General features: G+C 69.6%; 107 protein-coding genes, 2 tRNA genes and 2 pseudogenes (1 of these 111 running past the window's edge). 55 read left to right on the top strand and 56 right to left on the bottom strand.

Annotation, left to right across the window (positions count from 1 at the left end; genetic code table 11):
* Positions 1-353, bottom strand: the beginning of a protein-coding gene (locus BR31_RS0111495; RefSeq protein ID WP_027501090.1) for an aminotransferase class V-fold PLP-dependent enzyme. 817 nt of this gene lie to the left of the window's left edge; only the first 353 of its 1,170 coding nucleotides appear in the window; its start codon is at positions 351-353; its stop codon lies beyond the left edge, outside the window.
* A 172-nt stretch (positions 354-525) separates the two neighbouring features.
* Between BR31_RS0111495 and egtA the strand changes: the two genes are divergently transcribed.
* The 4 genes from egtA to egtD are packed head-to-tail and all read left to right on the top strand — an operon-like array spanning position 526 to position 4,852.
* On the top strand, positions 526-1,776 hold the full coding sequence (gene egtA, locus BR31_RS0111490) for an ergothioneine biosynthesis glutamate--cysteine ligase EgtA (RefSeq protein WP_027501089.1): 1,251 nt from the start codon (positions 526-528) through the stop codon (positions 1,774-1,776).
* On the top strand, positions 1,773-3,125 hold the full coding sequence (gene egtB, locus BR31_RS0111485; protein ID WP_037176333.1) for an ergothioneine biosynthesis protein EgtB: 1,353 nt from the start codon (positions 1,773-1,775) through the stop codon (positions 3,123-3,125). The genes egtA and egtB overlap by 4 nt, the downstream gene beginning before the upstream one ends.
* Positions 3,126-3,884, top strand: coding sequence for an ergothioneine biosynthesis protein EgtC (gene egtC, locus BR31_RS0111480; RefSeq protein ID WP_027501087.1), 759 nt, complete (start codon positions 3,126-3,128; stop codon positions 3,882-3,884).
* Positions 3,881-4,852 (top strand): L-histidine N(alpha)-methyltransferase, encoded by a 972-nt coding sequence (gene egtD / locus BR31_RS0111475; RefSeq protein ID WP_027501086.1) that lies wholly within the window; start codon positions 3,881-3,883, stop codon positions 4,850-4,852. The genes egtC and egtD overlap by 4 nt, the downstream gene beginning before the upstream one ends.
* Before the next feature lie 48 nt (positions 4,853-4,900).
* Here the strand turns inward: egtD and BR31_RS32430 are convergent, their stop codons facing one another.
* The 9 genes from BR31_RS32430 to BR31_RS0111430 form a co-directional block, all read right to left on the bottom strand.
* Positions 4,901-5,029, bottom strand: a complete 129-nt coding sequence (locus BR31_RS32430) for a hypothetical protein (RefSeq protein ID WP_027501085.1) — start codon at positions 5,027-5,029, stop codon at positions 4,901-4,903.
* A gap of 175 nt (positions 5,030-5,204) precedes the next feature.
* Entirely contained in the window at positions 5,205-6,923 is a 1,719-nt protein-coding gene (locus BR31_RS0111465) for a cutinase family protein (protein WP_027501084.1), read from the bottom strand.
* A 124-nt stretch (positions 6,924-7,047) separates the two neighbouring features.
* A complete protein-coding gene (locus BR31_RS0111460) occupies positions 7,048-7,536 on the bottom strand; it encodes a GNAT family N-acetyltransferase (protein ID WP_027501083.1) in 489 nt (162 codons plus the stop codon).
* A gap of 55 nt (positions 7,537-7,591) precedes the next feature.
* Positions 7,592-8,248, bottom strand: a complete 657-nt coding sequence (locus BR31_RS0111455) for a hypothetical protein (RefSeq protein ID WP_027501082.1) — start codon at positions 8,246-8,248, stop codon at positions 7,592-7,594.
* A gap of 192 nt (positions 8,249-8,440) precedes the next feature.
* Positions 8,441-9,670 carry a serine hydrolase domain-containing protein gene (locus BR31_RS0111450; protein ID WP_027501081.1) on the bottom strand — a complete coding sequence of 410 codons (1,230 nt, stop codon included), beginning with the start codon at positions 9,668-9,670 and terminating at the stop codon, positions 8,441-8,443.
* A gap of 41 nt (positions 9,671-9,711) precedes the next feature.
* The gene (locus BR31_RS0111445; RefSeq protein ID WP_027501080.1) at positions 9,712-10,353 is read right to left on the bottom strand and encodes a DUF2461 domain-containing protein; all 642 of its coding nucleotides are present in this window, start codon (positions 10,351-10,353) and stop codon (positions 9,712-9,714) included.
* A gap of 71 nt (positions 10,354-10,424) precedes the next feature.
* Positions 10,425-11,408, bottom strand: coding sequence for a ribose-phosphate diphosphokinase (locus BR31_RS0111440; protein ID WP_027501079.1), 984 nt, complete (start codon positions 11,406-11,408; stop codon positions 10,425-10,427).
* A complete protein-coding gene (gene glmU / locus BR31_RS0111435) occupies positions 11,405-12,880 on the bottom strand; it encodes a bifunctional UDP-N-acetylglucosamine diphosphorylase/glucosamine-1-phosphate N-acetyltransferase GlmU (RefSeq protein WP_027501078.1) in 1,476 nt (491 codons plus the stop codon). The genes BR31_RS0111440 and glmU overlap by 4 nt, the downstream gene beginning before the upstream one ends.
* A 90-nt stretch (positions 12,881-12,970) precedes the next feature.
* Positions 12,971-13,041 (bottom strand) — tRNA-Gln (locus tag BR31_RS0111430).
* Between the two features lie 139 nt (positions 13,042-13,180).
* Here BR31_RS0111430 and BR31_RS0111425 point away from each other — a divergent pair.
* From BR31_RS0111425 to BR31_RS0111415, 3 genes are all read left to right on the top strand, one after another.
* Complete coding sequence (locus BR31_RS0111425; protein ID WP_027501077.1) at positions 13,181-13,822, top strand: TetR/AcrR family transcriptional regulator; 642 nt, start codon at positions 13,181-13,183, stop codon at positions 13,820-13,822.
* Positions 13,823-14,006: 184 nt separating this feature from the next.
* Positions 14,007-17,633, top strand: a complete 3,627-nt coding sequence (gene mfd, locus BR31_RS0111420) for a transcription-repair coupling factor (RefSeq protein WP_231496456.1) — start codon at positions 14,007-14,009, stop codon at positions 17,631-17,633.
* On the top strand, positions 17,620-18,306 hold the full coding sequence (locus BR31_RS0111415) for a nucleoside triphosphate pyrophosphohydrolase (RefSeq protein WP_231496455.1): 687 nt from the start codon (positions 17,620-17,622) through the stop codon (positions 18,304-18,306). Before mfd ends, BR31_RS0111415 begins: the two co-directional genes overlap by 14 nt.
* Before the next feature lie 19 nt (positions 18,307-18,325).
* Here the strand turns inward: BR31_RS0111415 and efeB are convergent, their stop codons facing one another.
* From efeB to efeU, 3 genes are read right to left on the bottom strand one after another with little or no spacing between them, the layout of a single operon-like run.
* Positions 18,326-19,630 carry an iron uptake transporter deferrochelatase/peroxidase subunit gene (gene efeB / locus BR31_RS28300; protein ID WP_051637310.1) on the bottom strand — a complete coding sequence of 435 codons (1,305 nt, stop codon included), beginning with the start codon at positions 19,628-19,630 and terminating at the stop codon, positions 18,326-18,328.
* Positions 19,611-20,744 (bottom strand): iron uptake system protein EfeO, encoded by a 1,134-nt coding sequence (gene efeO, locus BR31_RS32185; RefSeq protein WP_027501074.1) that lies wholly within the window; start codon positions 20,742-20,744, stop codon positions 19,611-19,613. Before efeO ends, efeB begins: the two co-directional genes overlap by 20 nt.
* An 11-nt stretch (positions 20,745-20,755) precedes the next feature.
* Positions 20,756-21,652, bottom strand: coding sequence for an iron uptake transporter permease EfeU (gene efeU, locus BR31_RS32180; protein WP_037176331.1), 897 nt, complete (start codon positions 21,650-21,652; stop codon positions 20,756-20,758).
* Between the two features lie 159 nt (positions 21,653-21,811).
* Between efeU and BR31_RS0111395 the strand changes: the two genes are divergently transcribed.
* From BR31_RS0111395 to BR31_RS0111355, 8 genes are all read left to right on the top strand, one after another.
* Positions 21,812-22,555, top strand: a complete 744-nt coding sequence (locus BR31_RS0111395; protein ID WP_231496452.1) for a lytic transglycosylase domain-containing protein — start codon at positions 21,812-21,814, stop codon at positions 22,553-22,555.
* A 102-nt stretch (positions 22,556-22,657) separates the two neighbouring features.
* Positions 22,658-23,953, top strand: a complete 1,296-nt coding sequence (gene eno, locus BR31_RS0111390; protein ID WP_027501072.1) for a phosphopyruvate hydratase — start codon at positions 22,658-22,660, stop codon at positions 23,951-23,953.
* Between the two features lie 22 nt (positions 23,954-23,975).
* Complete coding sequence (locus BR31_RS28290) at positions 23,976-24,710, top strand: septum formation initiator family protein (protein ID WP_081830420.1); 735 nt, start codon at positions 23,976-23,978, stop codon at positions 24,708-24,710.
* A complete protein-coding gene (locus tag BR31_RS0111380; protein WP_027501071.1) occupies positions 24,707-25,264 on the top strand; it encodes a DUF501 domain-containing protein in 558 nt (185 codons plus the stop codon). The genes BR31_RS28290 and BR31_RS0111380 overlap by 4 nt, the downstream gene beginning before the upstream one ends.
* Entirely contained in the window at positions 25,261-26,205 is a 945-nt protein-coding gene (locus BR31_RS0111375) for a Ppx/GppA phosphatase family protein (protein WP_027501070.1), read from the top strand. The genes BR31_RS0111380 and BR31_RS0111375 overlap by 4 nt, the downstream gene beginning before the upstream one ends.
* Positions 26,206-26,311: 106 nt before the next feature.
* Positions 26,312-26,385 (top strand) — tRNA-Leu (locus tag BR31_RS0111370).
* A gap of 343 nt (positions 26,386-26,728) precedes the next feature.
* On the top strand, positions 26,729-27,778 hold the full coding sequence (locus BR31_RS28280) for a DUF389 domain-containing protein (protein ID WP_081830419.1): 1,050 nt from the start codon (positions 26,729-26,731) through the stop codon (positions 27,776-27,778).
* A gap of 433 nt (positions 27,779-28,211) precedes the next feature.
* A complete protein-coding gene (locus BR31_RS0111355) occupies positions 28,212-29,261 on the top strand; it encodes an alpha/beta hydrolase (protein ID WP_037176329.1) in 1,050 nt (349 codons plus the stop codon).
* Positions 29,262-29,369: 108 nt separating this feature from the next.
* On the opposite strand, the gene BR31_RS31865 is transcribed toward BR31_RS0111355, so the two are convergent.
* Positions 29,370-29,534, bottom strand: coding sequence for a hypothetical protein (locus BR31_RS31865; protein ID WP_197023596.1), 165 nt, complete (start codon positions 29,532-29,534; stop codon positions 29,370-29,372).
* 272 nt (positions 29,535-29,806) lie between these two features.
* On the opposite strand from BR31_RS31865, the gene BR31_RS32585 reads away from it, so the two are divergent.
* The gene (locus BR31_RS32585; protein ID WP_081830418.1) at positions 29,807-30,301 is read left to right on the top strand and encodes an STAS domain-containing protein; all 495 of its coding nucleotides are present in this window, start codon (positions 29,807-29,809) and stop codon (positions 30,299-30,301) included.
* 307 nt (positions 30,302-30,608) lie between these two features.
* Here BR31_RS32585 and BR31_RS0111340 read toward each other — a convergent pair whose 3' ends face one another.
* From BR31_RS0111340 to BR31_RS0111315, 5 genes are all read right to left on the bottom strand, one after another.
* Positions 30,609-30,980: a hypothetical protein gene (locus tag BR31_RS0111340; protein WP_027501067.1), complete on the bottom strand. Its 372-nt coding sequence runs from the start codon at positions 30,978-30,980 to the stop codon at positions 30,609-30,611.
* A 208-nt stretch (positions 30,981-31,188) separates the two neighbouring features.
* On the bottom strand, positions 31,189-31,377 hold the full coding sequence (locus BR31_RS0111335) for a hypothetical protein (protein WP_027501066.1): 189 nt from the start codon (positions 31,375-31,377) through the stop codon (positions 31,189-31,191).
* A 616-nt stretch (positions 31,378-31,993) separates the two neighbouring features.
* Positions 31,994-32,116 carry a hypothetical protein gene (locus BR31_RS32425; protein WP_269321344.1) on the bottom strand — a complete coding sequence of 41 codons (123 nt, stop codon included), beginning with the start codon at positions 32,114-32,116 and terminating at the stop codon, positions 31,994-31,996.
* 232 nt (positions 32,117-32,348) lie between these two features.
* The gene (locus BR31_RS0111320) at positions 32,349-32,615 is read right to left on the bottom strand and encodes a hypothetical protein (RefSeq protein ID WP_156042443.1); all 267 of its coding nucleotides are present in this window, start codon (positions 32,613-32,615) and stop codon (positions 32,349-32,351) included.
* Positions 32,616-32,789: 174 nt separating this feature from the next.
* A complete protein-coding gene (locus tag BR31_RS0111315; RefSeq protein ID WP_027501064.1) occupies positions 32,790-34,175 on the bottom strand; it encodes a wax ester/triacylglycerol synthase domain-containing protein in 1,386 nt (461 codons plus the stop codon).
* Between the two features lie 531 nt (positions 34,176-34,706).
* Between BR31_RS0111315 and BR31_RS0111310 the strand changes: the two genes are divergently transcribed.
* The gene (locus tag BR31_RS0111310) at positions 34,707-35,429 is read left to right on the top strand and encodes a M23 family metallopeptidase (RefSeq protein WP_027501063.1); all 723 of its coding nucleotides are present in this window, start codon (positions 34,707-34,709) and stop codon (positions 35,427-35,429) included.
* 87 nt (positions 35,430-35,516) lie between these two features.
* Here BR31_RS0111310 and BR31_RS0111305 read toward each other — a convergent pair whose 3' ends face one another.
* Positions 35,517-36,929 (bottom strand): WS/DGAT/MGAT family O-acyltransferase, encoded by a 1,413-nt coding sequence (locus BR31_RS0111305; protein ID WP_027501062.1) that lies wholly within the window; start codon positions 36,927-36,929, stop codon positions 35,517-35,519.
* A 168-nt stretch (positions 36,930-37,097) separates the two neighbouring features.
* Between BR31_RS0111305 and BR31_RS0111300 the strand changes: the two genes are divergently transcribed.
* Positions 37,098-38,234 (top strand): class I SAM-dependent methyltransferase, encoded by a 1,137-nt coding sequence (locus BR31_RS0111300; RefSeq protein WP_027501061.1) that lies wholly within the window; start codon positions 37,098-37,100, stop codon positions 38,232-38,234.
* 12 nt (positions 38,235-38,246) lie between these two features.
* On the opposite strand, the gene BR31_RS0111295 is transcribed toward BR31_RS0111300, so the two are convergent.
* The gene (locus BR31_RS0111295) at positions 38,247-38,588 is read right to left on the bottom strand and encodes a hypothetical protein (protein ID WP_027501060.1); all 342 of its coding nucleotides are present in this window, start codon (positions 38,586-38,588) and stop codon (positions 38,247-38,249) included.
* A gap of 247 nt (positions 38,589-38,835) precedes the next feature.
* Between BR31_RS0111295 and BR31_RS0111290 the strand changes: the two genes are divergently transcribed.
* Together BR31_RS0111290 and BR31_RS28275 are read left to right on the top strand one after the other, a co-directional pair.
* Positions 38,836-39,687 (top strand): Bax inhibitor-1/YccA family protein, encoded by an 852-nt coding sequence (locus tag BR31_RS0111290; protein ID WP_027501059.1) that lies wholly within the window; start codon positions 38,836-38,838, stop codon positions 39,685-39,687.
* A 156-nt stretch (positions 39,688-39,843) separates the two neighbouring features.
* On the top strand, positions 39,844-40,752 hold the full coding sequence (locus BR31_RS28275; protein WP_231496451.1) for a hypothetical protein: 909 nt from the start codon (positions 39,844-39,846) through the stop codon (positions 40,750-40,752).
* A 27-nt stretch (positions 40,753-40,779) separates the two neighbouring features.
* On the opposite strand, the gene BR31_RS0111280 is transcribed toward BR31_RS28275, so the two are convergent.
* Positions 40,780-41,997, bottom strand: a complete 1,218-nt coding sequence (locus BR31_RS0111280) for an acetyl-CoA C-acetyltransferase (RefSeq protein WP_027501058.1) — start codon at positions 41,995-41,997, stop codon at positions 40,780-40,782.
* Between the two features lie 64 nt (positions 41,998-42,061).
* Positions 42,062-43,120, bottom strand: a complete 1,059-nt coding sequence (locus BR31_RS28270; RefSeq protein WP_156042442.1) for an SGNH/GDSL hydrolase family protein — start codon at positions 43,118-43,120, stop codon at positions 42,062-42,064.
* Between the two features lie 174 nt (positions 43,121-43,294).
* Here BR31_RS28270 and BR31_RS0111270 point away from each other — a divergent pair, with 174 nt between their 5' ends.
* The 4 genes from BR31_RS0111270 (at position 43,295) to ilvA (ending at position 47,753) form a co-directional block, all read left to right on the top strand.
* Positions 43,295-44,677, top strand: a complete 1,383-nt coding sequence (locus BR31_RS0111270; protein WP_027501057.1) for a cystathionine beta-synthase — start codon at positions 43,295-43,297, stop codon at positions 44,675-44,677.
* Positions 44,678-44,720: 43 nt separating this feature from the next.
* Positions 44,721-45,269, top strand: coding sequence for a hypothetical protein (locus tag BR31_RS0111265; RefSeq protein WP_156042441.1), 549 nt, complete (start codon positions 44,721-44,723; stop codon positions 45,267-45,269).
* A gap of 21 nt (positions 45,270-45,290) precedes the next feature.
* Positions 45,291-46,448: a cystathionine gamma-synthase gene (locus BR31_RS0111260; protein ID WP_027501055.1), complete on the top strand. Its 1,158-nt coding sequence runs from the start codon at positions 45,291-45,293 to the stop codon at positions 46,446-46,448.
* Positions 46,449-46,532: 84 nt separating this feature from the next.
* Complete coding sequence (gene ilvA / locus BR31_RS0111255) at positions 46,533-47,753, top strand: threonine ammonia-lyase (protein WP_037176324.1); 1,221 nt, start codon at positions 46,533-46,535, stop codon at positions 47,751-47,753.
* A gap of 76 nt (positions 47,754-47,829) precedes the next feature.
* Here ilvA and BR31_RS0111250 read toward each other — a convergent pair whose 3' ends face one another.
* Together BR31_RS0111250 and BR31_RS0111245 are read right to left on the bottom strand one after the other, a co-directional pair.
* Positions 47,830-48,618 (bottom strand): FAD:protein FMN transferase, encoded by a 789-nt coding sequence (locus BR31_RS0111250; RefSeq protein ID WP_027501053.1) that lies wholly within the window; start codon positions 48,616-48,618, stop codon positions 47,830-47,832.
* Positions 48,615-48,860 carry a hypothetical protein gene (locus tag BR31_RS0111245; protein WP_027501052.1) on the bottom strand — a complete coding sequence of 82 codons (246 nt, stop codon included), beginning with the start codon at positions 48,858-48,860 and terminating at the stop codon, positions 48,615-48,617. Before BR31_RS0111245 ends, BR31_RS0111250 begins: the two co-directional genes overlap by 4 nt.
* A gap of 306 nt (positions 48,861-49,166) precedes the next feature.
* On the opposite strand from BR31_RS0111245, the gene BR31_RS0111240 reads away from it, so the two are divergent.
* Complete coding sequence (locus BR31_RS0111240) at positions 49,167-50,495, top strand: C40 family peptidase (RefSeq protein WP_027501051.1); 1,329 nt, start codon at positions 49,167-49,169, stop codon at positions 50,493-50,495.
* Between the two features lie 15 nt (positions 50,496-50,510).
* Here BR31_RS0111240 and BR31_RS0111235 read toward each other — a convergent pair whose 3' ends face one another.
* The gene (locus tag BR31_RS0111235) at positions 50,511-51,134 is read right to left on the bottom strand and encodes a hypothetical protein (protein WP_156042440.1); all 624 of its coding nucleotides are present in this window, start codon (positions 51,132-51,134) and stop codon (positions 50,511-50,513) included.
* Positions 51,135-51,205: 71 nt separating this feature from the next.
* Here BR31_RS0111235 and BR31_RS0111230 point away from each other — a divergent pair, with 71 nt between their 5' ends.
* A complete protein-coding gene (locus BR31_RS0111230; RefSeq protein WP_027501049.1) occupies positions 51,206-52,162 on the top strand; it encodes a GlxA family transcriptional regulator in 957 nt (318 codons plus the stop codon).
* 135 nt (positions 52,163-52,297) lie between these two features.
* Here BR31_RS0111230 and greA read toward each other — a convergent pair whose 3' ends face one another.
* Positions 52,298-52,792, bottom strand: a complete 495-nt coding sequence (greA, locus tag BR31_RS0111225) for a transcription elongation factor GreA (protein ID WP_027501048.1) — start codon at positions 52,790-52,792, stop codon at positions 52,298-52,300.
* Positions 52,793-53,068: 276 nt separating this feature from the next.
* Positions 53,069-53,494 (bottom strand): DUF4307 domain-containing protein, encoded by a 426-nt coding sequence (locus tag BR31_RS0111220; protein ID WP_027501047.1) that lies wholly within the window; start codon positions 53,492-53,494, stop codon positions 53,069-53,071.
* Between the two features lie 196 nt (positions 53,495-53,690).
* Here BR31_RS0111220 and mca point away from each other — a divergent pair, with 196 nt between their 5' ends.
* From mca to BR31_RS0111195, 5 genes are all read left to right on the top strand, one after another.
* Positions 53,691-54,587 (top strand): mycothiol conjugate amidase Mca, encoded by an 897-nt coding sequence (gene mca, locus BR31_RS0111215; RefSeq protein ID WP_027501046.1) that lies wholly within the window; start codon positions 53,691-53,693, stop codon positions 54,585-54,587.
* The gene (locus BR31_RS0111210) at positions 54,584-54,874 is read left to right on the top strand and encodes a hypothetical protein (protein ID WP_027501045.1); all 291 of its coding nucleotides are present in this window, start codon (positions 54,584-54,586) and stop codon (positions 54,872-54,874) included. Before mca ends, BR31_RS0111210 begins: the two co-directional genes overlap by 4 nt.
* A gap of 10 nt (positions 54,875-54,884) precedes the next feature.
* Positions 54,885-56,903 (top strand): thioredoxin domain-containing protein, encoded by a 2,019-nt coding sequence (locus tag BR31_RS0111205; protein ID WP_027501044.1) that lies wholly within the window; start codon positions 54,885-54,887, stop codon positions 56,901-56,903.
* Positions 56,904-57,287: 384 nt separating this feature from the next.
* Complete coding sequence (locus BR31_RS31025; RefSeq protein WP_197023594.1) at positions 57,288-57,611, top strand: WhiB family transcriptional regulator; 324 nt, start codon at positions 57,288-57,290, stop codon at positions 57,609-57,611.
* A 357-nt stretch (positions 57,612-57,968) separates the two neighbouring features.
* Positions 57,969-59,231: a lipase family protein gene (locus tag BR31_RS0111195; protein WP_081830416.1), complete on the top strand. Its 1,263-nt coding sequence runs from the start codon at positions 57,969-57,971 to the stop codon at positions 59,229-59,231.
* Between the two features lie 115 nt (positions 59,232-59,346).
* Here BR31_RS0111195 and trhA read toward each other — a convergent pair whose 3' ends face one another.
* The gene (gene trhA / locus BR31_RS0111190) at positions 59,347-60,012 is read right to left on the bottom strand and encodes a PAQR family membrane homeostasis protein TrhA (RefSeq protein WP_027501041.1); all 666 of its coding nucleotides are present in this window, start codon (positions 60,010-60,012) and stop codon (positions 59,347-59,349) included.
* 166 nt (positions 60,013-60,178) lie between these two features.
* Here trhA and BR31_RS0111185 point away from each other — a divergent pair, with 166 nt between their 5' ends.
* Entirely contained in the window at positions 60,179-60,946 is a 768-nt protein-coding gene (locus BR31_RS0111185; RefSeq protein ID WP_027501040.1) for an isoprenyl transferase, read from the top strand.
* A gap of 69 nt (positions 60,947-61,015) precedes the next feature.
* Here BR31_RS0111185 and coaA read toward each other — a convergent pair whose 3' ends face one another.
* Complete coding sequence (gene coaA / locus BR31_RS0111180) at positions 61,016-61,948, bottom strand: type I pantothenate kinase (protein ID WP_027501039.1); 933 nt, start codon at positions 61,946-61,948, stop codon at positions 61,016-61,018.
* Between the two features lie 102 nt (positions 61,949-62,050).
* Between coaA and BR31_RS0111175 the strand changes: the two genes are divergently transcribed.
* From BR31_RS0111175 to BR31_RS0111165, 3 genes are all read left to right on the top strand, one after another.
* Positions 62,051-63,247, top strand: coding sequence for a hypothetical protein (locus tag BR31_RS0111175; RefSeq protein WP_027501038.1), 1,197 nt, complete (start codon positions 62,051-62,053; stop codon positions 63,245-63,247).
* A 57-nt stretch (positions 63,248-63,304) separates the two neighbouring features.
* Positions 63,305-64,618, top strand: coding sequence for a serine hydroxymethyltransferase (glyA, locus tag BR31_RS0111170; RefSeq protein ID WP_027501037.1), 1,314 nt, complete (start codon positions 63,305-63,307; stop codon positions 64,616-64,618).
* A 250-nt stretch (positions 64,619-64,868) separates the two neighbouring features.
* Positions 64,869-66,248, top strand: coding sequence for an RNA 5'-3' helicase PhoH2 (locus tag BR31_RS0111165; RefSeq protein WP_027501036.1), 1,380 nt, complete (start codon positions 64,869-64,871; stop codon positions 66,246-66,248).
* Positions 66,249-66,289: 41 nt separating this feature from the next.
* On the opposite strand, the gene BR31_RS32420 is transcribed toward BR31_RS0111165, so the two are convergent.
* On the bottom strand, positions 66,290-66,412 hold the full coding sequence (locus tag BR31_RS32420; RefSeq protein ID WP_269321343.1) for a hypothetical protein: 123 nt from the start codon (positions 66,410-66,412) through the stop codon (positions 66,290-66,292).
* A 166-nt stretch (positions 66,413-66,578) separates the two neighbouring features.
* On the opposite strand from BR31_RS32420, the gene BR31_RS0111155 reads away from it, so the two are divergent.
* Positions 66,579-68,480, top strand: coding sequence for a DEAD/DEAH box helicase (locus tag BR31_RS0111155; protein WP_231496450.1), 1,902 nt, complete (start codon positions 66,579-66,581; stop codon positions 68,478-68,480).
* Positions 68,477-69,055 carry a hypothetical protein gene (locus tag BR31_RS0111150; RefSeq protein WP_027501034.1) on the top strand — a complete coding sequence of 193 codons (579 nt, stop codon included), beginning with the start codon at positions 68,477-68,479 and terminating at the stop codon, positions 69,053-69,055. Before BR31_RS0111155 ends, BR31_RS0111150 begins: the two co-directional genes overlap by 4 nt.
* 26 nt (positions 69,056-69,081) lie before the next feature.
* Here the strand turns inward: BR31_RS0111150 and BR31_RS28265 are convergent, their stop codons facing one another.
* On the bottom strand, positions 69,082-69,567 hold the full coding sequence (locus tag BR31_RS28265; RefSeq protein ID WP_051637308.1) for a limonene-1,2-epoxide hydrolase family protein: 486 nt from the start codon (positions 69,565-69,567) through the stop codon (positions 69,082-69,084).
* 172 nt (positions 69,568-69,739) lie between these two features.
* Between BR31_RS28265 and BR31_RS0111140 the strand changes: the two genes are divergently transcribed.
* Together BR31_RS0111140 and BR31_RS0111135 are read left to right on the top strand one after the other, a co-directional pair.
* The gene (locus tag BR31_RS0111140; protein WP_027501033.1) at positions 69,740-70,393 is read left to right on the top strand and encodes a L,D-transpeptidase family protein; all 654 of its coding nucleotides are present in this window, start codon (positions 69,740-69,742) and stop codon (positions 70,391-70,393) included.
* A 32-nt stretch (positions 70,394-70,425) separates the two neighbouring features.
* Complete coding sequence (locus tag BR31_RS0111135) at positions 70,426-70,962, top strand: ester cyclase (protein WP_027501032.1); 537 nt, start codon at positions 70,426-70,428, stop codon at positions 70,960-70,962.
* A 3-nt stretch (positions 70,963-70,965) separates the two neighbouring features.
* Here BR31_RS0111135 and BR31_RS0111130 read toward each other — a convergent pair whose 3' ends face one another.
* The 3 genes from BR31_RS0111130 to BR31_RS0111120 form a co-directional block, all read right to left on the bottom strand.
* Positions 70,966-72,369 (bottom strand): class II fumarate hydratase, encoded by a 1,404-nt coding sequence (locus BR31_RS0111130; protein ID WP_027501031.1) that lies wholly within the window; start codon positions 72,367-72,369, stop codon positions 70,966-70,968.
* Positions 72,370-72,459: 90 nt separating this feature from the next.
* Complete coding sequence (glpX, locus tag BR31_RS0111125) at positions 72,460-73,500, bottom strand: class II fructose-bisphosphatase (RefSeq protein ID WP_027501030.1); 1,041 nt, start codon at positions 73,498-73,500, stop codon at positions 72,460-72,462.
* A gap of 118 nt (positions 73,501-73,618) precedes the next feature.
* The gene (locus BR31_RS0111120) at positions 73,619-74,896 is read right to left on the bottom strand and encodes a hypothetical protein (protein ID WP_027501029.1); all 1,278 of its coding nucleotides are present in this window, start codon (positions 74,894-74,896) and stop codon (positions 73,619-73,621) included.
* A 100-nt stretch (positions 74,897-74,996) separates the two neighbouring features.
* Between BR31_RS0111120 and BR31_RS0111115 the strand changes: the two genes are divergently transcribed.
* Complete coding sequence (locus BR31_RS0111115) at positions 74,997-75,566, top strand: DUF4245 domain-containing protein (protein ID WP_027501028.1); 570 nt, start codon at positions 74,997-74,999, stop codon at positions 75,564-75,566.
* Positions 75,567-75,591: 25 nt separating this feature from the next.
* On the opposite strand, the gene BR31_RS0111110 is transcribed toward BR31_RS0111115, so the two are convergent.
* Together BR31_RS0111110 and BR31_RS0111105 are read right to left on the bottom strand one after the other, a co-directional pair.
* The gene (locus tag BR31_RS0111110) at positions 75,592-76,233 is read right to left on the bottom strand and encodes a Dabb family protein (RefSeq protein WP_027501027.1); all 642 of its coding nucleotides are present in this window, start codon (positions 76,231-76,233) and stop codon (positions 75,592-75,594) included.
* Complete coding sequence (locus tag BR31_RS0111105; protein ID WP_027501026.1) at positions 76,226-76,573, bottom strand: hypothetical protein; 348 nt, start codon at positions 76,571-76,573, stop codon at positions 76,226-76,228. The genes BR31_RS0111110 and BR31_RS0111105 overlap by 8 nt, the downstream gene beginning before the upstream one ends.
* A gap of 176 nt (positions 76,574-76,749) precedes the next feature.
* On the opposite strand from BR31_RS0111105, the gene BR31_RS0111100 reads away from it, so the two are divergent.
* On the top strand, positions 76,750-78,369 hold the full coding sequence (locus BR31_RS0111100) for an amidohydrolase (RefSeq protein WP_027501025.1): 1,620 nt from the start codon (positions 76,750-76,752) through the stop codon (positions 78,367-78,369).
* Positions 78,370-78,382: 13 nt separating this feature from the next.
* On the opposite strand, the gene BR31_RS28260 is transcribed toward BR31_RS0111100, so the two are convergent.
* Genes BR31_RS28260 through BR31_RS0111085 form a run of 3 tightly spaced genes read right to left on the bottom strand, consistent with a single transcriptional unit; the run spans position 78,383 to position 80,498 of the window.
* Positions 78,383-78,604, bottom strand: a complete 222-nt coding sequence (locus BR31_RS28260; protein ID WP_037176321.1) for an exodeoxyribonuclease VII small subunit — start codon at positions 78,602-78,604, stop codon at positions 78,383-78,385.
* Positions 78,601-79,875: an exodeoxyribonuclease VII large subunit gene (gene xseA, locus BR31_RS0111090; protein ID WP_027501024.1), complete on the bottom strand. Its 1,275-nt coding sequence runs from the start codon at positions 79,873-79,875 to the stop codon at positions 78,601-78,603. Before xseA ends, BR31_RS28260 begins: the two co-directional genes overlap by 4 nt.
* Positions 79,872-80,498: a lipid droplet-associated protein gene (locus tag BR31_RS0111085; RefSeq protein WP_027501023.1), complete on the bottom strand. Its 627-nt coding sequence runs from the start codon at positions 80,496-80,498 to the stop codon at positions 79,872-79,874. The genes xseA and BR31_RS0111085 overlap by 4 nt, the downstream gene beginning before the upstream one ends.
* A 95-nt stretch (positions 80,499-80,593) precedes the next feature.
* Here BR31_RS0111085 and BR31_RS0111080 point away from each other — a divergent pair, with 95 nt between their 5' ends.
* Positions 80,594-81,607: a 4-hydroxy-3-methylbut-2-enyl diphosphate reductase gene (locus tag BR31_RS0111080; RefSeq protein ID WP_027501022.1), complete on the top strand. Its 1,014-nt coding sequence runs from the start codon at positions 80,594-80,596 to the stop codon at positions 81,605-81,607.
* 49 nt (positions 81,608-81,656) lie between these two features.
* Here the strand turns inward: BR31_RS0111080 and BR31_RS0111075 are convergent, their stop codons facing one another.
* Positions 81,657-82,448: a DUF6542 domain-containing protein gene (locus BR31_RS0111075; RefSeq protein ID WP_051637307.1), complete on the bottom strand. Its 792-nt coding sequence runs from the start codon at positions 82,446-82,448 to the stop codon at positions 81,657-81,659.
* Positions 82,449-82,537: 89 nt separating this feature from the next.
* Positions 82,538-83,707 (bottom strand): DNA recombination protein RmuC, encoded by a 1,170-nt coding sequence (locus tag BR31_RS0111070; RefSeq protein WP_037176317.1) that lies wholly within the window; start codon positions 83,705-83,707, stop codon positions 82,538-82,540.
* A 110-nt stretch (positions 83,708-83,817) separates the two neighbouring features.
* Here BR31_RS0111070 and BR31_RS0111065 point away from each other — a divergent pair, with 110 nt between their 5' ends.
* Together BR31_RS0111065 and BR31_RS0111060 are read left to right on the top strand one after the other, a co-directional pair.
* Positions 83,818-84,999: an exonuclease SbcCD subunit D gene (locus BR31_RS0111065; RefSeq protein WP_027501019.1), complete on the top strand. Its 1,182-nt coding sequence runs from the start codon at positions 83,818-83,820 to the stop codon at positions 84,997-84,999.
* Positions 84,996-87,977, top strand: coding sequence for an AAA family ATPase (locus tag BR31_RS0111060; RefSeq protein ID WP_027501018.1), 2,982 nt, complete (start codon positions 84,996-84,998; stop codon positions 87,975-87,977). The genes BR31_RS0111065 and BR31_RS0111060 overlap by 4 nt, the downstream gene beginning before the upstream one ends.
* Before the next feature lie 16 nt (positions 87,978-87,993).
* Here the strand turns inward: BR31_RS0111060 and BR31_RS28255 are convergent, their stop codons facing one another.
* From BR31_RS28255 to BR31_RS0111030, 6 genes are all read right to left on the bottom strand, one after another.
* Entirely contained in the window at positions 87,994-89,208 is a 1,215-nt protein-coding gene (locus BR31_RS28255) for an AI-2E family transporter (protein WP_051637306.1), read from the bottom strand.
* A gap of 18 nt (positions 89,209-89,226) precedes the next feature.
* Positions 89,227-89,721 (bottom strand): methylated-DNA--[protein]-cysteine S-methyltransferase, encoded by a 495-nt coding sequence (locus BR31_RS0111050; protein ID WP_197023598.1) that lies wholly within the window; start codon positions 89,719-89,721, stop codon positions 89,227-89,229.
* A complete protein-coding gene (locus BR31_RS0111045) occupies positions 89,721-91,208 on the bottom strand; it encodes a DNA-3-methyladenine glycosylase 2 family protein (RefSeq protein ID WP_231496448.1) in 1,488 nt (495 codons plus the stop codon). The genes BR31_RS0111050 and BR31_RS0111045 overlap by 1 nt, the downstream gene beginning before the upstream one ends.
* A 125-nt stretch (positions 91,209-91,333) precedes the next feature.
* The gene (locus BR31_RS30580; RefSeq protein ID WP_051637305.1) at positions 91,334-93,718 is read right to left on the bottom strand and encodes a cellulase family glycosylhydrolase; all 2,385 of its coding nucleotides are present in this window, start codon (positions 93,716-93,718) and stop codon (positions 91,334-91,336) included.
* Positions 93,719-93,883: 165 nt separating this feature from the next.
* Positions 93,884-94,075 (bottom strand): YbdD/YjiX family protein, encoded by a 192-nt coding sequence (locus BR31_RS0111035; RefSeq protein ID WP_027501014.1) that lies wholly within the window; start codon positions 94,073-94,075, stop codon positions 93,884-93,886.
* Positions 94,075-96,375, bottom strand: coding sequence for a carbon starvation CstA family protein (locus tag BR31_RS0111030; protein WP_027501013.1), 2,301 nt, complete (start codon positions 96,373-96,375; stop codon positions 94,075-94,077). The genes BR31_RS0111035 and BR31_RS0111030 overlap by 1 nt, the downstream gene beginning before the upstream one ends.
* Positions 96,376-96,575: 200 nt before the next feature.
* Here BR31_RS0111030 and BR31_RS0111025 point away from each other — a divergent pair, with 200 nt between their 5' ends.
* Positions 96,576-97,856 (top strand): hypothetical protein, encoded by a 1,281-nt coding sequence (locus BR31_RS0111025; RefSeq protein WP_231496447.1) that lies wholly within the window; start codon positions 96,576-96,578, stop codon positions 97,854-97,856.
* A complete protein-coding gene (locus tag BR31_RS28250) occupies positions 97,856-99,244 on the top strand; it encodes a lipase family protein (RefSeq protein WP_051637304.1) in 1,389 nt (462 codons plus the stop codon). Before BR31_RS0111025 ends, BR31_RS28250 begins: the two co-directional genes overlap by 1 nt.
* 21 nt (positions 99,245-99,265) lie before the next feature.
* Here the strand turns inward: BR31_RS28250 and BR31_RS0111015 are convergent, their stop codons facing one another.
* Together BR31_RS0111015 and BR31_RS0111010 are read right to left on the bottom strand one after the other, a co-directional pair.
* Entirely contained in the window at positions 99,266-100,843 is a 1,578-nt protein-coding gene (locus tag BR31_RS0111015; RefSeq protein WP_027501011.1) for an FMN-binding glutamate synthase family protein, read from the bottom strand.
* A 135-nt stretch (positions 100,844-100,978) separates the two neighbouring features.
* The gene (locus BR31_RS0111010) at positions 100,979-101,545 is read right to left on the bottom strand and encodes a LysM peptidoglycan-binding domain-containing protein (RefSeq protein WP_027501010.1); all 567 of its coding nucleotides are present in this window, start codon (positions 101,543-101,545) and stop codon (positions 100,979-100,981) included.
* A gap of 108 nt (positions 101,546-101,653) precedes the next feature.
* Here BR31_RS0111010 and BR31_RS0111005 point away from each other — a divergent pair, with 108 nt between their 5' ends.
* From BR31_RS0111005 to ychF, 3 genes are all read left to right on the top strand, one after another.
* Positions 101,654-102,280, top strand: coding sequence for a class I SAM-dependent methyltransferase (locus BR31_RS0111005; protein WP_051637303.1), 627 nt, complete (start codon positions 101,654-101,656; stop codon positions 102,278-102,280).
* A gap of 447 nt (positions 102,281-102,727) precedes the next feature.
* On the top strand, positions 102,728-103,153 hold the full coding sequence (locus tag BR31_RS0110995; RefSeq protein WP_027501007.1) for a CD225/dispanin family protein: 426 nt from the start codon (positions 102,728-102,730) through the stop codon (positions 103,151-103,153).
* Between the two features lie 62 nt (positions 103,154-103,215).
* Positions 103,216-104,295 (top strand): redox-regulated ATPase YchF, encoded by a 1,080-nt coding sequence (ychF, locus tag BR31_RS0110990; protein WP_027501006.1) that lies wholly within the window; start codon positions 103,216-103,218, stop codon positions 104,293-104,295.
* 91 nt (positions 104,296-104,386) lie between these two features.
* Here the strand turns inward: ychF and BR31_RS0110985 are convergent, their stop codons facing one another.
* Positions 104,387-104,611, bottom strand: a complete 225-nt coding sequence (locus tag BR31_RS0110985) for a hypothetical protein (RefSeq protein ID WP_027501005.1) — start codon at positions 104,609-104,611, stop codon at positions 104,387-104,389.
* Between the two features lie 210 nt (positions 104,612-104,821).
* Positions 104,822-104,929: pseudogene (locus tag BR31_RS32170) on the bottom strand (pseudouridine synthase); the annotation flags it as partial.
* A gap of 141 nt (positions 104,930-105,070) precedes the next feature.
* Between BR31_RS32170 and BR31_RS0110980 the strand changes: the two are divergent.
* Entirely contained in the window at positions 105,071-106,006 is a 936-nt protein-coding gene (locus BR31_RS0110980; RefSeq protein WP_051637326.1) for a glycoside hydrolase family protein, read from the top strand.
* A gap of 8 nt (positions 106,007-106,014) precedes the next feature.
* On the opposite strand, the gene BR31_RS0110975 is transcribed toward BR31_RS0110980, so the two are convergent.
* Positions 106,015-106,992 carry a pseudouridine synthase gene (locus tag BR31_RS0110975; protein WP_027501003.1) on the bottom strand — a complete coding sequence of 326 codons (978 nt, stop codon included), beginning with the start codon at positions 106,990-106,992 and terminating at the stop codon, positions 106,015-106,017.
* A 735-nt stretch (positions 106,993-107,727) separates the two neighbouring features.
* Here BR31_RS0110975 and BR31_RS28245 point away from each other — a divergent pair.
* On the top strand, positions 107,728-109,299 hold the full coding sequence (locus BR31_RS28245) for a glycoside hydrolase family 5 protein (RefSeq protein ID WP_197023593.1): 1,572 nt from the start codon (positions 107,728-107,730) through the stop codon (positions 109,297-109,299).
* Positions 109,300-109,449: 150 nt separating this feature from the next.
* Here the strand turns inward: BR31_RS28245 and BR31_RS0110965 are convergent, their stop codons facing one another.
* A complete protein-coding gene (locus BR31_RS0110965; protein ID WP_037176310.1) occupies positions 109,450-110,079 on the bottom strand; it encodes a TetR/AcrR family transcriptional regulator in 630 nt (209 codons plus the stop codon).
* 156 nt (positions 110,080-110,235) lie between these two features.
* On the opposite strand from BR31_RS0110965, the gene BR31_RS0110960 reads away from it, so the two are divergent.
* Positions 110,236-111,057, top strand: a complete 822-nt coding sequence (locus BR31_RS0110960) for a thioesterase family protein (RefSeq protein ID WP_027501001.1) — start codon at positions 110,236-110,238, stop codon at positions 111,055-111,057.
* 107 nt (positions 111,058-111,164) lie between these two features.
* Here BR31_RS0110960 and BR31_RS32415 read toward each other — a convergent pair whose 3' ends face one another.
* Positions 111,165-111,299 (bottom strand): hypothetical protein, encoded by a 135-nt coding sequence (locus BR31_RS32415; protein ID WP_269321342.1) that lies wholly within the window; start codon positions 111,297-111,299, stop codon positions 111,165-111,167.
* A gap of 240 nt (positions 111,300-111,539) precedes the next feature.
* On the opposite strand from BR31_RS32415, the gene BR31_RS0110950 reads away from it, so the two are divergent.
* From BR31_RS0110950 to BR31_RS0110940, 3 genes are all read left to right on the top strand, one after another.
* Entirely contained in the window at positions 111,540-113,222 is a 1,683-nt protein-coding gene (locus BR31_RS0110950; RefSeq protein ID WP_037176309.1) for an alkaline phosphatase D family protein, read from the top strand.
* A gap of 183 nt (positions 113,223-113,405) precedes the next feature.
* Positions 113,406-113,903: an ImmA/IrrE family metallo-endopeptidase gene (locus BR31_RS28240; RefSeq protein WP_156042438.1), complete on the top strand. Its 498-nt coding sequence runs from the start codon at positions 113,406-113,408 to the stop codon at positions 113,901-113,903.
* Complete coding sequence (locus tag BR31_RS0110940) at positions 113,900-114,427, top strand: hypothetical protein (RefSeq protein WP_027500999.1); 528 nt, start codon at positions 113,900-113,902, stop codon at positions 114,425-114,427. The genes BR31_RS28240 and BR31_RS0110940 overlap by 4 nt, the downstream gene beginning before the upstream one ends.
* A gap of 49 nt (positions 114,428-114,476) precedes the next feature.
* Here the strand turns inward: BR31_RS0110940 and BR31_RS32165 are convergent.
* Positions 114,477-114,668 (bottom strand): annotated as a pseudogene (locus BR31_RS32165) (HNH endonuclease); the annotation flags it as partial.

Below are 114,668 nucleotides of genomic sequence, written 5' to 3'. Positions count from 1 at the left end.
TGCAGGGCCGCGATGGCGTTGCTGGCGTACTCGACCTCGGTGACCAGGACCCGATCGCCCGCGGCCAGCGGCACCGCGTAGAAGAAGTCAGTCCACGCCCTTGTCGCGCTCTCCACCAGCGCGAGGTCGCCTGCCTGCGCGCCGAGCAGTTCGCCGAGCGTGGTCTTCACGTCGGCCAGCTCGGCGGAGCGCTCCTCGGCCGCGAGGTACCCGCCGATCTCGGCCTCCCGGCGCAGGTGGGCGGTGACGGCTTCGAGAACCGGCTCAGGGGGCAGCGACGACCCGGCGCTGTCGAGGAAGACCTTGTCGAGGCAGCCGGGCGTATCGCGGCGCAGGCGTTGCTGATCGAGCATCTTCAGGCCCTCCTGGCTGAGCTGGCGTTGTGTGTCGGACAGTACCGTCGCCGCGGCCCCGCCCGCGGGCGCGACGGGTGCGCGATCGGCGATCTCGGTTTAGTGTCGGTGACGGTCTCTATTGTCGAATTCGTACTTGCCGAACATGCGCCGCCCACGATCGGAGCAGCTGATGGCGATGGCAGTGGATTCGCGCCGGCTCACCACCCGAGCCGCCGCGGAGGCGTACGTCGGTGGTGTCTGTTTCAAGCTCGGCCCACCCCGACTCATCGGTGCCGAACTGGAATGGCTGACCGCTCGTGACGACCCCGCGCGGAGCCGGCCGGACCTCGGCGACGTCGCCGCTGCGCTGGGGCCGCACGCACCGACATCGATTGCCCCTTCTTCGCCCGCTCTGACTCTGCCGAGCGGAAGCGCCGTCACCATCGAACCCGGCGGCCAGATCGAACTCTCCAGCGCGCCCCTGACCTCCGCCGAGGACCTGTGTGCCGCGCTCGCCGCCGACGAAGCAGTCCTGCGCCGCCTGCTGAGGGCGGCGGGCATCACCGTCCATTCCCGTGCCGCCGACCGGTCCCGCCCGGCTCAGCGGCTGCTGCGACTGCCCCGATACCGGGTCATGGAGGAGCGGTTCGACGGGCTCGGTCCGTTCGGCCGGCTGATGATGTGCAACACCGCGGCCGCCCAGGTGAGCGTCGACGCGGGCGCGGACCCTGCCGAGGTGTCCGCCCGCTGGCGGTTGCTCCAGGACGCAGGCCCCGCGCTGCTCGCGGCCTTCGCCTGTTCGCCCCGGTTGCGCGGGACACCGGATGGCGAATGGGCGTCGCAGCGGATGCGGGCCTGGCTCGAGCTCGACCCGGACCGGACGCGGCCGCTGCCGACCGACGATCCGATCGCCGACTACGGCCGCTGGGCACTGGACGTGCCGCTGCTGTGTGTAGTGGGTGGGCGCGGTGTCGGTGGGCGAGGCGCGGACTCTGACGGCGACTGGTCGGCACCGCCGGGTGCCACCTTCGCGGACTGGATCGCCGGGGCACTCGATTCCGAGATCGACAGGCGCCCGGACCTTGCCGACCTCGACTACCACCTGACCACGCTGTTCCCTCCCGTCCGGGCCGCGGGCCACCTGGAGGTGCGGTACCTGGACGCGCAACCGGGCGATCTCTGGCGGGTGCCGATCGCGGCGTTGGCCGCGCTGCTCGGCGACCGGGACACCGTCGCGGAGGCCACCGCGATCGCGGCGCCGACCGCAGGACGGTGGCGCGACGGTGCCGAGTTCGGGCTCCGCGACGGCGAACTACGGCGCGCCGCAAGCGAACTGCTGTTCCTGGCCGCAGCGCGGTCGTCCCGGTTCGAGGAGGAGCTCGCGGCCGCGGCCGAGCGATGTTGCCGCGGAACCAACCCAGCAGAGGAGTACCACCGATGACCGCAGGCCCCTCGACCCACGCAACGGCGCCCGAGGCCCCGACGCGCGAGGTCCTGCGCGCCCAACTCGCGACGGTGCTGGCCCGTGCCCGCGCCCGCAGCGCGGCCCTCACCGACTGCGTCGACGAGTCGGAACTGATCGCGCAGCACTCGCCGCTGATGAGCCCGCTGGTGTGGGACCTCGCGCACATCGGCAACCAGGAGGAGCTGTGGCTGGTTCGCGACGTGGGGGGCCGCGAACCGGTGCGCCGCGACATCGACGAGATCTACGACGCGTTCAAGCACGCGCGGGCGGACCGGCCTGCGTTGCCGTTGCTGAACCCGGAGGAGGCGCGCGGCTACGTCGCGGAGGTACGGAACAAGGTGTGGGACATCCTCGACCGTTCGCCGCTGGCGGGCAGGCCGGTCGAGCGGGACGGTTTCGCGTTCGCGATGATCGCCCAGCACGAGCAGCAGCACGACGAGACGATGCTCGCCACCCACCAGTTGCGAAGCGGCCCAGCGGTCTTGCGCGCCGTCCCTGCACCGGACCCAGTGCGCGCGGTGACACCGGACGAGGTGGTGATCCCGGGTGGTGAGTTCACCATGGGCACCTCAACGGATCCGTGGGCGCTGGACAACGAGCGGCCAGCCCACCAGGTGAGCGTCGCGACGTTCGCGCTCGACGCCGCCCCGGTCACCAATGGGCAGTATCGGGAATTCATCGCGGACGGTGGGTACGAGCGCGCCGAGTTGTGGAGCGAACGCGGTTGGGCGCACCGGCAGTCGGTCGGCCTGACCGCGCCACAGTTCTGGGAGCGGGACGGGGCGGGGGACTGGTGGCGGAGGTCCTTCGGGATCCTCGCGCCGCTGAACCCGAACCAGCCGGTGGTGCACGTCTGCTACTTCGAGGCAGAGGCGTACGCGCGGTGGGCGGGCAAGCGGCTGCCGACCGAGAGCGAGTGGGAGAAGGCCGCCCGGTGGGACCCGGCGACCCGTCGATCGCGCCGATACCCCTGGGGCGATGAGGAACCCGGTACCGAGCACGCGAACCTCGGGCAGCGGCACCTCGAGCCGGCCGGTGTCGGGGCGTACCCGCGGGGCCGATCCCCGCACGGCGTGGATCAGCTGATCGGCGACGTCTGGGAATGGACCTCGTCGGACTTTCTGCCCTATCCGGGTTTCGCGGCGTTCCCGTACCGGGAGTACTCGGAGGTCTTCCACGGCGGCGACTACAAGGTGCTGCGCGGCGGGTCGTTCGGCACCGACCCGGTGGCCTGCCGCGGCACCTTCCGCAACTGGGACCATCCCGTGCGGCGTCAGATCTTCGCGGGATTCCGTTGCGCGCGTGATGTGACGGAGAGCGCCTAGATGTGCAGGCACCTGGGCTATCTGGGCCCGCCGCGCGCGGTGGGAGAGGTGATCACCGCGGGATCACACAGTCTGCGCGACCAGTCCTGGGCGCCGCGGGACATGCGCAGGGGCGGCACGATCAACGCGGACGGATTCGGCACGGCGTGGTGGCAGGGCGATCCGGGATCGCCGGACGGGGTGCAGGCCTACCGGAATCCGGTGCCGATGTGGGCGGACCCCGCGGTCGACGGGGTGCTCGGGCAGGTCCGTTCTGGTGCCGTGCTCGCGGCGGTCCGCTCGGCCACCGTCGGCATGCCGCTCGAGCGCGCCGCGTGCGCCCCGTTCACCGGCGACGGGTGGGCACTGAGCCACAACGGTCGGATCGTGGGCTGGCCGGATTCGATCGCCGGGCTCGCCGAGTGGCTGCCGGCCGTGGAGTTGCTGCGGATGCCGGCGTTGACGGATTCGGCGTTGCTCTGGACCCTGGTGCGGCGCCGACTGGATGCGGGCGCACCGGCCGCCGTACTGGCCTCGGTCACCGCCGACGTCCTCGAGGCCGCGCCCGAATCGCGGCTGAACCTGTTGTTGGGCAACGGGACGACGCTGTGGGCGACCACCGTGTACCACTCGCTGTCGGTGAAGGTCGACGAGACCAGCGCGATGATCTCGTCGGAGCCGATCGACGACGACCCGGGCTGGCAGCCCGTACCGGATGGGCACCTCGTCGAGGCGCGGCCGGGACATCTGAACATCACCGAGTTGGGAGATCATCTATGAGCGAACCGACCCTGGAGATCCACCTCGCGCCGGAGCAACTGCTCGGGTCCCTGCGCGAGGACGCCCTGATCGGGCTCACGTCGACACCGAAGTGGCTGCCGCCCAAGTGGTTCTACGACGCGCGGGGTAGTGAACTGTTCGAGGAGATCACCCGGCTGCCCGAGTACTTCCCGACCCGCACCGAGCGGGAGCTGCTGCGGGCGAGTGCCGCGGACATCGCGGAGGCCACCTCCGCGCAGATCCTCGTCGAGCTGGGCTCGGGTTCCTCGGAGAAGACCCGGTTGCTCCTCGGCGCGATGACCGAGCACGGAACGCTGGAGCGCTATGTGCCGCAGGATGTGTCGGAGGCAGCCTTGGTGTCCGCCGTCGGGCAGCTCGCCGACGAGTTCCCGTCGCTGACCGTGCACGGCATCGTCAGCGACTTCACCGACACGCTGCACAACCTGCCGCGGGGCGGTACGAGGATGATCGCGTTTCTGGGTGGAACCCTCGGCAATCTGGTGCCCGACGAGCGGGCCGAGTTCCTGGCCTCGATCGCCGAGGTGCTGGACGAGGGCGAGCAGCTGCTGCTGGGAGTCGGGCTGGTCACGGATCCGGCGGTGCTGGTTCCGGCCTACGACGACGCCGCTGGGGTGACCGCACAGTTCAACCGCAACGTCCTGTCGGTGCTCAACGAGCAGCTCGGCGCCGACTTCGATGTGGATCGGTTCCGGCACGTGGCGCTGTGGGACGAGACGAACGAGTGGATCGAGATGCGGCTGGAGGCCGCCGAGGCGATGAGCGTGTGCCTGCCGGGCATCGGCCTGGACGTGCGGTTCGGCGCGGGGGAGCAGATGCGCACCGAGATCTCGGCGAAGTTCCGGGTCGAGGGCATCGGCAAGGAGCTCGACGCCGCAGGCTTCGGCAGCGACCGGGTGTGGACCGATCCGGACGAGCGGTTCGCGCTGATCCTGGCGGACAAGAAGTAGGCCCGCGCCGGACCCGCACGGATTCGTGTGGGTCCGGCGCGCCACAGCCTAGGACTGAGAGTTGAGGAACAGTCCCAGTCCGATCAGGGCGCCGGCGCCGCTGAGCAGGCCGGCTCCGAATCCGGCGACCTTGGCAACGGTGCCGAGCATGGCGAGGTCGGCGTCGGAAGATCCCATGGTGTTCTCCTTATGGCGGTTGGGTGAGTGATGCACGTCTCAGTGCGCCGCCATTGTTGACAGAGAACTCGATCGGCCCGGCCACCTGTCTCGGTGACTGAGACCCCACAGGGGCCCGGGTGAAGGTGCCCGGTGAGGCTCGCCTCCCGAGGCGACGACAACCGCCGCGCCGCGGCTACCCGGCCGGGCTCGGAGCCGGAGTGGTGGTGGTCGGGACGGTGGTGGTGGTTGCCGCCGCCGCAGCGGTGGCGGGGGAGACGGTGTCCGGCACCGAGTCCTGCGAGTCCGACGGGGCCGCAGCCTCCGCGGCGGGGACCGCGCTCGGTGTCGCGGCGGGTGTAGACGCCGATCCGGATTCCGATGCCGCCGGTGTGTCGGTGGTCGTCGCTCTGGTCGTGGTCGTCGCTCCGGTCGTGGTCGGCGCGGCGGACTTGGTTGCCGTGACGGTGCCCGCCACGGGCGCGGTGCTCGGCGTCGTCGGTGCGGCCGAGGTGGTGGCCGTGGCCGTGGCCGACTCGAGCGCGGCCGCCAGGCTGCCGGCATCCGGCTTGGCCGAGGGATCGATGGGTTGACCGTTCTGTGCCTGCTGCGCGAGGTGCGTCAGCCACGCCGCCGCGTACTCGGCGGATGTCAGCGGCTTCCCGTTGGCGGCATCGTTGTCGCGCCAGTAGTCGAAGTGGTGACCGACGTCCTTGGCGAGCGTGAGCTGGTAGGGATCGCTGAGGACGACCGGGATGGTGTTCTGGTTCGTCGTGATGAGTCCGATGATCTCCTTGAACACCTTCTGCGGGAGGTAGGCCAGCGGGGACATCTCGTCGGCGGAGATCGACTGGGCCTTCGCCGGGGCCGTCGCGGCCTCACCGGGCTTGTACGACGGGGAGGACACCTTCAGCAGCACGTCGAGGAAGGTCTGGTCGCCCTTCATCCAGTCCGGCTGGGACCGTACCTCCGCGAACGCATTGAACGCGATCTGGCTGAGTGCGACCGCGACGTCCTGTCCCGTCGCAGGCGTGAGGCCCTCACGCTCGAGGGTGTCGACATTCAGTTGCCTGCCCACGTTGATCGCGAGCTGCAACAGCGAGATGTTCTCCGGCACCGCGCAGGTGAAGTCCTTCTCGGAGCAGAACGAGGCGACCTTGCCGCCCAGTGCGCCGAAATCGTCGCCGCCGGTGTCCGGGAGCGCGCCCTGCCCCGTGGTCGGGTTGGTGCCGTTCTGGAACTGCCGGTCGAATCCGTCCGGATTGGCGAACGGGTTCTTGGCCCCGGGGAACGGTCCCTGACCGTTTGCCCGGCCGGCATCGGCCAGGATGACCACGCCGACGACGTTGCCCGGATTCACGATCCCGTATCCGCCGTTGCTGTCGGCGTCCTGGTGGCCGACGTCCATCGCGACCCGCCGGGCGACGTCAGCGCCCTCGCTGTAGCCGACGACCGCGAATTTGGTGTCGGGGCATGCAACCCGGATCTCGCGCATCACCGATTCGGTGTTGGCCACGCCGGTTGCGACGGCCTCCTCGTAGCTGCTCATGTTCGCGGGGTAGGCGATGTAGACGGCGGCGTACGCGTTCGGGTCGACGACGCCGTTCGGTGCGTTGATCACCGGATCGACCCAGTGGCTGCTGTAGTCGCTCGACAGCGCGGCAGGCAGGGCCTCGCCGTTGGGTCCGACCAGCATCTTCGTGGTGCCCGCCACGGGCGTGTCATTGCGGCCGGCGATCGAGACGGTCACCATGTCGTGGCACTCGGTCACCGACGACGTGAGCTCGGTGTCCGCGGTGCGCGGGGCCGGGGACAGGGCCCAGGTCAGCCCGAGTATCGCCGTCACCCCCACGACGGCAGGCACTATGGCGGCCGAGGCTATCCGATGGCGTGCGATGAACCCGCGAACTTTCATGTCGTCTCCCCATTCCGACTTCGAGGCACGCGTCGGTACTACCCCCCGAGCGGTGCGTCACATCACCAGGTACATCGTCACACGGGGCGGCAGTGCTACATGCGGGTCTCGCCGATTGATTCCGCTACAGCGTCAACTGCATGAACGTCATGTCCAGCCAGCGCCCGAACTTCATCCCGACCTCGGGCATCACGGCGACCGTCCGGAAGCCGAACCGCTCGTGCAGTGCGATCGAGGTGGTGTTGCCGGACTCGATGCTCGCCACCATCACGTGCACACTGCCTGCCCGAGCCCGCTCGATCAGCGCCGCCATCAGCTGGGACGCGATGCCCTTTCGATGGTGGTCGACGTGCACGTACACCGAGTTCTCCACCGTGTACCGGTAGCCGCTCTTGGCCCGCCACACCCCGTAGGACGCGTAGCCGGCCACCCGCCCGTCGGATTCGGCGACGAGCACCGGGTACCCGGCGCGGCGGCGCGCCTCGAGCCATTCGCGACGGTCCTCGACGTCCACGGTTTCCTCGTCCCAGATGGCGGTGGTGTTGAGCACCGCCTCGTTGTGGATCTCGAGGATGCCGGGGAGGTCGTGGTGGTCGGCGTCGCGGATCAACAGGCTCACCGCCTCATCGTGCCGCACCGTGACGCCCCGCCGCACAGGGACCGTGGGTCTAGCCGTCGAGGCCGCGGCGGGTCTTCTCCAGTGCGGCCAGCATGCGCAGGATCGACGCCTTCTGGTTGCCGAGGTCGGTGAGCCGGGCGCGGGCGGCAAGGCCCTGGCCTGCCTCCGCGACGGTGATCTGCTCGTCGACCGACGCGAGCTGGTCGAGCAGACCGGTGACGCGCGCCTCGAGGGTCGCCATGTCGACGGTCGTGGTCGGTGCCGACGCCGCCGGGGTGGAGGCAGAGGAGGCGGCCTTCGGGGCGGCCGCGCGACGCGGAGCGGATGCGGGCGCGGTTTCCGCGACGACCGCGGCCGCGCGCGGGCGCAGGGCCTTGCGGACCAGTGCCGGGTCCGGCGGGGTCTCGAGCTTGATCTGGTTCAACACCGCGCGGGCGTCGCGGGCGTTGACGCGCCACTCGCGCTCTTCCTCGTCGTCGGACTGCAGCGTGCCGCCGAGCGGGCGCAGTCCGTACATCCCGAGGAAGCGCCGGGCGCCGTCGATGATCTCTTCGTTCTCGCGGCAGGTTCCGCAGCGCGGCTCGTTGCGGTAGGCCTCCACCGCGTCGGTGTCCCCGCACCAGACGCAGGCGCCGGGAACCCATCGCCTGGCCGTCCGCATCGTCGTTGTTCCGGACTGGCCATCGAGTGTCTGCGCGTCAATCACGACGCATGACAATAGGGCAGAGCGAAGTGGCCCTCGACACCGGCTGGCAACCAACCTGCGGTTCTGCATTCCGGCGTGATCAATCTCATGTTCATGTCTCGGCGCGGCGCGGCGCGACCGGGTCAAACGGTTGCCGCGCAAGAGGTTCCGGCACCCGTCGGGCCGCCCAACGGGGCCGGTCGACGGGCAGGGTCACCTCTGCGGCGGGGGCGGAGGCGCGTCGCCAGGGGCGAGCTGGGCACCGATCTTCCGGAAGATCGACTCGGCCGCATTCTTGTACAGGCCGGCCTCGTCGAAGGCCTCCTGGTCGTAGGTGACGGCGACGGCGATCGCGACCTTCTTCGACGGCAGGTAGGCCTCCGCCGCCGCGTACCCGGAGAACAACGGATTCTGCAGCAGCCAGTCGCCGGAGATGACGATCCCGAGCCCGTAGGTGTAACCCTCCGACATCGGGGAGCAGGTGGGGCACCCGGGCAGGGCCGTCGTCTTGCCGCGCAGGTCCGTCGACACCATCCGCTGATACGACTCCGAGGACAGGAGCTTGCCCGTGCCGATCGCGACCGCGGTGTCGTGCAGGTCGAAGATGTCGGTGGTCTGAACGGCGCCGCGGGTGATGGTCCAGGACGGGTTCCAGTAGGTGGATTCCTCGTAGAACGGTGCGCCGGCCGGGATCTTGAGGGCCTCGCGACGCTCGGAGCTGAAGGCGTGCAGGGCGGGTTGGGCGATGGCAGCCGTGCCCGGGTCGGTCGTGTTGGTCAGTCCGAGCGGGCCGAGCACCCGCTCCTGCATGAGCTCCGCCATCGGCTTGCCGGTGATCTTCTCCAGCGCCAGCCCGAGGATGACGTAGTTGGTGTGCGCGTAGTTCCAGTTCGTCCCCGGCTCGTAGATCAGCGGCTTGGCGGTCGCGGGGGCGATGAGCTCCTCGGGCGTCCACCTGCGGAACGGGTCGGCGTAGATGGCGTCGTCGAACTCGGGCGCGCCGAGGACGTAGTCGGGGTAGCCCGAGGTCATCTGGGCGAGCTGGCCGAGGGTCACGAGGTCGCTGTGGGGGATGTACGGCAGCCAGGTCGACACCTTGTCGTCGAGGCTCACCTTCTTCTCGTCGACGAGCTGGAGCAGCAGGGTGGAGACGTACGAGATGGCCACGGCGCCATTGCGGAAGTGCATGTCGGTGGTGGCGGGCACGCCGGTCATCGACTCGCCGACGGCCTCGGTGAGGATCTCCTTGCCGTCGACGGTGGCGCGCACGATCACCGCCTTCAGATGGCTCTCGGCCATCGCCTCGCGGACGATCGTCTTCACGGCCGCGGCCTGCGCTGGGTCGGCGGGTGACGGGGGCGGCGACGAGGTGTCCGTCGAGGTGCACGCGGCCACGAGGCCGACCAGGCTCACGAGCACGAGGACGCGCCGGATCATCGCCATAGCTGATCTTGGCAGACCCGGCGGCCGCGCCGTCTGCTTTTCTAGGCCGGGGCCCCCACCACATCGGTCGCCCACTCGACCAGCGGCCGCATCGACTCCCAGGCCTTGCGGACCTCGGTGGCGGTGCGCCTGCTGTCGATCCACTTCGGTGAGGCGTACAGGCGACTGGCCGTCAGCGTCTTGTGACGCAGCAGCTCGATCCGCGGATGCTCGACGGAGAACCCGCGTGGCGTCGTCTTGAGGCGGTCGCCGCCGATCTCGAACTTCGCGGCCTCGAGGTCCCGGGTGATCGTCTCGAGCTGCCCGCCTCGGAGGTCGCTGTCGATCGCGGCACGAAAGCGCGCGACTCGATCCGGGTCGGCCTGATAGAAGCCGCCCGCAACGAAGAGTCCGCGGGCGTCGAGCTGTACGTAGTAGCCGAGGCCGGGCCGCACCGCGCAGAAGCCGCCTTGATGCGTCTTGTACGGCGACTTGTCCTTGGAGAACCGGACGTCGCGATACGGGCGGAACACCTTGCCGGGACCGAAATCGGGCTCCAGTTCGGTGAGCAACGCGGCCATCGGCGCGTGCACGGTCTCGTCGTAGACGGCCTTGTGTGCCGTCCACCAACTCTTGCTGTTGTCCGCCTCGAGGTCCTCGTAGAAGTCCAGGGCGGCGACGGGGAACCCGGAGAACGCGGTCATGTGAAAAGGCTAGCGCCTGTGCGCGGTTGACGGGTCCAGGGACTCGTCAACCGCGCACAGGCGCGAAGCGCCTACGCGCTGCCGTTGAAGAGGGAGGTCACCGAGCCGTTCTCGAAGACCTCCTTGATGGTGCGCGCGAGCAGCGGCGCGATGGAGAGCACGGTCAGCGTCGGGAAACGCTTCTCCTCGGGGATCGGCAGCGTGTTGGTCGCGATGACCTCCTTGGCGCCGCAGGATGCCAGTCGCTCCGCGGCCGGGTGCGAGAAGATGCCGTGGGTGGTGGCGATGATGACGTCGCCTGCACCGGCATCCTTGAGCACCTTGACGGCGCCCGCGATGGTGCCGCCGGTGTCGATCATGTCGTCGATCAGCACGCAGGTGCGGCCGTTGACGTCACCGACCACACGGTTGGACTTGACCTGGTTCGGGACCAGCGGGTCGCGGGTCTTGTGCACGAACGCCAGCGGCGCGCCGTCGAGGGCATCCGCCCACTTCTCGGCGACCTTGACGCGGCCCGCGTCGGGGGAGACGACGCAGATGTTGTCGGTGCCGTAGTTCTCCCGCACGTACTCGGCGAGCTGACCCTGCGCGTGCATGTGATCGACGGGCCCGTCGAAGAAGCCCTGGATCTGGTCGGTGTGCAGGTCGACGGTGATGATCCGGTCCGCGCCCGCGGTCTTGAGCAGGTCGGCGATCAGACGGGCCGAGATGGGCTCGCGGCCGCGGTGCTTCTTGTCCTGGCGGGCGTACGGGTAGAACGGCAGCACCGCGGTGATGCGCTTGGCGGATCCACGCTTGAGCGCGTCGATCATGATCAGCTGCTCCATGACCCACTGGTTCAGCGGGGCGGGGTGGCTCTGCAGCACGAACGCGTCGGAGCCACGGACCGACTCCTCGAACCGGACGAAGATCTCACCGTTGGCGAAGTCGCGGGCGGTCTGCGGGGTGACCTGGATGTCCAGCTCTTTCGCGACCTGCTCGGCCAACTCGGGATGGGCGCGACCAGAGAAGAGCATCAGGTTCTTCTGGTTGTCGATCCAATTCGCGCTAGTCACTGATCTTCGCCATCCTTGTTCGTGTTTTCGGCTTGTTGCTGTGCCCGCGCCGCCGCTTCGGCCGCCGCGGTGCCGGGTCGGTTCCGCTCGACCCAACCTTCGATGTTGCGCTGCTTACCCCCGGACACGGCGAGCGCGCCGGGCGGAACGTCGAACCGCAGCACCGTACCCGCACCGGTGTACGCACCGTCGCCCACCTGCACCGGGGCGACGAACATCGTGTCGGACCCGGTGCGGACGTGCGACCCCACCACCGTACGGCTCTTGCTGACGCCGTCGTAGTTGACGAAGACGCTGGACGCCCCGATGTTGCTGTGCTCACCGACGGTGGCGTCGCCGACATACGTCAGGTGCGGCACCTTCGAGTGCGCCCCGATCTCGGAGTTCTTGACCTCGACGAAGGCGCCCAGCTTGCCCCCCTCGCCGAGCACGGTGCCGGGGCGCAGGTAGGTGAACGGCCCGACGGTGGCGCCCGCGCCGATCGTCGAGCGGTCGGCATGGGTGCGGATCACGGTGGCGCCCTCGCCGACGGTGACGTCGCAGAGGGTGGAGTCGGGGCCGATGACGGCGTCCTCGCCCACGGTGGTGTGGCCGCGCAGCTGCACACCGGGCTCGATGGTCACGTCGCGTCCGAGGGTGACGCCGACATCGATCCAGGTGCTGGCCGGGTCGACCACGGTGACGCCTGCGCGCATGTGTCCTTCGATGATGCGACTGTTCATCTCCGCGGCCACCCGGGACAGCTGGACGCGGTCGTTGACACCGGTCACCTTGGCCTCGTCCGCGAGCTGCGCCGCATACACGTGATGACCGTCTTCGCGGGCGATCTTGAGGACGTCGGTGAGGTAGAGCTCCTGCTGCGCGTTGTTCGTTCCGAGCTTGCCGAGTGCGTCGCGCAGGACCCTGGCGTCGAAGGCGTAGACACCGGAATTGACCTCGGTGATCGCGATCTGCTCCGGGGTGGCATCCACGTGCTCGACGATCTCGACCACCTCGCCTGCCGCGTTGCGGACGATGCGTCCATATCCGTTGGGGTCGGCGGGGACGAAGGTCAGCACCGTCACCGCGGCAGGGGTGGGTGCCGTCTTGTGCTCGTCGATCAGGCCGAGCAGGGTGTGGCCGTCGAGCAACGGCACGTCGGCCGCGGTGACGAGCACGATCCCGTCGAAGTCCTCAGGCAGCGACCGCAGCCCGCACTCGACCGCGTGACCGGTGCCGTTCTGTTCTTCCTGGATCGGGACGAGGATCTTGCGACCCAGTTCGGTGGCGACCTCCGACACTGCCGCGCTGACTGCGTCACGCTCGTGCCCGACCACGGTGACCAGGTGGGTGGGGTCGAGTTCGGAGGCCGCGTACAGCGCGTGCGCGAGCATCGTCCGGCCCACCAGCGAATGCAGCACTTTGGGGGTCTTGGACCGCATCCGTGTGCCCGCTCCCGCGGCGAGGACTACCACGGCGGTCTCGGCTGGCATGACGCTCCCTCGAAATCGAACCGGTCTCTACAGCTGCTGGGTGACCCAGCAGATCGCGCCACTGTGCCAATGGTCGCTCATTAGTACTCGCTCCGCCGCCAGGACTCGAACCTGAACTATCTGAACCAAAATCAGAGGTGCTGCCATTACACTACGGCGGATTGCCGCACCTGCGGAAACGCGTCAGAAACCGGAGGCTCGACCCGGCCCCGCCTGTGCGCCCACGATCCTCGCATGCTGCCGCGGATTTGGTCGAACCGCCTCGACTGAATCGATTCGCGTGCCGGATAGGCTGGCGGCATGTCCCGACCCCCGCAGGCCCCCGGCGAACGACCTCCGCGGACGCGGATGACCGGCACCCAGCGTCGTGAGCAGCTGATCGAGATCGCCCGCGCGCTGTTCGCCGAACGCGGGTACGAGGCCACCTCCATCGAGGAGATCTCGGCCCGTGCGAGCGTCTCCAAGCCCGTGGTCTACGAGCACTTCGGCGGTAAGGAGGGCCTCTACGCCGTGGTCGTGGACCGCGAGATGTCGACGCTGCTCAACATGATCACCGCCTCCCTCTCGCAGAATCGGTCCCGGGTCCGAGTCGAGCGGGTGGCATTGGCCCTGCTCACCTACGTCGAGGAGCGCACTGACGGGTTCCGCATCCTCGTGCGCGACTCCTCGGTCACGGCGGCCGACGGTACCTATTCGTCCCTGCTGAACGATGCAGTCAGCCAGGTCGGGCACATCCTGGCCTCGGATTTCTCCAAACGCGGCTTCGACCCGGACCTCGCGCCCCTCTACGCCCAGGCGTTGGTGGGGATGGTGTCGATGACCGCGCAGTGGTGGCTCGACGAACGGACCCCTCCCAAGGAGGTGGTGGCAGCGCACGTGGTGAACCTGTGCTGGAACGGCCTGACCAACCTCGAGGCCGATCCGAAACTCGGGGGCCGATAGCACCGCGGCAGGGGCCGCGCTACCGCGGCGGCCCCATCGGAAAACGTCGGTGGCCGCGCTTAGACTCTTCTGTGGTCGCCCAAGCGGCGGCTTCACCCGTTCGGCGAGCCCAGGAGCATCGACGTTGTCTTCCCGTTCTTCGAACCCGGTGGCCGTCGAACCCGCTGCCTTTCCCCTCGCCGGTGTGTTCGCGTCGGCGCTCGCCGACCCCGCCTTCGGCGGCGTGCGCGAGGCCGTCGGCTCGGCCTCGCTCGACATCGTCGCGCCCACCCCGGCCCGGCCGTTCATCGCCTCGGCCATCGCGGAGAAAGTGCAGCTGCTGCTCGTCACCGCGACGGGCCGCGAGGCCGACGACCTGACCGGTGAGCTGCGCGAGGTGCTCGGCGACGCGGTCGCCCAGTTCCCGTCCTGGGAGACGCTGCCGCACGAGCGGCTCTCACCAGGCGCGGACACGGTCGGCCGCAGGCTCGAGGTGCTGCGCAGGTTGGCGCGCCCGGACGACGCCGACTACGGCCCGCCGCTGCGGGTCATCGTCACCACCGTCCGCTCGCTGGTGCAGCCGATGGCCCCCGGGCTCGGCGAGATCGAACCGATCACGCTGCGGGTCGGATCCGAACACGACTTCGACGCGCTGACACACCGCCTCGTCGAACTGGCCTACGAGCGCGTCGACATGGTCGGCAAGCGCGGTGAGTTCGCGGTCCGCGGCGGCATCCTCGACATCTTCTCGCCGACCGCCGACCACCCGGTTCGGGTGGAGTTCTGGGGCGACGAAGTCACCGAGCTGCGCGCGTTCTCGGTGGCCGATCAGCGGTCGTTGCCCGAGCTCGAGGTCGCCACCCTGATCGCGCCGCCCTGTCGCGAGCTGCTGCTCACCGCGGCTGTACGTGATCGCGCGGCGGCACTGGCCGCCGACAACCAGGCCGATGCGGCGCTGGTGGAGATGCTCGACAAGCTGTCCGCCGGCATCCCGGTCGAGGGTATGGAGGCGCTGCTTCCCGTGCTGCAGAACGGCGAGCTGGCGCTGCTCACCGATGCGCTGCCCGCGAACACGCACGTGCTGCTCTGCGACCCGGAGAAGATCCGCACCCGCGCGACCGACCTGGTGCGCACCGGCCAGGAGTTCCTCGAGGCGTCCTGGACGGCGGCCTCGCTGGGCGGGGCGGCGCCGCTGGACGCGTCCGCGATCGACACCTCGAGCGTCGGTGGCAAGGGCCTCGACCTCGCGGCCTCCGCCTACCGGTCGCTGCGGCAGGTGCGCGAGAGCGTCGAGGCGTCCGGCAGGCCCTGGTGGACGGTCAGTCCGCTCGCCTCGGGCAGCGGCGAGGAGCTGGCCCTCGAACTGCGGGCGGTGCCGGAGGTCCGCGGTTCCGACGAGCTGCTGGCCGAGCTGTTCGTGACCCTGCGGGCGCACGTGAGCGCGGGCGGTCGGGCCGCGATCGTGGTGGCCGGCTCCGGCACCGCGCACCGGGTGCTGGAGCGCCTCGCCGAGGCGGAGGTCCCGGCGACCCAGCTCGCGCCTGGCGCGGCACCGGTGCCCGGCGTGGTGGGGGTGCTGTGCGGCAGCCTGCACGACGGACTGATGTTCCCCGGTGGCGAGGCCGCCGATGCCGGCCTGGTCCTGATCACCGAGTCCGACCTCACCGGCAACCGGGTCGCTGCGGTCGGGGACGGCAAGCGGCTGCCGGCCAAGCGGCGCAACCAGGTCGACCCGCTCGCGCTGACCGCGGGCGACATGGTGGTGCACGATCAGCACGGCATCGGCCGGTTCGTCGAGATGGTCGAGCGGACCGTGGGCGGCGCGCGCCGCGAGTACCTGGTGATCGAGTATGCGGCAAGCAAGCGGGGCCATCCCGGCGACCGGCTGTTCGTGCCGATGGAGTCCCTCGACCAGCTCTCCCGCTACGTCGGCGGCGAGCTGCCCGCGCTCTCGAAGCTCGGCGGCTCCGACTGGACCAACACCAAGCGCAAGGCCCGCAAGGCTGTTCGTGAGATCGCAGGGGAACTGGTCCAGCTGTACGCGGCCCGGCAGGCCGCGCCCGGGCACGCCTTCGGCCCGGACACCCCGTGGCAGAAGGAGATGGAGGACGCGTTCGCGTTCACCGAGACCCACGACCAGCTGACGGTCATCGACGAGGTCAAGGCCGACATGGAGAAGCCGGTCCCGATGGACCGGGTCGTGATCGGCGACGTCGGCTACGGCAAGACCGAGGTCGCGGTCCGTGCCGCGTTCAAGGCCGTCCAGGACGGCAAGCAGGTGGCGGTGCTGGTACCGACCACCCTTCTCGCGCAACAGCATCTGCAGACCTTCACCGAGCGAATGGCTTCCTTCCCCGTCAAAGTCCGGGGCCTGTCCCGGTTCACCGACCCGGGGGAGTCGCGGGAGATCATCGCCGGCATGGCGGACGGCGAGGTCGACGTCGTCGTCGGTACCCACCGTCTGTTGCAGACCGCGGTCCGCTGGAAGGACCTCGGGCTGGTGATCGTCGACGAGGAACAGCGCTTCGGCGTCGAGCACAAGGAACACATCAAGGCGCTGCGCACCCACGTCGACGTGCTCACCATGTCCGCCACCCCGATTCCGCGAACCCTCGAGATGAGCATGGCCGGCATCCGCGAGATGTCGACCATCCTCACCCCGCCGGAGGAGCGGCACCCGGTGCTCACCTATGTCGGCGCGTACGCCGACAAGCAGGTGGCCGCCGCGATCCGGCGCGAGCTGCTGCGCGACGGCCAGGTGTTCTATGTGCACAACCGGGTCAGCTCGATCGACAAGGCCGCCAAGCGACTTCGCGACCTGGTGCCCGAGGCGCGGGTGGTGGTCGCGCACGGCCAGATGAACGAGGAGACCCTCGAGAAGACCGTGCAGGGCTTCTGGGAGCGCGAGTTCGACGTGCTGGTGTGCACCACCATCATCGAGACCGGCTTGGACATCTCCAATGCCAACACCCTGCTCGTCGAGCGGGCCGATTCGCTCGGCCTGTCCCAGCTGCACCAGCTCCGCGGTCGCGTCGGCCGCAGTCGCGAGCGCGGCTACGCGTACTTCCTGTACCCGCCGGAGAAGCCGCTCACCGAGACCGCGTACGACCGCCTCGCCACCATCTCGCAGAACTCCGATCTCGGTGCGGGCATGGCCGTCGCGATGAAGGACCTGGAGATCCGCGGCGCGGGAAATGTGTTGGGGGCGGAACAGTCCGGCCACGTCGCAGGCGTCGGGTTCGACCTGTACGTGCGGCTGGTCGGCGAGGCCGTTGAGGCGTTCCGCGCCGTCGCCGACGGCAGGCCGGTCACCACCGACGAGGCTCCGAAGGAGGTCCGCATCGACCTGCCGGTGGACGCCCACATCCCGCCCGACTACGTGACCGGCGACCGGCTCCGGCTCGAGGCATACCGGAAGCTGGCCGCCGCCACCGACTCCGAGGCCATCGCCGCGGTGATCGAGGAGCTCGTCGACCGATACGGCCCCGTGCCGGAGGAGGTCGGCAGGCTGGTCTCGGTCGCCAAGCTGCGCCTGCTCTGCCGCGAGTTCGGCCTCGAGGAGGTCTCCGTGGCGGGCACCCAGCTCAAGATCGCGCCGATGCAGCTCCCGGACTCGAAGCAGCTCCGGCTCAAGCGCCTCTACCCGAGCGCGCAGTACCGCGCGACGACAGGGATGGTGCAGCTTCCGTTGCCGCGAACCGGCTCGGGTGGAGTCGGTGCGGACCGGCTGCGGGACGTCGAGCTGCTGCAGTACATCGCGGACTTCCTGCTCGCCCTCGACGGCCGGGCTGCGGGCGCGGTCGACGTCAGCAGCCTTCCTGCGAGGGTGTGAGACATTGGCCGGCAACGAGATCCGACCGGGTGACAGTGTGGTCGAGGCCATCGACGTGATGGACAAACTGTGGGGATACGGCGGCTGGGAGGTCACCCAGACCCACGACTCGCTGACGGTCTACCTCGTCGAGGAGACCTACGAGCTGCTCGATGCGATCGCGGCGGGGGACCCGGTCGAGATCCGCGAGGAACTCGGGGATCTGCTGCTGCAGGTGCTCTTCCAGTCCCGGATCGCGCAGGCCGCCGGGCACTTCGACGTCGACGACGTGGCGGCCACGCTGGTCGCCAAGCTGGCGCACCGCAGCCCGCACCTCGCCGAGGACGCTGTCGGCCCGATCGACATCGCCGAGCAGGAGGCGGCGTGGGAGCGCCGCAAGCTGGCGGAGAAGTCGCGCGCCTCGTGCATCGACGGCATCGCCACCAGCCTGCCCGCCCTTGCGCTGGCGGAGAAGGTGATCGGCCGGGCCCGCAAGGCCGGGCTACCCGCTGAGCTGGTGCCCGAGGACCTCACGACGGTGCGGATCGGCGAGAACGGCAGCGCGGAGGTGACCCTGCGGCGGGCCGTGCTGGCCTTCGCGGACCGGATCCGGGCCGCCGAGCGCGCCGCCGCGGCGGCCGGGATCACCCCCGGCCCGCTCGCCCCCGAAGACTGGAAGGCGCACTGGGCCTAGCGGATCCGAGCCGCTCCGGTCAGTGCCCGGGCTCGGCCACCGGTTCCACCGGAGTCGGCTTCCCCTCGAACAGCGTCGAACCCCAGTACCCGCCGTCTCCGACACCTGGCGGCACGGCGAACACCGCGGACCCGACGTGCTTGATGTACTCGTTGAGCGCGTCGTTGCGCGAGAGCGACAACTGCATCGGCACGAACTGCTTCTGCGGATCGCGGCAGTAGGCGATGAAGAACAGTCCGGCGTCGAGGTGCCCGAAGCCGTCTGACCCGTCGGTGAAGTTGTAGCCCCGGCGCAGGATCTGGATGCCGCCGAGTTCCTCGGCCGAGGCGAGCCGGACGTGCGCGTCGGCGTCGATGACGGGTTGTCCGCCCGCGCCCTTCGCCTCGAGGTTCAGTGGATCGAACTCGTTCTTCTCGCCGAGCGGCGCACCGGTGCCCTTGCTGCGCCCGATCACCCGCTCCTGTTCGTGGAGTGCGGTGCGGTCCCACGATTCGATCAGCATCCGGATGCGTCGGGCCACCAGATACGAGCCGCCCGCCATCCACTGCTGGTCGTCGGACTCGGCCACCCAGACCTGTTCGTCCACCACGCCCTGGTCCTCGGCCTTGATGTTGCGCGTTCCGTCCTTGAACCCGAACAGGTTCCGCGGCGTCGACTGGGTGGTCGAGGTCGAGGAGGTGCGGCCGAATCCGAGCTGCGACCACTTCACCGCGACCGTGCCGAAGCCGACCCGGGCGAGGTTACGGACGGCGTGCACGGCCACCTGGGGGTCGTCCGCGCAGGCCTGGATGCAGATGTCCCCTCCGCTGCGGGCCGGGTCGAGGGCGTCGCCGGTGAACTTCGGCAACTCGGTCAGCGCCGCTGGACGCTTGCCCGCCAGGTCGAACCGCTCGAACAGCGACGGCCCGAACCCGATGGTCAGCGTCAGCCGGCTCGCGTGCAGGTCGAGGGCCTCGCCGGTGTCGGTCGGCGGGGAGTAGTCGCCCGCGCCGATCGCGCCGTCGGGCACGGCCTCCTCGCCCGCCGTCATCCGCTCGGCCATCTCGGTCCACTTCTTCAGCAGGGCGACCAGGTCGTCCCGGGAGTCGGTGGTGACGTCGAACGCGACGAAGTGCATGCGGTCCTGAGCCGGGGTGACGATCCCGGCCTGGTGGGCGCCGCGGAAGCCGACCACCTGGGTGTCCACCGACGCGGACTCGGGTGCGGTCAGGCGCCCGACCGCCGCGCCCGCGCCCACCGCCAGCGCCCCGGCGCCGACAGCGCCGAAGAGCCTGCGCCGCGAGAGCCCTGGACGGCCGGCGCCGTCACTGCCCGGCGACGACACCCTGCACCTGGCTCACCTCGGCGGACAAGGCGTCGATCTTCTGCGAGAGCGCCTGTCGCTGCGGCTCGGTCACCGTGCTGTACAGCACGAAGCCGTCGCCGCTGCGGTAGAGGGCCAGCTCCGCATCGAGCTCGGCGAAGCGCTGATCGATCCGGGTGCCCAGCGCGGGGTCCTTCTCGTCGACGATCGGGCGGAGCGTCGCGATCGCGGCCTGGGAGCCGTCGACGTTGGCCTGGAAGTCCCACAGGTCGGTGCCGCTGAAGATGTCCTCCTCGCCGGTGATCTTGGTGCGGGAGACCTCGTCGAGCAGCGTCTGGGCGCCGCCGGCGACCTGGATCGGATCGACGGTGAAGTCGGGGGAGTTGATGCCGTCGGACAGTTCCTTGAGGTCGGCGAGGAGCTGGTCGGCGATGGCGTTCGTGTCAGGCTGCAGACCCTGGGCCCACAGATCCTTCTCGAGCCGGTGGAAGCCGGTCCACTTCTGGCCGGGTTCGAGATCGACCTCGCGCAGGTCGAGGCGCGGGTCGAGGTCGTCGGGGAACGACTCGGCGATCGGCTCGATGCGCTCGTAGTAGGTGCGGGTGGTCGGGAACTTCGCCTTGGCGGCCTCGATGTCGCCGGACTTGATCGCGGCGACGAACACCGCCGCCGTCTCCTGGAGGGCGGTCACCTGGCTCGTGACGTAGCGCTTGTATCCGGCTGCGGCGTCGGCCAATTGGCCGCTCTCGTCGGCGGTCTTCGCGGAGTCGCCGGTCACCGTGAACTCGGAGCGGATGCCGTCGCCGACCATGCCCGGCTTGCAGGCGGTGTGATAGGTGCCTGCCTCCGCGAAGTTCACGATCAGGTTGCGGGTCAGGCCGGGACCGACGTTCTCGACCTCGCCCATGACACGGTCGCCCTCGCCGTAGACGTAGAACTCGGTGACCTTCGACCCGTTGTTGGTGATCTCGAACGTGTTGTTGCCGGTCTCGCCGGTGTCGCGCGCGACCTCGCAACTGGAGTCGGTCGCGGTGACCGCGATCGCGCCCTCGGCGCTCTCGGACTTGGCGGTGCAGGCGGCCAGCGCCACCGGCGCGAGGGCCAGCAGTGCAATGGCGGGAACGGTGCGACGCACGATGGAGCCTTTCAGGAAGCGGGGACGTTGGCGGGTTCGGGGAGCGGATCCTGCCCGGGCTTGGCAGGCAGCGGGCGCAGGAACAGGGCGAGCACGACGACCAGGTACACCGTCCACGCGAGCACCTGGAGGACCGTCGGGTCCGGCCGGAAGTTGAAGATGCCCTGCAGGACGGTGCCGTACCAGGTCGAGGTGTCGAAGTGGGCCGAGACGTCGAACGCCAGGTTCGATCCGCCGGGGAGCCAGCCGGCGATCTGCAAGGCGCGGACGCCGTAGGCCAGGATCCCGGCCGCGACGACCACCAGGAACACGCCTGTGTATCGGAAGAAGGCAGCGAAGTCGATCCGGACCGCACCGAAGTACAGGGCGACGGTCACGGCCGCGGCGACGGCGATCCCGAGGAGCAGTCCGACGAGGGGCCAGATGCTGCCCGCGGTGTTCTCCGCGTAGCCGACCAGCAGCAGGGCGGTCTCCACCCCCTCGCGGCCGACGGCGAAGAAGGCCATCGACGCGACCGCGAACGGTCCGACCGCGAGCGCCTTGGCCAGCCCGGCGCGCAGGTGCCCGGAGATCGAGGCGGCGGCCTTGCGCATCCACAGCACCATCGCGGTCACGATGATCACAGCGACCAGGGACGCGAGCCCGCTGATGAGCTCGGCCGCCAATCCGGTGACCGTCGAGGTGCCGAAATGGATGGCGACGAAGATGATCGCGACCATGGCGACGGCGGCGGCGACGCCGAGCCACACCCATTTGAGGGCGTCGCGGCGATCGGACTTGACCAGGAACGCGACGAGGATCATCACGACGATGCCGGTCTCGAGTCCCTCGCGGAGTCCGATGAGTCCGCTGCCTGCCAGCTGCGTCGCAACGCTCGGCGCGCTCGCGCCTGCGGCGAGTATGAGCACGGCGGCTCCTCATCTGTGCATGTCCGCAGCCCGTACATAGGCAAGGCGAACCTTCTCTTGAACCGAAATAAGGTAGCACTTACCACGCGCAGGCTTCGGTCGCGGCGGCGGCCCGTCCGAATTGCCCGGATCGCCGCCAGTCCGTGCTTCACGTGGATGATGGACGCGGTGACCACACGAAATCGACGACTGCTCGGGTGTGTTGTCGGGTCCGTGCTCGGCGGCGCCCTCCTCGCCGGGTGTGGGGGTGAGCCGAAGATTCCCATCCCGCAGGGCATTCCGCCGGGACCGGGTGCGGCCGTCCCCCCGATCGACATCGACGCGCCCGGTCGGACCGCCGATCAGTTGCGGGACTGGGCAGCCGACCAGACCGACGCCCTCGGCATCTCGGTCACCGCGCTCGAGGCCTACGGGTACGCGGCCGCGGTGATGGCGCAGTCCCGGCCCGAGTGCGGCATCGGTTGGACGACGGTGGCTGGCATCGCGAGCGTCGAGAGCAGGCACGGCACCTACCGCGGTTCCTCCGTCGCGCCGACCGGCGACGTCAGCCCGCAGATCCGGGGGATACCGCTCGACGGGGGACCGGGGGTGGCCGAGATCCCGGACACCGACGGCGGCGTGATGGACGGCGACCCCGTGCACGACCGGGCGATGGGTCCGCTGCAGTTCATCCCCGAGACCTGGAAGCGATGGGGCGTCGACGCCAACGGTGACGGGGTGGCGAACCCGGACAACATCGACGACGCGGCGCTGACGGCGGCGCGGTATCTCTGTGCCAGGGGCGGCGACCTGACCTCCGCGGAGGGCTGGCGCCGGGCCCTGATGGCCTACAACCTGTCCGGCGAGTACCTGACCGATGTTCGCGACCGCGCGGCCGCGTACTCGGTGGGGACCCGGCCGTGACCGCGCGGCGCGACGACACGGCCGGTTGCTGCCGTTAGGCTCAGACCTGGCACTATGTAGCGAAATCGTCTACTGGAAACGCCGCCAAAAGGAGAACCATCCGTGGCCATCATTGAGCAGGTCGGAGCTCGCGAGATCCTCGATTCCCGGGGAAACCCCACGGTGGAGGTCGAGGTGCTGCTCGACGACGGCAGCTTCGCCCGCGCCGCGGTGCCCTCGGGAGCCTCCACCGGCGAGCACGAGGCCGTGGAGCTGCGTGACGGCGGCGACCGCTACGGCGGCAAGGGCGTCGAGAAGGCCGTCGAGGCCGTGCTCGGCGAGATCGCCCCTGCCATCATCGGCATCGACGCCACCGAGCAGCGCGTGGTCGACCAGGCCCTGCTGGACCTCGACGGCACCCCGGACAAGTCCCGCCTCGGCGCCAACGCCCTGCTCGGCGCGTCGCTGGCCGTCGCCCGCGCGGGCGCCGAGTCCTCCGGCCTCGAGCTGTTCCGTTACGTCGGCGGCCCGAACGCGCACGTCCTGCCCGTCCCGATGATGAACATCCTCAACGGTGGCGCGCACGCGGACACCGGCGTCGACGTCCAGGAGTTCATGGTCGCGCCGATCGGCGCCGCCACCTTCAAGGAGTCGCTGCGCTGGGGCACCGAGGTGTACCACTCGCTCAAGTCGGTCCTCAAGGCCAAGGGGCTGTCCACCGGCCTCGGTGACGAGGGCGGCTTCGCCCCCGACGTCGCGGGCACCAAGGAGGCGCTCGACCTGATCAGCGAGGCCATCGCGAAGACCGGCCTGAAGCTGGGCACCGACGTGGCCCTGGCCCTTGACGTGGCGGCGACCGAGTTCTACACCGACGGCACCGGCTACAAGTTCGAGGGCAAGAACCGCACCGCCGCCGAGATGGGCGCGTTCTACGCCGAGCTGCTGACCGCCTACCCGCTGGTGTCCATCGAGGATCCGCTGGACGAGGACGACTGGGAGGGCTGGGTCGCCCTCACCGATCAGATCGGTGACAAGCTGCAGCTCGTCGGCGACGACCTGTTCGTCACCAACCCGGACCGCCTCGAAGAGGGCATCGTCAAGGGCGCCGCGAACGCGCTGCTGGTGAAGGTGAACCAGATCGGCACGCTGACCGAGACCCTGGACGCGGTCGACCTGGCGCACCGCAACGGCTACAAGACGATGATGAGCCACCGCTCGGGCGAGACCGAGGACACCACCATCGCCGACCTCGCCGTCGCCGTCGGCAGCGGCCAGATCAAGACCGGCGCCCCCGCCCGCAGCGAGCGCGTCGCGAAGTACAACCAGCTCCTCCGCATCGAGGAGGCCCTCGGCGACGCGGCCCGCTACGCAGGCGAGCTCGCGTTCCCGCGCTTCTCCTTCGACGGCTCGGCGAGCTGAGAACGGAAGCGGGACTGAGCCTATGAGCCAACGCGGTAGGTCACGTCCGGGCGGCAGCCCGGCCGGTCGGGACGCCCGTCGCACCCGCGACGAGTCGGCTGCGCGGCGTCCGTCGCGCGGTCGCCCGACCGGACCTACCGCACCGGCTCCCGGCTCCGGTCCCGCGGCGGGCGGAAAGCCCGCACCGGAGTTCGAGCCGGAGTCGTCCAGCGAGAAGCCCATCCGCGCACGGGGTTCGCGGGCGGGCGGCTCGGGGGAGGAGAAGCCCGAACGCACCATCCTCGGGCTCTCCACCGGCAAGGCGGTGATGCTGGCGGTGGTGGTCTGCGCGCTCGCGCTGACCCTGGCCGTCCCGCTGCGCAACTACCTCACCCAGCGCAGCGAGGCGGATCGGGTTGCCGCGCAGCGCGAGCAGCTCGAGAACGACCTCAAGCAGCTGACCCGGCAGAAGCAGCAGAACGACGACCCCGCGTACATCTCCGCCGAGGCCAGGGAGCGGTTGCAGTACGTCAAGCCCGGCGAGACGCCGTTCCAGGTGCAGCTGCCAGGCGAGGTGGCGACCAGGCCCGAGGAGCTCAGCGAGCGCAAGCGCACCGCGGATCCCTGGTTCACCGACCTGTGGCGGCCCATCGTGGAGCCGCAGCCGGAGCCGAGCACGACGCCCGCGCCGCCTGTTCCTGGACCGCCCCCGCCCGCACCGGATTCCGGCGCGGGTTCGATGACCATTCCTCACGATCAAGGAGGGCCCGTCGGGTGACCGATCCGGCTGACAGCACTTCCCGCCCCGCGGTGTCCCAGGAGGACCTGGCCGCGGTGGCCGCGCAGCTCGGCCGCGATCCGCGCGGCGTGCTCGCCATCGCCTACCGGGCCCCCGACGGCACGCCCGGCGTGGTCAAGACCGCGCCCCGGCTGCCGGACGGCACGCCGTTCCCCACGCTGTACTACCTGACCGATCCGCGTCTCACCGCCGAGGCGAGCAGGCAGGAGTCGGCCGGGGTGATGCGTGAGATGACCGAGCGCCTCGAGCGCGATCCGGAGCTGGCGCAGGCATACCGCCGCGCGCACGAGTCCTACCTCGCGGAGCGGAACGAGATCGATTCGCTCGGAACGGATTTCACCGGCGGTGGCATGCCGGACCGGGTCAAGTGCCTGCACGTGCTGATGGCGCATTCGCTGGCGAAGGGTCCGGGGCTCAACCCGCTCGGCGACGAGTCGGTCGCTTTGGCCGCACAGGGCAAGCTGCGCGGCACCGCCATCCCGGCGGATTGGCCCGTCTACCAGGGACCCGGTGAGACCGGGGACGACGAATGACCAGGGTCGCCGCCGTCGACTGTGGCACCAACTCGATCCGCCTGCTGATCGCGGACGCCGACGCGGCGGGACACCTGCACGACGTCCGGCGCGAGATGCGGGTCGTGCGCCTCGGGCAGGGTGTCGACGCGACCGGCGCGTTCGCGTCAGAGGCCATCGAGCGCACCAGGGTCGCGCTGCAGGAGTACGCGGACATGATCCGCGAGACCGGCGCGACCGCGGTCCGGATGGTCGCGACGTCGGCGACACGGGATGCCTCCAACCGCGAGGACTTCTTCGCGATGACCAGGGAGGTCCTCGGTGCCGTGATCGAGGGAGCGCAGGCGGAGGTGATCTCCGGCGACGAGGAGGCACGGCTGTCCTTCGCCGGTGCCGTCGGCGAACTCGATCCTGCCGCAGGTCCTTTCGTTGTCGTCGATCTCGGCGGCGGATCCACCGAGGTGGTTCTCGGTGATGGAGACGGGGTGCACGCGGCCCACTCGACCGACATCGGCTGCGTGCGGATCACCGAGCGCTGCCTGCACGACGACCCGCCGACGGCCGAGCAGATCGCGCAGGCGCGCGAGTTCGCGTTGGCGAAGCTCACCGAGGCCTTCGACCTGGTGCCGGTGGAGCAGGCCAACACCTGGGTCGGCGTTGCCGGCACGATGACCACCATCGCCGCGGTCGCGCTGGAGCTGCCGCACTACGACGCCGAGAAGGTGCACCTGTCGCGGATGACGCTGCCGCGGCTGCACGAGGTGAACGATTCGCTCGTGCACATGACCCACGACCAGCGGGCCGCCCTCGGGCCGATGCACCCGGGTCGGGTCGACGTCATCGGTGGGGGAGCGATCGTATCCGACGTCCTGGCCGATGAGCTCGCGCGCCGGGCCGGGATCACCGAACTCGTGGTCAGCGAGCACGACATCCTCGACGGAATCGCGCTGTCGATTCTGTAGCTCCGATCCGGCCAATCGGCGCGGCGGGCAAGCTAGCATCCACGTGTCCAGTTCGACCGTTTCCGCGTGTCGGACCGGTAGCGGCTGTCGCGATGTCGGCGCCGCGGCCCCCATAGCCCAATTGGCAGAGGCAGCGGACTTAAAATCCGCCGAGTGTCGGTTCGAGTCCGACTGGGGGCACTGGTCAGTGGGCCTTTCCAGTCAGGATCCGGGCGCCGAATGTCCCTTTTTGTCACGAATTGTCACAACTGGCGTGGAACTCGCGGCAGCGAGCAGCGCCGGGACCTGCGAGTGGGCGTAGGTCGACAGCGTGAAGGCGGCGCTCGAGTGGCCGAGCCACGCCGCGATCACCGCGATCGGAACGCCGCGTAGGTGCATGAGCGTTTCGACGACTCGTATTTGGCCACCCCTGGCTTACCGGTGTCCTCTCGGGTTCGGTCATTCCCGCTACGGTTGCTCGTGATGAACCGGCCGTCGATGCTGCTCGCACCTCAGACCACCGCCGGCTGAAGGAGGAAATGCTGTGCTCCACCTGCGGGTCATCTCGCCGAGTGAGCGGACCGGAGAAGTGCTGCACATGCTGGCCGCCGAACCCGGCGCTACTCATGTGACGCTTGCACTCAGTGCCGCCATCGATCCGCCTGGTGATGTGATCGAGGCGGATGTGGCGCGTGCCTGCGCGAATGACGTGCTCGCCGCGTTGACCGCTCTGGATCTGGTGCGAACGGGCGGTATTGTGTTCGAGCCGACGGGGACCGTGCTTTCCTGCGCCGGGGAGCGGGCGGACGCTGCGGCTCCGACACGGCCGGACGAAACGGTGGTGTGGGAGCAGTTGCTCGGTCAGGCGCGCGAGGGGTCCCGGCTTACGTACTCGTTCCTGGCGTTTCTGGCGATCGCGTTCCTGCTGTCGGCGGTAGGCGTGGCGACGGCCTCGCTGCTGACCCTCGTCGGTGCGATGGTGGTTGGGCCCGAATTCCGACCGCTGGCAGCGCTTTCGGTGGGTCTGGTCCGCCGCGACATCGGGCTCGTGCGGAATTCGGCACGCACCCTGGCCATCTCGTTTCCGGCCGCGATGGTGGTCACCGCGCTGGCCACTCTGCTATGGATCCGCCTCGGCTGGATTGGGGTCGGTGATGTCGAGAACGCCCGTGCCTTCGATTTCATCTACGAGGTGGGCCCATTCTCGCTGGTGGTGGCGCTGCTGGCGGGGGCGGCAGGCATGTTGGCGCTGGTCAACTACTCCTCCACCGTCCTGGTGGGCGTGTTCATTTCGGTAACGACGGTGCCAGCTGCCGGTTTGGCCGTCGTCGCGGTCTTCGCGGGAAAGTGGAATGTCGTGCTGAGCTCGCTGGCTCAACTCGGCGTCAATCTGATCGGCATTGTGCTCGCTGGGGTGGCCGTGCTGCTGTTGTTGTTACTGCGGGCCGGTCGCCAGGGCCGGTCGGTCATGCGCCGGGAACCCCGCTCCGGACCGCCTCGGAGCCACGGAGCTCCCGCGGACGCCACGGGGTCGCGCCGCCCAACGTTGCGGCCGGATCGTCCCATCCCAGGCGAGCACGAGTGCCAGGACTAACTTGCCATCAGTTTCCTTCAACCTCGGCTTTCTGATTGAGGATGCTGACAGTGATGCAGTCGGAAGCTGCGGTTCCGTGTTCGTCGACTGCGCTGATGTCGAGTAGGCGGCGGCCGTCCGGAAGTGACGTCCGCTGCCGGACATCGCCCGATTGGGAGAAGAGGAGGCCGCCCTTGTCTGCCCATACGTCCGCGCTAGAGAGTCGCTGGCCATCGGATCCCCACCTCAAGGATCAAGAACTACGAGAGGCTCCGCAAGTAGGGCGACTCCAAGGAGATAGCCGCGCGGATATCAAACGCGGCCGCGTCCCGCTAGTAGGTTCCTGGGCATTCCGTCGGGCCGAGGACTGCGAGATGATCGTGGTCAGAGTCCTCGCCGTTGAGCGGTGCACTCAGGTATCCGATGGGTGCGGTCTGAGGGAGTGTGGTGGGACATGTTCCACGAACGGGTCAGGTTCGCTGCGGTCGTTTCTACTCGGAGGTGGGCGCTGCTCGTCGTGCTGATCGTCGCCATCTCGTGGCTGGCCGGTGGGTTGTCCGCCGCGGCGAGCCCCGATCTCTCGGCCCGACAGAGTGCGAACGGCTCGTATGTCGATCACATCGACAGGGTCAGCGGCCGACAGTGGAGCATCTACGTTCACTCCGCGGCGATGGACAGGACGATCCGGTTGGACGTGATCCGCCCGGCCGACACCTCCGCACCGCGTCCGACGCTGTACCTGCTCAACGGCGCGGGCGGGGGTGAGGACGCCGCGACCTGGCAGGCACAGTCCGACGCGGTGTCCTTCTTCTCAGACAAGAACGTCAACGTGGTGACTCCGGTCGGTGGGCGGTTCAGCTACTACACCGATTGGCAGCGGCCCGATCCGGCGCTCGGGGTGAACAGATGGACCACGTTCCTGACCAGGGAACTCCCGCCGATAATCGACGCAACGCTGGGCGCGAACGGCCGCAACGCGATCGCCGGGCTGTCCACGTCGGGCAGCGCGGTGCTGACGCTCGCCGAGATGGCGCCGTCGCTATATCGGGGCGTGGCTGCATACAGCGGCTGTGCGCACACGAGTACCCCTCCTGGCCGCGCATATGTGGAGCTGGTGGTCGGGGCCGGGGGTGGCGACACGACGAATATGTGGGGCCCGTACACGGACCCCGACTGGGTGGCCAACGACGCGTATCTGCAGGCCGAGAAGCTGCGCGGGATTGCGTTGTACATCTCCAACCGCACCGGGCTGCCGGGTCCGCACGACACCCTCGACAACCCCCGGGTCGGCGGCAACCCCATCGCCCTGGGCACCCAGGTGGTGGTGGGTGGCGTCATCGAGGCAGCCACCGATCAGTGCACCCGCCAGCTGGCCGACAGACTCGCCGCGCTCGGGATCCCCGCCACGGTCGAGCTCGGCGCCCCGGGCAGCCACTCGTGGGGCTACTGGCAAGACGACCTCCACGCGTCCTGGCAGCTGCTGTCGACTGCTCTCGGCGAGTGACCGCTGCACGTGCAACCCGCCGGGCACAGAAGTATTTCGTGACCGTGCCGGATTCGAATTCGTAGCCGGGCAGGTCACCCCGTGGCCATGAGGCCGGTGATGTGTCGGTCAGTCCGTGAGTTCGTGGACGTTGTACTTGATGGACGCGTCACTGATCAGCAAGCCGAGTCCGAGCGCCAGGCTGCCGAGGGCCAGTCCGACGGTGAGGGCTAAGCCCACACCCAGACCCAGCGCGAGGGCGGTGCTGCCCAGACCCACAATGAGGCCAAGCATGATCTCTCCCAATACGGTGATGTCTGTTCCCGGCGTCGCCGGGAAACCCTGACAAGTCCATTCTCGTCCGGTAGCCCTGGCAGGAGAAGGACTCCAAGGTAGGAAATCGGCGCGGGCAGGCGAAGGGCAGCCAACGGGCGCCGCGCCTCGCACGGGCACCGCACCCAACTCGGGAGTCCGAAGGAAATCTGACGGTGTACAGCTCTCCGCAGTGGTGGTAGAACATGGTTGGTTGAGTCCACAGCCCCAGGGATTGCCTCTCGCGCGATCGCGTGCGCCGATCGGCAACTGCACTTCTGGCGTGGCCCATTCGACCGAGAGGCCCATCGAGCATCAGGAGGCCTGCCGTGTCGATTTCACCCATTCTCGCCCGCACGCCGGTGCCGGAGGCCCAAGCGGTTGGGCGAATCCCTGCAGGAGTACCCAGTGTCGCGGTTGGCGTCATCGAGGTCTCAGGGCCTGTGGACGCGCAGACTTTGCCCGACCTCGTAGAGCGCTTGAACACCGGTGTCAACGCCGCCGAGTATGGGCTCATTGTCAACCTCTCCCGAGTCACCTTCCTGGCGGTATGCGCGATCGAAGCCCTCATGGAGACGCATTACCGCGCCGGGTGCGCGGGGGTGGACGTCGTCCTGGTTGGCGGACCCCGTTGCGTGGAACACGCGCTAGCCGTCACGGGCGCTGACGTGCGGTTCCACTGTTTCGCATCCACGGAGCGCGCCTTCGAGGTATGTGAAAGTCGCTATCGGTGGTCGTCGCTCTGGTAGGCACCATACTTCGAAACGGAATTCCCGCCACAGAGATATATCAAGTAGGGGGACCGACATCTAGGAAGGTGAGAAGGATGGGTTCCGTCGGCGTCGACTTCAACGTCGCGATGCAAGCTTTTTTGCACTGGTTGAGCGTCAACTTCGGCATCGGAGGTGGAGTAGGCATCAGCTGAGAATCTCTCCAACAAGGCCGCCGAAGCAGTGCCCGCCCGGCGGCCTTCTTCGTCCGCCAGGCGGGTTCTGGTGTCACCGCTCGGGAGCGGGCTGGCACCGGGTGAGGCCATCGGCCCCGTGCATCGTTCAGCTATCGCCCGGCAGGGGTCTGGGAGATGTGCTCCCGTAGGCGGTGTAGAAACCTCTCGCGATGTCCGTGAAGTAGCTCAGCCTCGGCTGCATCGATGGCTTCCTCATGCTGCTCGACTCGGCGCAGCTCTAGTGCGCGTGTGACGCGCGCCGGCGCGGTCTGCTCACGCAGTCGACAAGCTCGAGCGGCGGCCGACTCGTCATTGAGCACATAGGCCGCCGCGCGATCGCAGTCGATGAGAATTCTCTCGTATCCCAGGCGCAGCGCCGACTCTTCGGGGAGCCGCACGACGGCAGCATCCTCGATCAGTTGGAGCGGTAGGCGTGCAAGCCGATAGTTGAATCGGGCCATCGCCAGAGGGAGGCCGAGCACGCTTCGATCGTATCGGTACGCGACGGACCGCCCTGTGGATGGAGGCTGTGGAATTAGTTCGACCCCTTGAGGCCGGTGTGATGTGGGTGCAGTCTGGTTGCTGGACTACGCGTGCACGGGTGTCAGCCGCACTCCCTACAGCCGTGCATGCGCTCGATGGCCGACGGGGGGGGCACTGCACGGACGTGCCCTGGTCTCAGGTCGGCGGTTACGCGGACCGGAAGATGTCGTCCGTCTTGTCCGAAGGACAGGATCCCTCGCCCGGGGTGGCGATGAACATCCGGCGCATCACGGCCCGCGTCAAGGCGCCCACAGCGCGGGACTGAAGGACCAAGGCCGCATCGGTGGTCGCCAATGCGAGGACCACGGGTGTGCCGATCCACACCGGAATCTTCATTGGCCTTCTCCTCGGGACTGCTTGTGCCCGTCAGTGATTGGGGTCTGGCGGGGGGGACAACAGGCGGCCCCGCCGACGCAGGGGGCTTTGTCGGCGGGGCCTACGCCAGTCATCGAGGGATGGTGGCGCGAGCCAACCGTAGACGGGAGAAGTCGTTACTCGCGCGTACAAAACTGGACGGTTCGCCAGATGCGGACCAGCCGCGATGTACATAAGACGTGAGTGGTTCGACGGCATCACTGTGTCAGTGGTCAGCCGGCTCCCACGCCCCCACCGATTCCGAACGTGACGTTCAACCAGTGCATGAATGCTTGAGCGGCCACATTGAAGTCGATTGCGATCATGACTGTCACCTCATCAGGGTTTCGATCCCCCTCTACTAGGTGAATCGCAGTCACGCGCCGCGGCGTTTCGTGAGGGGCTCAGCGGGGTCCCACAGAGGTGATGAGCATCCGCTCGTACGCCAGTCGGATTGCCGCACACACCGATGTCCTCGGTCAGCTGTAACGGAAGACGTGAACCGGTAGTTGAATCGGGCCACCGCCATGGGTATCCCGAACACGGTTCGATCGTATCGGCGCCCTCGTGGGCCAGCTGTGGACAACCGTTGTGGAAATCAGCGCATCGCGGGCAGGCCGTATCTCTTGACGGCGGCGACGGCCAGGCCGGTCGCGAGGGCGGCTGCTGCGACGACGCGAATTGCAGCCGACTTGATGCGGGGTGCTACGTGCGATGCCATTGGCGACGGTCTCCCTGGTTGGCATGCCTCCGGAGTGAGGCGGCGAAGGCAACCGTATTCCAGGTCGCACCCGATGACCACCAAAGGACCGTTTGGTATCTGTCGAGGTGAAACGCGTTCTCGCGCTAGATGAGTCCGTACCAAAGGCCCGCGCGCGACAACATCTACGAGAGTTCGTCGGCCGACGGACTGGCCGCGGAGCTGCGTGGGCGACCGGTGGTCGGCGACTAGCTCAGGGCTCGTCGATGCCGGCGAAGGCGGCGGTGGACTGGCGCAACAGATCGGTGACCCGCTTGTCGGAGTACCCGGTGGGAGCGATCACGACGCCCCGGCGCGGACACCACACCACGCCCGCGTCGATCCGGGTCGCCGATTCCGCGAGGCCGGCCTCCCACTTCCCGAGCACGACCGCGTCGGGGTCAGCCGACACATCCCAGTCGAGGATCCAGGATTCGAGGGCCGCCCACTGAAAAGCGGGGTCAGCGATTCTTGCGCGCACGGCGGCCATTGTGGTGACGGGAGAACGCGCTGGCAAGTGTCGCACTACAGGGCGATGCCCGGCCGACTGTCGCGGGTTCGGGCGAATCACCGAATCGGGCCGCCAGGTCACCTACTCACTGCCGGACGGCGCCACCGCGACCTTCGTATGGAACGGGAACGGCGAGCAGCGGGCTCAGGAGTAGACGGCGGCCTTCAGGTCCTCGAAGGACTCGAGCAGCAACTCGGCGTAGCGACGGTCGTCGCGCAGCTGCCGTGGGTCCGCGATGATGTTGACCGCCAGCGAATCGCCAACCGAGCTGACCGTGTGCGCCACGCCGGCGAGGCCGATGAGTGGGGCCAACCCGAAGTTCGCGGCCACGGTGGATCCGCAGAGCACCAGGTCGGCGGGGCCCTTGGGCACGTTGGTGACGAGGGTGTTGGCGAGCTGGACGGTCGTCGACTGCCGGGCCGGGAGCGCGCGGAGGACGCGAAGAGCGTTCCGCACCAAGAATCCCGGGAACGAATTGGCGAGCGCATCGGACTGGGTCTCGCCGGGGCTGGTCTTGCGGACCCTGTCGGCGAGCACCGAGCGGTGGATCGCGCCGACGCGCTCGACGAGGTCGGGGGAGTCGGTGTGCAGGTCGACGGCGATGGTGACGAACCGATTCCTGGAGGTCGCCTCGATGTCGTCGCGCGTCGATACCGGGACACAGGCACCCAGCGATCCGGCCGGCGGGTCGCCGACCTCGCACAGATATCTGTGCATGGTCGCGCCGACGATCGTGAGCATCAGATCGTTGAGGGTCACGCCGCCGACCGCACTCCGCATCGCCCTCAGCTCCGGGACGGAGAAGAACACGGCGTTGTAGACGCGTTCCTGGCCGAGGGGTTGGTTGAGCACGGTGCGCGGGCGCAGCGCGGCGGGGGTCTCGTACATCCCCTGCGCGCGCTCCGTCCGCCTCAGTCGCTGGACCCGTCTAGCCCGGGGAACGGCGCAGGCGAGCAGGCAGAGATTCCGGGGAATGGCGGCGACGGCCATCGCCGCCATCGAGAAACTGGACGGAATCGGGTCCGCGTCCGGGCGCTCGTCGGTCGGCAGGGTCTCGGTGAACAGCTGTCGGGCGATCCGGGCGCCGAGACCGCCGTCCGCCATCGAATGGTGCATCTTGATGGCCACCACGGTGGCGGGGCCCGCAATCCCTTCGACGCCGTCGACCCCGGTGACGACGTGGGCCTCCCACAGGGGTCGCGACGGGTTCAGCGGCCGCCGCTGGATGTCCACCAGCAGCGTTCGCAGTTCTTCCCAGCCTCGTCCGATATGGAAGGCAACGTGGTCCTCCGCCGCAAACGCGGGATCCTCGGCCCAGTACGGGTGGTCGAGGTCGAACGGAACCCGGATCATGCGCTGGCGCAGGACACCGATCCGGCCGGCCCGTTGCGTGATCCACCGCAGGAGCTCGTCCCGGCTCGGAAGGGGGCGCCCGCCCGAGTCGAAGGCGTACGCCGAGACGGTGGTCTGAGCCGTCGACGGCGTCTCGACGTACGCGAAGATCGCGTCGCGTGGATCGACCTGGATCATGGCGCCCCCCTTCGGACCCGAAACGTCCCCCCGGACGATAAACGTATCGCCCGGTTTGGCGTGGCTCCTATGTCGGCCCCGCGTCGGGCCGCGGGGCGCATAGCACCCCGATGGCTCGATTCGGGCGAACTGGGCGAGGCGGATTTGGTGACGTCGGTCACTCGGATTCCGCGGCCGCTCGGCGTCCGGATTCGGGGCGGTGTGGCGTGCGATCGACACGAAACCGGCCGGTTTGTTATCTCGCCGTTACTAAAACCGTCTCGCGCGGATTTCTATGTCTGACCACCTATTTCCGCCCATCCGTCAGGCGTTGTCGGCGGCTTGCCGCAGGTGGAGTGCCATGCCGGGCCTGGCGGGCTGGGTGCCCGCCGCGGTGCGGCAACTGCCGTTCGCCGGATCAAGATCGTATTTAGATAAAGATTCGATCACGGTAGACGTATCGATATCGTTTCGTTACCTTCGTTGTGGGGGTCCGAGGTTGCACGGCCCAAAAGGTGCGACCAAGAAGCCAACGAAGATGAGGTAAAGACTGTGGGAACTCTCCGCAGGACGTTCAATCGTTCCAGCTCGATCACCACCGCGCGTCGCCTGAAGGGCGCCACGGTCGCCGTCGCGACCGGCGCGATCCTGGTCGGAGGCATGCAGCTCGGATCCGCCACCGCGACCGCCGCTCCGATCGACCACCAGGCGTTCGCTGCAGTGCCCTTCCAGCTTCCGCAGGAACTGCTTCCTCAGGGAGCCCCCGCCGCACCGGCCCCGCTGCCCGAGATCACCGGCGCGCAGCAGTGGGTCAACGACCAGCTCCGCGCGCTCAACCCCGGCGGGTCGGTCGCTCCGTTCAAGGCTCGCACCGTTCAGCCCGTCAACGGCGTCATGACCTCCGGCTACGGCGCTCGCTGGGGCTCGCATCACGGCGGCATCGACATCGGTGCCAACCTCGGTACCCCGATCATGTCCGCGGCCAACGGTGAGATCATCTCCGCCGGCCCGGCCTCCGGCTTCGGGCTGTGGGTCCGCGTCCGTCACGACGACGGCACCGTCACCGTCTACGGCCACGTCAACGAGTACACCGTCAACGTCGGCCAGCGCGTCGAGGCCGGTCAGCAGATCGCGACCGTCGGCAACCGCGGTCAGTCCACCGGACCGCACCTGCACTTCGAGGTGTGGGACGCGAACGGTGTCCAGCTGGACCCGAGCGAGTGGCTGGCGGCCAACGGTGTCGCGGTGACCTGGGGCAGCGCCCCGGCCGCCTAGGCGTCAGCCGAGGCTGAAGACCTCCACGCGCGGGGCGTGGGCACGCTGTCGGAAGACGGCGTGTCCACGCCCCGCGCGTTCGGCGTCTCAGATGCCGACGGCGGTCTCGAGCGCCTGTAGTTCGGCGTCGAGGTGGCCAAGGATCGCATCGAGGTCCGGCAGCGCCCGCCTGCACCCGGTCAGCCCGAACGCGATCGCGTCGTCGGAGCTGGTGCAGGTGATGTTCAGGGCCTGTCCGTCCTGCGGGAACGCGATCGGGTACAGCCCGTCGAGCCGGGCCCCGTTCCAGTACAGCGGCGTGCGCGGCCCGGGAACGTTGGAGATCACGACATTGAACGGCGGGCGGACCGCCCCGCTGCTACCCGCGACCACGTGCAGCGCCGCCGGGACCATCCCGACCGCACTCATCGCGAGGATCTGCGACGGACGCTTGCCGGTCAGGGACTCCTTGCCCTCGAGCATCGACGCTCGCACGGTCTCGAGCCGCTGTGCCGGGTCGGCCGAGTGGGTCGCGAGGTTGCACATCAGCACGCCGAACGAGTTGCCCGCCTGGCTTTCGTCGGGGCCGCCGCGCAGCGACACCGGCACGGCGGCGATCAGTGGAACCTCGGGGAGGGCCTCCTGCGACAGCAGATACGTGCGCAGGCCGCCGGAGCACATCGCGAGCACGACGTCGTTGACGGTGGCGTCGGACGCTTTGGCGATCAGGCGGAGCCGCTCGATCGGCCAGGACTGCGCGGCGTAGCGCCGTGCCCCGGCGATCGGCACGTTGAGGACTGTGTTCGGGGCCGCAAAGGACAGTGAGCCGCCCTGTTCGCGGAGCGCGCGGGCCACGGTGCCCGCCAGCGCGGAGCCGAGCCCGGCCGCTCCTTCCAGCAACGTCGCGGCCCCGCGGACCGCGGCGGCGGGCAGTCCGAGGATGCCGCCGTTGTCGCCGGTCTCGGCGGCCGGCTCCTCCGCTGCGGGGTGCTCCGGCTCCGGGTTCGCCATGTCCCAGACGGCGGGCATCGCCCGGTCCGTCGGGTCCTCGCTCAGCGACCGGGCCAGCAATCGCATCGCCGAAACCCCGTCGGCGAACGCGTGGTGGAACTTGGTGTACACCGCGAATCGGCCGTCGTTCAGGCCCTCGATCAGGTGCATCTCCCAGAGCGGACGGTGTCGGTCCAGGGGTGCCGCGTGCAGTTGTGAGCACAGGTCGAGCAGTTCGCGCATGCCGCCGGGTTGCGGCAGGGCGTCGTGGCGCACGTGATATCCGAGGTCGAATCCGCGGTCCTCCTCCCATTCCCACTGTCCGAGAGAAGACCACGAGCGCGTCGCCCGCTGCCGAAACCTTTGTGCAGCAGTGTCATTCGATAGGGCAGTATCGAACAACGCTCGCACGGTCGCGGCGTCGCCGCCCTCTGGGGGCTCGAACAACTGCAGCCCACCGACGTGCATGGGGTGTTCGCGCGATTCTGCCAGCAGCCACATCGAGTCGGCGGGAGACATAGACAGCGGCATGGGCGGCCCTCCTGGGTTCTCGACCGCTGCCCCGGTCGGTTGGATTCTGTCGAATTTGTTGTACCCGTTCGTGTATCGCCCCGCTACTTGTCAAGTGTCCAGTCGTAGGACAGACGGACGAGGTGGTCGCTCGTCCATGTCGCGGCCGGGACCTGGAACAATCGAGCGGTGCCGGTCCCCGAAGAACTCCTCTCCCGACTGCGTCGGTTCCCCGACGTGGAGGCGCCGAACCTGTTCGCCGTCGACGGCGCGGATCGGCTGATCCTCGACGAGGCGGGGGCGGCGCTGCTGGGCGCGGCGAACGCGACGGTCGCGGTGGTCGGTGACCGCTACGGCGCCCTCACCCTCGGGGCGATCGCGGGCTTCGGCGCCACCGACGTCCGGGTGCACCAGGACCCGATCACCGGCGAGCTCGCGCTGTCAGACAACGCCGAGCGTGAGGGACTGAGCGGCGCCTACCGGTCCTGCGTGCTCGACGCGTCCCTGCTCTCGGGTGTGCGCGTGGTGCTGGTCCAGCTGCCGCGCAGCCTGGCCGCCCTCGCCGAGATCGCCGAGGCCGTCGCCCGGCACGCCGACCCGGAGGTGGTGATCTACGCGGGTGGCCGCGACAAGCACATCACCCCCGCGATGAACGAGGTGCTCGCCCGCAGCTTCGGCGACGTCCATGCCACCCGCGGCAGACAGAAGTCCCGGGTGCTCGTCGCCCGCGGCCCGCTCGAGCCGCCCGCGGAGCCGACCTACCCGCTGCGCGAGCACCTGGCCGAGCTCGACCTGGAGGTGGTCGCGCACGGGGCCGCCTTCGCGGGCACCAAGCTCGACATCGGAACCCGATTCCTGCTCGACTACCTGCCCCGGATGAATCCGGATGCGCGATCGGCGGTCGACCTCGGTTGCGGCACAGGGATTCTCGCCGTGGAGCTGGCTCGCGCCCGCGCCGACCTACGGGTGATCGCGACCGATCAGTCCGCCGCCGCGGTCGCGTCGACGGCGGCGACCGCGCACGCGAACGGGGTCGGCGACCGGGTGACCGCCCTGCGGGACGACGCCATGTCCACGCTCGGCGACGGCACCGCCGATCTGATCGTGTGCAACCCGCCGTTTCACGTGGGCGCGGCCGTCCACACCGGGGCGGCGCTGTCGATGTTCCGCGCCGCGGGCCGGGTGCTGCGCGAGGGGGGCGAGCTGTGGACCGTCTACAACTCGCACCTGGGCTACCGCGGTGCGCTCAGGAAGTCGGTCGGCCCCACCGAACTGATCGGGCGGAACCCGAAGTTCACCGTCACCCGATCGGTGAAGGGTCTGTGACGCTTCGGCTCGCTACTTGACGGGCCCGCCGCCGATCGGGTCTCCGTCGAACTGGTCGCGGGTGATGCCGAGGTCCTCGATGATGACGCCGTCGACCACCTCGGCCTGAACGGACTCGGGATCGCCCGGCAGCGGCCCGTCGTCGTCGAGCGGGGTGTCGGGCTCTTCCTCGGCGAGCCGCTCGTCGAGGGTCTCGCCGGCGGCGGCCTCGGCCGCGGTGGTCCCGAAGCGATCAGCCTCGCTCCAGTGATCGGGGGCGTCCACGACATCGTCACCGTCGTCGTTGCGAACCTCGTCCGAATCGACCGACTCGCTGGCGCTGAGCGTCTGACCCGGACCGTCCTCGGTGCTCATGTGTCAATGATGCCACCGTTGGGAGCATTGTCGTGCCAGGTGAACCTCGTTTTCGTACGCGGCGGGCGCGATCTCGGCCCGGTAGAGTCCCCACTGTCACGGCGGGGGGACGCGTTTGGTTCGAAGCGCTGGGAACTTACTGTCACATGTGAGACGTTTTACCAACAGAACGGGATATCCCGTCGCGGTCGGGCCACAGCGGCACGACAGGATCTCTCGGGATCCACCTAAAGAAGGGACACGCACGGTGCGCACCACCAGCAACCCGGTGTTCCGCAACCTCCCCAAGCAGGAGGGCAGCGGATACGCCTCGTTCGGTTCTGCCGCGGCAGGCGCGGGGCAGATGACACAGCAGTTCGGTCAGCCGCAGTACACGCAGGCCGAGCCGTACACGACCGGTCCTTCTCAGCGGGCCATGACCATCGACGACGTCGTCACCAAGACGGGCATCACGCTCGGGGTGCTGACGGTCGCGGCGATCATCTCCTACGTGCTCGTCAACTCGAACGTGGACCTCGCGGCCCCGTTCGTGATCGGCGGCGGACTCATCGGGCTCGTCCTGGTGCTGGTCGCCACCTTCGGCCGCAAGATGGACAACCCGGCGATCGTGCTGGCCTACGCGGCGGCGGAGGGCGTCTTCCTCGGCGCGCTGTCGTTCATGTTCACCGACATCACCTTCGGTGGCACCGGCGGCTCCACCCTCATCGCCCAGGCGGTACTCGGCACCTTCGGTGTGTTCTTCGGCATGCTCGTGGTCTACAAGACCGGCGCCATCCGCGTCACCCCGCGGCTGACCCGGATGATCATCGGCGCCCTGATCGGCATCGTGGTGCTCTCGCTCGGCAATCTGATCGCCAGCTTCTTCACCCCGGGCGGGCTCGGCCTGCGTGACGGCGGAGGACTCGCGATCGTCTTCAGCCTCGTCTGCATCGGCATCGCGGCGTTCAGCTTCCTGCTCGACTTCGACGCGGCCGACCAGCTGATCCGCGCCCAGGCGCCGGAGAAGGCGGCCTGGGGCGTCGCGTTCGGCCTCACCGTCACCCTGGTCTGGCTGTACGTCGAGATCCTGCGACTGCTGAGCTACTTCAACAGCGACTAGTCACCGCACGCCTGACCACGAACGGGCGGTTACCTGCTCCGTCACCCGACGGATGTTCAGGAAACCGCCCGTTCGGCGTTGTGGATACGCCCGCCGTCATCCACAGCCCCTGGCCGTCGAGCCGTCGCGGGCCGCCCGCGCGGCGATGCTGGTGCGGTGGATCACTTCGATGCGCCGTTCCTCGGGTCGCGCGCAGTCGCGATGGGTGCGCTCACGGAGCACCAGCTCTACCACGATTTCGTGCGCCTCTACCAGGGTGTTTATCTGAGCAAGCGAACCCCGGTCACGGCAGCGGTGCGCGCGCGGGCAGCGTGGCTCTATGCCGGGCCGTCCGCGATCCTGACCGGCTACTCGGCCGCGGCTCTGCATGGGTCCAAGTGGATCGACGCGAGCGAACCGGCGGAGGTGATCCGCGTCGGGCATCACCGGTCGACGCGGAACCTCATCGTCCACAACTGCCGACTCACCTCCGACGAGATCACCGTCGTCGACGGTATCCGGGTGGCCACGGCTGCACGTGCGGGCTTCGACCTGGGCAGGCGCCTGGCACGAATCCCTGCGATCGTCGCGTTGGATGCGCTGTGCGGCGCGACCGGACTCAAGCCCGTCGAGATGAGCCGGCTCGCGGAGCAACATCCACGCGCGCGCGGACTCATCCGGTTGCGCTCGGTTCTCCAAGACGTGGACGGCGGTGCGGAGTCGCCGCCCGAAACCCGTACCCGACTGGTGATCGTCGACGCGGGTCTGCCGAGGCCGGCGACACAGATCCCGATCCTCGGCAGCGACGGTTGGAGGTTCGCGTGTTCGGACATGGGCTGGAGGGAGTGGTCGGTCCTCGTCGAGTGCGACGGCGAACATCATTGGACCGATCGTCGTCAGCGGGCCTGGGACATCGAGCGCGCGGCTCGGATCGAGGCACTCGGATGGAGGGTGATCAGGGTCGGTGCGGAGCTGCTGTATGACCGGCCGCACGAGCTGGTTCGGCGGGTTCGCGCGCGGCGGGTGCGCCGGTATGACGACGAACGGGCGGTTACCGGGGAGGCCTCTCGGCCGTTGTCCCGGTAACCGCCCGTTCGCGGTGGTGCAGAAGGACTAGCTCAGGCGCTCGAGCACCATCGCCATGCCCTGGCCGCCGCCGACGCACATGGTCTCGACGCCGAAGGTCTTGTCCTGCTCACGCAGGTTGTTGAGCAGGGTGTTGGTGATGCGGGCACCGGTCATGCCGAAGGGGTGACCGATCGCGATCGCGCCGCCCGAGACGTTGATCTTGTCCTCGTCCAGGTCGAGCGCGCGGGCCGAGCCGAGCACCTGCACCGCGAACGCCTCGTTGATCTCGTACAGGTCGATGTCGGAGGTGGACATCTTCGCGTAGCCGAGGGCCTTCTTGACCGCCTCGATCGGGCCGAGGCCCATGATCTCGGGGGACAGGCCGGTCGCGGCGGTCGAGACGACGCGCGCGAGCGGGGTCAGGCCGAGGGCCTTCGCCTTGGTGTCGCTCATGATGACCAGCGCGGCCGCGCCGTCGTTGAGCGGGCAGGCGTTGCCTGCGGTGACGGTGCCGTCGGGGCGGAACACCGGCTTGAGGCCGGAGATGCCCTCGTAGGTGGTGCCGGCGCGCGGGCCGTCGTCGGTGTTGTGGGTGCTGCCGTCGGGCAGGGTGACCGGGGTGATCTCACGCTCGAAGAAGCCGCGCTTGATGGCCTCCTCGGCGCGGTTCTGGCTGCGCACGCCCCAGCGGTCCTGGTCCTCGCGGCTGATGCCGGTCAGCGAGGCGACGTTCTCCGCGGTCTGGCCCATCGCGATGTAGATGTCGGGGATCAGGCCGTCCTCGCGGGGGTCCTTCCACGCGACGCCACCCTGCGCGGCCAGTTCGGTGCGGGCCTGGGCATCGGCGTAGGCAGCGTTCTTGGTGCCCGGCCAGCCGTCGGCGCTGCCGGTGGCGAAGCTGGAGACGGACTCGACGCCAGCGGAGATGAACACGTCGCCCTCGCCCGCGCGGATGGCGTGCATGGCCATCCGGGTGGTCTGCAGCGAGGAGGAGCAGTAACGGTTGACCGTCACGCCGGGGAGGAAGTCATAGCCGAGCGTGGTGGCGACGACCTTGGCGATGTTGTAGCCGGACTGTCCGCCCGGCTGGCCACAACCCATGATCAGGTCGTCGATCTCGGTGGGGTCCAGCTCCGGGATCTTCGCGAGGGCCGCGGCGACCATCTGGGCGGCCAGATCGTCCGGACGGATGTCCTTGAGGGAACCCTTTCCGGCGCGGCCGATGGGCGAGCGCACGGCGGAGACAATGACTGCCTCAGGCATGGAGAACTCCTTGTGTTTTCGGTGCGTCGTGGTCGACGCGTGACTGGACGATTTGTCTCAGACGTTACGTGGCGCTCGCGGCGCGCTGACGACGCCGTCGGTCATCGACGATCTTGAGCACTCCTGAGGTCGGTTCCGGGGCCACCTGATCGGTTCCTGGCTCGCCCCTGCTGGCCCGGCGCTCGGTGTCCCGGCGCCACAGGAATCGGTTCGCGGCCTCGGTGATCCGGGCGACGGCCCGGCGCGACTCGGCGGCCTCGGAGACCTCGGGCAGCTCGGGCAGCGGACCGCCCTCCCATTCCCCGAGCGCGGTGGCGAGGACGGGCAGCAACTGCTGGGCCGCGAGCTCGTATCCGGCCGCGGAGGGATGGAAGTGATCGGCGGAGAACATGGTGTCCGGGGCGGCGAGGAACTCCGGCGCGAGCAGGTCGGCGAGCGCGACGGGATGGCCGCCCGCTCGCAGCACCGCGGCGGCCTGCGCCCGGGCCAGCCGGTGGCCCCACTCGCGCACCACCGACCGCAGGGGCTGCGGGATCGCGGTGACCACCCCCAGGTCCGGACAGGTGCCGACGACCACCACCGCGCCGGCATCGCGTAGCCGCGCCACCGCGTCTCCGAGGCGCCGGGCCGAGGCGTGGACCGAGTTCTTGGCCGTGACGTCGTTGGCGCCGACCAGGATCACCGCAGCGTCCGGTGGCGGGCCCGCGATGAACATGGCATCGACCTGGCCTTTGAGTCCCTTCGAGGTGGCGCCGCCGATCGCCTTGGTGGACAACCAGATCCGCTTGCCCGTCTCCTCGGCGAGGCCGCGGGCCAGCAGCACCCCCGGTACCTCGTCGGCGACCGCGCAGCCGACCCCGGCCGCGGTCGAGTCGCCGAAGATCATCAGGTGGATGTCGAACTCGGCGCCCAGCCGCCAGCGCTCGGGGGCCTCGCACCCGGCGGTGTAGATGCCGTCGGCCTCCGGCGGTTTGGCGACGTTGCGGCCGATCACCCCGCGCGCGGCGGTGGCCTGGCCCATCAGGTAGTTGTAGAGCGCCCACGAGGCGGTGCCTGCCGAGGATCCCGCGACGACCGCGGCCGCGCTTGCTTTCGCGGCCGTTTTCCATCCGCTGGTGGGCACCGGATCCACCCTCCGCTCGTCGCGAGTGCTACCGGCCACAAATCTAGTGCGAAAGCCCGCGCGGTGTGGGGTCGGCGCGCAAGCGCCCGCGGACATCAAGGGCGGAGTCGGCGGAGCGACCCTCGAGAAGGGACCTGGTGTTGCCCCCGCGGCGCGCTCTGGGACCATGTAGGCATGCGCATCGCGGATCATGTCGTCGACCTCATCGGAAATACTCCGCTGGTCAAGCTGAACTCGGTGGTCGAGCCCGGCTCGGGACTGGTGGCCGCCAAGATCGAGTACCTCAACCCGGGCGGCAGCTCCAAGGACCGGATCGCGGTCAAGATGATCGACGCCGCCGAGGCGTCCGGCGAGCTGAAGCCCGGCGGGACCATCGTCGAGCCGACGTCGGGCAACACCGGCATCGGGCTGGCGCTGGTCGCGCAGCAGCGCGGCTACAAGTGCGTCTTCGTCTGCCCGGACAAGGTCAGCGAGGACAAGCGCAACGTTCTCAAGGCGTACGGCGCCGAGGTCGTGGTGTGCCCGACCGCGGTGGCACCGGAGCACCCGGACAGCTACTACAACGTCTCCGACCGCCTGGCGCGGGAGCTGCCCGGCGGTTGGAAGCCGAACCAGTACTCCAACCCGGGCGGGCCCGAGAGCCACTACGAGACCACGGGCCCCGAGATCTGGCGGGACACCGAGGGCAAGATCACCCACTTCGTGGCTGGCGTCGGCACCGGCGGCACGATCACCGGCACCGGCCGCTACCTCAAGGAGGTCTCCGGCGGCAAGGTCAAGGTCATCGGCGCGGACCCGGAGGGCTCGGTCTACTCGGGCGGCACCGGTCGGCCGTACCTGGTCGAGGGCGTCGGCGAGGACTTCTGGCCCACCGCCTACGACCCCTCGATCCCCGACGAGATCATCGCGGTCTCCGATGCCGACTCGTTCGAGATGACGCGGCGCCTCGCCCGCGAGGAGGGCCTGCTGGTCGGCGGCTCCTGCGGCATGGCCGTGGTGGCCGCGTTGCGGGTCGCCGAGCGCGAGCCCGACGCGGTGATCGTCGTGCTGCTGCCCGACGGCGGCCGTGGCTACCTCTCGAAGATCTTCAACGACAAGTGGATGGCCTCGTACGGCTTCCTGCGTACCCCGCTGGACGGCAAGGTCCACGAGCCGACGGTCGGCGACGTGCTCCGGGGCAAGTCGGGCGAGCTGCCCGACCTGGTGCACACGCATCCGTCGGAGACGCTGCGCGACGCGATCGAAATCCTGCGCGAGTACGGCGTCTCGCAGATGCCGGTCGTCGGTGCCGAGCCGCCGGTGATGGCGGGCGAGGTCGCGGGCAGCGTCACCGAGCGGGACCTGCTCTCGGCGGTGTTCGAGGGCCGGGCGCAGCTCGCCGATCCGGTCGCCAAGCACATGAGCCCGCCCTTCCCGCTGATCGGCTCGGGCGAGCCGGTGAGCGCCGCGACCAAGGCACTCGGCGACTCGGACGCGCTGATGGTGGTCGACGACGGCAAGCCCGTCGGCGTCATCACCCGGCACGACCTGCTCGGATTCCTCAGCGCCGGGGGATAGCTCGAACCGGGCCGGCCCCGCCAGGAGCCGTTAGGATCCCCGCATGGGGGAGACGAGAGCTCGGGTGGGGATGATCGCCGCTGTGGTCACCGTGCTGGTGTCCGGATGTTCGACGGTGACGAGCGGTACGCCGGTCGCGGAGTCGGACGGGTCGGACGCGGACGGCGGTGTGGCGGTGACGCTTTCCGCGGGCGAGGCGCCGGACTGCGTGACGATGGCCGGGGCGCTGGGCCCGCTGGTGGCCGGCATGGCGCTGGCGAACCAGACGACGCTGCCGGGCTCCAGCGACCCGCTCTGCCTGTGGTCGGACGGGGACTTCACCGGGACCCAGCGCAATCTCTTCGCCAGCGTCAAGGGCAACGGGTTCACCGAGGCGATGCTCGAGGCCTCCAGGGGGAAGACGAGCATGGGGGTGGTCGACGAGCCGCGCGCCGACGCGCTGAACGGGCTCGTGATCAAGGTCAACGACACCGTGTACACGCTGACGATGGCCGGTCGCAGTGTCGATGTCGGCAGCCACGGCGACCAGGGGTACACGGAATCGGAGTACATCGACGCACTGGTCTCGGTTGCCCGATTACTGACGCAATAGCGGCTCGCTAGGCTTACCGGCATGAGCGAGCACAGCAACGCAGAGCACGGGTTCTCCACCAGGGCCGTTCACGCCGGGTACGAGCCGGATCCGCTGACCGGCGCGGTGAACGTGCCGATCTACGCCAGCTCGACCTTCGCCCAGGACGGCGTCGGCGGCATGCGCAACGGGTTCGAGTACGCGCGCACCGGGAACCCGACCCGGCGTCCGCTCGAGGCCAACCTCGCCGCCCTCGAGTCCGGCACCTACGGTCGCGCGTTCGCGTCCGGCATGGCGGCCACGGACTGCCTGTTGCGCTCGGTCCTGCGTCCCGGCGATCACCTGGTGATCCCGAACGACGCCTACGGCGGCACCTTCCGGCTGATCGACAAGGTGTTCACCCAGTGGGGCATCGAGCACACGCCCGCCGCGGTGTCCGATGTGGACGCGGTCCGCGCCGCGATCCGCCCGAACACCAAGCTGGTGTGGGTGGAGACCCCGACCAACCCGCTGCTCAACATCGGCGACATCGAGGCGCTGGCCGGGGTCGCGCACGAGGCCGGGGCAAAGCTGGTGGTGGACAACACCTTCGCGTCCCCGTACCTGCAGCAGCCGCTCGGCCTCGGCGCCGACATCGCGCTGCACTCGACCACCAAGTACATCGGTGGGCACTCCGACGTCGTCGGCGGTGCGCTGGTCACCGACGACGAGGAACTCGACACCGCCTTCGCGTTCCTGCAGAACGGCGCGGGTGCGGTGCCCGGCCCCTTCGACGCGTACCTGACCATGCGCGGCATCAAGACCCTCGCACTGCGGATGGAGCGCCACAGCGAGAACGCCGAGAAGATCGTCGACCTTCTCACCGGCCACGAAGCGATCTCGCAGGTGATCTACCCGGGCCTCGAGTCGCACCCGGGCCACAAGGTCGCGGCCAAGCAGATGCGCCGCTTCGGCGGCATGATCTCGGTGCGCCTCAAGGGCGGCAAGCAGGCCGCGCTCGACTTCTGCTCGCGGACCCAGATCTTCACCCTGGCCGAGTCCCTCGGCGGCGTCGAGTCGCTGATCGAGCATCCCGGCGCCATGACCCACGCGTCGACCGCGGGCTCAGCCCTCGAGGTGCCGGACGACCTGGTCCGGCTCTCGGTCGGCATCGAGGACGCGGCCGACCTCCTCGCCGATGTGGAGCAGGCACTGAAGTAGGCGGCTCCGCCGCCTGTGAGTACTTGTGGCCCACATGGGGGCCACAAGTACTCACAGGCGCCGCAGGCGCCTTACGCTGGCGCGATGGAACTCGTGACGAGGGACCAGATCGCGGCGGCGGCGGAACGGCTCGCCCCGGTGATGCGCAGGACGCCGATGCTCGCGTCGCGGGTGCTTTCGGATCGCTGTGCCCACGACGTGTGGCTCAAGTGTGAAAACCTCCAGCGCACAGGCTCTTTCAAACCCCGCGGCGCCTACAACCGAATCGCGAACCTGACCCCGGAGCAGCGGGCGGGCGGCGTGGTCGCGGCCAGTGCAGGCAACCATGCCCAGGGCGTGGCCTGGGCCGCCAGCCGGCTCGGCATCGAGTCCACGGTCTTCATGCCGGTCGGGGCGGCGCTGCCGAAACTCGTCGCGACCAGGGCGTACGGGGCGACGGTCCACCTGCGCGGGCACACCGTCGACGAGGCGCTCCTGTCCGCCAAGGAGTTCGCCGCGGCGACCGGCGCCGTGCTCATCCACCCGTTCGATCACGTCGACGTCGTCGCGGGCCAGGCCACCGTCGGGCTCGAGATCCTCGAGCAGCTGCCGGAGGTCGGGACCATCGTGGTGCCGACCGGCGGCGGCGGGCTGCTCGCCGGGATCGCGGCTGCGGTCCGGGATTCTGGCCGCCGGGTGCGTCTCGTCGGCGTGCAGGCGGAGCAGGCGGCGGCCTGGCCGCGGTCGCTCGCCGAGGGCGAACCCGTCGAGGCGCAGGCCCTGTCCACCATGGCGGACGGGATCGCCATCGGGCTCCCGGGTGCGGTGCCGTTCGCACACGTCAACGCCCTGGTGGACGAGGTGGTCACGGTCAGCGAGGACGCGCTGTCCCGGGCCCTGTTGCTGTGCAGCGAGCGGGCCAAGCTGATCGTCGAGCCGGCGGGGGCGGCGGCGGTGGCCGCCCTGATGACCTGCGCGGCGGACCAGCTGCGGTTGGAGGGACCCGTGTGCGCGGTGTTGTCCGGCGGCAACATCGACCCGCTCCTGCTCACCCACGTGATCACCCACGGCCTGCGGGCCGCAGGCCGCTACCTGGTCGTGCGCGTCACCATCCCGGACCGGCCCGGGGGGCTGGTGCGGCTGCTGGGCGTGGTGAGCGAGCGCGGCGCCAGCGTGGTGGACGTGGTGCACTCGCGGACCGCGCGCGACCTCGGCCTGGACGAGGTGGAGGTGCTGCTGACCCTGGAGACCCGCGGACCCGATCACCGAGACGAGGTACTGGGCGCCCTCGACGCGGCCGGCTTCGCCGTGCGGGTGCAGGATTAGGCGCTCCGCGCCCGTGCGTGGTCGACGAGTGCGGGGGCTTGCCAACCGCGCACGGACGGCGCAGCCGCCTGGACCTTCACGGCCAGCCGCAGAGCCGGGTGACCCGGAAGTCCCGGTCCACCAGCCGGGCGGGGAGCCCGACCTCCTCGAGCCAGGCGAGGATCTCCTCGCCCCCGCGGACCGCCGCCCTGCTCGCCGCGGCCGCGGCAAGGGCGGAGCCGGCCACCACCGACACGGTGCGCCAGTGCGGCGCCTCGGCGGGATTCGGGTGCAGCGGGCTGACCGTGCTGGCGGTGGCGAGGCCGGAGCCGGACGGGATCGAGACCTGGCAGGACGGGTCGCCGGGCAGGTCCTCGACCTTGATCTGCCAGCCGCTGCGCGGCAGCGGGCCCGCGGTCGCCACGTCGCCGCCGAGGCTGACCAGCACCCCGCAGCCGAGCAGTTCGGCGACGGCGCCGGCGCACCGGTCGGCCGTGACGGAGCGGGCGGTCGCGGACACGTCGAGGGTGAGCCCGACGGGGAGGGTGACCTCGTGGCCGCGGACGGTCACCGAGCGCCACTGGTTCGGTCCGGTGCCGCCTGCGGTGGGGTCGAGCGTGCCCGCGGTCAGTTCGGCGGCCAGGAGGGCCCTGCTGACCTGCTCGGCGAGCAGGACGCTCACCCGGGTCGTGGTGCCAGCGGACCGGTTGAGCGCGGCTATCTCGGAGTCTTCGCGGGTGGCGTTGGTCGCGACGTCGGCGGCGGCCAGGTGGCCGCGGACCATGTTCCAGGCGGACTCCAGCATCTCGGGCTCGGACACGACCACCGTCGCGCGCACGCCCCACATCGACCAGCTCTTCGCGGCCTTGTCCGCCGCGAGCGTCACGACCCGCCCGAGATCACGTCGAACTGCCCGGCGCCGCGGGTGACGATCGGGCTACCGACACCGTTCGAGCGGTTCGAATCGGCGGCCATGACGGTCCCCGAATCCGAGGAGGGGGCGTCTCCGAGCACCAACGAGCCACCGGTGAGGGACCCGACGCCGAGCGCGCCGACGATGCCGGACGCCGCGACGGCGCGGCGCAGTCGGGACGTTCGGTGGGGTTGCTCTGCGGGTCGCTCACTCATGACGACCAGGATCCACCGTGAGTCTGAGAGAGACCTGAGGGTCTGCTGAATTTCTCGCTCTTCGCCTGAACGTCCGCGGTGCGCGGGCATACGCTCCGTGAGTGCGCAGTTTTCCCCGCCCGAAGTGGGCCGATTCGCCGGCAGATGCACAGTCGGCGGCGGCTAACGCCGGACCGGCACGCCGCGATACAGGCGTCGTGTGGGTTCGGGAAAAACGGTTCGATCGATGTGATCGAAATCGCCCCGCGGCCGGGTCGGGGGACCTAGCGTTGCATCTGATGGCCCGCTCGAAGTTTGGAGTTGCGAATGCCGGTTGATCCAACGGCGGTGATCGTGGCAGTTGCCACTGCCCTCGGCGGCTTCGTTCAAGGAGCCGACATCCCATTACCGGTGAAGGATCAAGCAGCACAAGCGATTCAGTCTTTCGAGGCGTCGGCGCCCGCGGCGTCGCAGCAGATCAACGACATCATCGGGATGCTGCCCGAACAGGTGCAGGGGCAGGCGCAGCAGGCCGTCACGGATGCGGCTGCCGCAGTGGAGGATTCGCTCAAGCCGTACCTCCCACCCGCCCCGCAGGCCCTTCCCGGACTGCCTGCCGCGCCTGCCGTGCCACCGCCCGCGGTGGTCGCGCCACCTGTGCAGGAGTCGCCCCGCTACACGGCGCCGCCCGCGCTGCAGGCGACCCCGATCGGCGGCGACCCGAGCCGAGCGTTGCCGGGCGCGTTGACGGACCTTCCGGAGATGGCGATGGCCCCGATCGGTGCGATCGCGGTCTTCGTGCCGTGGCTGAAGAAGGCGGGCGAGATCTGCGAGGGCATCAAGCCGCCGGTCCTCGCCGCGCTCTATTCCGCGGAGAACGGCTTCCGGTACGGCCCCACCGCGCCGGTGTCCAGGGACGGGGCCCGCGGCCCCGGCCAGTTCATGCCGGGCACCTGGGCCAAGTACGGCAAGGACGCCGACGGCGACGGCAAGGCGGACATCCTCGGCGTCGCGGACTCGGTGATGGCGTCGGGGCACCTGCTCTGCGACATGTACACCGAGATCGAGGGCTGGCAGAAGCAGGGCCTGGTCAAGGGCGACACCCTCGACCTGGCCATCGCCGGCTACAACGCGGGGGTCGGGGCCGTGCGGCGGTCCGGCGGGATGCCGTCGGGACTGCCCGACTACGAGAACCAGACCAAGCCGTACGTGGCGAAGATCCGGGCCACCGAGGCCCGATTCGCGGGGATCCTCACCCCGTTGGTCGGCAACTTCGGCGACGGGATCGGCGGCAAGATCGTCGAGGCCGCGCTGCGGTACCTCGGCCTGCCCTACGTGTGGGGCGGCGGCAACATCAACGGACCGTCCGGCGGTGGCTTCGACTGCTCAGGCCTGACGTCCTACGCGGTGTACGCCGCGACCGGCGACCTCCTGAAGCTGCCGCGGACCTCGGAGACCCAGTGGGGCGTCGGCGAGGAGATCCCGCTGGCCGAGGCCAGGCCAGGCGACCTGCTGTTCGGCAACTGGCAGTCGGGCGGGCCGGGCCATGTCGCGATCTACATCGGCAACGGGCAGATGGTGCACGCTCCGCAGACCGGCGACGTGGTGCGGGTCGGGCCGGTGTTCGACGGGATGAAGGTCCGCCGGATGGTGTGACGCGGCCCCGCCGCCCTAGCGCGGCGGCGCGGCTGCCGGTGCGGGGTCGTTGGGTGCGGTCGTCGACGCGCTCGCCGGGGAGGGGGCCGCGCTCGACGTCACCGGAGGCGGGGTCGTGGACGGCTGTGCGACGGTGGTCGTGGCCGGGGGAGCCGTCCAGTTGCTGCCGATCCCGCATACGGGTACCCCGGGCGGACACCCTTCGGTGGTCATGCCGCACTCGGTGGGGCCGCACCTGTCGGTCCCGCATGCCGGGCCCGGCACGCAGTTGTATCCCGGTGGGATCTCCTGGGTCGGCGACTGGTGGTACGAGGATTCGAGCGCCGGGGCGGGCGAGTGGTCGTCCGGCGATTCCGGCCCGGCCTGCGGTCCGGCCTGCGGTCCGTCCGGGGCCACGGAACTCGTCGGTGCCGCCGACTTGGTCACCTTGGCCGAGGTCGTGGGCGCCGAGCTCGGCGCGGGGCCGCCGGAGTCCGATCCGCCCGAGCACCCGGCCAGCACCAGCACCGGCACGACCAACACGAGCAGCATGCGTGCCATCGCACGCAACCGACTGCCGATCCCCATGTTTCGCAAGTCCTTCTCCTCAGCGTGGAACCCGCGCCAGCGGGTGCGGGCGCGGGTGCTCGTCCCGGTCACGGCGAGAACATTTGCAGGCCGCAACCCGCCTGGACAGTGGCCGGTAGGCCACCCATCGATAAGATCGGGTCATGCTGTCGGTAGCGGTTGTTGCGTTCAACGGAATCAGCCCGTTCCACCTGGCGGTGCCAACTCTGGTGCTCGGCCGATCCGGCACCGGCGTCGAATCCGACTCGCCCTATGACGTACAGGTCTGCGCCGAAGTGCCCGGAACACTGTCCACCGCAGCCGGTTTCGACATCACCGTGCGCCACGACCTCGACGTGCTGGCAGGCTCTGACATGGTGGTCTTCCCCGGCTGGCTCCGCGGACACGGGGTGTCGCCCGCGGTGAACGAGGCGGTGCACGCCGCCCACGAGAGGGGAGCGCGACTCGTCGGACTGTGCCTGGGTTCCTGGGCGATCGCGGCGACCGGACTGGCCGACGGTCGCGAACTCACCACCCACTGGGCCGCGGCCGAGGAGATGGCTCGCGCATTCCCGAAGGTGCGCGTGCGCGCCGACAACCTCTGGACCGATCTGGGTGACGTGATCACCTCCGCGGGCGTCGCCGCGGCGCTGGACTGCTGCCTGCACATCGTGCGCGGCGACCTGGGGGCCCGCGCCGCCACCGATCTGGCCCGGTCGCTGGTCACCGCGCCGCACCGAAACGGCTCGCAGGCCCAGTTCATCCCGGTCGCGGTGCCCGAGGACGACGACGACGATCCGATCGAGCACGCGATGGTGTGGGCCCGCACCCACCTCGACACCGGCATCGACCTGGAAACCTGGTCGCGTCGGGCGCTGATGTCGCGGCGCACCTTCACCCGGCGGTTCAGGGACCGCACCGGAACCAGCCCCCAGCAGTGGTTGTTGCAGCAGCGCACCGACCACGCCCGGCTGCTGCTCGAGTCGACCGACGAGACGGTGGACCGGATCGCCCGCGACACCGGCTTCGGCAGCGCGGTGAGCCTGCGCCACCACTTCCACCGCATGCTCGGCACCAGTCCGGCGGCCCATCGCGCCCAGTTTCGCGGGGCAGCGCAATGATCACCGATGCCTGATTTCGTCGCCAACACGAAACCCCGGCCCGAGCCGAGGCTCGAACCGGGGTCCGGGATGACGAATTGTGCGCGTTCTGTACCCCGGTGAGGGTGCGAGAAGCGCACGGGCGGCGTTGCCGCCTCAGCTGTGGTACGGCTCCGCGCTGACGAGCGTCACTTCCATGGTGCCGCCGTTGGGGAGCGTGTACTTGCGGGTCTCGCCGACCTTCGCCTCGAGCAGCGCGCTGCCCAGCGGAGAGTTGGGGGAGTAGACCTCGAGCTTGTTGTCGCGGGCGCCCTCTTCGCGGGTGGCGATCAGGAAGGTCTCGGTGTCGGACTTGTCGCCGTCGTAGTAGACCTTGACCACGGAACCGGGCAGTGCCACACCGGACTGGGTCGGCGCCTCGCCGACCTTCGCGCTGTTGAGCAGCTCCTGGAGCTGGCGGATACGGGCCTCCTGCTGGCCCTGCTCCTCGCGCGCCGCGTGGTAGCCGCCGTTCTCCTTGAGGTCGCCTTCCTCGCGTCGCTCGTTGATCTCGGCCGCGATGACCGGGCGGTTGGCAATGAGCTGGTCGAGTTCGCTCTTGAGCCGGTCGTGTGACTCCTGGGTAAGCCAGGTCACCTGGGTCTCGGTCATGCTCGATCACTCCTCGTAGTCGGGACCCATCCGGGTCCCCTGGGCGGGCCACTGAACTCCAGTGGCCTTCGGCGACGAGAGCGCCCCTACCCCCGGTGGTCGGATCCCCCCGGTTCGCTCAGTCGAGTGAGCGGTGCACCCTGCCGCTACGCATCTATACGCAAATGCAGCAATACACGGTTCCAAAGCCGGAACCGTGTACCCGAGGATTCTAGCACGAGCAGGGATTTCTCCATGAAAATCGCACTTGTGCGGCCCGGGAGCGGCCAGGTCCGGTCAGCCGGTGGTCAGGTACTCCGGCACGGTCGTCCCGCAGCCGTAGATGTCGGCGATGGCGGGCCGCTGAGACGTTCTGATCAGCGTGGTCACGTCGACGGTGCCGCTGTCCGACGGTCCCAGGTACACCTCGCGCCTGCCGGTCTCGGAGCCGTCCTTGGACCTGGCCCGCACGATGCAGACGGCGGGTTCGGACGGGTCCTCGCGGGTCACGGTGAAGCGGATGCTGATCGTCGACTCGTCCACGAGGTTGTAGGCGATCGATTGACCCTCGACGTCGTCGCCGGCGAACTTGTTGTACGCGAAGAAGGCGAGCGCGAGCCCGAGGAGCACAACGCCGATGGTCAGGATGATCGCCACCACCCGGGATCCGCGCAGATCGCGCGTTGGCGTCGGGTAGCGGTCGGCGGGAGGCGTCTCGGTCATATCGCTCAGCTCTCGTACAGCGGCACCGGGCCTGCGGCGGCCCGGTCGGCGTACCTCGCGTGCTGCTGGGGCGGGGCCACGGCTGACGGCGGAAGTACCGGGTGGAACTATAGGGGAAGGACAACGGTGCGTTGTCGGCGGACGTCGGCGTCGGACCACCACGTCGCTACCGGCGAAGCTGAGGTGAAGGAGCACTGTGAGCGGATTGCGTCTCATGGCCGTGCACGCCCATCCCGACGACGAGTCGAGCAAGGGTGCCGCCACCACGGCCCGGTACTCGGCCGAGGGCAACGAGGTCCTGGTGGTGACACTGACCGGCGGCGAGCGCGGCGACATCCTCAACCCCGCGATGGATGTCCCGGGCGTGCGCGACCGGATCAGCGAGGTGCGCAAGGAGGAGATGGCCGAGGCGGCCCGCATCCTCGGCGTCCAGCAGGTCTGGCTCGGCTTCGTCGACTCCGGGCTGCCCGAGGGCGACCCGCTGCCGCCGCTGCCCGAGGGCTGCTTCGCGCTGGTGCCGCTGGACGAGTCCACCGAGGCGCTGGTCAAGGTGATCCGCGAGTTCCGTCCGCACGTCATCACCACCTATGACGAGAACGGCGGATACCCGCACCCCGATCACATCCGCTGTCACGAGGTGTCGATGGCCGCGTACGAGGCCGCGGGCGACCCCGAGCGTTTTCCCGGGGCGGGGGAGCCGTGGGAGCCGTTGAAGCTCTACTACTCGCACGGCTTCATCCGCAAGCGCCTGCTCCTGTTCCAGGAGGAGTACGACCGCCGCGGTGAGGAGTTCCCGATGGCGGAGTGGCTGAAGAAGTGGCGGACCGAGCAGGGCGACCTGATGGCGCGGGTGACCACACAGATCGTCTGCGGTGACTACTTCCCGCAGCGCGACGATGCCCTGCGTGCGCACGCCACCCAGATCGACCCCAACGGTTCGTTCTTCGCGGTGCCGCTGGAGATCCAGCAGAAGATCTGGCCGACCGAGGAGTTCGAGCTAGCGAAGACGAGGGTGCGCACCGCAATCCCGGAATCCGACCTGTTCGCAGGCATCGACCACGTCGGCTACGGCCACCCCGAGGAGAAGAAGTGATCTTGGCAAGTGCGGCCGGCTGGCTGGCACAGACCCCCAGCAACCCGGTCGGGCCGGAGTTCGGCAAGGCCTCACCGATCGGCTTCGTCATCATCGTGGCCTTGCTGGTCGGCACGGTGCTGCTGGTCCGGTCGATGAACAAGCAGCTGCGTAAGCTGCCCGACACCTTCGAGCCTGAGCATCCCGAGCTCGATCAGGCGGCGGACGAGGGCACCGATCGGGGCGCGGCGGGCGAGCCGCCCGCCGACGGGAAGAACGCCGAACCGCCGACCGGCTCGGCGAGCTAGGCCGCGCGGAATGTCGGCCCTGGCACGGAACACTCTCGGCGGGGCGACAAGCCCCTACCTGCGTCAGCACGCCGACAACCCCGTGCACTGGCAGCAGTGGGGTCCGGAGGCGCTCGAGTGGGCGCGCGTGCGCGACGTGCCGATCCTGCTCTCGGTCGGCTACTCCGCCTGCCACTGGTGCCACGTGATGGCCCACGAGTCCTTCGAGGACGAGGCGACCGCGGCGCTGATGAACGAGCATTTCGTCTGCATCAAGGTGGACCGCGAGGAGCGGCCGGACCTCGATGCGGTCTACATGAACGCGACGGTCGCGATGACCGGCCAGGGCGGCTGGCCGATGACCTGCTTCCTGACCCCCTCGGCCGAGCCGTTCTACTGCGGCACCTACTACCCGACGGTGCCGCGCGGCGGGATGCCGTCCTTCACCCAGCTCCTCGACGCCATCGCGGACACCTGGCGGGGCAGGCGCGGAGAGGTCGAGGAGGCATCCGCCGCGATCACGGCGCAGCTGGCCGCAAACGCGGCCGGTGTCCCCGGGGGACAGGTGGTCCTCGACGCGAACCTGCTCGACGCCGCGATCGTCTCCGCACTGCGCGACGAGGACCGCGACAGGGGTGGATTCGGGGTCGCGCCCAAGTTCCCGCCGTCGGCATTGATGGAGGGGCTGCTGCGCGGCTACGAGCGCAGCGGAGACACGAAAGTGCTTGCCGCGGTGGAGCGTACCGCGGAGGCGATGGCGCGCGGCGGAATCTACGACCAGCTGGGCGGCGGGTTCGCGCGCTACTCGGTGGATGCCGACTGGGTGGTCCCGCACTTCGAGAAGATGCTCTACGACAACGCCCAGCTGCTGCGGGCGTATGCCCACCTGGGGCGGCGGACGGGGTCGGCGCTGGCGATCCGGGTGGCCGAGGAGACGGTCGAATTCCTGCTGCGGGACCTGCGCACCGAGTCCGGCTGTTTCGCCTCGGCGCTGGACGCCGACACCGACGGCATCGAGGGCCTGACCTACGCGTGGACCCCGGACGAGCTGCTCGCGGCCCTCGGTTTCGAGGACGGGGTGTGGGCCGCCGGGCTGCTCGCGGTGAGCTCCACCGGCACCTTCGAGGCGGGCACCTCGGTGCTGCAGCTGCCCGCCGATCCCGAGGAACCCGCGCGCTGGGAATCGGTGCGGTCGAGGCTGTTCGAGGTGCGGTCGGGTCGCCCGCAACCGGGGCGTGACGACAAGGTGGTCACCGCGTGGAACGGGCTCGCCGTCACGGCGCTGGCTGAGGCGGGCGCCGGACTCGGCCGCCCCGAGTGGGTCGAGGCCGCGGCGCACTGCGCCAGGACACTGCTCGACGAGCACCTGGTCGACGGCCGACTGCGCCGGGCCTCGCTCGGCGGGGTGGTCGGTGACGCGGCCGCGGTGCTCGACGACCACGGTGCGCTGGCGGTCGGGTTGCTTGCGCTGCACCAGGCGACCGGCGAGCTCGAATGGCTCACCCGCGCAGAGCAACTCATCGACCTGGCGATTGAACACTTCGCCGATCCCGCGGAGCCTGGCAGCTGGTTCGACACCGCGGACGACGCCGAGGCCCTGATCACCCGGCCGCGCGACCCCTTCGACGGGGCGACGCCGTCGGGAGCGTCCACGATGGCGGAGGCACTGCTCGCCGCCGCGGCGCTGGCCGGCCCCGAGCGTTCCGCCCGGTACGCCGCGGCAGCCGCGGACACCCTGGACCGCGGGGCGCTGTTGCTGGCGCGCGCGGCCAGGTCCGCGGGCCACTGGCTGGCCGTGGCCGAGGCCTCGGTGCGCGGACCGATTCAGGTCGCGGTGTCGATGACCGGTGACGGCGCCGACCTGCTGGACACGGCCCGACGCGAGGCGCCGGGTGGGGCGGTGGTGATCGGTGGTGCGCCGGACACGTCCCCGCTGCTCGTCGACCGCCCGCTGGTCGACGGGAAACCGGCCGCCTATGTGTGTCGTGGGTTCGTCTGCGACCGGCCCGCGACCGGTGTCGACGAGCTGAGGGCAGCGTTGGCGCGCTAACAACGCCGGCGCTCCACACACACCCGGAAGCACCGTCCCTGCTGGCCCGAAACCCCTATTGACAACAGCGCCTTGTCGATTCGTCGTGAATCTGTTGTTTCAGTTCTGCTGCCATTCGCCCTAGTGTCGATCCACGTGGACGTCTACTGTGGGCGTCCATCTCGTGCGCGATCACCACCTTGAGGGCCTGGCGTTCGTGTGTTGTACCGGCCCCTGTCGGTGGCACGGGCGGCCTCGGCTCATCGGGGGCTTCGGCTCCAGCGCGGCGCAGGTGCGGATCCGGTGTTCGGGCGGTCGGCCAGTGCGACATCGGTACCCGTGCAACTCCGGTCGACCGGCTGGGAAAACAGGCCCCGATGGATCCGGGACGATGGGGGATATTGCATGACCAACGCAATGGCGGCCGGTGCTCGCGCCGATCTGGTTCAGCCCGCCATCAGGCCACCCGTTGGGCTCGGCGACAACGAGGGCTGGCGTGCCGGCGCCAAGTGCGCCCAGTCGGAACCGGACGAGTTCTTTCCGGATCGCTGTCGGCCGGAAAACGTCCGCGCTGCCAAGGAAGTCTGCCAGCGCTGTCCGGTCGCGGCCGAATGCCTCGAGTATGCCCTCGGCGCCGCCGAGCCGTTCGGAGTGTGGGGCGGAAAGACACCGAGGGAGCGGCGCCGCATGCGTTCCGGCCGCCCAATCCCCGGAGCGGCCGGTGATTGAACCAATCGTCCTCGGCCCGCCTCCGGTAAACGGAAGGGACTCATTCGGCTTTTGTGGAGCGTCGATTGTGAGCTGCGGAGTGCGGAGCGAGGGGACTGCATTGGACCCGGTGAACGAGCGCTTCAGTTAGTCGCAAACTCTCCCAATGGTTCTGAGTGACACTCCATGAATTTCCGTGACACCCAATGTGAGTTCGGCTGCGGATGCCAGCCACAGCGCATCCGCCCGCGACGGCGACCTCGGCCTCGGTCAACACGGTCCGCGCGCACCCGTTTGGCCGGGCTGACACATACCTGCCATGTATCCAGCAGCCTTCAGGTTGGGCGCACCGTGCTGGGTACCCGACGAAGGATGAGAATGCGAACTGCCACTGGACGATCCAGGACTCAGGCGATCGGTGCCGTGATCGCCGTGTCTGCCGCCGCCGCGGTTGTCCTCGCGGCGGCGCCGGCCGCAAGCGCGGCGCCTGCCGGCGGCGCGGACCCGATCGTCTATCCGGTCTCGCTTCAGGATGCCTTCTACGGAACGCCTTCCGACATCGCGGACCGGCAGCCGGGCGACATACTCGCCGCGCGGTCGGTGCCCGCGCCTTTCGGGTTCATCGACACCGATGCGGTGCAACTGAAGTTCCGGTCGACCAGCTCGGAGGGCAAGCCAATCTCGGCGGTGACCACCGTCTTCTCGCCGCGGGAAGCCGCACCGGGGCGCCCGCTGCTGTCCTATCAGCAGATCATCAATGCCCTCGGGCTCGGGTGCGCGCCGTCGACGGCGATGTACGCCGACGATCAGGAGCCCGCGATACGAGCGACGCCCGCGTTGAACTTCGCAATCCAGAAGGGTTGGTCGGTGGCCGTCCCCGATCACCTCGGGCCCAACAGCGCGTACGGTGCGGCGAAGGTCGGTGGGCAGATCACCCTCGACGGGATCCGCGCGGCGCAGCGGTACTCCGCGCTCGGGCTTGCCGAGAGCCCGGTCGGTATGGCCGGTTACTCCGGCGGCGGCATGGCCACCGCGATGGCCGCCGCGATCGCCCCGACCTACGCGCCGGAGCTCGAGCTCGCCGGCAGTGCCTACGGCGGTGCCCCGATGAACATCGACAAGATGGCCAAGGCCCTCGGAGAGCAAAGGCATCCCGTGTTCGGGCTGGCGATGGCCGCCGCGCTCGGCCTCGAGCGCGAGTATCCGGACCGGATGCCGGTCAGCAGCCAGCTCAACCAGGTTGGCCGGGACCTGCGGGACCGCATCGCGAACGCGTGCACCAACGAGATCATCCTCTCCGGCGCCGGTCGATCCATCGCCGACGTCGCCGACCCCGCGGTCGGACGTGCGCTGCTCGACAGCCCGCCGGTGCAGGCGGTGCTCGCCGAGAACGGCGTCGAGAACGTGGCCTCCGTCCCGAATGCTCCCGTGTACGAGTGGCATTCCGGCACCGACCCGCTGATCCCGGTCGACTCGATCACCAAGACGATGCGCCGCTACTGCGACGCGGGTGTGCCCGTTCAGTCCGAAGTGGTCTCGAGTCCGGATCACCTCTCGGCTGCGGCGATCGGTCTCCCGGGCGCGCTGAAGTTCCTCGAGGACCGCTTCGCCGGCATCGCGCCGATCTCGAAGGGCTGCTGACCGGAGAATGGAGCGCATCGCGTGGTGCACATCCGCCCGACCGCCGCGCTGTGGGGCGGCTGGACCTGACCGGACTCGTACCTGTCCACCCGTGGTGTCGCCCGCACTGAGATGCTCAGTTGAGGACGACGAGCCACACCGCGATGTAGTGGCACAGCGCCGCGATGACGGTGCCCGCGTGGAAGAACTCGTGGTGGCCGAAGGTGGCGGGCCAGGGATTCGGCCACTTGGTGGCGTAGAGGATCGCGCCGACGCTGTAGAGGACCCCGCCGACCGCGAGCAGGATCAGCGGCAGCCAACCGACCTCGTCGACCAGTTGTCCCGCGACCGGCACGATCGCCCACCCGAGGATCAGGTAGAGCGGGACGCCGACCCAGCGCGGCGCGGTTGGCCACAGCATCTTCAGCGCCACCCCGGCCAGCGCGCCGGCCCACACCACGGCCAGCAGTGTCCGGCCGGTCTCGCGCGGCAGTGCGAGCAGTGCGAACGGCGTGTAGCTGCCCGCGATGAACAGGAAGATCATCGAGTGGTCGGCGCGCTTCATCCAGATCCGGCTGCGCACGGTCGTCCAGTGCACCCGGTGGTACGTGGCACTCACGCCGAACACCCCGCACACCGTCACGGAGTAGATCGCGGTCGCGACGGCGGCCCGACCGGATTCCTGCGCGGCAAAGGCGACGAGCGCGGCGCACGCGATCACCGCGACGACGAATGCCCACAGGTGGATCCAGCCCCGCATCCGCGGCTTCACCGGCGGCGCTGCGAGGTCGAGTTCGGACATTGCTGCTCCCGGGCGGTCGTGAACCTACGGTGGCGTAGGTTCGGGCGTCGGTGGTCACTGTAGCGGCCACCGGAACCGCCCGAAACGGGGTGAGACGACGATTACAGCGGCGGCCGTCGGGGCCGCACCCGAGCCGCGTAATGTGGGCTCTCGTGGTGATGTCCAGGTGAAGGTCCCGAACCTGCTGTACAGCATCTACGAGCGACGCCTGCGCCGTCAGCTCGAGGGGCTCCAGCACCCGCGACACGTCGCGGTGATGTGCGATGGCAACCGCCGGTGGGCGAGGGAGAACGGTTTCACCGACGTCAGCCACGGTCACCGGATGGGTGCGCTGAAGATCGCCGAGTTGCTCGGCTGGTGCGACCAGGCAAGCATCGAGATGGCCACCATCTACCTGCTCTCCACCGAGAACCTGCGGCGCGAACCGGAGGAGCTCGACACCCTCCTCGAGATCATCACCGATGTGGTGGAAGAGATCTCGGGCCCGGGGCAGAACTGGAGCGTCAAGATAGTCGGCACCCTCGACCTGCTCCCGGAGGATCAGGCCCGCCGCCTGCGGGAGGCTGCCGAGCGCACCGCCGGGCGCACCGGCACACACGTCAACGTCGCGGTCGGCTACGGAGGCAGGCAGGAGATCGCCGACGCCGTGCAGTCGCTGCTGCGCGAGAAGCTCGACGAGGGCCTGTCCGGCGAGGCGCTGGTCGGGGCGATGTCCGTGAAGGGCATCGACGGGCACCTCTACACCTCCGGGCAGCCGGATCCGGACCTGGTGATCCGCACCTCGGGGGAGCAGCGACTGTCCGGCTTCCTGCTGTGGCAGAGCGCGTACTCCGAGATCTGGTTCACCGAGGCGTACTGGCCGGAGTTCCGGCACGTCGACTTCCTGCGCGCGCTGCGTGACTACGCGGCCCGGCACCGCCGCTTCGGCGCATAGGCGCTCCGCGCCCGTGCGCGGTTGACGAGTCCTGAGACTCGTCAACCGCGCACGGGCGGCGTAGCCGCCCTACAGCTTGCGCAGCCGCAGCCGGTTGATGGAGTGGTCGGCGTCCTTGCGGAGCACCAGCGTGGCGCGTGGGCGGGTCGGCAGGATGTTCTCGACCAGGTTCGGCCGGTTGATCGAGTTCCAGATGTCGTCCGCGGCCAGGGTGGCGTGCTCGTCGGACAGCCCGGAGTAGTGGTGGAAGTGCGACGTCGGGTCCGCGAACGACGTCTTCCGCAGCGCGAGGAAACGCTTGATGTACCAACGCTCGATGTCCTCGATCCGCGCGTCGACGTAGATCGAGAAGTCGAACAGGTCAGAGACCATCAGGCGCGGGCCGGTCTGCAGGACGTTGAGGCCCTCGATGATCAGGATGTCGGGCTGGCGCACCAGGTGGTACTGGCCGGGCAGGATGTCGTACGAGACGTGTGAGTACACCGGCGCCGCGACCTCTTCCGCGCCGGACTTGACCTCGGTGACGAAGCGCAGCAGCTTGCGGCGGTCGTAGCTCTCGGGAAAACCCTTGCGGTGCATGAGGCCCCGGCGCGTCAGCTCGGCCGTCGAGTAGAGGAAGCCGTCCGTGGTGACCAGATCGACGCGCGGGTGGTGATCCCATCGCGCGAGTAGGGCCTGCAGCACGCGGGCGGTGGTGGACTTGCCAACCGCGACGCTGCCCGCCACGCCGATCACGAAGGGCACCTGTCGATCCGGGTGCTTCTCGCCGAGGAACGTCGCGGTCGCGGCGAACAGGCGCTGCCGCGCGGCCACCTGGAGGTGGATGAGCCTGGAGAGCGGGAGGTAGACCTCGGCGACCTCGTCGAGGTCGATCTGTTCGCCGAGGCCGCGCAGGCCGAGGAGCTCTTCCTCGGTGAGCACGAGCGGTGTCGACTTACGCAGGGTTCGCCATTGCTTGCGGTCGAACTCGACGTAGGGGCTGCTCTCGCTCACTCGTGCCATGCGCGCACCTGGATCTCGCTCTGCATAGTCGGATTGTGCTCGACACCACTGTGCGTGGCGGCGGCGGGTGGGGCAACTCGCCGGTGGTTAGGGTGGACGACCATGGACCCCGTTGCACTCGTCCGCGAATACCTGCTGCTCGGACTCGGTTTCGACCGGCTGGAGGAGGGTTTCGTCGACGCCTTCACCGGTGACCAGGCGCTGCGCAGGCAGGTGGAGAACGCGCCGGCGCCCGACCCGCGCCAGCTCGCGCGCCGCGCCGCGGAACTGCGTGACGAGGTGGCCGGCTCCGGGCTGTCCGCCGAACGGGCCGCGTTCCTCGAGGTTCACCTGCGCGCGCTTGAGTGCTCCGCACGCAAGTTCGCGGGCGAGCAGATCGGCTTCGTCGACGAGGTGCAGGCCTACTTCGACGTGCGCATCGAGCCGGGCTCCGAGGACGAGTACCGGGCGGCGCACCGCGCGATGGACGAGGTGCTGGCCGGCGATTCCGCGCGCCCGCTTGCCGAGCGGCTGCAGGCCCACCGCGCCGCCGACGAGATCCCGCCGGAGCGGCTGCCGGAGTGCGTCGAAGCTTTCTCCAGCGCGCTGCGCGACCGGGTGCGGGCGGAGTACGCGCTGCCCGAGACCGAACGGGTCGAGTACGAGGTGGTCGGGGACAAGCCCTGGTCCGGGTTCAACTACTACCTCGGCGACTACCGGTCGAAGGTGGCGATCAACTCCGACCTCAAGCAGCACATGGCCAACCTGCCGCACCTGATCGCCCACGAGTCCTACCCCGGCCATCACACCGAGCACTGCCGCAAGGAGGCGGGCCTGGTCGGTGCCGGGCAGGCCGAGCAGACCCTGTTCCTGGTCAATACGCCGCAGTGCCTGATGGCGGAGGGGCTCGCGGACCACGCGCTCGGCTCGATCGTGGGGCCGGGCTGGGGGCCGTGGGCCCAGGAGATCTACGCCGACCTGGGGCTGCGCTTCGACGGCGAACGCGCGGAGCGGCTGGCCGACGCGTCGGCGTCGCTGCTCGGGGTCCGGCAGGATGCGGCCCTGCTGCTGCACGATCGCGGCCGAAGTCAGGACGACGTCGCCGCGTTCCTGCAGCGGTGGACCCTGTCCACCCCGGAACGGGCCCGGCAGACGCTGCGATTCCTGTCCGACCCGCTGTGGCGCGCCTACATCAGCACCTACGTCGAGGGCTACCGGCTGCTCGGCAGCTGGCTCGATCGCGGAGTCGACGCCGCGGGCCGTTCCGAGATGTTCCGGCGGTTGCTGGACGAGCCGCTGATCCCGTCTGCGCTGCGCTGACAGCCATTGCCTAGACTGGGCATGCCCCTGCCGTAGCTCCCGCTTGGAGATTCCTCGATGACCGCTGTGCCCAGCACCGACGTCAACAATGCTTCGCTCGCCGAACTCGATCCCGAGGTCGCGGCCGCGATGAACGGCGAGCTGGCCCGTCAGCGCGACACGCTCGAGATGATCGCGTCCGAGAACTTCGTGCCGCGCGCGGTGCTGCAGGCCCAGGGCAGCGTGCTGACCAACAAGTACGCCGAGGGCTACCCCGGCCGCCGCTACTACGGCGGCTGCGAGCACGTCGACGTCATCGAGGACCTGGCGCGCAACCGTGCCAAGGAGCTCTTCGGCGCTGAGTTCGCGAACGTCCAGCCGCACTCGGGCGCGCAGGCGAACGCCGCGGTGCTGATGGCGCTGATGAACCCGGGCGAGAAGCTGCTCGGCCTCGACCTGGCGCACGGCGGCCACCTGACGCACGGGATGAAGCTCAACTTCTCCGGCAAGCTCTACGACGTCGCGTCCTACGGGGTCAGCAAGGAAGACCACCGCATCGACATGGACGAGGTCCGCAAGATCGCCGTGGCCGAGAAGCCGAAGGTGATCGTCGCCGGCTGGTCCGCGTACCCGCGGCACGAGGACTTCGCCGAGTTCCGGTCCATCGCGGACGAGGTCGGGGCCTACCTGTGGGTCGACATGGCGCACTTCGCCGGTCTGGTCGCGGCTGGCCTGCACCCGTCGCCGGTGCCCTACGCGGACGTCGTGTCCACCACCGTGCACAAGACCCTCGGTGGCCCCCGCTCCGGCCTGATCCTGGCCAAGCAGGAGTGGGCCAAGAAGATCAACTCCGCGGTGTTCCCCGGTCAGCAGGGCGGGCCGCTCATGCACGCCATCGCCGCGAAGGCCGTCTCGCTCAAGATCGCGGGCACCGAGGAGTTCAAGGACCGTCAGGCCCGCACCCTGTCCGGCGCCCGGATCCTGGCCGAGCGTCTCACCGGCGCCGACGTCGCGGACAAGGGCATCTCCGTGCTCACCGGCGGCACCGACGTGCACCTGGTCCTGGTGGACCTGCGCAACTCGGCGCTGGACGGCCAGCAGGGCGAGGATCTGCTGCACGAGGTCGGCATCACCGTCAACCGCAACGCGGTGCCCTTCGACCCGCGTCCGCCGATGGTCACCTCCGGCCTGCGCATCGGCACCGCCGCGCTGGCGACCCGTGGGTTCGGCGACGCCGAGTTCACCGAGGTCGCGGACATCATCGCGACCGCGCTGGCCAAGGGCTCGGAGGCCGATTTCGCGGCGCTGCGCGCCCGGGTCTCGAAGCTGGCCCTCGACCTTCCGCTGTACGAGGGACTCGAGGACTGGGGCCTGCTCTCCAAGTCGGTCTAGCGTCTGAGCTGGAGTTAACGACGCGTTCATCGGCGCCCTGCGTGTTGCGAGTGCAGCAGGGCGCCGATCGCAGTAGCGTCCCCGGTAACAGGCAGCGGACGAGTTGCCTGTCCGGGAGGTTCTGATCGTGGCTGAAGTATTCAGTGCGAGGGGGCCGGCGCCCGGCCCTCGTGCGGATTGACGCACCAGGGACGGACCGGCCCAGCGAACTGAAGTTTGCGCGGGCGCCGCGCAGGCATAGGAGCCTCACGTGACCGCAACACGCTCCGTATCTGCCCATTCCGGACATGCCGGGAACTCCCCGAGGTCCGCATCCACGAAGTCTCCCGAACGGTCAGTTCGCACCTATGTACTCGACACCTCGGTTCTGCTCTCGGATCCGTGGGCCGTCACACGTTTCGCGGAGCACGAGGTGGTCCTGCCCCTGGTGGTGATCGGGGAGCTGGAGGGCAAACGCCACCACCACGAGCTGGGATGGTTTGCCCGCGAGGCGCTTCGGATGCTCGACGACCTGCGGATCGAGCACGGACGGCTGGATCAGCCGGTTCCGATCGGCTCCGACTACGGCACGCTCCAGGTGGAGCTCAACCACACCGACCCCTCCGTCCTGCCGATCGGATTCCGGACCGACTCAAACGATTCCAGGATTCTGGCCTGCGCCCTCAACTTCGCAGCCGAGGGCAAAGACGTGGTCCTGGTCAGCAAGGACATCCCCCTGCGGGTCAAGGCGGGCGCGGTCGGCCTGCCCGCCGACGAGTACCACGCACACGACGTGGTCCCGTCGGGATGGACGGGGATGACCGAGCTCGACGTTGCCTCGACCCGGATCGACGAGCTGTTCTCGGAGGGGGTCATCGATCTCGACGAGGCGCGAGAGCTGCCCTGTCACACCGGAATCCGGCTGATGGGCGGAAGCTCCAGCGCGCTGGGGCGGGTGACCCCGGACAAGCGGGTACAGCTGGTCCGCGGCGAGCGGGAGGCCTTCGGCCTGCACGGCCGCTCGGCCGAACAGCGGATCGCCCTCGACCTGTTGCTCGACGAGAGCATCGGCATCATCTCGCTCGGCGGCAAGGCAGGCACCGGCAAGTCGGCGCTCGCCCTGACCGCGGGACTGGAGGCGGTGCTCGAGCGTCGCACCCACAGGAAGGTGGTGGTCTTCCGGCCGCTGTACGCGGTCGGCGGACAGGAGCTCGGCTACCTGCCCGGCAGCGAGAGCGAGAAGATGGGGCCGTGGGCGCAGGCGGTGTTCGACACCCTCGACGGCCTGGCGAGTCCCGAGGTGATGGACGAAGTGATCAGCCGCGGGATGCTGGAAGTGTTGCCGCTCACCCACATTCGCGGCCGGTCGCTGCACGACTCGTTCGTGATCGTGGACGAGGCGCAGTCCCTCGAGCGCAATGTGCTGCTCACGGTGCTGTCCCGGCTCGGCACCGGGTCGCGGGTGGTGCTCACCCATGACGTCGCCCAGCGCGACAACCTGAGGGTCGGCAGGCACGACGGCGTCGCCGCGGTGATCGAGAAGCTCAAGGGGCACCCGCTCTTCGCCCACGTCACGCTCACCCGTAGCGAGCGCTCGCCGATCGCGGCGCTGGTGACCGAGATGCTCGAGGAGTTCGGCCCGACCGCCTGACGCGCGGGGTGGGGAGGCCCGGTCTCGGGCCTCCCCATCTGCTACTGCTGCGGGGACTGGTCCTGAGCCGGTGCCTGAGCCGTCTTGTCCGTGCCGCGGAGCTTGCGCCACTGGGTGGTGGCGACGTACTTGATGAGCAGGCCGTAGTTGCGGAGCTTTTCCATCGTGGTCCCTTCGATACCGGATCGTGAGTCGATCCGGTGAATTCTATTGGTAGGCAGACACGCCGGATCGACACCCGTCAATGTCGGGATGAACACACCTCACCAGGGCTTTTCATGGTCCGGATCATTGGCGCGTACCGCAGCGGTCTACGTACCATCGGCGGGCGTGCACGGTGAGAGCGAATTGATCGACGAGGATTCGGACTGGGTTCACCCGAGTCTGCTGCAGGCGACCTTCATCCCGGTTCTCGGGGCGATGGCGTGGTGGGGCACAGATGATGTGGCGGCCGAGCTGGCTCGGTTGGGCGTGCCGCACGGCCGGACGGCCGGCTGCCGGTTCGCGGTTCCCGTCGGCGGTGCCGTTGCGCCGCGCACGGTCGATGCGCGATTGGTCGATCTGGTGGACGCGCTGCCTGCATTGCGGGCGATGGACCTGGGCGAGGGCGTGGGGAGATCCGTCCGCTCGTGGTGCGCGGCCGCGCACCTCGCGGGCGCGGACCAGGCAGCGAGCGGGGATCGGCGCGCCGAGCTCGCCGCGCAGATGCCCGCCGCGGCCCACGCCGTGCTGAACGAGGACGAGTCGGCGATCCACACCGCGGTCGCCCTGCTGAACAGCTTCATCTCGGCGGCACGGACCACCGACGATCTGGCGGCGGCACGTGTCCGCGCCACGCTGAGGCCGTATCAGGTCCAGGGGGTCGCCTGGCTCCTTGCGCTCGACGAGGTGGGTGGCGGCATCCTCGCCGACGAGATGGGGCTCGGCAAGACGCTGCAGGCCATCTGCGTGCTCGCCACCCGAAACGACCGGGGTCCACATCTGGTGGTGTGCCCGACCTCGGTGGTCGGGAACTGGCGTCGCGAGCTCGCGCGGTTCGCCCCCGACGTCCCGGTGATCGTCCATCACGGCGCGGGCAGGGCTCTGCCCGCGACGGTGAGCCCGGGAACCGTGGTACTGACCAGCTACGGACTGCTGCGCTCGGACGTCGACCGACTGGGCGAAGTGCCATGGGACGCTGTCATATTCGACGAGGCGCAGCAGATCAAGAATCCCGATTCCCTCGCGGCCAGGGCGGCGGCGCGGCTGTCCGCGCGGATTCGGGTCGCCGTGACCGGCACCCCGGTCGAGAACCGGCTCGACGACCTGTGGTCGATCTTCCGCGCGGTCAACCCGGCACTGTTGGGAACCAGGGCACGCTTCCGTCAGCGCTTCGTCGTCCCGATCGAGTCCCGACGATCGGCGACGGCCGCGGCCCGGCTCGGCGCACTCATCGCGCCACACGTGCTGCGGCGCACCAAGGCCGAGGTGGCCACCGAGCTACCGGACAAGCAGTACTCGACCGTCGCGTGCACGCTGTCCGACGAGCAGGTTCGGCTGTACCGTCACGCGGTGGAGCGCGCGTTCGACGCGGGGCTCGGCAGTGGGATCGCCCGGCGCGGCAACGTGCTCGCACTGCTGACCACCCTGAAGCAGGTCTGCAACCATCCCGAACAGCTCCTCGGCGACGGAGGCGCGCTGCGCGGTAGGTCGGGCAAGTTCGACCGGGCTACCGAAATGCTCTCGGAGATGGTCGAAGACGGCGACCGGGCCCTGGTGTTCACCCAGTACCGCACGATGGGGGAGCTGTTGTCGACGCACCTGACCACCGAGCTCGGGGTCGGCGTGATCCCCTTCCTGCACGGTGGTCTGAGCGCACGGGCCCGGGACCGGATGGTCCTGGAGTTCCAGGACGGTCCCGACGCGCCGCCCGTGCTCATCCTGAGCCTGCGGGCGGCGGGATTCGGCCTGAATCTGACCCGGGCCAGCCATGTCGTGCACTACGACCGATGGTGGAATCCCGCGGTCGAGGACCAGGCCACGGACCGGGCGCACCGGATTGGCCAACGCCGAACGGTGAACGTGTACTCCCTCGTCACCGGCGGCACCATCGAGGACCACATCGCCTCGATGCACGAATCGAAGCGCGCTCTGGCGGAATCGATTTCGCGGAACTCGGAGGTCGAGCTGGCCGAGCTGGCCGACGACGAGCTGCGCTCGCTGCTCGACCTCGACGCGGTGGGTGCTCGATGACGGGCGCAGAGTTCGGCGCAACGGCGTGGGGGCGGGTCTGGCTTCGCACGATCGAGTCGACGGCCGCCTCCGCGCCGAATGCGCAGCTGCCCCAGGCGCGGAGACTGGCCAGGGGTGGCGCGGTGACTCTCACGGACGTATCGGCGGGCCGGGTCGACGCAGAGGTGGCGGTGAAGCAGAAGTCCTACGCGATCACCCTCGAGGTGCCACGCTGGGATGCGGATGCGTTGGTGCGGGTGCGCGAGGTACTCGGCGCGGCCGGGCTCGGCGACGGCGGCGCGTCGGGTGATCTCCCGGACGCGCTGGTGGCGCAGCTGCAGGGGGCAGGCATCGTGGTCGCCGCGACACCGGCGGAGTGCGGGGCGACGTGTGCCTGCACGGGTCGCCGGGCGCCATGCCTGCACCACCTGGCGACCGTCTATGCCCTCGTTCAGCTGATCGACGAGGAACCGGCGCTGGCCGTCCGGTTGCGGTCCGATGCCTCGGTCGCCCTCGGCTCGGCCGGTCCGGGGTCGCGGGAGCAGCGGGACTGGATCGCCCTCGCCGAGGTGGACCCGGCGTCGTTCTACGATTGACGGGCAGCTGTTCGGACGCCGACTTCTCAACCGCGCAGCGCGGAGACCTCGCTGAGGTAGCCCGTGCCGCGTCCGCCACGCCTGCCGGTCACGGCCCTTGCCGCGCCGACCAGGATGCCGCGGACGACGTCGCGGATGCTGAAGTAGTCCCGCCAGACCGCGATCTTGCCGTCGCGCAGCTCAAACGTGCCGCACACCCAGAACTCGGCGTTGAGCGGTCCGACGCCGAGCAGGTCGGTGCGCTCGGTGAGGACCACGCCGTTCTCGCCCGCCGCGTGGTGCATGATCACGTCGAATCGGAGGCCGGGGCGGGCGAGCTGCCGCAGCACCCTGGTCACCAGAGGGTATCCGCGCAGGATCGGCAGCGAGACGTTGTGCCAGGCGATTTCGGGGTGCAGGTACGCGGCCGCGGCGTCGACATCGGCACTTGCCAGGGCGGCCAGGAACCCGCGCACGACCAGGACGTCGGCGGGTGTGTCGACGGAACTCGATTCGAGGTCTATCCGACTCATGTCGATCCGATCGCTCGTGTGGTCAGTGGGTGACGGTGTCCCGACCGTACCGGTCGAATGCGCCGGGCGGAGGGTCGGACAGCCGCCGAGTTCTGCGACTGCTGCTCGTCCGCCACCGGATCCGAATCGGCCGGATGCTTGACCACGCGTGCCTCGCGGGACACCATGTGGTGTGCGCAAATTGGCGAGCGCGATCCTCTCGACCGTCATCGCAACGGTGCTGGCGCTGCTCTGTGCGCCGCACGCCCTGGCTCAGGGGCCCTGGTTCGACGGGGCCGTCGGCGGGGCAACCCAGGTCATCGCCGTCCGTGGTTCGGGCGGCTCGGACGCCACCCTGGAGGCCTGGCAGCGGTCCCCGCTCGGCTGGCACCGCATCTCCCCGACCCTGCCCGCAAAGGTCGGCGCGGACGGGTTCACGGATGCTGCGAGGGACGGCGTGCCCGCGACCCCGGAGGGCGTGTTCAGCCTGGACGCGGCCTTCGGCACGGCCGGGAACCCGGGCGGCGGCCTGCCGTACCGGAAGGTGGGTCCGAACGACTGGTGGGACGGCGACCCGGACAGCGCGACCTACAACACGCATCAGGTCTGCGCCCCGGGGTCCTGCGCCTTCGACGAGTCGGCCAGCGAGGAGCTGGAGATCCCCGCCTACCGCTACGCGGTGGTGATGGGCGTCAACAAGGAGCGGGTGCCGGGCGGCGGCGGTGCCTTCTTCCTGCACGTCTCGAACGGTGAGCCCACGTTGGGCTGCGTCGCGGTGAGCGAGGGCGCACTGGTCTGGCTGATCCGGTGGCTGCAGCCGGGCGCGGTCATCGCCATCGCGGACTGAGCAAGCTCTCGTCGACTGCCAGGGAGGCCGAAGTGAACAGCGATCGACCTACCCCCTCGGCGGACGCGAAGTCGATCGCGGTGCGCAGTATCGAGTTCGTGGCCGCTGGTGGGCGCGAGGACTTCGACGCCATCATCCATCCGGACGCCGTCAACCACGAGACCAAGACCGAGCCGCCGCACACCCGGGTCCGCGGGCCGGGATCCTGGCATGCGACAGCGCTGTGGCTGCGTCAGCCGTTCGCGGACCTGCATTTCGAGGTCGGGAACGTGGTGGCGGACGGTGACCTCGTTGCGGTCGAGGTGACCATGAGCGGGCGCCACGTCGGGCTGTTCCTGAACTTCGACGAGAGCGGCGCCGTCGCCGGGGCCTTCCCGCCGACGGGCCGGAGTTTCGCTGTCGCCCAATCGCATTGGGTTCGACTCGAGGACGGCCTGGTGATCGAGCACTGGGCCACCCGCGATGATCTGGGCATGGCCGAGCAACTCGGCTGGTTGGAGCCGAGCCCGGCCTACCTGGCGCGGATGCTGTGGGCCAAGAGTCGTGCAAGGAAGGCGCGGCCGGCCTGACGGCTACTCCTCGACCTTCGCCATCGCGAGGACGTCGAGACGGCTGTCGAGCTCCGCCTCGGTCAGCTTCTCGGGGACAAGCCCGCGGTCGATCACCGTCTGGCGGATCGTCTTGCGCTCCTTGAGCGCCTCCTTCGCGACGGCGGCGGCCTCCTCGTAGCCGATCGCGGAGTTCAGCGGCGTCACGATCGACGGCGACGACTCCGCGAGCGTCCTGAGATGCTCCGTGTTGGCGACGAGGCCGGAGACGCACTTGTCGGCGAACAGTCGAGAGACGTTGGCGAGCAAGCGGAATGACTCGAGCAGGTTGCGGGCCATCATCGGGATGTACACATTGAGCTCGAAGGCGCCCGCCGCGCCGCCCCAGGCGACGGCCGCATCGTTGCCGACGACCTGCGCGGCCACCTGCGTGACCGCTTCCGGCAGAACGGGATTCACCTTGCCTGGCATGATCGACGAGCCGGGCTGCAGGTCGGGGAGTCGGATCTCGCCGAGTCCGGTCAGCGGGCCCGAACCCATCCAGCGGATGTCGTTCGCGATCTTGGTGAGCGAGACCGCGATGGTCCGCAGTGCACCCGACGCCTCGACCAACCCGTCGCGCGCGGCCTGAGCCTCGAAGCTGTTGCGCGCGGGGGAGAGGGCGTCGATCCCGGTGGCGCTGACGAGTTCGGCGACCACCATCGGGCCGAATCCGTCGGGGGCGTTGAGCCCGGTGCCGACCGCGGTGCCGCCGATCGGGAGCTCGCCGAGACGGGGGAGGGCGGACATGATCCGTTCGATGCCTGCCTCGACCTGTCGGGCGTAGCCGCCGAACTCCTGCCCGAGGGTGACCGGCACGGCGTCCATGAGATGGGTCCGCCCGGACTTGACGACGGACTTCCATTCGGCGGCCTTGTCGAACAGCGCCAGCCGCAGATGGTCGAGCGCGGGGATCAGCGCCTTCACCGCGGACTCCGTGGCCGCCAGGTGGGTGGCGGTGGGGAAGGTGTCGTTCGAGGACTGTGACATGTTGACGTGATCGTTGGGGTGCACCTCGACCCCGTTCGCCTTCGCGATCGACGCGATGACCTCGTTGGCGTTCATGTTGGAGCTGGTGCCCGAGCCGGTCTGGAACACGTCGATCGGGAACTGGTCGTCGTGCCTGCCCTCGGCGATCTCGTTGGCGGCGGAGATGATGGCGTCGGCCTTGACGGCGTCGAGCAGGCCGAGGTCCTTGTTGACCTGCGCGCAGGCGGCCTTGAGCAGGCCCATCGCCCGGATCTGGGCGCGTTCGAGGCCGCGGCCGCTGATCGGGAAGTTCTCCACCGCGCGCTGGGTCTGAGCCCGCCACAGCGCGTCGATCGGGACCCGGACCTCGCCCATGGTGTCGTGCTCGATGCGGAACTGCGATTCGGCGTTCTCAGTCATACCTAGCAGCTTGCCACCGAAGCGGCTTCGCCGCCTGTGAGTCCTTTTGGCCCCTATGCGGACCAAAAGGACTCACAGGCGCGGAGCGCCTCAGGGCATGGGGAACTGGGCGTCCGGGTCGCCGTCGAAGTCGACCGAGGAGTACTCGCGCAGCTTGGACAGGCGGTGGTAGGCGTCGATCATCCGGACGGTGCCGGACTTGCTACGCATGACGATCGACTGGGTGTGCGCGCCGCCGCCGCTGTAGCGGACGCCGCGCAGCAGGTCACCGTCGGTGACGCCGGTCGCGGTGAAGAAGACGTTCTCGCCGGAGACCAGGTCCTCGGTGAGCAGCACCCGATCCAGGTCGTGGCCCGCGTCGATGGCCTTCTGGCGCTCGGCGTCGTCGGTCGGGGCGAGCCGGCCCTGCAGTGCGCCACCCATGCAGCGCATGGCGGCCGCGGCGATGATGCCCTCGGGGGTGCCGCCGATGCCGATCAGCATGTCGGTGCCGGAGTCCGGGCGGGCCGCGGCGATGGCGCCCGCGACGTCGCCGTCGGAGATCAGCCGAATCCGGGCGCCGGTCGCGCGGACGTCGGAGATCAGCTGTGCGTGCCGCGGGCGATCCAGGATGCAGACGGTGACGTCGGAGACCGAGGACTTGCGGACCTTCGCGATGCGCTTGATGTTCTCGGCGACCGGCGCGGTGATGTCGATGACGTCGGCGGCGTCGGGGCCGACGGCGATCTTCTCCATGTAGAACACGGCGGACGGGTCGAACATGGCGCCGCGCTCGGCGACCGCGAGGACGGAGATCGCGTTCGGCATGCCCTTGGACATCAGCGTGGTGCCGTCGACGGGGTCGACCGCGAAGTCACAGTCAGGGCCGTCGCCGTTGCCGACCTCTTCGCCGTTGTAGAGCATGGGCGCCTCGTCCTTCTCGCCCTCGCCGATCACCACGACGCCGCGCATGGACACGCTGCTCACGAGCTGACGCATGGCGTCGACGGCGGCACCGTCGCCGCCCTCCTTGTCGCCCTTGCCGACCCAGCGGCCCGCGGCCAGCGCGCCCGCCTCGGTGACGCGGACCAGCTCCATCGCCAGGTTGCGGTCCGGCGCCTCGCGGCGACTCGATGGGGTGCTGGCCGTCATGTGCGGTGCCTCCTAGTGGCAGGCGCGTGCGGGCGCCGCCATAGATTCCGTCGGGGTGAGTCAGTCTTCGACTCGAGCGTGATTGTCTCATCACCGGTGGCCCGCTGATGAGGCTGGGCTACGGCTGCCGTTCGAGCGACCATCCCGTGCTCAGGTCGCGGAGCAGGTCGGGGGCGCGGTGCACCGCTCGCTGCTGGTCGGCGAACTGGCGGAACGGCTGGGCGAGCAGCGCGTCGGCCACCCCCGGTCGATCCTCGGCGAGGCGCCGGTACGCGACCGCGATGTCCCCGGCGATGTATTTCCAGCGCGGCCCGCGATCCGCCCAGTTGAAGTCGGGCAGCGGCGCCCGCAGCCGGTAGGTCGTGCCGCCTGCCTCGCCGGTGACCGACACCGGGGCGAACACCCCGGGGGCCTGCGATCCGGGGACCGACGGCTTCGCGGCGATGGTCGTCACATAGGTCAGGGCGCGGCCGACGCCACCGCGCGCCGTCGACGTGGCATCCCACTGGTCGGCGACCACCTGGTTCTGCTCCCGGTCGGCCATCCGGACCATGGCGTCGGCGTAGCCGGCCGGGGTGCCGGAGTAGATGCCGGCCCACGCGGCCCTCGCGTTGTCGTCGAGCAGGCCGGCCGCGTCGAGCTCGTCGACGGCGGTCCGGCCGCCGACGAGGTACGCCTCGTGCATCGGGACCATGTCGAAGAAGATGTGCTTCTGCATGATCAGCAGGCGCTTCTGGTACCAGTCCAGGTCCTGCGCGGTCACGCTCGGGCCGACGGTCGCCAGGACCCGGGCGTCCGGCGGCAGCAGCGCGGTTGCGGCCCCGGGTAGCGCGCCGGTGGCGGCGGCCACCGCGCCGCCGAGGCCGCGGACGGCGTCGACGCCGAGCGCGGCGCGGCCCATGTCGAGGTCCCAGAAGCCGCCGGTGAAGGACGCGCCCGCCATCCCCGCCATCCCGGCCCAGTACAGCTCGGCACGGGCACGCTGGTACCGGCCGTAGTTCTCGTACACCCGGTCCACCAGCGTCGCGTTGGCGGCGAGGCCGGTGTTCGGGTCCCAGGAGGCCAGGTCGATACCCGCAGCCCTGGCGCCACGGGCGAGCCAGTACTGGTGCAGCAGTGCGGAATAGCGGTCGGGGGCCGCGCCTGCCGCCCGGGCGTCGCCGAGCGCGTCGCCGAGGACGGCGGGGTCGGCGGGCAGCCGGGGGTCGAGCCCGCCCGCCTGCTCGGCCTTCGCGTTGGCAGGGGTGATGTCGAGCAGCGCGGCATAGCCGACGGGCTGGGCGAGCGCCGCCAGCGGCGCGGCCGTCGCGACGGCGGCGAGTCCGAGAGCGAGGACCACCCCGCGGATCGCGGCGGCGCGAATGGCCGGCGGGCGGATGCAGATCCTCGAACGCATGCCGGACATCTAACAACATATATTTGATTTGCGGAGGTGCTTTCGCCCGCCGGTGGGAACCGCCGGACCTCGGCCGATGCGCGGCTGGGATACTAGCTGTGTGGCCGAGAAGAAACCCCGGATTCTGCAGAACAACCGCGACATGATGTGGTCGATGATCCCGCTGGTTCTGATCTGCCTGATCATCGCGGGGATCGCGAGCCGCTGCGAGTTCAGCCCCGGCGGTCCCACCTCCGGGCCGGTGCCGCATTTCGACGTCGACGCCTCGCTCAAGTACGACGCAGGCGTGCTCGGGTTCCCGGTCCGCGACCCCGCCGTGCCCGAGGGCTGGCAGCCGAACTCCGGCAGCCGCGGCGTGGCGGGCAGCAACGGCGGCGGCGACGTGACCACCGTCGGCTACATCACCTCGAAGGGTCGCTACCTGCAGCTGAGCCAGAGCGAGGCGACCGAGGAGGCGCTGGTGCCCTGGGTCGCAGGCGACCTGCGGAGCCCGACAGGTGTCGCCCCGGTCCCGGGCGATCGGTGGGTGGAGTACGCCGAGGAGGGCAGCGAGCCGATCTGGGTGACCGATTTCGGCGACGTCCGCGTCCTCATCAAGGGCAGCGGCACGACGGAGGAGTTCACCGAGCTCGCCACGGCCGTCGACGCGGCCCAGCCGCTGACGCCCTGACCCGGGCCATCCGCCCGGTCCGCTGCTAGACGGCCGAACCGTCGAGCGCGCAGAAGCTGTGGCAGACCCGGTCGCGGATGATCACGTCCGGGCACTCCGGGTCGAACCATCGGTCGACATACGCCCAGTGCACGGGGTGCGCGAGGTAGGGGCCCATCAGTCCCTGCAGATCCGTGAACTCCTGTTCCCACACGTGCGTCCACGGCGAGGCGCCCTCCGCCCGCGACACCCGGCTGAGCTGCCAGGCGCGGATCGCCGGGACATGGCGGGGCATCCGGAGCAGCTCGGCCTCGAAGCGCTCCACCACGGTGTCCGCCGTGCCGGGATCCACCCGCAGCAACAGCGTCCGGTACACCCCGCCCTCGGCTCCGGCCTCGAGCCGTCCGCGCGGCTCGCCGCGGTACTCGACGCCGTCGACGTGCGCGACGACCGCGGGATCGAGGAGCGCATCGACGGCGGGCTCGGCTGCCCGCCACCGTTCCTCGGCGTCGAACTGGAGATGCGCGATCAGGTCGCCGCCATTGCGGACGCCGGGCAGGGTCGGCTGGATCAGCGTGCGGTGCGCGCCCGCCAGGTCCGCGGTGCGGCGCAGGCCCTCGGCCAGCCGCGCCCGCGCGCCGTCATCGATGTCGGGGCGGTGGTGAATGAGCTTGGTGATCTTAAACATCGGTCAACCCGTCCACGTCGTGTGCGGCGGAGGCCATCGTGCGGGTGCGCTCGAGCACCAGCTCGTCCATCCGCGTCCACCACTGCCCGAGGGTGGGGTCCGGGCGCCCCTGCCACGTCATCCGCCACCACCCCTCCGCCCCTGCGAGGGCCCAGGTGGCGGTGATCGTGTTGGACTCGTCGTCGAACCAGACCGGCGGGCTGACCAGCACGTGCTCGAGCGTCATGCCCCGCTCGCGGGCTCCTGGGGCGTACTCGGCGAGGTACGCGTCGACGAATTCTCGTGCGCGCCCGGGCTTGGTGACGACCCGGTCGATGACGTACACCTTTTCGCCTGCCATGGGCCGAGGCTAGGGATTCTCCGGTGACGGGGGCAGCGGGCGCTCCCGCTCATCGGGAGTTCGCTCAGCGGACGACCGGACCGAGCACACACATTGCGCCCAATTCGACAGGTTTCGCGCATCGACGCAGCAGACTGTGAGAGGAGTCCGGAAGTGTCAATTTCCCCGGAGGCGACATGGACCTGATCTTCACCAACGGAATCGTTGTCACGATGGATGGGGCGCTGCCCGTTGCCGAAGCGCTCGCGGTGCGGGACGGGCGGATCGCGGCGGTGGGGCAGGCGGAGGAGATCCTCGCGCTGCGGACCGCCGACACGGAGGTCGTCGATCTCGGCGGCCGGGCCCTGCTACCCGGGTTCGTGGAGGCACACGGCCACCCCACCATGGACATGACCCGCTACACGGACACCGTCGTCGACATCCGGCCGGTCATCGTTCCGGACGCGGACGGGGTGGTCGCCCTCATGCGGGAGACCTTGGCGACGACGCCCACGACCGTGCCGCTCATCTTCAGCGGACTCGACCCCTTGCTCCAATCCGGGTTCCCCGAGCCGACCAGGCCCTGGCTCGACGAACTCGCCTGCGAGCGGCCGGTTCTGGTGATGCACAACTCGGGGCACGTCGCCTGGGCGAACACGGCGGCGCTGCGCCTGTCGGGTCTGCCCGAGGACGCGCCGGATCCGACCGGCGCGCATTTCGAGCGTGACGCCGACGGGCACCTGACCGGCAAGGCGTACGAGGTCCCGGCGATCTTCGCCCTCGCGGGCCCCATGCAGGGCGGGGACGTCGACCCGGCGGCCTTGTGGCGTGCCGAGTTGCAGGGGCTGGCCGCGCGGGGCATCACCACGATCGCCGACCTCGCGTTCTCGCCCCACCACCTGCCGTTGATGCGCGAGCACTACGCGGGCGAGCATCCCATCGTTCGCCTGCGGACCTACGAGATGTCCACTGCCGAAATGCGTTCCGAGTCCTCGCCGCGCGACGGTGACGATGTGTTCCGTCAGATCGGCATCAAGCTGTGGGTCGACGGGTCGCCATGGGTGGGCAACATCGACACCTCGTTCCCGTACCTCAACACCGACGCCACGCTCAACGTGATCGGGCTGGACCGAGACCACCGGGGCCAGGCGAACTACACGGGTGAACAACTCGCGGCGATCGTCGGCGCGTACTTCCCGCTGGGTTGGCAGATGGCCTGCCACGTCCTCGGCGACCGCGGCGTCGACTCGATCCTCGAGGTGTACGAGACCGCGCTGACCGAGCACCCCCGCGAGGATCACCGGTTGCGGCTGGAACACTGCGGGGCGATGACCGCGGCCCAGTTCCGTCGCGCCGCAGAGCTGGGCGTGACCTGCAGCCTGCTCATCGACCACCTCTACTACTGGGGCGATGTGCTCGTCGACGGGCTGTTCGGTGAGGAGATCGGCTCGCACTGGATGCGCGCACGCTCGGCCATCGACGCGGGTGTCCGGATCTCCCTGCACAACGATTCGCCGGTCACACCGGTCGAGCCGCTGCGCAACATCTCCGTCGCGGCGACCAGGACCAGCCGCACCGGACGGGTGCTCGCACCGGAGGAGTGCATCACCGTCGAGGAGGCACTGCGCGCCCAGACGATCTGGCCCGCGAACCAGCTCTTCGCCGACGACATCATCGGGACGCTCGCCCCGGGCAAATACGCCGATCTGGTCGTGCTGTCCGCCGACCCCCGCGTCGGCGATCCCGCCGCGATCGCCGATCTCACGGTGGAGGCGACCTACCTGTCCGGCCGCATGACCTACTCGGCGAGCAGCTGAGGCCGGCTCCGCGCTACCGCGGATCGCCCTCGTCGTCGGCGTGCGAGAGCGCCTTCTCGACCCGTGCCCTCGCCCCGGCGAGGTGCTCCTCGCAGCGCTTGGCCAGCGCCTCGCCCCGCTCCCACAGCGCGAGGGAGTGGTCGAGGTCGAGGCCGCCCTGCTCGAGCATCTTGACCACGTCGGCCAGCTCGTCCCGCGCGGCCTCGTAGCCGAGCTCCGATACCGGTTGGCTCACTGTGCTTCTCCTGACTTGTCCTTACCCATGACGGCGGCGATGACCGCGCCGTCGGCGACCCGCACCCGCAACTGGGTGCCGGGCGGGGCGTCTTCCACCGAACGCAGCACCTCCGGGTCCGACCCGGGCACCACCTTCTGCACCACCGAGTACCCGCGGGCCAGCGTCGCCGCCGGTCCGAGGGTGGTCAGCCGGGCCGCGAGGTGCTCGACGACGGTGGCCTGACCGGCCACCAGCCGGCTGACGTCGCGCCTGCCCGCCTCACGGAGTCGGCCGATCTCCTCGGCCCGCCGGTCGACGGCGGCGAGCGGGTCGGCGAGCACCGGCCTGCTGCGCAGGTCGGCCAGCGACCGCGCCTCGCGCGCCACCCAGTTCCGCAGGGCGGCGGCGCCGCGCGCCCGGAACTCGGCGACGAGGGCCTGCTCGGCGACTGCGTCGGGGACCACCCGCTTGGCGGCATCGGTCGGCGTCGCGGCGCGGACGTCGGCGACGTGATCGCACAGCGGGTTGTCCGGTTCGTGGCCGATCGCGCTGACCACTGGGGTCGTGCACGCGGCGATCGCACGGCACAGGGTCTCGTCGGAGAACGGCAGCAGGTCCTCGACGCTGCCGCCACCGCGGGCGAGGACGATCACCTCCACCGCCGGGTTCGAGTCGAGCTCGGCCAGCGCCGCGACGATCTGCGCGGTTGCCGTCGGCCCCTGCACCGCGGTGTTCCGGATCTCGAACTGGACCGCGGGCCAACGGTTTCCGGCGACGCTGAGCACGTCACGCTCGGCGGCACTGGCCCGCCCGGTGATCAGGCCGACGGTGCGCGGGAGGAACGGCAGCGGCCGCTTGAGCCGCGGATCGAACAAGCCCTCGGCCGCGAGGAGCGCACGCAGCCGCTCGATCCGGGCGAGCAGCTCGCCGATCCCGACCGCCCGGATCTCGGTGACGCGCAGGGACACCGTTCCCCGACCCGTGTAGAAGGACAGCTTGCCGAACATCACGACCCGGCTGCCCTCGGTCAGCGGCACCGGGGAATCGCGGATCAGCGCGGGGGAGCAGGTCACCGACAGCGACATGTCCACGGAGGCGTCGCGCAGCACCAGGAACGCGGTGCGGGTGCCGGGACGGACGTTGATCTGGGTGATCTGGCCCTCGACCCAGATGCTGCCGAGGCGGTCGATCCACTGGGAGACCTTGGTCGCGACGGATCGCACCGGCCACGGGTGCTCGGGCGAGTTCGAGGTCGACGCGCCCGCCTGGCTCGGCTGGACGGAGCTCACTTGGCCTTGGCGCTGGTGATCCGGTTACCGAGCATGGTCTGGAACGGGGCGCGGGCACGGGCGGCGTTCTCGTAGGCCAGCAGGGTATCGAGCTCCTCGACCGACAGCGTCCGCAGCCGCGCCCGGAGCTGGGCGAGCGTCAGGTTGTCGTAGTCGAGGTACTCGGCGATCTCGGGCCGCTTCGGCGCCGGCTCGGACTGCCGGGACGCGGGCGTGCCGTTGGTGGACTTCTTCGCGGCCGAGGTCTCGGGTGCGGTGGTGGCAGGCGTCGCCGCGGGCGCGTCCGGCTCGGACTCCGGCTGCATCGAGTACAGCGCGAACCGGCCCTGGTTCGCGGGCTTGGCCGCCTCCCCGTCACCGCCCGACGGCGCGGGCGCGGCGTCCTCGTCGAAGACCGCCCACTCCGGCTGCTCCTCGTCCTGATGGAACAACATCGAGAACGCCTGATCGCCCTTGATCGCCAGTGCCGTCATGGACTGCTGGACGCGCATCGTCGTCTGCAGCATGTGGCTGATGGTGGTCATGGGGAGCGCGACCGCGGTGTTCGGCAGCTTCTGCACCTCTTCGACAACCGTGACGGCGATCCCGGCAGCGACCCGCGCAGCGAAAGGGGGACGAATCATGGCCCTAAGACTGCCTGACGAATGCCCCTTTTGGTAGCCGGGCGCGCGGTGTGCCTGATCGGGCACCCCGTCACGGCTGCCCGTACCCTGGTGTCATGTCTTCCGCAGTCCCCCTGAACCTGGGCATCGCCCGTTCCAGCGCCCCTGCTCCGGGCGGCTCCGGCAAGCGCGTCCTGCTCGCCGAGCCGCGTGGATACTGCGCGGGCGTCGACCGCGCCGTCGAGACGGTCGAGCGGGCCCTCGAGAAGCACGGCGCGCCGATCTACGTGCGCAAGGAGATCGTGCACAACCGGCACGTGGTCGAGACGCTGTCGGACCGCGGCGTCGTCTTCGTCGACGAGACCGACGAGGTTCCGGAGGGCTCGCTGCTGGTGTTCTCCGCCCACGGGGTGTCCCCGGCCGTGCACGAGTCGGCGGCCGAGCGCAACCTCAAGACCATCGACGCGACCTGTCCGCTGGTGACGAAGGTGCACCAGGAGGCCAAGCGCTTCGCGCGGGACGACTTCGACATCCTGCTGATCGGGCACGAGGGCCACGAGGAGGTCGAGGGCACCGCGGGTGAGGCTCCTGATCACGTACAGCTGGTGGACGGACCCGAGTCGGTCGATGCCATCACCGTGCGTGACGAGTCGAAGGTGATCTGGCTGTCGCAGACCACGCTCAGCGTCGACGAGACGATGGCGACGGTGTCCCGGCTCCGCGAGAAGTTCCCGCTGCTGCAGGACCCCCCGAGCGACGACATCTGCTACGCCACCCAGAACCGGCAGGTCGCGGTGAAGGCCATGGCCCCCGAGTGCGATCTGGTGATCGTGGTCGGGTCGCGGAACTCGTCGAATTCGGTGCGTCTGGTCGAGGTTGCCCTCGGCGCGGGCGCGGGGGCGAGCTACCTGGTGGACTACGCACGCGAGATCGACACCGCGTGGCTCGACGGTGTCAGCACCGTCGGCGTCACCTCGGGTGCCTCGGTGCCGGAGATCCTGGTCAGCGGCGTGATCGAGCTCCTCGCCGAGCACGGATTCCACGACGTGCAGCCGGTGACCACCGCCAACGAGACTCTCGTCTTCTCGCTGCCGCGCGAGCTGCGCAAGCCGAGCAACACCGGTTCCTAGCGCGGGCTGAGACGCCCGGTCCGGCCCGCACGGGGTCGGACCGCTGGGGTCAGTACCTGCCGCGCGGCTGATCGTGAGCCGAGTCCCCCCGGTCCCGGTACCGCACCTGCGGGATCGGGTGCACGGGGGTGTACGGGTCGGCGGCGCCGCGCGGGGGCTGCACCCGTGCTGTCGCCGGGCTCGGTGCGCGTTCCGGCCTGCGGCCGGGATTTCCCGGCGCGGGCGGCGGGGGGACCGGACGACGCTGGGCCTGGGTCGGTGCCGGGTCCCGGTAGACCGCGCGCCCCTGCTGCGTCTGCGGAGCCCCCTGCTGGCGCGGTGCCGGTGCGGTGCGCTGGGCCCCCGTGCGCGGCTGGTCGCTCCGCCGCGCCGCCTGTTGCGGCCTGGTCGCGGGGCGATCGGTGCCGCGGGTGGCGCCTCCGTCCGCGGACCTGCTCTTGCTCCTCGAGCGGGCGGGGGTGCGGGCAGGGGTGCGGACCGCCTGCTGGCCGAGGTAGAGCCGGACCCCGCCGATGATGAGCACGGCGAGGGTGGTGGTCAGCATCAGCGGAAAGCGGTTGACCAGCGGAATCGCCACGTTGAACATCAGATCCTTGAGCCCGCCCTTGGATCCCGTGGAGAAGAACTGATACGCCAGCGGCACGGCCGCGAACAGGATCAGCGGCGGCTGGACCATCGCGGCGAACAGGCCGCGGCTGCGGACCGCGAGGACCGCGCCGACGCAGCCGAGAAAGTAGAAGACGGAGAACGCGGATGTCAGTTCGCTGCCACGGACAGCGTCAATGGCGAATCCAACGAAGGTCGCCGCCACCGCGATGAGAACGGCGGCCGCCGCGGGCACGCCGGGCACAGTTGGGAGAACAGACCGCATCTCGAGCGGCACCCCAGAGCGAGCACGTTGGGTTGCAGACACCCTTAGACATTAGCCGTTCACGATCCGATCGCCTCGTTGGCGCGACCATTAGTGGGCAAGTTCTCGGCCAGACCGACCGCCCTCGGCCACGAGTCGATCCGCCCGATCTCGGCGACCTCGCCGTCCCCGACCTCCAGTTCGTGGAGCTTGCGAGCGGTCACGATGACCCGCGACTCCATGGAGGCGGCCGTCAGATTGAACGAGTCGACGGCCTTGCCCAGCTGGGAACCGAGCCGGTCCAGGTGGCTGCCGACCACCCCGAGCCGGGTGTACAGCTCGCGGCCGAGGCGGTGGATGGTCGCGGCCTCGCGGGAGAGCGTCTCCTGCCGCCAGGTGTGTGCGATGGTGCGCAGCAGCGCGACGAGGGTGGTCGGGGTCGCCAGGATCACGTTCTTCGCGAAGGCGTGCTCGAGCAGCTCGGCGTCGGCGGTGAGCGCGGCGTCGAGGAACGGGTCACCGGGGACGAACAGCACCACGAACTCCGGGCTCGGATCGAACGAGGCCCAGTAGGCCTTGGCCGAGAGCTGGTCGACATGCGTGCGCAGCTGTCGGGCGTGCCGGGTGAGGTGGCCGTTCCTGATGCGGGGATCCTCCGCCTGCGCGGCGTCCAGGTACGCGGCGAGGGGAACCTTGGCGTCGACCACGATCTGCTTGCCGCCTGCCAGCCGGACCAGCAGGTCCGGCCGGACTCCCTCGCCACTGACCTGGGTGTCGAAGTCGCAGTGCTTGACCATCCCCGCCAGCTCGACCACCCGCTCGAGCTGGATCTCGCCCCAGCGGCCACGGATCTGCGGGGCGCGCAGCGCGGTGACGAGCTGGCCGGTCTGTGTGGTCAGCAGCTGCGAGGCGCGATGCATGCCCGCGACCTGTTCGGACAGCCCGGCGTACGCGTGCACCCGGCTGCGTTCGACCTGCTGGACCTGGTGCGCGAGCGCGTCGACCGCATCGTGCAGCGGGCCGACCAGGTGGGAGACCTGTTCGCCGACCGCGCCCGACGTGCGGCGGGCCGAGTCCTCGTTCACCGCGGCGAGGGACTGTCGCAGCGTCTTCTCGTTCTCCCGCAGCGCCGCGAGCTGGGCCTCCGCCCGCGCCGCGTGCTGGCCGGACCGGGAGGAATGCCAGAGCCAGCCGACGGCGATGCCGAGGCCGAGCGCGACGAGCAGTCCGAGTGCGGTGACGGGGTCCATGGGGCAGATGGTGCACGAGGGCACCGACAAGCTCCGGCGCGGAGCGCGGTTCGTGTCCGTGCCCGGCGCGCGTCATCGATCGTGTCGGCGCCGTGATCTACGGTCGGCGCATGCGAATCCTGCACACCTCCGATTGGCACATCGGGCGCACCTTCCACGGCGTGGACCTGCTCGCCGACCAGGCGAGCGCGCTCGAAGCCATCGCGGCCCTCGTCGCTGAGAACGAGGTGGACGTGGTCGTCGTCCCCGGCGACGTGTACGACCGCGCGATTCCCAGTGCGGACGCGGTGACGGTGTGCAACAACGGTTTCGAGGCGATCCGCGCGGCGGGAGCGGTGATCGTCGCCACGTCCGGCAATCACGACTCCCCGGCTCGGCTCGGCGCGGGATCGGCCTTCTCGGCCGCGGGCGGACTGCACCTGATGACGCGGGTCTCCGAGGTGGACCGCCCGGTGCTGCTCGGGGACGAGCACGGCGAGGTCGCCTTCTACGGCCTGCCCTACCTCGAACCCGAGACCACAAGGGCGGAACTCGGCGTGCCGACCGCGCGCTCGCACGCCGAGATCCTGGACGCGGCGATGGCGCGCGTCCGTGCGGACCTCGGGGCCCGCGCCGTCGACGGCACCCGGCCGCGTGCGGTGCTGCTCGCGCACGCCTTCGTCGTCGGGGCCGAGGCGACCGGCTCGGAACGGTCCATCTCGGTCGGCGGCGTCGAGACCGTCTCGGCCTCCGCGTTCGACGGGGTCGACTATGTCGCGCTCGGACACCTGCACTCGCCGCAGACCCTCACCGACCGGGTGCGTTACTCCGGGTCGCCGCTGCCGTACTCGTTCGGCGAGCGGACCCACCGCAAGGCGGTCTGGATCGCGGACCTGGACGCCGCCGGCCTCGCGGAGGTGCGCCGCGTCGACCTGCCGGTGGTGCGCGGGCTGAGCCAGCTGACCGGGACCGTGGACGAACTGCTCGACGACGAGCGGTTCACCGCGGACGAGGACAACTACGTCTCGGCGATCCTCACCGATCCGGTCCGGCCGCAGGACGCGATGCGAACGCTGCAGACCAGGTTCCCGCACATGGTGCACCTCGAATGGCAGCGACCCGAGGGGAGCGCGCACCTGCACTACGGGGAGCGTGTTCGCGGGCGCAGCGATCTGCAGATCGCCACCAGCTTCCTCACCGACATGCGCGGCGAGCCGACGGCGAGCGAGCTGCGCCTGGTCGAGCGCGCGCTGAGCGCCGCGGTCCGCGAGAACGAGCTCGGCGAACCGGCGGCCCTGGAAGAGATCGCGTGAGACTTCACAGCCTGGAGGTCTCGGCGTTCGGGCCGTTCGGCGACACCGCGACGGTGGACTTCGACGCCCTCGGCGCGGACGGCCTGTTCCTGCTGCACGGCCAGACCGGTGCGGGCAAGACCACGATCCTCGACGCGGTGGCCTTCGCGCTGTACGGCACGGTCCCGGGGGCCAGGCAGCAGGGCAAGCGGCTGCTCTCGGACCACGCCGGCGCTGGTTCGGTGCCGAAGGTGGTGCTGGAGGCGACCATCGGCGGCCGCCGGCTCCGCCTGACCCGCAGTCCCGAATACGAACGGGCCAAACTCCGTGGCACCGGCACCACCAAGGAGAACGCCAAGGCGACGCTCACCTGGCTGGACGGGCAGGGCCAGAACCTGACCCGTCTCGACGAGATCGGCGAGGAGATCGGTCGGCTGCTCGGCATGAGTGCGGACCAGTTCTTCCAGGTCGTGCTGCTCCCGCAGGGGGAGTTCGCGCGATTCCTGCGCGCGGACACCGACGAGCGGGGCGACCTGCTGGAGCGGCTGTTCGACACCACCAGGTTCGGCACGGTCGAGGACTGGTTCGCCGAACGCAGGCGTGAGAGCGCCGCGACGATGGAGTCCGGACGCAAGTCCGTGGACCTGATGCTCGCCCGCGTCTCCACGGCGGCCGGCATCGAGGCGGGCGCCGACGCCGATCCGCTGACATGGGCGCACAAGCTGCGGGCCGACGCGGAGGAGGCCAGGGACACCGCCACCGCGGAACTCGTCGCGGCGAGGGCGGCCGCGGCGCGGGCCACCGCCACGCTCACCGAGGCGACGCGGATCCGGGGTCTGCAGCAGCGTGCCGCCAGGGCCGAGGCCGAGCTGCGCACGCACGCCGAGGCCGCGGACGAGAGGGCAGCGCAGACCGAGGAACTCGCCAGGGCGGTGCGGGCGGCGCCCATCGCCGAGCTCCGTGTGGAGGCCACCTCGGCGGCGGAAACCGCTGCGCGGGAATCGAAGCTGATGGGCACCCTGGCCGAGGGCGTCGGCGCGATCGACGAGGGCAGGGCGCTGCTGGCGCGGCTGTCCTGGCCCGAGGCCGCCGAGGATCGCGGCGTCATCGCCGCGACGATCCGAGGCTGGACCGACGAGGTCGCGCGACTCGACGACCTGATCGCCGAGTCGCTTGTCGCCGACGCGCTGCAGGAGACCGTGGACCGGCACGGCGAGCGTCGCCGCGAGCTCGCTTCCGCCGCAGAGGAACTCGAGCTCCGACGGACGGCGCTGCCCGAACAGCTGCGCGCCGCCGAGGACGACCTCGCCGCCGCGCGGCAGGCCGTCGCGGCACTGCCCGCGCTCGACGAGGCACGGGGCAGGGCGGCCGACACGCAGGGCGCCGCCGTCGCCCTCGCGCAGCAGCGGCTGCTCCGGGCGGACGCCGCGGGCCGGCTGTCGGCGGCGCGGGGCCGACACCAGGACGCGCGCGGCGAGCTGCTCGACCTCCGCGAACGCCGCCTCGCGGGCATGGCGGCAGAGCTCGCGGCCGGGCTCGCCGACGGCGAGCCGTGCGTGGTGTGCGGCTCGGCGCAGCACCCGAACCCGGCCGAGCCGTCGGAGGCCGTCGTGACCAGGGCCGACGAGGACGCGGCCCGAGTGGCCGAGCAGCGACTCGCGCAGGAGGTCGATGCCGCGTCCGAACGCCTCGCGAAGGTCGATCAGGCCATCGAGGTGCTGCTCGAGCGGGGCGGTGACCGTGATCCAGACCAGCTCGCGGCGGAGCTGTCGGCGGCCACCGAGGCGCACGCGGACGCGCACGCGTTGGCAGCGCGCGAGCCCGCGCTCGCCGATCGCCTGTCCGGTCTGCGCGCCGAACAGGAAGGCCTGCAGGAACGTTCACGCGTCGCCACCGCAGAACTCGCGACCCTCGACGAGCGGATCGCGGGGGCGGTGCACCAGCTGGAGACCATCCGGACGCGGATCGCGGAGGCCTCGGGCGTGGACGAGAGTCCGCAGGCGCGTCGCGACCGGCTCGATGCGCTCGCGGCAGCGGTGTCGCGACTGCGGGACCTGCGTGCGCAGGTCACCGCCGCGCAGGAGACCGCGGAGGCGTTGTCCGCGAAGGTAGTCCGGTCCGCGACCGAGGCCGGGTTCGACTCGGTGGACGAGGCGGTCGCGGCCACAAGGGACGAGCGCCGGGTGGCGGCTGTCGAGGCCGCACTCGCGCAGGCACGGGACCAGCGGGTGCGGGCCGAATCGGTCCTGGCGGAGGCGGAGGTGGCCGCCGTCGCCGGGATGGACGCCGTCGACCCGTCGGTCGCCGAGGCCGAGGTCGAGCGCGCGAACGCGGTGGTGAACTCGGCCATTGCCGTCGCGTCGGAGGCCGACCGCAGGCTGGCGGACCTCGAACGGCTGGTCGCCCAGCTGGCGAAGGAGGTCGGGGCACTGGCCCCGATGCAGCAGCGCCACGCGGAACTGGCGGGCCTGGCGGAGGTGATCGCCGGGCGCGGACAGAATGCCCGCAAGATGTCGCTGCGGTCCTATGTGCTCGCCGCCAGGCTCGAGGAGGTCGCGATCGCCGCCTCCACCAGGCTGCGCCGAATGTCCGGTGGCCGTTACGAGTTCGTGCACGCGGACGGCGCCGGGCCACGCGGCAAGCGCGGCGGGCTCGGCCTGGACATCCGCGACGACTACACCGGGGTGGTGCGCTCGGCGAAGACCCTCTCGGGCGGGGAGTCGTTCCTGGCGTCGTTGTCGCTCGCGCTTGGCCTCGCCGACGTCGTCGCCGCGGAGTCGGGCGGGCTGGTGCTCGACACCATGTTCATCGACGAGGGGTTCGGCACCCTGGACGCGGAGACCCTGGAGTCGGTGATGGGCGTTCTCGACGAACTCCGCGCGGGCGGCCGGGTGGTCGGCATCGTGAGCCACGTCGACGAGATGCGTCAGCGGATCCCCAGCCGGCTGCACGTGATCCGTGGTCGGGCGGGGTCGAGCGTGGAGGTCGTCGCGGGCTGACGCCGACGACGGACGGTCAGTCGGCCGTGGCGAGGCCGGTGTCCACGGACTCCGTGGTCGCCTCGGGCGGCGCCGACGCCTCCTCCGACGCGGTGCCTGCGCCCTCCTCGAGCTTGAGGTCCACCTGCTCGCCGATGTACCGGATCACCACCGCGGCCACCGCGGCCACCGGGACCGCGAGGAACGCGCCGATGATGCCGAACAGCGAGCCGCCGACGGTCACGGCCAGCAGCACGATCACCGCGTGCAGCTTCATCGTGCGGCTCTGCAGCACCGGCTGGAGCACATTTCCCTCGAGTTGCTGCACCGCGATGACGATGATCAGGATGATCAGGGCGGTGGTCCAGCCCTTCGCGACCAGTGCGACGAGTACCGCGAGGGCACCGGCCACGAACGCGCCGACGATCGGGATGAAACCGCCGATGAAGGTGAGCACGGCGAGCACCGGGGCCAGTGGCACCCCGAGCACCACCAGGCCGAGGCCGATGAAGAACGCGTCGACGAAGCTGACCAGCGCCTGGGTCCGGATGAATCCGCCGAGGGTGTCCCAGATCCGGATGGACACCGCCTCGAAGTGGCGCCCGGCGCGGCCGCCGGTCACCCCGTGCAGCCACGGGATGAACCGGGGACCGTCCTTGATGAAGAAGAACGAGAGCACCAGCACCAGCACCAGCGTCACCAGCGCCGAGCCCGCGGCGCTGACCCCGCTGAAGACGCCGCTGGCGATGGCCTGCGCGCTGGCCTGCAGCTTGTGGATGACCGCCTGGACGGCGGAGTCGATCTGGTCGTCCTGCAGGTTGATCGGCGGGCCCTTGATCCAGTCCTGTACCTGGGTGATGCCCTGGCTGGCCTTGTTCGCCAGTTCCGGTGACTGGTCGACGACCGACGGCACGATGAGCGCCACGATGCCTGCCAGGACCGCGAGGAAGGCGGCGATGGTGATACCGGCCGCCGCGGCCTGAGGCACGCCGCGAGCGGCCATCGCCCGAGTCGGCGGCCACAGCACGGTGGAGACCACGATGGCCAGCAGCACGGGGAGCACACCCACCCAGAGGTAGCCGAGGATGTTCCACACCACCCAGCCCCCGGCGGCGATGAGCACGAGGCACAGGGCCCACTTGGCGAGCCACATCCCGCCGAGGCCGAGTATCTCGCCGCGGTCTCGGAATCGCCGGGTCCCGGTCGTCGAGGTGCTGGGCTGATCGCTCACGATGGTCCTTCCTGGTGGCATCGAAGGACGAATCTACCGTCAGCGCTCCTCGTGGCCGAGTAGCCAGCGTTTGGCGGGCAGTCCCCAGCGGAACCCCCCGAGCGATCCGTCGGTCCGGAGCACGCGGTGGCAGGGCACGAACAGCGCGGCCGCATTGCGGGCGCAGGCCGACGCCGCGCCGCGTACCGCGGCGGGGCGTCCCGAGCGGCCGGCGAACTCGGTGTAGGTGATCTTCTCGCCCGCGGGCACGGTGCGCAGCACATCCCAGGCATGCACCAGGAATTCGCCCGACTGCTGCCGGACGGCGATCGAATCGATGCTGGCCAGGTCGCCGCGGTGGTAGTCGGCGACGGCTCGGGTGACGGCGCCGAGGTCGCAGAGGCGGGTGAGTCCGGTCGGGCGCAGGCTCGGGTGGATCAGCGCGCGCAGCTCCTCGGGGTCGTCCGTCCACCCCGATGCCAGGACCGCGCCGTCGCCGTCGACGAGGGCGGTGAACGGGCCTATCGGGGTCGTGATGGTGGCGTGCTGGGCGATCATTTCTTATCCTCCGTATCGGGGGTCGATGTGAGACTGAGCGCACCGCGCGCGGCAAGTGCGGTGCGCCACAAGTGCATTGATGCGTAGGAGCGCCAGGGTGTCCAGCGCGAGGAGTCGGCCAGGTCGGCGCCCATCGCCTGCGCGCCCTGGCGGACGACGAGGTCCGTGTCGAGCAGCACGTCGGGGTCCGCGAGGGTGCGCATCACCACGTAGTCGGCCGTCCATGGTCCGATGCCCTTGTACGACAACAGATCCGCGCGCAGATCCTCCGCGGTCCGGCCGGCGTGCAGGGTCAGGGCGCCGGTGGCGAGTGCCTCGGCGACCCCGATGACGGCGTCGATTCGCCGGGCGGGACCGGTGAGCACCTCGCGGCCGCGTGCGGCGATCGTGTCGGTGCCGGGGAAGCTGTGGGTCAGGTGCGGGTCGACGACCGGGGCGCCGAGCGCGGCCACCAGCCGGGCGGTCTGGGTGGACGCCGCGGCCAGCGAGATCTGTTGCCCGATCATCGTGCGCAACAGGAGTTCGTCCGCGTCGATGCTGCCGGGCACCCGGATGCCGGGGGCCGCGCGGACACCCGTCGCCAGCGCGGGATCGGCCGCGAGGGCGCCGTCCACCGCCTCGGGGTCCGCGTCCAGGTCAAGGAGATGTCGGAGCCGGGCGACGGCGGGCGCGAGGTCGCGCATGTCGCGCAGCGTGAGCTCCGCCCGCACATAGTCGGGCAGGACGCGCAGTGCGACCACCCCGCAGCCGCGGGGGAGCCGGAGCGTTCGGCGGTACTCGCCGTCCGACCAGCGCTCCATGCCCGCGACGGCGTGCCCAGAGAGGAACCAGTTCAGCCAGCCCGCGTCGAGTGGTTTCCGGAAGGGCAGTCGCAGCGACACCGTGCCCTTCGCGGGCGGGGCGTCGGCGCGTTTGGTGGCCTCGGTGCGCATCGTCGAGGGGGTCACCGCGAACACCTCGCGGACCGTGTCGTTGAACTGCCGGATGCTCGAGAACCCGGCGGCGAACGCGATGTCCGACATCGACATCGCCGTGGTCTGGATCAGCAGCCGGGCCGTGTGTGCGCGGTGCGCCCTGGCGAGGGCGAGCGGTCCTGCGCCGAGTTCCGCCGTCAGCGCCCTGGTGAGGTGCCGCGACGAGTACCCGAGCGAGGCGGACAGCGATTCCACCCCGCCGCGTTCGACGGCCCCGTCGGAGATCAGCCGCATGGCGCGGGCGGCGAGATCCGAGCGCACGTTCCACAGCGGTGAGCCGGGGGCGGCGTCGGGCAGGCACCGCCGGCAGGCGCGGTACCCGGCCTGCTGGGCGGCCGCCGCGGTCGGCAGGAAGCTGACGTTGCCCGGCTTCGGCGTGATCGCCGGGCACGAGGGCCTGCAGTAGATGCCCGTGGTCCGCACCGCGGTGATGAACTGCCCGTCGAAGCGGGCGTCGCGGGAGGACACGGCGCGGTAGCAGCGGTCGAAGTCGAGATGCGGTGCGGTCACAGTCACCACTGTGGCAGCGCGCCCGCGGCCGCGCTAGCGGAAATCGGACATCACCGTCGGGTGCCGAGTGTGCACCTGCTGTCGCATCGCCCGAGGGCAAGCGCCAGCAGGTGCACACTCGACGGTCAGGCGCCGGTGCGGACCTCGTAGTCCCCGGTGGCGCACCCGGTCATCAGCGAGCCCTCGCCGAGCGGGGTGAACGTGATGTCCTCGATCCCGACCGTGTCGACGGCCGAGGCGCCCGCGTCGACGCGGCGCGGGAACCAGACCTCGAGTCGGCAGCTGCCGTCGCCCGCCGTGCCGGTCAGGTCCAGCCGGTCACCCTCGCCCGCCAGGTGCGTGATCCGCCCGGGTGAGAATCGTGGGTAGGCGCGGGTGAGCTGGTCGAGCAGCGCGGTGTTGCGCGGGGCGTCCTCCCCGGTGCTGCACAGCACCGGCATCAGTCCGTTGCCGAGTTCCTGGATGCCGTTCTGCGGGTCCCCGCAGGCCTGCTTCCACACCCAGTAGGCGCCGCCCTGGACGTGCGCGTCCTCCTCCTTCGCGTACCGGGCGGCATTCTCGGCGATGCCGTCGCCCCAGTAACCCCACTCGCCACTCCACACCGGGACGCCGTACTTGGCGGCCACCCGGTCGGCGAGGGTGAAGCCCCGCTCGATGCTGACGATCGTCGGCAGGCCGAGCGAGGCGTCCATGGTGATGGACTCGGCGTACAGGTGTGGGGCGAACACGATGTTGCGGTCGTCGGTGAAGCCGGCCGGCGGGCCGCTGTCGAAGCCGAGGCCGGACCAGAGGATGCTCGGCTCGAAGAACACGATCTGCTCGGCGCCCGCGGCGCGGATGGCGTCGATCGTCCGGTCGTAGAAGCGGCCGAGCAGCAGCGACGAGGTGAGCGGCGCGGACTCGCCGAAGTTCGGCTCGTTCAGCAGGTCGTACCCGGCGACGGTGGGCTCGTCCTTGAACTCGCCCGCGAGCATCGCCCAGGCCTGGACCAGGTGCTCCTGCACGTCGTCGGTGTCGTAGTAGAAGTTGTTGAACGCGCGGCCGCCGGCGGGCGAGATGTCGCGGCCGGTGAACTGGCAGCGCGGCGCACCGTCGGTGATCGTGGCCCACTCCGGCGCACCGTCGTAGCCCCACATGGGTGAGGTGCCGGGCCTGCAGCTGACGTCGTCCGGTGACGGGGCGTTCGACCAGCCGTCCTGGTGCATGTCGAGCACGGTGTAGAGGCCGTGCGCCTTGGCCTGCGCGACGGCGACCCGGATCTGGTCGACATAGGCCTCGTCGTAGCGGCCGCGTTCCGGCTCGAGGGCCGACCAGGACAACGCGAGCCGGACCACGTTGAACCCGTGGTCGGCGATGCCCGCGAAGTCCTGCTCGGTCAGCGGCAGGGTCGAGGGGACCTCGGGTCGCGGCGCGTAGAAGTCGACGAGCTGGTTGACGTTGACGCCCCGCAGCAGAACCTCGCGGCCCGCCGCGTCGGCGATGACCTCGCCCGAGACACGAAGGGGCAGAAGGGTTCCCGCCTCGGCGGATGCGAGGGGCGCGGGCGATGCGGGCTGCGCGTCGGGGCGGACCAGGAACGGGACGGTCACTGCGACGACGGCCAGCCCCACCGCGCCGGCCCGCAGGGCCGGGCGAGGGATCGGCGATGGCTGGGTGGCCTGCCGCCGTGACCAGACGGCCGCGAGCCCGACGATCCAACCCGTGCAGGCGCCGTAGGCAACGCCGTCCGCGAGCCGGATGTACCCGGCCATCAGCGGCCAGAGGTCACCCGCGAAGCCGTCGTCGGAGAACATTCCGACGATCGACGCGGCGAGGGCGAGCAGCGCGCCCGCGCCCATCGCCGCGAACCATCCGGCGAGGAAGGTGGCGGCGGTCCCGCCCGCCACCCGGCGACCGAGCGCCCGCTGGCAGCCGATGGCACCGAGGACGAGCACGACGATCCCGCCGACGGTGGCGACCGCTCCGTTGAGGACGTTGGGCGCGGGCATCCACCGGTCGTAGGGGGCGCCCGCCCACCACTGTCCAGCCAGGAGCGGGGCGATGGCGCCGAAGAGCAGCGCGCCTGCCCACACCGACGGCGCCTCGTCCGGTGCGTCCGCGATGTCGCGGCGGCGGCCCGCGAACGCGACGACGCCCGCGACGATCAGTCCCGCCGGAATCGCCTTGGCGAGGGCGAATCCGCTGCCCCACGCCGCGGTCCCGAGGTCACCCACCGCCACCAAGGACATCGCGAACTTCGCCAGCAGCACGGCGAGCACAACGGAAGCGGTGGTGGCGGCGAACAGCCGGCGGGATCCGGCGATCGACCGCACCGCCCACCACGTGACGCCGAGCAGCACCGGCAGGTAGACGACGAACGGCGCGATCTGCCATGGCGCCCGGATCGGCCACAGGTCGGCGCCGGTCCAGCCGAGCAGGCTCAGCAGGCCGCTCGGATCCGCGGCCGCCTGGACGATGACCAGCAGACCAAGGGCGAGGGTCGCGATCCAGGCAAGGCGTTTCGAAGACATCCGACACATTCCGTTCACTGAGGGAGACCCTCGGATCCTAGGTGTCGCCGCTTCCGCTCGCGCCCGGAACTGGACGATTGTCCGAATCGCGGGACCGGCCGCCGCCGAGCGTGCACCTGCGGTCGCGTCGGCCCGGGACGCGCACCGACAACTGCACGCTCGGCGTCAGCAGCAGCGGGCGCCGGGGTTGCGGTCGGAGTCCGCGAACCGGCCGCGCCAGTACTCGCGTTCGGTCGGCACGGGGGTGCCGGGATGCGCGAGCCGGTGGTGCGCGGCGAACCGTTCGTAGTCGTGATCACCCATCACCGAGGTGATCCACCACCTGGCCCCGCGCAGCGCGCGGACGAGTCGATCCATCAATGACCCCCGACCGTGTGCGCCGCGCCAGGGGCGCGGACCTTGCCCTCGGCGATCAGCTGGTCCCACTCGTGCTGCACGGCGCGCTCGGCCGGGGTCGGGATGAACCCGGCCGGGCCGAACAGTTTCGACGGCACCGGCGGTACCTCGGTGTCGGGCAGCCCGCCCGCCCGGTAGGCCTTGACGCACACATACAGCCCGACCGCCGCCACGATCAGCACCAGCACCGCGAACACGATCGAGAGGGTGCCCTGGATGAAGGTGTTGCGGATGACCGCATCCATCGCCTCCGGCGTCTTCGCGGTCCCGAACGAGGTCTTGCCCGCGTCCTTCGCGTCCTGGAAAGCGTTGTGCTGCGCCCAGTACCCGATCGCGGGGATGTCGGAGAAGATCTTCTGCCATGAGGCCGTCATGGTGACGGTCAGATCCCACAGCAGCGGCAGCGCCGGGATCCATGCCCACTTGAACAGCCCCTTCTTCATGACCACGACCAGCACCACGGTCAGCGCGATCGCGGCGAGCAACTGGTTGGCGATGCCGAACAGCGGGAACAGCGTGTTGATTCCGCCGAGCGGGTCGGTGACGCCCATCAGCAGCACGCCGCCCCACAGGCCGACCACTGCCAGCGAGCAGATCCAGGCGCCGGGCCGCCACGACGGGTCCTTGAACTTGCGGGCGGCGCCGCCGAAGTTGCCGAGCGAGTCCGAGAGCATGAACCGGGCGACGCGGGTGCCCGCGTCCACCGTGGTGAGGATGAATAGCGCCTCGAACATGATCGCGAAGTGGTACCAGAACGACTTGAGGCTCTCGCCGCCGATGAACTGGTGCATCACCTCCGACATGCCGAAGGCCAGCGTCGGGGCGCCGCCGGTGCGCGAGACGATCGACTCCTCGCCGACCGCCTCGGCGGCCTGGTTCAGCTGCTCGGTCGTGATGTCGGCGCCGGGCAGGCCGAGCCCGTTGAGGTACGCCGGTGCGCTCTCCGCGGTGCCGCCGGTCAGCGCGGCGGGCGCGTTGAGCGCGAAATACAGGTGCTGATCGAGGATGCACGCGGTGATCAGCGCCATGATCGCGACGAACGACTCGGTGAGCATGCCGCCGTAGCCGATCATCCGGGTCTGCCGCTCCTTCTCCAGCAGCTTCGGGGTGGTCCCGGAGGCGATGAGGGCGTGGAAACCGGACAGCGCGCCGCAGGCGATGGTGATGAACAGGAACGGGAACAACGCACCCGCGAACGCCGGGCCCTCGCCGTTCTTCGCGAACTCGGTCATGGCCGGCATCTGGATCGCAGGCTGGGCCACCAGGATCCCGGCGGCGAGCAGCGCGATGGTGCCGATCTTCATGAACGTGGACAGGTAGTCGCGCGGCGCGAGCAGCAGCCACACCGGAAGCACCGAGGCCGCGAACCCGTAGGCGATCATCAGCCACGCGAGGGTGACCTTCGAGAGGGTGAACCAGTCGGCGCCCCAACCGGTTTCGGCGACCCAGCCGCCGGAGACGATGGCGAGCAGGAGCAGGGCGACGCCGATCAGGGAGACCTCGGAGACCTTGCCTGGGCGGAGGAAGCGCAGGTACACGCCCATGAACAACGCGATCGGGATGGTCATCGCGATGGAGAACACACCCCACGGGCTCTCCGCGAGTGCGTTGACGACCACAAGCGCGAGCACCGCGATGATGATGATCATGATGACGAAGACGCCGATCAGCGCCGCGACGCCGCCGACGGCGCCGAGCTCCTCGCGGGCCATCTGACCGAGGCTGCGGCCGCGCCGCTTGGAGGAGATCCACAGCACCAGGAAGTCCTGGACCGCGCCCGCGAACACGACGCCGATGATGATCCACATGGTGCCCGGTAGGTAGCCCATCTGGGCCGCCAGCACGGGGCCGACCAGGGGACCGGCCCCGGCGATCGCGGCGAAGTGGTGTCCGAAGAGCACCCGCCGGTCCGTCGGCATGTAGTCCTTGCCGTTCTCGAGGACCTCGGCCGGGGTGGCGCGGTCGTCACGCGGCTTGACGATCTTGCTCTCGACGAGCCGGGCGTAGAAGCGGTAGGCGATCAGGTAGGTACAGACCGCGGCGATGACGAACCAGACCGAGCTGATCTGCTCGCCCCGCACGATGGCGATCATCGACCACGCGACCGCGCCGAGCACGCCGATGGCCGCGAAGACGGCCTTCTTCGCGGGGGTGATCGGGGTCTTGTCGATGATGCCGACAGGGGGCAGGTCCGGATCGGTGCGCAGGTACTCGATGTACTGGTCGGAAGGGGGCGTGCCGGGGGTGGTGGCAGTCGCCATGTGTGACCTCCTCATGGGTGCGGGGGTGTGGCGTCCATCACCCTATGTCGCCGAAATGGCACGTGCCGGGGTTGTCGACCAGCGGTCGGCTGCATGCGGTGAGCGCAGGAACAGGTCCGCCGAAAGTGCCCGAAGCCTCGGGAAACGTGAACTAGTCTCGGAAAACCTTCTTCGCGGTATGTTCCGACTCCGGGGGGCCCATGAGTGCTCGCATCACCCGCGCGCCGTCGCGGTCTTCCGTGCTCCGGAGGTGCCTGCCCGCGCTGGCCGCCGTCGTGCTGGGCCTGGCGGTGGCGGGGCCGAGCACGCCCGCCGCCGCGTCCGAGGCGGACCCCTACCTGAACCTGCCGCTGGTCAACCGCGACGCCGCGCACGGACCCGGCGGGGTGAACCCGTCGCTGCCGACCGATCGTGGCGTGCTCGCGCGGTTGCTCGACCAGGCCAGGGCGTCCGGCGCGGCGCCGACCTCGTATGCGGCGTTGCTGGACCAGTACTGGCTCGCCGAGGTCACCGCCGAGGCAGGCATCGACCTGGCCGGGTGGGACCCCCGCACCGGTGTGCAGGCGAACAGGGAGAACCTGATCCGGTCGTACCGGTACTACGAGCACCTGCAGCTCTCCCATCCCGAGTTGCAGTGGGCGGGCATGGCAGGCCAGGTCGGCGCCGACTTCGGCGGCGGGCTCATCGATTTCGAGCTGATCACCAACGTCTACGACCTCCCGCAGCTGCAGCAGACCACGCGCGCCATCGTCGCGACGGCGACCGAGGTGGCGGGACCGCAGATCGTCGACCGGCTCCCGAAGGGGTTGCGCGCGTTGGCCGGTGCCGGGGCCACGGTCACCGGCGACGACCTGCACTACATCCTGGGCATGATCCTGGTGATGCAGAAGAACATCTTCTCGGACCTGATGCCGATGCACCGGGCGTACGTCATCGGGGGACTGCCCGCCCTCGAGGAGATGCGCGCGGCTGGGCTGTTCGGGCAGGACGTGATGGACGCGTGGCGCGACATCGCCTCGGCGGACGCGGACGGGATCGCCCGGGGCAACGTGGCGCTGCTGCGCCGCGAACAGGGCGTGATCATCAGGGATCAGTGGGACGCCGTGCGGGCCTACAAGGGCGACGTCGGCGAGGCCGTCACCTATCTGTCCACGGTCGCCGGGGCGCCCTCGGTCGCAGGTGTGCTGCCGCCGCGTTCGTTTCATCCCATCGAGATCACGACCACCCTGCCCGACGGCAGGACGACCACCCTGACCATGCCGCTGCCGAACTGGAACTGGTCCGTCTACGAACAGCGGTGGGACTACATCACCACCCAGTTGCTGCCCAGGTACAAGGGGACGGTCGAATACGACTGGCCGCGGCTCGAGGCGGAGCTCCGCACCCCGTACGAGATCCAGATCGAGAGCCATCGGCCGCTGATGAACGTTCCGCAGATCCTGCAATCGGCCCTCCAGAACACGAAAGTGACGGTGTCCTGATGGCGACCGATCCGCGCCACCATCGCCCCAGCACCGGCCGGGCGCGCTCGGGCTTGGCCGCCGCCGCGGCCGTGGGCCTCGCGATCCTGTCGCCGGGTGTCGGTGCGGCACAAGCACCAGCACCCCCGCCGCCCGTAGCGGTCGACACACCGGCACTGCAGGGTGAGGTGTTCAACGAATTCGTCGAGGGCGCGTTCGAGGGTGGGGAGTTCGGCACCAGGAGCGAGATCCTCGGCGCGCTGCGGCCGAACGATCCGTTCTACGCCGAGCCGGCGCTCACCGGCACCGAGAAGCCGGGCACCCTCCTCAAGGCCAAGCGCGTCGACGTGATGTTCACCGGCTTCAGGCCGGCCAACCTCGAGGCGTACAAGATCATGTACGTCACGACGGGGAACGACGGGGTGACCCCGACGATCAGCACGGGGATCGTGATGATCCCCGTCGACGGCGAACCCGCTTCGGAGAAGAAGGTCATCGGGTACCAGGAGGCCAACGACAGCGTCGGCGCCAACTGTCACCCCAGCACCCAGTGGACGGGCGGTGATCCGCTCGACGGAGCGTCGTGGTCCGCGCTCGGCCCGCTGGCGCTGATGTTCGGCAAGGGGTACGCCGTGGTGATCTCCGATGTCGGCAACGACGCCGACCCAGATCCGCACGGCGTCTTCGCGGCGAAGTTCGCCGGCCACGCCCAGCTCGACGCGCTGCGCGCGGCCACCTCTGGCGGCGCGACGGGGCTCGGCCCGCAGGCCCCCATCGCACTGTTCGGTGTCGCGGGCGGCGGCGTCGGAGCGGCCTCCGCGGCGGAGATGCAGGCGGGCTACGCGCCCGAGCTGAACGTCAAATCCACTGTCCTCGAGGGCATGGTGATCGATCAGCGGAACTTCATGCGGACCGCGGACGGCTCGGTCGGGTCGGGGTTCGCCTTCGCGACCCTGCTCGGACTCGAGCCCTGGTACCCGGAGATGCGGATCGACGACAAGCTCAACCCGGTCGGCAGGGCGCTGGCCGACGAGTACCGTGTCCAGTGCCAGATGCCGTCCTACTTCACGGCGCCGTTCGTGCCGCTCCGGCTGCTGTTCAGCAGCGGCCAGAGTCCCGCGGACATCCCCGAGTTCCAGCACGTCTACGACGACAACCGGCTCGGCGGCCAGGCGCCGAGGTCCAAGGTGCTGATCTCCTCGTGCAGCAAGGACGATTCGCCCATGTCCCTTGTACCCGCACAGGATTCGCGTGATCTCGCGGCCCGCTACCAGGCGGGCGGTACCGACGTCACCTACGCGCCGAGCGACTGCGACGTGAAGCGGTTGTTCGCCGACCCGTATGGGTGGGGGACCGACCTGTTCGGCATGCAGACCATCGACTGGATCGAGCGGAACTTCGCGGATTGACGCCGCGGCGCGGCCGCCCGGTCAGAACCGGGCGGCGTCCGCGTCGATCCAGTCGTTCAACCAGCCGGCGGGCGGGTCCTCGAGCAGCTCGCCCGACTGCAGCCATTCATAAAGATCCGCATAGGTTTTCGTGGTGATCGCGTCGACGCGGCGGTTGAGCATGGACGGGCGCAGCTCGTCGAAGCCGTCCAGGCCCATCGAGGCGATCAGCTGCTTCGCGCTGGCCACCGTCGACTTCTGGAATCGGTACACCCGGGCGGACTTGTCCGGCACGTCGATCGATCTCGAGCGGGCGCGGTCCTGTGTCGCGACCCCGACCGGGCAGTGGTTGGTGTGGCAGGCCTGGGCCTGGATGCAGCCGACCGCGAACAGCATCGCCCGGGCCGCGAGGGTGAAGTCGGCGCCCTGGATGATGCGCTTGACGATGTCGCTGCCGCTGGCGACCTTGCCGGAGGCGCCGATCCTGATCCGATCCCGCAGGCCGGTTCCGACCAGCGCGTTGTGCACGAGCATCAGGCCCTCGGTCAGCGGCATGCCCATGTGGTCCTCGAATTCGACGGGGGCGGCGCCGGTTCCGCCCTCCGAGCCGTCCACGATGATGAAGTCCGGCGCGGTACCGGTCTCCAGCATGGCCTTGCAGATGCCGAGGAACTCCGCCCGCGAGCCCACGCAGAGCTTGAACCCGACGGGCTTGCCTCCGGACAGTGCGCGCAGCGTCGAGACGAACTCGATCAGCTCGAGGGGGGTGTCGAAGGCGCTGTGCGCGGGCGGCGAGATCACGGTGACCCCCACCGGGACTCCGCGGGTGTCGGCGATCTCCTGGCTGACCTTCGCTCCGGGCAGCACGCCGCCGAGGCCGGGCTTGGCGCCCTGGGACAGCTTGATCGAGATCGCCTTGACCTGGGGGTCGACCGCCTTCGCGGCGAAGATCTCCGGATCGAACCGCCCGTCCGGGGTGCGGCACCCGAAGTACCCGGAGCCGATCTCCCAGATCAGGTCGCCGCCGTGCTTGCGGTGGTACGGGCTTATGCCGCCCTCGCCGGTATCGTGGGCGAATCCGCCGCGTGCGGCGCCCGCGTTCATCGCCTCGACCGCGTTGGCGGACAGCGAGCCGAAGCTCATCGCGGAGACGTTCAGCAGCGCGATGTCGTACGGCTGAGTGCAATCCGGCCCGCCGAGCCGGACCGTCGGGGTCGCCTCGGGGGCGTGCCGTGCCCGCAGCGAGTGGGCCATGAACTCGTATCCGGGCGCGTGCACGTCCCGTTCGGTGCCGAAGGGCTCGTCGTCCTTGGTTCCCTTGGCCCGCTCGTACACGAGGTTGCGGGTCTCACGGTCGAACGGCGTTCCATCGGTGGATGATTCGATGAAGTACTGCTGGATCTCGGGACGAATCTTCTCGAGCAGGAACCGGGCGTGCCCGAGGATGGGGTAGTTGCGCAGGATGCTGTGTCGACGCTGGATCAGATCCCAGGTGCCGAGGCACGCGAGCGCAAGGGCGATCACGGCGAGAATCCACCATCCGGATCCGATGCCGAGGGCGAGTGCCAGCGCCGCCAGTCCGGCCAGCCACACTCCGACAACGATCAGCCATCTCACCACGGTGCATCCTTTTCGTGTCACGTCCATCGCCGGTCGGGTCGATCGAGTCTCGCACCCGGCCGTGCGGGGCGCCGAAAACGACACGGCGGCCCCGGAAACGAGTCCGGGGCCGCCGTGTCGGGTGGAGCGGGTGTGCTACGCCGGGATGGTCAGAACCTGGCCGACGTTGATGGCGTCCGGGTTCGGGATGCCGTTGGCATCGGCGATGCGCTGGTACTGGTTGCCGTCGCCGTAGAAGTGGGTGGCGAGGTCCCAGAGGGTGTCGCCGGGGGCGACGGTGTGGGTGCGCGGGGCCGGGGGAGCCGGGGGAGCCTCGGCGGCGGCCGGGGCGACCGGGGCGGGCTCGGGCTCCGGCTCGGCCGGGGTCTCGACGGCGGTGTCCGATGCCCAGACGGCCTTGTCGCCCGCGTACAGCACCACGTTGCGGTCGTCCTGGACGACCAGCTTGACGTCGGAGTTGCCTGCGGTCTGGGAGGCCCACACGGCGTCGTTGCCCTCGGTGTACAGCACGAAGTTGCCGTCGTCCTGCAGATCGGCCTTGACTGCGCTCTTGCCGTTGGTCTTGCTGGCCCACACAGCGTTGCCGCCCTCGCTGAGCACGAGGTTGCCGTCGTCCTGCAGCGTCAGCGTGTACGCGCCGTTGTTGGAGGTGATCGACTGTCCGGCCGTGAGGCTCGAACCGGCCTGCAAGGTGTCCGCCACGTTGTTCCCCTTTCAGAGGTGATCGTCGGTGAAGCGCTTGTAGTGCTGATCCACACGGGGACCACATGATCCGGTCCTCGGCGTGCTCACAGAGCGTACGCGGCGCGAATGAGTTTCGCTGGGGCCGACGGGCCATCTGAACATAGTCTGAACAATGTGACGCGCTGGGAGAACGAACGTGACGAAGAGCAATCACGCGCCTATATCCGGCGTTTCGAGGAGTTGGCGGCGCAGGGCGTGGATCTGCACGGGGAGGCCCGGATGGTCGATGCCGTCATCGCGCCGGGCTCGCGGGTACTCGACGCCGGATGTGGCACCGGGCGTGTCGGCGTCGAATTGGCCAGGCGCGGACACCATGTGACGGCGGTCGACCTCGATCCGGTGTTGGTCGAGGCGGCGCGGGCACACCGGGAGTTGACCGTCTATCGGGCGGACCTCGCCGAGCTCGACCTGCCGGGAGAGGTGTTCGACGCGATCGTCGCGGCAGGGAACGTGCTGATCTTCCTCGAGCCGGGAACGGAAAGGACTGTGCTGCAACGGCTTGCCGCGCACCTGGTCGATGGCGGGGTGTTGGTCACCGGCTTCGCCACCGACTACCGGTACTCGGTCCGGGAGTTCGACGCGGACCTGGAGGCCGCAGGACTGGTACTCGAGCAGCGCTTCGCGACGTGGGACCTGCGGCCATGGCGGGCGGACGCGACGTGGGCCGTGACGGTCGCGCGCAAGCGAGGGTAGCGCCGCCTCAGACCCAGCAGGCTATGGCGAGCGGCCCCGCGAACGGAATGAAGGCCAAGGGCGAGCAGGTCAGTGCGGCACCCCATGGGCCCTGCTGTGGATTGAGGGCTGCGGGCGAAACGGGTGTGGGGACCGGCGATGCCGGTCCGGCGGCGGCGATCGCCGGGCCGAACGCGATCATCGGAACCGTAGCCGCGGCCACTATCGCTGCGCGGAGTCGATTTCTGGTCATGGTTTTCCTCCTGGTGGCGGCTGTGGCGCACCGCGCCGTTCCGGTGAGCCCTCGGAGTGCGCTCTTCTCATTGTGAGCGTCAGACCAGGGCATGTCACGGCCGTGGGCTACCCGTTTGTCTGCCGTGGGTGGGGTCCGCGAACAGGGCATGCTCCGGCGACACTCTGCTCGGATAGGGTGCTTGCGCTGTATCCGAATGATCTTCAGGGGGGACCATGTCCGAGACCGAGTTTGCTAGCGCGCCCACGACCGCGACGGCGCCGTCCTACGGGGCGCCCGCGTACCCGTCCTATCCGCAGCCCGCGCAAGCCCCGCAGCCGATGCAGGCCCCCGTGCAGTACGGGCCTCCGGTTCCGGGTGCGGTGCCCGCGCCGCCGCCGTCGAACGCCGGCTGGGCGGTGGCCGCGGTCGTCTTCTTCTGGCCGCTGGCGTTCGCCGCGTTCAACCACTCGTCCTCGGTGTACCCGAGGTGGGCGCTCGGCGACTACCAGGGTGCGCAGTACGCCTCCGACCGTGCCAAGCAGCTCGGGAAGATCTCGCTGGGGCTGGCAATCGGCCTCGGGGTGCTGTTCTTCATCCTCTACGGGGTGATCATCGCCGCCGCGATCAGCGGCATCGAGGACAGCACCAGCGGGTACTGATCTGCAGGTCTACGGACCGGTGTGTGCGAGGCGCCTGCACCGGTCCGTAGACTCTGGAGACCGTGAGCCTTACCCTCGGAATCGTCGGACTGCCCAACGTCGGCAAGTCCACCCTCTTCAACGCGCTGACCAACAACGACGTGCTGGCCGCGAACTACCCGTTCGCGACCATCGAGCCCAACGTCGGCCTGGTCGAGCTGCCCGATCCCCGGCTGGCCAAGCTCGCCGAGATCTTCGGTTCCGAGCGGCTGCTGCCCGCGACCGTGTCCTTCGTCGACATCGCAGGCATCGTGAAGGGTGCCTCCGAGGGCGCGGGCCTCGGCAACAAGTTCCTGGCCAACATCCGCGAGGCCGACGCCATCTGCCAGGTCGTTCGCGTGTTCGCCGACGATGACGTGGTGCACGTCGACGGTCGCGTCGACCCCGCCTCGGACATCGAGGTGATCGAGACCGAGCTCGTCATCGCCGACATGCAGACGCTGGAGAAGGCCCTCCCGCGCCTGGAGAAGGAAGCGAAGAAGAACAAGGAGCTCAAGCCGCTGCACGAGGAGGCGCTCAAGGCTCAGGCGTTCCTCGACGAGGGCAAGACCCTGTTCAGCGTCAAGGACAAGCTCGACTTCGGTCTGCTCCGCGAGCTGAGCCTGCTCACCACCAAGCCCTTCCTCTACGTCTTCAACGCCGACGAGGCCGTGCTCACCGACGAGGCGAAGGTCGCCGAGCTGCGCGCGTCTGTCGCCCCGGCGGACGCGGTGTTCCTCGACGCGAAGGTCGAGCAGGAGCTGCTCGAGCTGGACGAGGAGGACCGTCAGGAGATGCTCGACTCGATCGGTCAGTCCGAGCCCGGCCTGCACGCGCTCGCCAGGACCGGCTTCCACACCCTCGGGCTGCAGACCTACCTGACCGCGGGTCCCAAGGAGTCGCGGGCCTGGACCATCCACAAGGGCGACACCGCCCCGCAGGCGGCCGGCGTCATCCACACCGACTTCGAGCGCGGCTTCATCAAGGCCGAGATCGTCTCCTTCGACGACCTGGTCGCCGCCGGCTCCATGGCCGCCGCCAAGGCCGCCGGAAAGGTGCGCATGGAGGGCAAGGACTACGTGATGGTCGACGGTGACGTGGTGGAGTTCCGCTTCAACGTCTAGATCCACACCGCGAACGGGCGGTTTCCGGGACAAACGCCGAGTGCGCGTCCCGGAAACCGCCCGTTCGTCGTCGGTCCCGCTCCCGCTCGTCCTACGACAGCCACAGCGGGAGGTAGAACCTATGTCCGAACACGTCGCAGATCATGGGCACTTCCGGGTACACCATGAACTTGCGGCAGGTGAACCCACCCGCCACCGACCCGTCAGTGGATGTGTCGGCTGCAGAGGCGGTACCGGCGCCGGTGACAAGGCCGGCGGCCACCAGGACGGTGGCGGCGATGGTGGATGCGATACGACGATTCGTGACACGAGGCACGGTTGAACCCTCTCCATTCTGTGACGCCCGACGACGCTTCCGATTCCGCTGCCGGGAGGGCGATTCGACCCCGCGGACACCGTAGCGTGGTGGCCCGAATGCGGAGGCGGATTCGGGTTGGGTTCATCTGTGGCACTTGATGATTCGTATTACGCTACGCAAGTTTGTTGGCGCCGGAGCAAGGATGCTGCCACGGGAAGCGGCGCTTCCTGCCGTCACGACGATCCTCTGTCGGGTCGCGCGGTCGAGTCGGTGGAACGGCGTCAGATCCGGATTGTCGAGGCGGACCCGCTATCGGACGAGCACCGACTCGCGCAGCTAGCGCCCGTTCCGCGTTCCACGACAGCCGTCGGTAACGATCCGGTGCACCTACTGCCCAAGCCACGCGTGCGGCGCATGCTCGGCGTGGATACTGCACCCGTGACGCTCACCAAGCGAACCACCTTGTCGGCCATATCGATGGTGATGCTCGTTGTCGCGGGCCTGCTGGTTGCGGCCTCGGGGAGCAGTGGCGCCGCACCGCCGCCAGACTGGCAATACACGATGGTGGCGTTCAGCAACGTCAGCGACCGCGACCTGGATGTGTACGAGTCGGCGGACGCCACTCATTTCCAGCCCCTCCGACTGTCGGCGTATCGGCCCCCGTCAGGGGTGGTGCGCGACTCGAGCATCTTCCGGCACACCGACGGGGCCTACTACCTCACCTACACGACAGTCGACGGGGCGAACATCGGCTTCGCGCGCAGCAGTGACCGGATCAACTGGACGTACCTGGCCTCGTGGCCGGTCCCGTTCTGCTGCGCCTTCCTGCCGGGCACCGGGGACGGCACCGGCTCGGCGAGCCCGCCGGGCTCCTCGGGGTCGGCCGGGTTCAGCGACGGACCATCACTGTCGCCATTCACCACCAAGGCCTGGGCGCCCGAATGGTTCGTGGACGGCGACCGCGTCAACGTCATCCTGTCGATGTCGACCGGTGGAGGATTCGTGCCGTATCTGATGACGGCGCTGGACCCGTCACTCCGATTCTGGAGCCTGCCCGTCCCGCTCGACGGGATCGGCGCGGACCACATCGACACCACCGTGGTCAAAGTGGGATCGACCTACCATGCGTTCACCAAGAACGAGACGAAGAAGGTCATCGAGCATGCTGTCGCGTCGTCGGTGACGGGACCCTATTCGTTCGTCCCGCCCGGAAATTGGGGTTCACCGGTCGAGGGCCCGGCCGTGGTCCAGTTGCCGAACGGTGCCTGGCGGATGTACCTGGACGCCTACACCGAAGGAAAATACCTCTATTCCGACAGCACAGATGGGCTGAGCACCTGGTCGCCCGTGCAGGAGCTGCCAGGCCTTTCCGGGAAGGTGCGTCACGTCGGCGTGATGCGAGAGCCTGCGTAACGGCCCGCTCAGCGCCCCGAAACGGGCGCCTCGCTCAACGTCCTGCGGGTGACGAACCGCCGCGGCGTCCCCGACAGCGGATCGGTGAATTCCAGTTCCCGCGCGAGCAGTTGGAGCGGGAGGGAATGATCGTCCGGCGCCTCGGGCAGCAGGTCGGGGTAACGCCGGTCGCCCAGGATCCCGACGCCGAGTGCCGCCAGATGCACCCGCAACTGGTGCATCCGTCCGGTGTGCGGACGCAGGACCGTGTGCAGCACAGCACGTCCGGAGGCGCTCACGCCTGTTCCGCGCACCTCGACCGCCGTCTCGGCGTTGGGCTCACGGACGTCGTCGACGACGACCCGTAACTCGCCGCGCCGAGACTCGATGTGGTTGCGGTAGACGAGGGGGACGGCGCGCCCGGCGAGCGCCGGTGCGTCCGGGTCCCACGCGTGCGGTCGTGTCGACACCGCCTCGTAGACCTTCGCGACCCTCCGCTTCTCGAACAGCGACTGGTACGCGCCGCGCGTCGCGGGGCGGGCCGAGAACATCACCACGCCTGCGGTTCCGCGGTCGAGTCGATGGATCGGCGCCAGGTCCGGGTTGTCGAGGCGGACCCGCAACCGGACGAGTGCCGACTCTCGCAGGTAGCGCCCGCTCGGGGTGGTCGGGAGGAAGTGCGGCTTGTCGATCACGACGAGGTCGTCGTCGACGTGCAGGATCTCCTCGTGGAACGGCACCGGGTCCTCCACCGGCAGATCGCGGTGGTACCAGACGAACGTGTGCGCACCGAGCGCCGTGCCGCGATCGATCGGGTGGCCGTCGGTGCCCACGATCTCGCCGGCGTCGAACCGCCGGTACAGGTCGCCGGAGTCCAGGTGGTCGAACCTCGCGACGACGTACTCGACGATCGTCGCCCACGGCCCGGACGCCGGGACGCGCAGCCGCGTCGGTCCGACCCCGTCCTTGACGGGCAGCGGTGAGGGCATCGGCACGCTGGCCATCATCCCATCGCCATCGGCGACCGGGCGCGGCGCCGGGGTATCAATTGACAATTACGGCTTGTCAATCGACCGGATTGAAGTGTTAAACATTTTGAGACATCTCGGACCGAGCGCCCTAGGCTACCGCGGCGCGAGGTGACCCACACCTCACGTAGCGCTCATGTTGACGTACGACATCCGCGTACCTTCAGGCCGCAATCGCCGCGTCCTTGCAGGTCATGGGAGCAACAACCTGCAGTAGAGGCGTCGCGCCGCATTCGCGCCCCGAGATGAGGAGAACGAGTTGACCCCTTCGGTTGGAGGCCCCGCTGTGCCGGTGGCCATTCGTGACGATGGCTTCGATGGCGGTGTCCGGTGAGGGCGCCGGCCGCACTCCTCTTGGCAGTCGGATTGCTCATCGCCCCGGCAATCCAGCTCGCTCCGGCGGCGGGAGCGGCGCCGGGCGGTTTCGGCAGCTCGGACTCCGGCTCGTCGAGCGGCCCCGTCGATCCCGGCGGTCCCGGCGGTCCCGTCGATCCTGGCGGTCCCGGCGGTCCCGTGACGGGTAACCTGCGCGGCCCGCTGAGCACCAGCGGTCGCTACATCGTCGACTCGAGTGGAAACCGGGTCAAGCTGAAGTCCGGAAACTGGCACGGATCCAGCGGCACCTGGAACGGCAGCGGAGACGACGACGACCCGGCCAACAACAACGCCGGGGAGGTGGGGCATCGCGCACCACTCGGACTGGACCGGGTGCCGATGGAGACGATCATCCACGACTTCAAGGCCCTCGGGCTGAACAGCATCCGGCTGCCATTCTCCAACCAGATGATCCGCGACACCCGGCCGGTGAAGGGGCTGACCGCCAACCCGGCACTGAACGGACTGACGCCGCTCGAGGTGTACGACAATGCGGTCCATGCGCTGACCGGCGCAGGCCTGGCCGTCATTCTCAACAATCACACCACGTCCTCTCGGTGGTGCTGTGGCCTGGACGGCAACGAATTCTGGAATTCGGGTCAGAGCACCGAGGCATGGGTGAACGACTGGGTGTTCCTGGCCGAGCGGTACAAGAACGATCCGGGCGTCGTCGGCGCCGACCTGCGCAACGAGGTGCGGCGCACCACCTGGCACGACCCGAACTGGGGGTGGGGCGACAATCAAGACTGGGAAGCCGCCTCCGAACTGGCGGGCAACCGGATCCTCAAGGACGCCAACCCGAATCTGCTCATTATGATCGAGGGCCTCAACTGGCAGGGCGTCCCGACGGACATCACCCCGCACGAACGCCCGATCCTGAAGCCGGTGAAGACGATATCGACAACGCTGGTGCGCTCGCACAAGCTGGTCTACGCGGCCCACTTCTACGGCTTCATCGGGCCGAACCACACCGGCGCGTCGGGGATGGGCGAAACCCACGACCCCCGCTTCCGCGACATGTCACGCGAGGAACAGTTCCGGGCGATGGATGAGCTGGCCGGCTATGTGGCCACGACACCGGACCAGCATTTCACCGCACCGGTGTGGGTAAGTGAGTTCGGCATCGGCAAGGGCGCCGAAGGTGCGGACAAGGCCTGGTTCGACAACATGGTCGACTACCTGACCGAGCGGGACCTGGACTTCGCCTACTGGCCCATTGTCGGCTTCCAGCATGAGGACAAGGGCAACGATTGGGGCCTGCTGCGCTATGACACCGACGGCAGCAGGCGCAGCGTCCTCGACTCCGACGACTGGCGCGGTGCGCACATTCGCCGGCTCTTGACCGCGGGCGGCATGACGGGACAGACCGATCCGGTTCGCAGTTGGTCCATGCTCTATGGGGAACACCGCGACGACAACGCCTCGCTGCGCGCCTCCAACGACTGGGACCCCGGTGCCCGCAAGCTGGCCTGCCCTGACGATCAGCGTCTGGTCGGTATCGCCAGCGGGGGCAAGCGCGGGCTGTGCACCGACGCGACCGAGGGCGATCTGTGGAGGCCCGGCACCGAGGCGACTGTGGTCACAAAGGAACAGGTGACCACCGACTGGGCCACTGGCTTCACCAAGTATCAGTGCTCCGAGGGGCAGTTCATGATCGGCTACAGCGTGCGCGGCGACGGCATGTCGGCGATCCTCTGCGCACCGGGTCGCATCCCGCTGGCCGGCGCCGGCCGCACCCTGTGGGGCGACCACCAGGACACCCGCCCCGCGTCGGGTGAGGGCGGCGACTACGCGAGCGGCTACCGTAAGGCGCAATGCGATGCTGACGAATACGCCGCCGGGATCGCCTTCTCCTGGTCGAACAATCGCGGCGGCCACCCGGATGCCCTCTATTGCCGCTCTCTCAGGTGAGCCACCGGCACCCGTGATCGGGGCGTCGCCGAGCCGGGCGATCTTCCTCGCCCGGCCGGTGTCGTAGATATCGACGAACGGGCGGTTCCCGGAGCAAACGCCGAGTGCGTTTCCCGGGAACCGCCCGTTCGTCGTGTCAGATGCGGTGGGTCAGGCGCGCACGAACAGGCGCATGGACTCCTCGACCACGGCGTCGCGGGACCGCCCGTCGGGGTCGGCCTCGGGGCGCAGCCAGATCGAGGCGTGGTTGAGGATGCCGTGCAGGCAGTGCAGGGCAACGGACGGGTCGGGGCAGTCGAACTCGCCCGCCTCGACACCGAGGTCGACGACGCGGCGGAAGAGCTGGTCGTGGCGTCGGCGCATCGTCTTGATCAGCTCGCCGTGCTCCGGTGGCCACGGAGCGGGGAACGAGAACACCTTCCCGACTTCGGGGTAACGCACGGTGAGGATGTGCAGCTGCTCGGCGATCAGTGTGCGCAGCTGGTCGGTCGCGGATCGGTCGGCGGCCCCGTCGAGGGCCTCGCCGAGGCTGGTCAGCACGTCGGTGGTGAGCTTCTCCAGCGCCTCGGCGACCAGCGCGTCCTTGCTCGGAAAGTAGTGGTACAGAGTCGCTTTCGCGATGTCGGTGCGCTCGGCCACATCCTCGAACCGCATGCCCTGATATCCGCTGCTGGAGAGGATCTCGAGCGCGGCGGAGATCATCTCCGCCTTACGACGATCGCGACGGCGGGCGGCGCGTCCCGCCTGGGCGGCGGGTTCCCCCTCCACGGTCGAAGTCATCGCCCGATCATATCGGGCGTCCGGGGCGGGAAGACCTGCCGTGACGTGGGCGGGAGCGGGGATGAGGATCAGCTAAATCCAACCAGAAGGGCGATTAACCGACTTAATAGGCTAAAGTTCGACCCTAGGGTCGATAAATGGCGAAAGGTGCGTCCGATGACCGAGGCGACAGGACACGGGGCCGGCTACTTCGAGCGGGTCTCCGACCATCGGTTCGTCCCGACCCCGCACGCGATCGGTGCGTGGGCGGCCGACGAGCAGCACTTCAGCCCGGTGGCAGGGTTGGTCGTCCACGAGATCGAGCGGACGCGCGCGAGCGAGGGGCGTCCCGCCCTGCCGATGGGGCGCATCAGCTTCGACATCCTCGGCCGAATCGCTCTCGAGGAGTTCGACGTTCACGTCGAGATCGTCCGGCCCGGCCGGACCATCGAACTGGTCCAGGCGACGGTGGTCATCGCGGGCCGTGCCGTGGTCACCGCCAGGGCCTGGTACCTGGCCGACCTGGACACCACCGCCGTCGCCGGGGGAGAACCCGCCACGCTGGCGAGCCCCGAGTCCGCCTCGCCCTGGCCGATGGGCTCGGTGTGGCCCGGCGGCTACGTCGCCTCGCTCGACATCCGGCAGGTCGGCATGCCGAGCGCGGGGCGCGCCACGGCCTGGGCGTCGACATCGGTGGATCTGGTGGCGGGCGAGCGGTCCGGCAGCCTGGCCTCATTCCTCGCCCTGGTCGACACCGCGAACGGCATCGGAGTGCTACAGGACCCGACCAAGTGGATGTTCCCGAACCTGGACCTGACCATCCACCTGTACCGCCAGCCCGAGGGTGGGTGGACCGGGCTCGATACCACCGTCACCTTCGGCCCGACGGGGCAGGGGCTGACGAGCACGGTCCTGCACGACGTCCAAGGTCCCGTCGGCTGTGCGCAGCAAATCCTCACCGTCCGGCCGTTGCCGGAAGCCGCGGTTCCGACGAGCTAGGGCGCCAGGCCTCACAACGTGAACGTGAATGGCCCCGCCTCAGGCGGGGCCATTCACGTTTCAGGCTTGCGCCAAACCACATGGCCCGGCGCACTCTCTCGGGTCCGTCAGATCACGGCACCCTCGAAGAACACGGCGTACAGCCCGCGGACGACGAACGCCGCGACGAAGAGCGGACCCCTGATCGGATCGCCGGCATTCGCCCCCGCCTGTAGCCAATTCATGATCTCGATCGAACCCATGTCCCCACTCCTCATGTCATGTCGAACCGATATCCAGCGGCGATGTCGCCATCGCGCGGGCCGAGGTTACCGGCAGCGGGTCGGGCCCGAGGGCGAATCTCCGCGTCGGGCAGCAGCCCCACGCCCACCTCTCCTGGGCGGATCGAGGGTATTCGGTGAACAGTGGGGAAATAACTGCGGAACAGATCATGGACGTCTAGGGTCATCTGGAATTTGTCCCTACCGCACCTGAGGTGGCTTGTGTCCTTTCCGCCCACCAATGTCTCCCGCCGCGCTTTCCTGGCCGGCCTGTCCGTACTCGGTGGCGCGAGCCTGCTGCCCGCCGCCGCGAACGCCACCCCCGTCCTGCGCCAGGCCCCCGACGGCGGGGCGGGACTGATCCGCAACCCCGAGTTCGGCAACGGCGTGATGGCAGGGGTGCCGCGCACCGACGGCGCGACATTGTGGACGCGCGTCGGCGCGGCGGGGGGTACCGGCAGCGTCAGTACCGGCAGCATCGGGACGGGCAGCCTCGGCAGTGGGAGTGCCGGGAGCAGCGCCACGGGCGGCGAGTTGGCGTTGATCGTCTCGAAGCGTGAGGACCTGTCCAGCCCGGTTCTCGCCGAACGGGTTCAGGTGCGTGAAGATGCCGACGGCACAGTGCATTTCGATGTGAACGGCCTGGCGCCGGGTGAGACCTACTACTACCAGTTCCGGGGCAACGGGGGCGAGTCGCCGGTCGGTCGGTTCCGGACGCTGCGGCCCGCCGACTCCAACGAGCCGGTCCGCATCGGTTGGTTCACCTGCCAGGGCTTCGAGGAGGGCTACTACGCGGCGCACCGGCATCTCGCCGCGGAGGACCTCGACTTCGTCGTGTGCCTGGGCGACTACGTGTACGAGTTCACCAAGCCGGGCGTCCGTGGTGTCGCGACCAATGCGTTCCCGCAGACCATCGACGGCATGCGGGACAAGTACCGCCAGTACCGCACCGACGCGGATCTGCGGCTGATGCACAGCGAGCACGCCTTCATCCCGATCTGGGACGACCACGAGTTCCGCAACAACTACAGCAAGGAAGGCTGGACCTTCCCGGTGGTCTCCGACATCGACGCCGCGGTCGGGTTCCAACAGAAGAAGCAGTGGGCGTGGCAGTCGTGGTTCGAGCACATGCCGGTTCCCCGTTTCGCCAACGACCCGACACGCACCTACCGCTCGCTGCGCGTGGGCAAGACGGTGGAGCTGTTCGCGCCGGACACCAGGCAGTACCGCGACAAGCAGGCCTGCGACGACGCCGAACTCGTCGTCTGCGCCGAGGCCGATGCGGCCAGCCGGACCATGCTCGGAGCGACGCAGAAGCAATGGCTGCTCAACGGGCTGACCGGATCGGATGCGCGATGGAAGGTGATCGCGAACGCCAACATGATGATGGGCATGGTGGTGGCGGACGACGGCGCCCGCGCCTACATGGACACCTGGGACGGCTATGGCGCCGAGAGGACCGAGATCCTGTCCACTGCGGCCCAATCGGTGGACAACCTGGTCCTGGTGACCGGTGACGACCACGACGGATGGGCGGGCGAACTGTGGGACACCGGGTTTGCGCCTGGCACGCCGAGCGGTGCCCAGGGGAACGCGCCCGGCGCCCGGCGCGCGGGCGTCGAGTTCGTCGTCCCGTCGGTCACCTCCGCCAACACCGGGGACGGCGGAGCCACCGGCAGCAGTGACACGGGCGCGGCGCGGGCCGAAGAGGCGAGCAGGCGCGCCAAGAACCCGCACCTGCGGCACGCCAACATGGTCGATCACGGCTACGGGGTTCTCGAGGTCGACGCGTCCGAGGCGCGCTTCCAGTTCCGTACCGTCGACAAGCTGAATCCGAACTCGGGCGTGGAGACGACGAAGGCGCTGCGCACCCCGGCCGGGCAGTCGGTGATCGAGACCCTGTGACCCGCATCGAGATCACGTGAGCCGCAGGCACACGTAGCGGAGCGGTGTACACGGTCGCCCCTCACCCGTATTCGGGTGAGGGGCGACTCCCGTAGATGGCCAGCTGAGCCCGACGGTGTTCCGCCGGGCATACTTGCTCGGCGAGGTGCGCTGTATCTGCGGCGGGTCGAGAGGGGTGAGTCGGTGAATCCGAAAACCGAGGCGCGACGGATGCGCATCAACCACTGGAACGACGAGGACAACGTCATCCACTTTCCGGTCAACCCGTTCGAGATCGCGAAAAGCCTTGGCATCGACGTTCACCGAGTGCACCTCGACGACTCGCTGGCCGGCTTCATCGTGCGGGAGGAGCACGGGGGCCCGGTCGAAATCTACGTGAACAAGTCGGACAGTCCCGTTCGACAGCGGTTCACCGTCGCCCATGAGTTGGGCCATTTTGCGCAGCGTCAGGGGGACAAGGAGCCGATGGGGTTCGTCGATGAGCGCGCCGAACTCGCGTCGGCTGGAGCGGATCCCCATGAGGTCTGGGCGAACAGCTTCGCTGCTGAACTGCTGATGCCTGCCGCCATCGCCAAGAAGTGGTGGGCGAAGGGATCATCCGTCGACGAACTCCGGAGAAAATTCAATGTCTCGACACCGGCGATGAATTACCGACTCGCCAACCTGGGGCTGCTGAAATGAGCGCGGAGGTAGACGGCCTGTCGGGGAGCGGCGCAACGACGCAGCCGTCCGGCGAGGACGAGCCGACCCGGGTGTGGCAGGCGTCGGTACTCGAGAAACTCCAGCGCGCCGAAGAGCTGGAAGACGAGGCGAAGCGGGCCCGACCTGCGGGCCGAGCCGGGGGTGAGGCTCCCGACGGCGACTCGAGTGAGAGCTCCGATGCGGAGCAGGACACCCGGACCGCCCTGGAGGCCCAGAAGCTGCGCATCCAGACGTTGAAGGCGGAGAACCGGCAGCAGGACATCCGTCTGCGCAAGCGCCTCGCGTACTGGGCGATTGCCTTCGTCGGCGCGCAGTTGGTTGCCTCGAACATCTTCTTCGGTGTGTACATCTTCTCGAACAGGGCCGACGCCAGTTCCCAGGTGATGACCGCCTGGCTGGCGGCGTCGGTGATCGAGGTGATCGGCATCTTGCTGGTGATCGCACGCAGCTTGTTCCCGGTGAAGGGCGGGAACGGAGGCGGTTCGGCAGCGAAGGCCGAGTAGCAGAGCCCAACCACGACCCCGGGCCATCGCGGTGCCCGTTGGTTTCGCCTCAGGCGGCGAAGGGGAGTTGGTTGCGCCGGTTGTGTGCCGGCAGTGGTTGTCGGTGGGGGTCGACCCAGGCGGGTGGGGTGAACCAGGGGTGGCCATCGTCTTTGCTGATGGTCACGGTCCAGTCGCCGCGGTGGATGGTGGTGTGGTGGAAGCGGCAGAGCAGCACCAGGTTTGACAGGTTGGTGGGGCC

It is taken from the genome of Rhodococcus sp. UNC363MFTsu5.1, from assembly GCF_000686785.1.
Taxonomy (GTDB): domain Bacteria; phylum Actinomycetota; class Actinomycetes; order Mycobacteriales; family Mycobacteriaceae; genus Rhodococcus_G; species Rhodococcus_G maanshanensis.
Note: the sequence above shows the minus strand (reverse complement) of the source record. Positions and strands in the feature narration are given on the sequence as shown.

Coding starts and splice junctions, on each gene's coding strand:
- egtA (WP_027501089.1), top strand. CDS start 526: ATGGCGATGGCAGTGGATTCGCGCCGGCTCACCACCCGAGCCGCCGCG.
- egtB (WP_037176333.1), top strand. CDS start 1,773: ATGACCGCAGGCCCCTCGACCCACGCAACGGCGCCCGAGGCCCCGACG.
- egtC (WP_027501087.1), top strand. CDS start 3,126: ATGTGCAGGCACCTGGGCTATCTGGGCCCGCCGCGCGCGGTGGGAGAG.
- egtD (WP_027501086.1), top strand. CDS start 3,881: ATGAGCGAACCGACCCTGGAGATCCACCTCGCGCCGGAGCAACTGCTC.
- BR31_RS32430 (WP_027501085.1), bottom strand. CDS start 5,029: ATGGGATCTTCCGACGCCGACCTCGCCATGCTCGGCACCGTTGCCAAG.
- BR31_RS0111465 (WP_027501084.1), bottom strand. CDS start 6,923: ATGAAAGTTCGCGGGTTCATCGCACGCCATCGGATAGCCTCGGCCGCC.
- BR31_RS0111450 (WP_027501081.1), bottom strand. CDS start 9,670: ATGGCGATGATCCGGCGCGTCCTCGTGCTCGTGAGCCTGGTCGGCCTC.
- BR31_RS0111445 (WP_027501080.1), bottom strand. CDS start 10,353: ATGACCGCGTTCTCCGGGTTCCCCGTCGCCGCCCTGGACTTCTACGAG.
- glmU (WP_027501078.1), bottom strand. CDS start 12,880: ATGCCAGCCGAGACCGCCGTGGTAGTCCTCGCCGCGGGAGCGGGCACA.
- BR31_RS0111425 (WP_027501077.1), top strand. CDS start 13,181: ATGTCCCGACCCCCGCAGGCCCCCGGCGAACGACCTCCGCGGACGCGG.
- BR31_RS0111395 (WP_231496452.1), top strand. CDS start 21,812: ATGGACGCGGTGACCACACGAAATCGACGACTGCTCGGGTGTGTTGTC.
- BR31_RS28290 (WP_081830420.1), top strand. CDS start 23,976: ATGAGCCAACGCGGTAGGTCACGTCCGGGCGGCAGCCCGGCCGGTCGG.
- BR31_RS0111375 (WP_027501070.1), top strand. CDS start 25,261: ATGACCAGGGTCGCCGCCGTCGACTGTGGCACCAACTCGATCCGCCTG.
- BR31_RS0111355 (WP_037176329.1), top strand. CDS start 28,212: ATGTTCCACGAACGGGTCAGGTTCGCTGCGGTCGTTTCTACTCGGAGG.
- BR31_RS31865 (WP_197023596.1), bottom strand. CDS start 29,534: ATGCTTGGCCTCATTGTGGGTCTGGGCAGCACCGCCCTCGCGCTGGGT.
- BR31_RS0111335 (WP_027501066.1), bottom strand. CDS start 31,377: ATGAAGATTCCGGTGTGGATCGGCACACCCGTGGTCCTCGCATTGGCG.
- BR31_RS32425 (WP_269321344.1), bottom strand. CDS start 32,116: ATGGCATCGCACGTAGCACCCCGCATCAAGTCGGCTGCAATTCGCGTC.
- BR31_RS0111315 (WP_027501064.1), bottom strand. CDS start 34,175: ATGATCCAGGTCGATCCACGCGACGCGATCTTCGCGTACGTCGAGACG.
- BR31_RS0111305 (WP_027501062.1), bottom strand. CDS start 36,929: ATGCCGCTGTCTATGTCTCCCGCCGACTCGATGTGGCTGCTGGCAGAA.
- BR31_RS0111295 (WP_027501060.1), bottom strand. CDS start 38,588: ATGAGCACCGAGGACGGTCCGGGTCAGACGCTCAGCGCCAGCGAGTCG.
- BR31_RS0111280 (WP_027501058.1), bottom strand. CDS start 41,997: ATGCCTGAGGCAGTCATTGTCTCCGCCGTGCGCTCGCCCATCGGCCGC.
- BR31_RS0111270 (WP_027501057.1), top strand. CDS start 43,295: ATGCGCATCGCGGATCATGTCGTCGACCTCATCGGAAATACTCCGCTG.
- BR31_RS0111265 (WP_156042441.1), top strand. CDS start 44,721: ATGGGGGAGACGAGAGCTCGGGTGGGGATGATCGCCGCTGTGGTCACC.
- BR31_RS0111260 (WP_027501055.1), top strand. CDS start 45,291: ATGAGCGAGCACAGCAACGCAGAGCACGGGTTCTCCACCAGGGCCGTT.
- ilvA (WP_037176324.1), top strand. CDS start 46,533: ATGGAACTCGTGACGAGGGACCAGATCGCGGCGGCGGCGGAACGGCTC.
- BR31_RS0111245 (WP_027501052.1), bottom strand. CDS start 48,860: ATGAGTGAGCGACCCGCAGAGCAACCCCACCGAACGTCCCGACTGCGC.
- BR31_RS0111240 (WP_027501051.1), top strand. CDS start 49,167: ATGCCGGTTGATCCAACGGCGGTGATCGTGGCAGTTGCCACTGCCCTC.
- BR31_RS0111230 (WP_027501049.1), top strand. CDS start 51,206: ATGCTGTCGGTAGCGGTTGTTGCGTTCAACGGAATCAGCCCGTTCCAC.
- greA (WP_027501048.1), bottom strand. CDS start 52,792: ATGACCGAGACCCAGGTGACCTGGCTTACCCAGGAGTCACACGACCGG.
- BR31_RS0111220 (WP_027501047.1), bottom strand. CDS start 53,494: ATGACCGAGACGCCTCCCGCCGACCGCTACCCGACGCCAACGCGCGAT.
- BR31_RS0111205 (WP_027501044.1), top strand. CDS start 54,885: ATGTCGGCCCTGGCACGGAACACTCTCGGCGGGGCGACAAGCCCCTAC.
- BR31_RS31025 (WP_197023594.1), top strand. CDS start 57,288: ATGACCAACGCAATGGCGGCCGGTGCTCGCGCCGATCTGGTTCAGCCC.
- BR31_RS0111195 (WP_081830416.1), top strand. CDS start 57,969: ATGCGAACTGCCACTGGACGATCCAGGACTCAGGCGATCGGTGCCGTG.
- trhA (WP_027501041.1), bottom strand. CDS start 60,012: ATGTCCGAACTCGACCTCGCAGCGCCGCCGGTGAAGCCGCGGATGCGG.
- coaA (WP_027501039.1), bottom strand. CDS start 61,948: ATGGCACGAGTGAGCGAGAGCAGCCCCTACGTCGAGTTCGACCGCAAG.
- BR31_RS0111175 (WP_027501038.1), top strand. CDS start 62,051: ATGGACCCCGTTGCACTCGTCCGCGAATACCTGCTGCTCGGACTCGGT.
- glyA (WP_027501037.1), top strand. CDS start 63,305: ATGACCGCTGTGCCCAGCACCGACGTCAACAATGCTTCGCTCGCCGAA.
- BR31_RS32420 (WP_269321343.1), bottom strand. CDS start 66,412: ATGGAAAAGCTCCGCAACTACGGCCTGCTCATCAAGTACGTCGCCACC.
- BR31_RS0111150 (WP_027501034.1), top strand. CDS start 68,477: ATGACGGGCGCAGAGTTCGGCGCAACGGCGTGGGGGCGGGTCTGGCTT.
- BR31_RS28265 (WP_051637308.1), bottom strand. CDS start 69,567: ATGAGTCGGATAGACCTCGAATCGAGTTCCGTCGACACACCCGCCGAC.
- BR31_RS0111130 (WP_027501031.1), bottom strand. CDS start 72,369: ATGACTGAGAACGCCGAATCGCAGTTCCGCATCGAGCACGACACCATG.
- glpX (WP_027501030.1), bottom strand. CDS start 73,500: ATGACGGCCAGCACCCCATCGAGTCGCCGCGAGGCGCCGGACCGCAAC.
- BR31_RS0111120 (WP_027501029.1), bottom strand. CDS start 74,896: ATGCGTTCGAGGATCTGCATCCGCCCGCCGGCCATTCGCGCCGCCGCG.
- BR31_RS0111110 (WP_027501027.1), bottom strand. CDS start 76,233: ATGTTTAAGATCACCAAGCTCATTCACCACCGCCCCGACATCGATGAC.
- BR31_RS0111105 (WP_027501026.1), bottom strand. CDS start 76,573: ATGGCAGGCGAAAAGGTGTACGTCATCGACCGGGTCGTCACCAAGCCC.
- BR31_RS0111100 (WP_027501025.1), top strand. CDS start 76,750: ATGGACCTGATCTTCACCAACGGAATCGTTGTCACGATGGATGGGGCG.
- BR31_RS0111085 (WP_027501023.1), bottom strand. CDS start 80,498: ATGATTCGTCCCCCTTTCGCTGCGCGGGTCGCTGCCGGGATCGCCGTC.
- BR31_RS0111080 (WP_027501022.1), top strand. CDS start 80,594: ATGTCTTCCGCAGTCCCCCTGAACCTGGGCATCGCCCGTTCCAGCGCC.
- BR31_RS0111070 (WP_037176317.1), bottom strand. CDS start 83,707: ATGGACCCCGTCACCGCACTCGGACTGCTCGTCGCGCTCGGCCTCGGC.
- BR31_RS0111065 (WP_027501019.1), top strand. CDS start 83,818: ATGCGAATCCTGCACACCTCCGATTGGCACATCGGGCGCACCTTCCAC.
- BR31_RS28255 (WP_051637306.1), bottom strand. CDS start 89,208: ATGCCACCAGGAAGGACCATCGTGAGCGATCAGCCCAGCACCTCGACG.
- BR31_RS30580 (WP_051637305.1), bottom strand. CDS start 93,718: ATGTCTTCGAAACGCCTTGCCTGGATCGCGACCCTCGCCCTTGGTCTG.
- BR31_RS0111035 (WP_027501014.1), bottom strand. CDS start 94,075: ATGGATCGACTCGTCCGCGCGCTGCGCGGGGCCAGGTGGTGGATCACC.
- BR31_RS0111030 (WP_027501013.1), bottom strand. CDS start 96,375: ATGGCGACTGCCACCACCCCCGGCACGCCCCCTTCCGACCAGTACATC.
- BR31_RS0111025 (WP_231496447.1), top strand. CDS start 96,576: ATGAGTGCTCGCATCACCCGCGCGCCGTCGCGGTCTTCCGTGCTCCGG.
- BR31_RS28250 (WP_051637304.1), top strand. CDS start 97,856: ATGGCGACCGATCCGCGCCACCATCGCCCCAGCACCGGCCGGGCGCGC.
- BR31_RS0111005 (WP_051637303.1), top strand. CDS start 101,654: ATGAGTTTCGCTGGGGCCGACGGGCCATCTGAACATAGTCTGAACAAT.
- BR31_RS0110995 (WP_027501007.1), top strand. CDS start 102,728: ATGTCCGAGACCGAGTTTGCTAGCGCGCCCACGACCGCGACGGCGCCG.
- BR31_RS0110980 (WP_051637326.1), top strand. CDS start 105,071: ATGGTGATGCTCGTTGTCGCGGGCCTGCTGGTTGCGGCCTCGGGGAGC.
- BR31_RS0110975 (WP_027501003.1), bottom strand. CDS start 106,992: ATGATGGCCAGCGTGCCGATGCCCTCACCGCTGCCCGTCAAGGACGGG.
- BR31_RS28245 (WP_197023593.1), top strand. CDS start 107,728: ATGGAGACGATCATCCACGACTTCAAGGCCCTCGGGCTGAACAGCATC.
- BR31_RS0110965 (WP_037176310.1), bottom strand. CDS start 110,079: ATGACTTCGACCGTGGAGGGGGAACCCGCCGCCCAGGCGGGACGCGCC.
- BR31_RS0110960 (WP_027501001.1), top strand. CDS start 110,236: ATGACCGAGGCGACAGGACACGGGGCCGGCTACTTCGAGCGGGTCTCC.
- BR31_RS32415 (WP_269321342.1), bottom strand. CDS start 111,299: ATGGGTTCGATCGAGATCATGAATTGGCTACAGGCGGGGGCGAATGCC.
- BR31_RS0110940 (WP_027500999.1), top strand. CDS start 113,900: ATGAGCGCGGAGGTAGACGGCCTGTCGGGGAGCGGCGCAACGACGCAG.